General features: G+C 55.4%; 86 protein-coding genes and 4 pseudogenes. 46 read left to right on the top strand and 44 right to left on the bottom strand.

The genetic code is table 11. The features are described from left to right. Both ACI2JR_RS08180 and ACI2JR_RS08175 read left to right on the top strand, forming a co-directional pair. A pseudogene (locus tag ACI2JR_RS08180) lies at window positions 1-135 on the top strand (IS630 family transposase); the annotation flags it as partial. Window positions 136-677: 542 nt separating this feature from the next. Continuing rightward, window positions 678-1,412 (top strand): GntR family transcriptional regulator, encoded by a 735-nt coding sequence (locus tag ACI2JR_RS08175; protein WP_462478302.1) that lies wholly within the window; start codon window positions 678-680, stop codon window positions 1,410-1,412. Between the two features lie 647 nt (window positions 1,413-2,059). Here the strand turns inward: ACI2JR_RS08175 and ACI2JR_RS08170 are convergent. The 9 genes from ACI2JR_RS08170 to ACI2JR_RS08130 form a co-directional block, all read right to left on the bottom strand. Next, entirely contained in the window at window positions 2,060-2,929 is an 870-nt protein-coding gene (locus ACI2JR_RS08170) for an NAD(P)-dependent oxidoreductase (RefSeq protein WP_462478301.1), read from the bottom strand. Window positions 2,930-2,983: 54 nt separating this feature from the next. After that, entirely contained in the window at window positions 2,984-3,730 is a 747-nt protein-coding gene (locus ACI2JR_RS08165) for a fumarylacetoacetate hydrolase family protein (protein ID WP_462478300.1), read from the bottom strand. Then, complete coding sequence (gene hydA / locus ACI2JR_RS08160; RefSeq protein ID WP_462478299.1) at window positions 3,727-5,163, bottom strand: dihydropyrimidinase; 1,437 nt, start codon at window positions 5,161-5,163, stop codon at window positions 3,727-3,729. Before hydA ends, ACI2JR_RS08165 begins: the two co-directional genes overlap by 4 nt. Before the next feature lies 1 nt (window position 5,164). Then, window positions 5,165-5,890 carry a hypothetical protein gene (locus ACI2JR_RS08155; RefSeq protein WP_462478298.1) on the bottom strand — a complete coding sequence of 242 codons (726 nt, stop codon included), beginning with the start codon at window positions 5,888-5,890 and terminating at the stop codon, window positions 5,165-5,167. 108 nt (window positions 5,891-5,998) lie between these two features. Next, the gene (locus tag ACI2JR_RS08150) at window positions 5,999-6,799 is read right to left on the bottom strand and encodes an SDR family NAD(P)-dependent oxidoreductase (RefSeq protein ID WP_462478297.1); all 801 of its coding nucleotides are present in this window, start codon (window positions 6,797-6,799) and stop codon (window positions 5,999-6,001) included. Next, window positions 6,796-7,794 carry an NAD-dependent epimerase/dehydratase family protein gene (locus ACI2JR_RS08145; protein ID WP_462478296.1) on the bottom strand — a complete coding sequence of 333 codons (999 nt, stop codon included), beginning with the start codon at window positions 7,792-7,794 and terminating at the stop codon, window positions 6,796-6,798. Before ACI2JR_RS08145 ends, ACI2JR_RS08150 begins: the two co-directional genes overlap by 4 nt. A gap of 1 nt (window position 7,795) precedes the next feature. Then, window positions 7,796-8,572, bottom strand: a complete 777-nt coding sequence (locus tag ACI2JR_RS08140; protein WP_462478295.1) for an ABC transporter ATP-binding protein — start codon at window positions 8,570-8,572, stop codon at window positions 7,796-7,798. A gap of 3 nt (window positions 8,573-8,575) precedes the next feature. Beyond that, complete coding sequence (locus ACI2JR_RS08135; protein WP_462478294.1) at window positions 8,576-9,436, bottom strand: ABC transporter permease; 861 nt, start codon at window positions 9,434-9,436, stop codon at window positions 8,576-8,578. A gap of 3 nt (window positions 9,437-9,439) precedes the next feature. Next, entirely contained in the window at window positions 9,440-10,465 is a 1,026-nt protein-coding gene (locus ACI2JR_RS08130; RefSeq protein ID WP_462478293.1) for an ABC transporter substrate-binding protein, read from the bottom strand. A gap of 293 nt (window positions 10,466-10,758) precedes the next feature. On the opposite strand from ACI2JR_RS08130, the gene ACI2JR_RS08125 reads away from it, so the two are divergent. Together ACI2JR_RS08125 and ACI2JR_RS08120 are read left to right on the top strand one after the other, a co-directional pair. Beyond that, complete coding sequence (locus ACI2JR_RS08125) at window positions 10,759-11,487, top strand: GntR family transcriptional regulator (protein WP_462478292.1); 729 nt, start codon at window positions 10,759-10,761, stop codon at window positions 11,485-11,487. Window positions 11,488-11,536: 49 nt separating this feature from the next. Continuing rightward, on the top strand, window positions 11,537-12,274 hold the full coding sequence (locus tag ACI2JR_RS08120; protein WP_462478291.1) for an aspartate/glutamate racemase family protein: 738 nt from the start codon (window positions 11,537-11,539) through the stop codon (window positions 12,272-12,274). A 61-nt stretch (window positions 12,275-12,335) separates the two neighbouring features. Here the strand turns inward: ACI2JR_RS08120 and ACI2JR_RS08115 are convergent, their stop codons facing one another. Next, window positions 12,336-12,842, bottom strand: a complete 507-nt coding sequence (locus ACI2JR_RS08115; protein ID WP_462478290.1) for a GNAT family N-acetyltransferase — start codon at window positions 12,840-12,842, stop codon at window positions 12,336-12,338. Beyond that, a complete protein-coding gene (locus tag ACI2JR_RS08110) occupies window positions 12,839-13,132 on the bottom strand; it encodes a DUF1778 domain-containing protein (protein ID WP_462478289.1) in 294 nt (97 codons plus the stop codon). The genes ACI2JR_RS08115 and ACI2JR_RS08110 overlap by 4 nt, the downstream gene beginning before the upstream one ends. An 846-nt stretch (window positions 13,133-13,978) precedes the next feature. On the opposite strand from ACI2JR_RS08110, the gene ACI2JR_RS08105 reads away from it, so the two are divergent. The 8 genes from ACI2JR_RS08105 to ACI2JR_RS08070 all read left to right on the top strand — a co-directional run bounded on the left by ACI2JR_RS08105 (window position 13,979) and on the right by ACI2JR_RS08070 (window position 20,613). Then, window positions 13,979-14,851 carry a MurR/RpiR family transcriptional regulator gene (locus ACI2JR_RS08105; protein ID WP_462478288.1) on the top strand — a complete coding sequence of 291 codons (873 nt, stop codon included), beginning with the start codon at window positions 13,979-13,981 and terminating at the stop codon, window positions 14,849-14,851. Window positions 14,852-14,877: 26 nt separating this feature from the next. Next, the gene (locus tag ACI2JR_RS08100) at window positions 14,878-15,849 is read left to right on the top strand and encodes an agmatinase (protein ID WP_132730237.1); all 972 of its coding nucleotides are present in this window, start codon (window positions 14,878-14,880) and stop codon (window positions 15,847-15,849) included. Between the two features lie 63 nt (window positions 15,850-15,912). Beyond that, window positions 15,913-16,701: a transporter substrate-binding domain-containing protein gene (locus tag ACI2JR_RS08095; protein WP_462478287.1), complete on the top strand. Its 789-nt coding sequence runs from the start codon at window positions 15,913-15,915 to the stop codon at window positions 16,699-16,701. 50 nt (window positions 16,702-16,751) lie between these two features. Continuing rightward, window positions 16,752-18,122 carry an MmgE/PrpD family protein gene (locus ACI2JR_RS08090; protein ID WP_462478286.1) on the top strand — a complete coding sequence of 457 codons (1,371 nt, stop codon included), beginning with the start codon at window positions 16,752-16,754 and terminating at the stop codon, window positions 18,120-18,122. Continuing rightward, entirely contained in the window at window positions 18,112-18,771 is a 660-nt protein-coding gene (locus tag ACI2JR_RS08085; RefSeq protein ID WP_132730240.1) for an amino acid ABC transporter permease, read from the top strand. Before ACI2JR_RS08090 ends, ACI2JR_RS08085 begins: the two co-directional genes overlap by 11 nt. A 9-nt stretch (window positions 18,772-18,780) precedes the next feature. Further along, window positions 18,781-19,437 (top strand): amino acid ABC transporter permease, encoded by a 657-nt coding sequence (locus tag ACI2JR_RS08080; RefSeq protein ID WP_462478304.1) that lies wholly within the window; start codon window positions 18,781-18,783, stop codon window positions 19,435-19,437. Beyond that, window positions 19,434-20,174, top strand: coding sequence for an amino acid ABC transporter ATP-binding protein (locus ACI2JR_RS08075; RefSeq protein ID WP_132730241.1), 741 nt, complete (start codon window positions 19,434-19,436; stop codon window positions 20,172-20,174). The genes ACI2JR_RS08080 and ACI2JR_RS08075 overlap by 4 nt, the downstream gene beginning before the upstream one ends. 28 nt (window positions 20,175-20,202) lie before the next feature. Next, on the top strand, window positions 20,203-20,613 hold the full coding sequence (locus tag ACI2JR_RS08070; protein WP_132730242.1) for a RidA family protein: 411 nt from the start codon (window positions 20,203-20,205) through the stop codon (window positions 20,611-20,613). Window positions 20,614-20,713: 100 nt separating this feature from the next. Here the strand turns inward: ACI2JR_RS08070 and ACI2JR_RS08065 are convergent. Continuing rightward, a pseudogene (locus ACI2JR_RS08065) lies at window positions 20,714-20,925 on the bottom strand (ABC transporter permease); the annotation flags it as partial. Between the two features lie 289 nt (window positions 20,926-21,214). On the opposite strand from ACI2JR_RS08065, the pseudogene ACI2JR_RS08060 reads away from it, so the two are divergent. Continuing rightward, window positions 21,215-21,412: pseudogene (locus tag ACI2JR_RS08060) on the top strand (ATP-binding cassette domain-containing protein); the annotation flags it as partial. A gap of 554 nt (window positions 21,413-21,966) precedes the next feature. Here ACI2JR_RS08060 and ACI2JR_RS08055 read toward each other — a convergent pair. Continuing rightward, window positions 21,967-22,758 carry a DsbA family protein gene (locus ACI2JR_RS08055; RefSeq protein WP_462478285.1) on the bottom strand — a complete coding sequence of 264 codons (792 nt, stop codon included), beginning with the start codon at window positions 22,756-22,758 and terminating at the stop codon, window positions 21,967-21,969. A gap of 233 nt (window positions 22,759-22,991) precedes the next feature. On the opposite strand from ACI2JR_RS08055, the gene ACI2JR_RS08050 reads away from it, so the two are divergent. The 3 genes from ACI2JR_RS08050 (at window position 22,992) to cbpM (ending at window position 25,041) form a co-directional block, all read left to right on the top strand. Beyond that, the gene (locus ACI2JR_RS08050; protein ID WP_462478284.1) at window positions 22,992-23,675 is read left to right on the top strand and encodes a TerC family protein; all 684 of its coding nucleotides are present in this window, start codon (window positions 22,992-22,994) and stop codon (window positions 23,673-23,675) included. 137 nt (window positions 23,676-23,812) lie between these two features. Beyond that, window positions 23,813-24,736, top strand: coding sequence for a curved DNA-binding protein (gene cbpA, locus ACI2JR_RS08045; protein ID WP_132730245.1), 924 nt, complete (start codon window positions 23,813-23,815; stop codon window positions 24,734-24,736). Continuing rightward, complete coding sequence (gene cbpM / locus ACI2JR_RS08040; protein WP_132730246.1) at window positions 24,736-25,041, top strand: chaperone modulator CbpM; 306 nt, start codon at window positions 24,736-24,738, stop codon at window positions 25,039-25,041. Before cbpA ends, cbpM begins: the two co-directional genes overlap by 1 nt. Before the next feature lie 122 nt (window positions 25,042-25,163). Here cbpM and ACI2JR_RS08035 read toward each other — a convergent pair whose 3' ends face one another. From ACI2JR_RS08035 to ACI2JR_RS08025, 3 genes are all read right to left on the bottom strand, one after another. Next, on the bottom strand, window positions 25,164-25,535 hold the full coding sequence (locus ACI2JR_RS08035) for a plasmid partitioning/stability family protein (protein WP_132730247.1): 372 nt from the start codon (window positions 25,533-25,535) through the stop codon (window positions 25,164-25,166). Between the two features lie 9 nt (window positions 25,536-25,544). After that, entirely contained in the window at window positions 25,545-26,501 is a 957-nt protein-coding gene (gene parM / locus ACI2JR_RS08030; protein WP_132730248.1) for a plasmid segregation protein ParM domain-containing protein, read from the bottom strand. Between the two features lie 415 nt (window positions 26,502-26,916). Next, window positions 26,917-28,263, bottom strand: a complete 1,347-nt coding sequence (locus tag ACI2JR_RS08025; protein ID WP_132730249.1) for an alpha-glucosidase/alpha-galactosidase — start codon at window positions 28,261-28,263, stop codon at window positions 26,917-26,919. 240 nt (window positions 28,264-28,503) lie between these two features. On the opposite strand from ACI2JR_RS08025, the gene melR reads away from it, so the two are divergent. Then, entirely contained in the window at window positions 28,504-29,442 is a 939-nt protein-coding gene (gene melR / locus ACI2JR_RS08020) for a transcriptional regulator MelR (protein WP_132730250.1), read from the top strand. Window positions 29,443-29,502: 60 nt separating this feature from the next. Here the strand turns inward: melR and proP are convergent, their stop codons facing one another. Beyond that, entirely contained in the window at window positions 29,503-31,005 is a 1,503-nt protein-coding gene (gene proP / locus ACI2JR_RS08015) for a glycine betaine/L-proline transporter ProP (protein WP_462478283.1), read from the bottom strand. A gap of 541 nt (window positions 31,006-31,546) precedes the next feature. Here proP and ACI2JR_RS08010 point away from each other — a divergent pair. The 13 genes from ACI2JR_RS08010 to phnP all read left to right on the top strand — a co-directional run bounded on the left by ACI2JR_RS08010 (window position 31,547) and on the right by phnP (window position 40,792). Further along, the gene (locus ACI2JR_RS08010; protein ID WP_132730252.1) at window positions 31,547-31,882 is read left to right on the top strand and encodes a zinc ribbon domain-containing protein YjdM; all 336 of its coding nucleotides are present in this window, start codon (window positions 31,547-31,549) and stop codon (window positions 31,880-31,882) included. A gap of 195 nt (window positions 31,883-32,077) precedes the next feature. Next, window positions 32,078-32,512 (top strand): VOC family metalloprotein YjdN, encoded by a 435-nt coding sequence (yjdN, locus tag ACI2JR_RS08005; RefSeq protein WP_462478282.1) that lies wholly within the window; start codon window positions 32,078-32,080, stop codon window positions 32,510-32,512. Between the two features lie 161 nt (window positions 32,513-32,673). Beyond that, complete coding sequence (gene phnF / locus ACI2JR_RS08000) at window positions 32,674-33,399, top strand: phosphonate metabolism transcriptional regulator PhnF (RefSeq protein ID WP_132730254.1); 726 nt, start codon at window positions 32,674-32,676, stop codon at window positions 33,397-33,399. Further along, a complete protein-coding gene (gene phnG / locus ACI2JR_RS07995; RefSeq protein ID WP_132730255.1) occupies window positions 33,400-33,852 on the top strand; it encodes a phosphonate C-P lyase system protein PhnG in 453 nt (150 codons plus the stop codon). Continuing rightward, window positions 33,849-34,433, top strand: coding sequence for a phosphonate C-P lyase system protein PhnH (phnH, locus tag ACI2JR_RS07990; RefSeq protein WP_132730256.1), 585 nt, complete (start codon window positions 33,849-33,851; stop codon window positions 34,431-34,433). Before phnG ends, phnH begins: the two co-directional genes overlap by 4 nt. Next, complete coding sequence (locus ACI2JR_RS07985) at window positions 34,433-35,497, top strand: carbon-phosphorus lyase complex subunit (protein ID WP_132730257.1); 1,065 nt, start codon at window positions 34,433-34,435, stop codon at window positions 35,495-35,497. The genes phnH and ACI2JR_RS07985 overlap by 1 nt, the downstream gene beginning before the upstream one ends. Beyond that, complete coding sequence (locus ACI2JR_RS07980) at window positions 35,490-36,338, top strand: alpha-D-ribose 1-methylphosphonate 5-phosphate C-P-lyase PhnJ (RefSeq protein ID WP_132730258.1); 849 nt, start codon at window positions 35,490-35,492, stop codon at window positions 36,336-36,338. Before ACI2JR_RS07985 ends, ACI2JR_RS07980 begins: the two co-directional genes overlap by 8 nt. Further along, window positions 36,335-37,093: a phosphonate C-P lyase system protein PhnK gene (gene phnK, locus ACI2JR_RS07975; RefSeq protein ID WP_132730259.1), complete on the top strand. Its 759-nt coding sequence runs from the start codon at window positions 36,335-36,337 to the stop codon at window positions 37,091-37,093. The genes ACI2JR_RS07980 and phnK overlap by 4 nt, the downstream gene beginning before the upstream one ends. A gap of 121 nt (window positions 37,094-37,214) precedes the next feature. Next, window positions 37,215-37,901, top strand: coding sequence for a phosphonate C-P lyase system protein PhnL (phnL, locus tag ACI2JR_RS07970; protein ID WP_132730352.1), 687 nt, complete (start codon window positions 37,215-37,217; stop codon window positions 37,899-37,901). After that, complete coding sequence (gene phnM / locus ACI2JR_RS07965) at window positions 37,898-39,034, top strand: alpha-D-ribose 1-methylphosphonate 5-triphosphate diphosphatase (RefSeq protein WP_462478281.1); 1,137 nt, start codon at window positions 37,898-37,900, stop codon at window positions 39,032-39,034. Before phnL ends, phnM begins: the two co-directional genes overlap by 4 nt. Continuing rightward, window positions 39,034-39,603 carry a ribose 1,5-bisphosphokinase gene (phnN, locus tag ACI2JR_RS07960; protein ID WP_132730261.1) on the top strand — a complete coding sequence of 190 codons (570 nt, stop codon included), beginning with the start codon at window positions 39,034-39,036 and terminating at the stop codon, window positions 39,601-39,603. Before phnM ends, phnN begins: the two co-directional genes overlap by 1 nt. Next, the gene (gene phnO, locus ACI2JR_RS07955) at window positions 39,590-40,024 is read left to right on the top strand and encodes an aminoalkylphosphonate N-acetyltransferase (RefSeq protein ID WP_132730262.1); all 435 of its coding nucleotides are present in this window, start codon (window positions 39,590-39,592) and stop codon (window positions 40,022-40,024) included. Before phnN ends, phnO begins: the two co-directional genes overlap by 14 nt. A 9-nt stretch (window positions 40,025-40,033) precedes the next feature. Next, complete coding sequence (gene phnP / locus ACI2JR_RS07950) at window positions 40,034-40,792, top strand: phosphonate metabolism protein PhnP (RefSeq protein WP_132730263.1); 759 nt, start codon at window positions 40,034-40,036, stop codon at window positions 40,790-40,792. A gap of 62 nt (window positions 40,793-40,854) precedes the next feature. On the opposite strand, the gene yjdP is transcribed toward phnP, so the two are convergent. Next, window positions 40,855-41,190: a DDRRRQL repeat protein YjdP gene (gene yjdP, locus ACI2JR_RS07945; protein WP_132730264.1), complete on the bottom strand. Its 336-nt coding sequence runs from the start codon at window positions 41,188-41,190 to the stop codon at window positions 40,855-40,857. 91 nt (window positions 41,191-41,281) lie between these two features. Further along, window positions 41,282-43,861: an ATP-binding protein gene (locus ACI2JR_RS07940; protein ID WP_462478280.1), complete on the bottom strand. Its 2,580-nt coding sequence runs from the start codon at window positions 43,859-43,861 to the stop codon at window positions 41,282-41,284. Between the two features lie 186 nt (window positions 43,862-44,047). Between ACI2JR_RS07940 and ACI2JR_RS07935 the strand changes: the two genes are divergently transcribed. Genes ACI2JR_RS07935 through ACI2JR_RS07925 form a run of 3 tightly spaced genes read left to right on the top strand, consistent with a single transcriptional unit; the run spans window position 44,048 to window position 47,539 of the window. Next, window positions 44,048-45,568, top strand: a complete 1,521-nt coding sequence (locus tag ACI2JR_RS07935) for a sugar ABC transporter ATP-binding protein (RefSeq protein ID WP_132730266.1) — start codon at window positions 44,048-44,050, stop codon at window positions 45,566-45,568. Continuing rightward, window positions 45,565-46,566: an ABC transporter permease subunit gene (locus ACI2JR_RS07930; RefSeq protein WP_132730267.1), complete on the top strand. Its 1,002-nt coding sequence runs from the start codon at window positions 45,565-45,567 to the stop codon at window positions 46,564-46,566. The genes ACI2JR_RS07935 and ACI2JR_RS07930 overlap by 4 nt, the downstream gene beginning before the upstream one ends. Before the next feature lie 31 nt (window positions 46,567-46,597). Next, window positions 46,598-47,539, top strand: a complete 942-nt coding sequence (locus ACI2JR_RS07925; RefSeq protein WP_132730268.1) for an ABC transporter substrate-binding protein — start codon at window positions 46,598-46,600, stop codon at window positions 47,537-47,539. 49 nt (window positions 47,540-47,588) lie between these two features. Here the strand turns inward: ACI2JR_RS07925 and ACI2JR_RS07920 are convergent, their stop codons facing one another. Next, window positions 47,589-48,317 (bottom strand): response regulator transcription factor, encoded by a 729-nt coding sequence (locus ACI2JR_RS07920; RefSeq protein ID WP_132730269.1) that lies wholly within the window; start codon window positions 48,315-48,317, stop codon window positions 47,589-47,591. A 273-nt stretch (window positions 48,318-48,590) separates the two neighbouring features. Between ACI2JR_RS07920 and fdhF the strand changes: the two genes are divergently transcribed. Next, window positions 48,591-50,738, top strand: a complete 2,148-nt coding sequence (fdhF, locus tag ACI2JR_RS07915) for a formate dehydrogenase subunit alpha (RefSeq protein ID WP_462478279.1) — start codon at window positions 48,591-48,593, stop codon at window positions 50,736-50,738. Between the two features lie 169 nt (window positions 50,739-50,907). Further along, window positions 50,908-51,591, top strand: coding sequence for a tetratricopeptide repeat protein (locus ACI2JR_RS07910; protein WP_462478278.1), 684 nt, complete (start codon window positions 50,908-50,910; stop codon window positions 51,589-51,591). 222 nt (window positions 51,592-51,813) lie between these two features. On the opposite strand, the gene gltP is transcribed toward ACI2JR_RS07910, so the two are convergent. Further along, window positions 51,814-53,124, bottom strand: a complete 1,311-nt coding sequence (gltP, locus tag ACI2JR_RS07905) for a glutamate/aspartate:proton symporter GltP (protein ID WP_132730272.1) — start codon at window positions 53,122-53,124, stop codon at window positions 51,814-51,816. Between the two features lie 414 nt (window positions 53,125-53,538). Here gltP and acs point away from each other — a divergent pair, with 414 nt between their 5' ends. The 3 genes from acs to actP all read left to right on the top strand — a co-directional run bounded on the left by acs (window position 53,539) and on the right by actP (window position 57,643). Continuing rightward, the gene (gene acs, locus ACI2JR_RS07900) at window positions 53,539-55,497 is read left to right on the top strand and encodes an acetate--CoA ligase (protein ID WP_132730273.1); all 1,959 of its coding nucleotides are present in this window, start codon (window positions 53,539-53,541) and stop codon (window positions 55,495-55,497) included. Between the two features lie 185 nt (window positions 55,498-55,682). Continuing rightward, window positions 55,683-55,997, top strand: coding sequence for a DUF485 domain-containing protein (locus tag ACI2JR_RS07895; RefSeq protein WP_132730274.1), 315 nt, complete (start codon window positions 55,683-55,685; stop codon window positions 55,995-55,997). Then, window positions 55,994-57,643 (top strand): cation/acetate symporter ActP, encoded by a 1,650-nt coding sequence (gene actP, locus ACI2JR_RS07890; protein ID WP_132730275.1) that lies wholly within the window; start codon window positions 55,994-55,996, stop codon window positions 57,641-57,643. Before ACI2JR_RS07895 ends, actP begins: the two co-directional genes overlap by 4 nt. A 33-nt stretch (window positions 57,644-57,676) precedes the next feature. Here the strand turns inward: actP and ACI2JR_RS07885 are convergent, their stop codons facing one another. Beyond that, entirely contained in the window at window positions 57,677-58,366 is a 690-nt protein-coding gene (locus ACI2JR_RS07885; protein WP_132730276.1) for an LrgB family protein, read from the bottom strand. Beyond that, window positions 58,359-58,769: a CidA/LrgA family protein gene (locus ACI2JR_RS07880; RefSeq protein ID WP_132730277.1), complete on the bottom strand. Its 411-nt coding sequence runs from the start codon at window positions 58,767-58,769 to the stop codon at window positions 58,359-58,361. The genes ACI2JR_RS07885 and ACI2JR_RS07880 overlap by 8 nt, the downstream gene beginning before the upstream one ends. A 103-nt stretch (window positions 58,770-58,872) precedes the next feature. On the opposite strand from ACI2JR_RS07880, the gene ACI2JR_RS07875 reads away from it, so the two are divergent. Continuing rightward, a complete protein-coding gene (locus ACI2JR_RS07875) occupies window positions 58,873-59,757 on the top strand; it encodes a LysR family transcriptional regulator (protein ID WP_132730278.1) in 885 nt (294 codons plus the stop codon). Window positions 59,758-59,859: 102 nt separating this feature from the next. On the opposite strand, the gene ACI2JR_RS07870 is transcribed toward ACI2JR_RS07875, so the two are convergent. From ACI2JR_RS07870 to soxR, 4 genes are all read right to left on the bottom strand, one after another. Further along, window positions 59,860-61,506 carry a Na+/H+ antiporter gene (locus tag ACI2JR_RS07870; protein ID WP_132730279.1) on the bottom strand — a complete coding sequence of 549 codons (1,647 nt, stop codon included), beginning with the start codon at window positions 61,504-61,506 and terminating at the stop codon, window positions 59,860-59,862. 149 nt (window positions 61,507-61,655) lie between these two features. After that, window positions 61,656-63,005, bottom strand: coding sequence for an NCS2 family permease (locus ACI2JR_RS07865; RefSeq protein ID WP_132730280.1), 1,350 nt, complete (start codon window positions 63,003-63,005; stop codon window positions 61,656-61,658). Between the two features lie 391 nt (window positions 63,006-63,396). Continuing rightward, complete coding sequence (locus ACI2JR_RS07860) at window positions 63,397-64,062, bottom strand: glutathione S-transferase family protein (RefSeq protein WP_462478277.1); 666 nt, start codon at window positions 64,060-64,062, stop codon at window positions 63,397-63,399. Window positions 64,063-64,323: 261 nt separating this feature from the next. After that, window positions 64,324-64,782, bottom strand: coding sequence for a redox-sensitive transcriptional activator SoxR (gene soxR / locus ACI2JR_RS07855; protein WP_132730282.1), 459 nt, complete (start codon window positions 64,780-64,782; stop codon window positions 64,324-64,326). A gap of 85 nt (window positions 64,783-64,867) precedes the next feature. Here soxR and soxS point away from each other — a divergent pair, with 85 nt between their 5' ends. Next, complete coding sequence (gene soxS, locus ACI2JR_RS07850) at window positions 64,868-65,197, top strand: superoxide response transcriptional regulator SoxS (RefSeq protein WP_004856516.1); 330 nt, start codon at window positions 64,868-64,870, stop codon at window positions 65,195-65,197. Here the strand turns inward: soxS and ACI2JR_RS07845 are convergent. Beyond that, entirely contained in the window at window positions 65,182-66,786 is a 1,605-nt protein-coding gene (locus tag ACI2JR_RS07845; RefSeq protein ID WP_462478276.1) for an EAL domain-containing protein, read from the bottom strand. The two genes, soxS and ACI2JR_RS07845, sit on opposite strands and share 16 nt — an antisense overlap. Before the next feature lie 533 nt (window positions 66,787-67,319). On the opposite strand from ACI2JR_RS07845, the gene ACI2JR_RS07840 reads away from it, so the two are divergent. Beyond that, window positions 67,320-67,601 carry a YjcB family protein gene (locus ACI2JR_RS07840; protein WP_132730284.1) on the top strand — a complete coding sequence of 94 codons (282 nt, stop codon included), beginning with the start codon at window positions 67,320-67,322 and terminating at the stop codon, window positions 67,599-67,601. Between the two features lie 46 nt (window positions 67,602-67,647). Here the strand turns inward: ACI2JR_RS07840 and ACI2JR_RS07835 are convergent, their stop codons facing one another. From ACI2JR_RS07835 to ACI2JR_RS07810, 6 genes are all read right to left on the bottom strand, one after another. After that, window positions 67,648-68,349, bottom strand: a complete 702-nt coding sequence (locus ACI2JR_RS07835) for a hypothetical protein (protein ID WP_462478275.1) — start codon at window positions 68,347-68,349, stop codon at window positions 67,648-67,650. Beyond that, window positions 68,318-69,937 carry a hypothetical protein gene (locus tag ACI2JR_RS07830; protein WP_462478303.1) on the bottom strand — a complete coding sequence of 540 codons (1,620 nt, stop codon included), beginning with the start codon at window positions 69,935-69,937 and terminating at the stop codon, window positions 68,318-68,320. Before ACI2JR_RS07830 ends, ACI2JR_RS07835 begins: the two co-directional genes overlap by 32 nt. Window positions 69,938-69,950: 13 nt before the next feature. Then, window positions 69,951-72,476, bottom strand: a complete 2,526-nt coding sequence (locus tag ACI2JR_RS07825) for a CS1-pili formation C-terminal domain-containing protein (protein ID WP_462478274.1) — start codon at window positions 72,474-72,476, stop codon at window positions 69,951-69,953. A 24-nt stretch (window positions 72,477-72,500) separates the two neighbouring features. Then, entirely contained in the window at window positions 72,501-73,169 is a 669-nt protein-coding gene (locus ACI2JR_RS07820) for an EcpB family pilus assembly chaperone (RefSeq protein ID WP_132730288.1), read from the bottom strand. 60 nt (window positions 73,170-73,229) lie between these two features. Beyond that, window positions 73,230-73,814: a common pilus major fimbrillin subunit EcpA gene (locus ACI2JR_RS07815; RefSeq protein WP_132730289.1), complete on the bottom strand. Its 585-nt coding sequence runs from the start codon at window positions 73,812-73,814 to the stop codon at window positions 73,230-73,232. A 104-nt stretch (window positions 73,815-73,918) separates the two neighbouring features. After that, the gene (locus ACI2JR_RS07810) at window positions 73,919-74,494 is read right to left on the bottom strand and encodes a LuxR C-terminal-related transcriptional regulator (RefSeq protein ID WP_462478273.1); all 576 of its coding nucleotides are present in this window, start codon (window positions 74,492-74,494) and stop codon (window positions 73,919-73,921) included. A 428-nt stretch (window positions 74,495-74,922) separates the two neighbouring features. Between ACI2JR_RS07810 and ACI2JR_RS07805 the strand changes: the two genes are divergently transcribed. Then, complete coding sequence (locus tag ACI2JR_RS07805; RefSeq protein WP_462478272.1) at window positions 74,923-75,768, top strand: transcriptional regulator; 846 nt, start codon at window positions 74,923-74,925, stop codon at window positions 75,766-75,768. Window positions 75,769-75,774: 6 nt separating this feature from the next. Then, on the top strand, window positions 75,775-76,146 hold the full coding sequence (locus tag ACI2JR_RS07800; RefSeq protein WP_462478271.1) for a hypothetical protein: 372 nt from the start codon (window positions 75,775-75,777) through the stop codon (window positions 76,144-76,146). A 118-nt stretch (window positions 76,147-76,264) separates the two neighbouring features. Here the strand turns inward: ACI2JR_RS07800 and iraM are convergent, their stop codons facing one another. Both iraM and ACI2JR_RS07790 read right to left on the bottom strand, forming a co-directional pair. Further along, window positions 76,265-76,615 carry an anti-adapter protein IraM gene (gene iraM, locus ACI2JR_RS07795; RefSeq protein ID WP_132730292.1) on the bottom strand — a complete coding sequence of 117 codons (351 nt, stop codon included), beginning with the start codon at window positions 76,613-76,615 and terminating at the stop codon, window positions 76,265-76,267. A gap of 287 nt (window positions 76,616-76,902) precedes the next feature. Then, a pseudogene (locus tag ACI2JR_RS07790) lies at window positions 76,903-77,685 on the bottom strand (BamA/TamA family outer membrane protein); the annotation flags it as partial. Between the two features lie 287 nt (window positions 77,686-77,972). On the opposite strand from ACI2JR_RS07790, the gene ACI2JR_RS07785 reads away from it, so the two are divergent. Next, a complete protein-coding gene (locus ACI2JR_RS07785) occupies window positions 77,973-78,329 on the top strand; it encodes a helix-turn-helix transcriptional regulator (RefSeq protein WP_462478270.1) in 357 nt (118 codons plus the stop codon). A gap of 75 nt (window positions 78,330-78,404) precedes the next feature. Here the strand turns inward: ACI2JR_RS07785 and ACI2JR_RS07780 are convergent, their stop codons facing one another. Together ACI2JR_RS07780 and ssb1 are read right to left on the bottom strand one after the other, a co-directional pair. Continuing rightward, complete coding sequence (locus ACI2JR_RS07780; RefSeq protein ID WP_462478269.1) at window positions 78,405-80,672, bottom strand: TonB-dependent siderophore receptor; 2,268 nt, start codon at window positions 80,670-80,672, stop codon at window positions 78,405-78,407. 728 nt (window positions 80,673-81,400) lie between these two features. After that, entirely contained in the window at window positions 81,401-81,928 is a 528-nt protein-coding gene (gene ssb1 / locus ACI2JR_RS07775) for a single-stranded DNA-binding protein SSB1 (protein WP_132730295.1), read from the bottom strand. 253 nt (window positions 81,929-82,181) lie between these two features. On the opposite strand from ssb1, the gene uvrA reads away from it, so the two are divergent. Then, window positions 82,182-85,007, top strand: coding sequence for an excinuclease ABC subunit UvrA (gene uvrA / locus ACI2JR_RS07770; RefSeq protein WP_132730297.1), 2,826 nt, complete (start codon window positions 82,182-82,184; stop codon window positions 85,005-85,007). On the opposite strand, the gene ACI2JR_RS07765 is transcribed toward uvrA, so the two are convergent. From ACI2JR_RS07765 to dnaB, 6 genes are all read right to left on the bottom strand, one after another. Continuing rightward, entirely contained in the window at window positions 85,008-85,364 is a 357-nt protein-coding gene (locus tag ACI2JR_RS07765; RefSeq protein ID WP_132730298.1) for an MmcQ/YjbR family DNA-binding protein, read from the bottom strand. Between the two features lie 3 nt (window positions 85,365-85,367). Beyond that, window positions 85,368-85,784, bottom strand: coding sequence for a secondary thiamine-phosphate synthase enzyme YjbQ (locus ACI2JR_RS07760; protein ID WP_462478268.1), 417 nt, complete (start codon window positions 85,782-85,784; stop codon window positions 85,368-85,370). 145 nt (window positions 85,785-85,929) lie between these two features. Continuing rightward, the gene (gene aphA, locus ACI2JR_RS07755) at window positions 85,930-86,643 is read right to left on the bottom strand and encodes an acid phosphatase AphA (protein ID WP_462478267.1); all 714 of its coding nucleotides are present in this window, start codon (window positions 86,641-86,643) and stop codon (window positions 85,930-85,932) included. 284 nt (window positions 86,644-86,927) lie between these two features. Further along, window positions 86,928-88,121, bottom strand: a complete 1,194-nt coding sequence (tyrB, locus tag ACI2JR_RS07750) for an aromatic amino acid transaminase (protein WP_462478266.1) — start codon at window positions 88,119-88,121, stop codon at window positions 86,928-86,930. Window positions 88,122-88,362: 241 nt separating this feature from the next. After that, entirely contained in the window at window positions 88,363-89,442 is a 1,080-nt protein-coding gene (alr, locus tag ACI2JR_RS07745; RefSeq protein WP_132730302.1) for an alanine racemase, read from the bottom strand. A 215-nt stretch (window positions 89,443-89,657) separates the two neighbouring features. Continuing rightward, window positions 89,658-91,073 (bottom strand): replicative DNA helicase, encoded by a 1,416-nt coding sequence (gene dnaB, locus ACI2JR_RS07740; protein WP_132730303.1) that lies wholly within the window; start codon window positions 91,071-91,073, stop codon window positions 89,658-89,660. Window positions 91,074-91,136: 63 nt separating this feature from the next. Between dnaB and ACI2JR_RS07735 the strand changes: the two genes are divergently transcribed. Beyond that, complete coding sequence (locus tag ACI2JR_RS07735; protein ID WP_462478265.1) at window positions 91,137-92,120, top strand: quinone oxidoreductase; 984 nt, start codon at window positions 91,137-91,139, stop codon at window positions 92,118-92,120. Window positions 92,121-92,404: the final 284 nt, after the last annotated feature.

Raw genomic sequence — 92,404 nt, 5'->3', positions numbered from 1 at the left:
TGGCAGGCGCTTCATGACACGATAACGCGCAATCATCAATGCCGTTCAATGTGGCAACTGTTGAAAAAAGTTCGTCACTTTATGGAAACGGCCAGTCCATTCCCCGGAGGTAAACATGGGCAGGCAAAAGTGTAGCGGTATTCGGCGCAGCTATTTAGGGGTGAATTTATCGTAGAAATATGGAGTTATGCCGTGAATAAGTTTGAGGGTCCCTACTCTGATGATAGTGTCTGCGGCCTGAGCAGACATCACCGTACAAAATAATGAAGCAGTTAAAGAGAAAATCATGAGTCTGCGTAAAAATAAAAACATGTTAAGGTCCCCGGTTCGATATAAATTATGGATACCATCTTGTGTACAAGAAACAAAATAAACTTTGCAATTAATGCGCCAATACGAAAAAAACATGAATTAAAATTTATTACTTCTTGTTTTACCTCAGTAACAACTTTTCCCTACTACACATTCCCTCCCTGCCAGCGCGGAACTTATCGATCATATGCACATGAAATGCACCAGCTCAGGGAGACGAAAGCACAAGATTGGTGCAACCGAAGTAACTGTGATTACACTCGCCGTTTAGCGGTACTGTAATAAACAATGAGCCCGGGGTACTCAAGGCAATAAAATTTGATACAGTGGTGGTTAGACACCACTCGTTCTGATAATGTTAACATATGCGTATCATCCAAAATCACACCCCTGTTTCTACAGAATCGCCATCCAATCGGACACGCGCAGATGACGTTTACGAAAAAATTAAAAACGAAATCTCCGAGTTCAGACTGATCCCTGGCGATCATTTTACTGAAAGTGAGATCAGCAAGCGTTTTAACGTCAGTCGCACACCTGTGCGACAAGCATTGTTTCGTTTGCAATCTGAAGGTTATGTTCAGGTGCAATTTCGGGCTGGCTGGCGAGTACAGCCATTCGATTTTGATATCTTCGAACAGCTCTACGATCTACGTATGGTCCTTGAGATGGCAGCAGTACGCCGGTTGTGTGATCAGGATCGGCGAGTGGATCTGGAACACCTCTCCTCCCTTCAGCAAATATGGCTCGTGCCAGTCTCGGAACGATGTACGGACGGGTTACAGGTTGCCAGCTGGGATGAACAATTTCATACCACGCTTGTCGAAGCTTCAGGCAATAACGAAATGGCTCGTATGCATAAAGATGTGACGGCGCGAATCCGGATCATTCGAAGACTCGACTTTACCAAAACAGATCGTATCGCCACGACATACGACGAACATTCTGAAATTTTGCGTGAAATTCTACGTGGCAGACGTGAAGAGGCTATTTTGTTACTATGTGGTCATATTGAAGCCAGCCAAAAAGAAGTGAAAAAAATTACTTTGCACCAGATTCAATTAGCCCGCAAACAAGGGCTGGGTTTAGTAGAAATTTGATGTTCCACTCATAAAATAAATCCCCCAGTTATACAAAAAAAGTAAAATCCTCTCCCTCTAAGGAATGAGGATTCCTACAATCAGGTTGTAATATATTTTCACAAAAAGGTTCTCCACGATGTTGTCATTATACGATCATGTGCAGTCCCGTAATCACAACCGGTCTATTAATATTTTCCGAAAATCTGCTCTCATTTTCTGGAGTTTGTACTTTGCCGAATAGTTATCGTGCTGTATTCAGCAAACTATCTTTGCAGTGATTCTTATTGTTGACATAAACAGCGTGCACGTGTGTTATTTTTCTCTCCTGACTCGGGTTAACAGCATGGGGATAAGATTTCACTATCCAGATTTACATACGGCCATCTGGAGCTCAGGAAACTTTGGTGATTGCCTTATGCCGCTGGTACCGTATGCGGCGTGTCATTTTAATTAATAAATATATTATGGATCAGCGGTCTCTCCTTAGCGCCCTATCGGACGCCTGGCTCTGATTATTCTGACTTAAGTAAAATATTTTTCGCGAAACGATATGAAAGTATTCCATTCTGCGGCTTCGTTCAAAGCAACTGCTATCATCCAGTTATTGTGCCACTCATTTTAATCCATAACAGCAAGTCTCCTCGGGAATACCCTAAAGGCATGGTTCATAAAGAATGGTCTATCCACTGATAAACAGATGATAAATCTTTGTCCGCGAACCCCTCTTCTGCCGCTTTCTGCCATATCTCTACGATTTTATCCATTACAGGCATATTCCCTAAACTGGTTAACTCAAGCGCAAGCTTCGCATCCTTCAAGGCATGGCTTAACTGCATCTGTGGTTGGTAATCACCTCTGGCAATAGCATCCAACTTCGCCCTGACGTAGGGAGCCGCCAGTGGGCCACCTTCGATTGAATTCCAGAATTGTTCCGGAGTAAAACCCAGTTTTTTGGCAAGAAGCGTACTTTCCACCACACCCTGCATCATCACAACCAGCCACGAATTGAGCACCAGTTTCATCTTTTGACTGTTTCCGGCCTCACCGAACCACATCGTAGATCGAGATATTGCAGAGAAAACCTGTTCTGCGGCGGCACATTGCTCACGTATCCCGCTCGCCAGAACAAGAATTTGTGCATTTTCTGCCGGACCTTTTGTGCCAGAAACCGGGGCATCAATAAAAATCATTGATGGCTGTACCGCTTTTAGCTGGTCGATCGCATCCAGTGTATTCTGCAGACCAATAGTACCCATTTGACAAAAAATGGCGCTCGTTTTGCAGGATGGAGCAATTTTCTGCAGTACATCCAGCGTAGCCTGCCCATCAGCAAGAATAGCGATAATTACATCGGCATCCGCCACGGCTAGCTGAGGCGTATCATACAATTTCAACCCCCTGGCAACTAAATCCTCCCCTCTCTCAGGAGAACGATTCCATGCCGAGACGGTAAAACTTTTTTTCAGCAAATTACTGGCAAATGCGTGCCCCATGGCACCCAGTCCAAGAACTGTAACCTTAGGTAAATTCATCATTTATTTCCCAAATCCTGATTAATATTATTATGTGATTGCAAAATTAGCGAGTATTCAGGTCAATATCACCACGCTTCCCATTCCGGCAAAAGTGGCTTCTATACGCGCTTTCTCCGGAGCCCAGAAGAGCCCACTCCAGCTGCCAGTAGCAATTAAATCCCCAGCTTGCAGCGGGGTAGACTGTGCCGCCGCATGTGCAGCAAGCCAGGGGAGTGAACTCAGAGGGTCACCGAAAGGATGCTGATTTTTCGTTCCAACCTGTAGTACGCCATTGACCTGCAGCGAAACATTCATTTCGTTCCAGTTCGGATGTTGCCTGAACTTTAGTTGTTCCCCCATAATCAGGGCTCGATTGAGTTGTCGGTCGGCCAGGCGTAGTAGCGGATCGACCTTGTCGCCATCAATCCAGCGGGTGTCACATAATTCAATGCCGGGTAGCCAGGCATCTATCGCATTATATGCGCAGGATAGATGAGGACATTCAGTAAGATCGTGAGATAAGCGGACAAAGATCTCGGCCTCAATGCCATAAGCAAAACAGTATCCGGCTGGAACTTGCCAACCGGAGAAATGAACTGCGTCGTCAGGAACTCTGGCGGCGCTTATCAGTCCATTCGGTGCCCCGCCCAGCTTCCAGACTCTTGCTGAGCTATTATCAAACCATCCCATGGCACTGGCGACCTGATGCTGAACTTCATAGGCTTCAGCTGGTGTTGTGAGATGCATACCGTCAACGGATTGTCTTCTCCCTTCATGCCATCCGCGTAGCAGGCTTTCAGTAACGTGTTGTACAGCATTCATAGCGGGAGGTCACCTTTTCGACGACGCAACTGAGCCGGTCCCGGTCTCTCACAAGGCAAAAACCGCCCTCGTCCTTGTTCTCCTTTCGGTGCCCCATCCCATACTATTTCACCCCGAGATATCGTCATTGCGGGCCAGGCATGCAAATGCATTCCGTCATAAGGCGTGTAATCGACATTATGGTGCAGCATATCATTGGTGAGAGTGAAAGATCTCTCCTCGTCCCATATTACCAGGTCGGCATCAGATCCAATCGCAATACTGCCTTTTCGCGGATACAGTCCATACATTTCAGCAGCACGCGTCGAGGTCAGTGAGACGAACTTTTGCGGCGTAATACGCCCAGCACGTACCCCCTCCGACCATAGCAGGGCCATCCGAGTCTCAACGCCGGGAATACCGTTAGCTACTTTATCAAAGGTAGCGTTCTCGCCATGGGCTTTTTTACCATTCGGACCCGCAAAACGAAAAGGGGCATGATCGGATGAAAATATATCGAAAGAACCATTTTCCAGACCATCCCATACAACTTGCTGGTTTTTGGCATCTCGTGGAGGTGGACTGCAAATGCAACGGGCCCCTTCAAAACTGTCGTCACCCCCCAGAGAATCAGCGCTCAGGAACAGATATTGCGGGCATGTTTCCGCATAAACCTTAAGGCCCTGCCCCTGGGCCCAACGTACCTGTTCAATCGTCTCGCGACCCGACACATGGACAATCAGAATTGGCACGTCCACCAACTCAGCAAAAGTAATAGCACGATGTGCTGCTTCACGTTCGACAAGCATTGGACGCGATGTGGCGTGATAGCGTGGTGCACTTAATCCAGCAGCCAATAACCGATCCGTTAGCCATGCAATACAATCACTATTTTCAGCATGCAACATCACCATTGCACCTTCCCGACGTGCCAGCGATAGCGTTTCCAGAATGTCCCTGTCCCCCAGCTTCAACGCATCGTACGTCATGTAAATTTTAAAAGAGGTATAACCTTCAGCGATCAAAGCCGGTAATTCTTCTGTCAGTACTTCCGGGGTCGGATCAGTAATAATTAAGTGAAAAGCATAATCAATCACCGGTTTATCACCGACTCGACGATGATAATCCTCAACCGCCTGACGCAGACTTTGCCCCTTTTGCTGACAGGCAAAAGGAATAACAGTCGTGGTTCCTCCGCAGGCTGCGGAAACTGTACCACTGAGAAAATCATCAGCCATGACTGACCCGTCTTCACTCGGCTGATCAAAGTGTACATGGCTATCTATACCACCGGGAGTCACATAGCGGCCTGCAGCATCTATCTCACTCTTTCCTGATGACAGATTAAAACCCAGAGCAGTAATTCTTCCATCAATAATGCCAATGTCGCTACTGAATATATCGGCGGCAGTCACCACCCGGGCATTACGAATTACAGTATCAAAAACCTGCATATCAAGCCTCCATCATTAACCGGCCCCAGCCAGCTACACGACGCGTATCAACACCGGTTTTATGCAACATGTCCCAAATCACAGTGATCGTCGTGTCAAAAATCGGTACATCAAATTGCTGCTCCCAGGATGCCACCCGATCCGCTGCTATCAGGTTGGTACAAAAAGTAGTTACTGCTTGCGCACCTGCCGTTACCACTTCGGCGATTTGGCGTTCAAGAGTATCCTTATCCACCTCGGCAAAAGAAAAGTTATCCTGTAGTGACAGATGGCTTTCATAAGAGGCATCAATATTCAACAGGGCGAAATTGGCAATAATTTTTTCTTGCACATCAGTACGATATGGAGTCACCAGGCCGAGTTTTTGCACCCGGTACATATCAAGGGCCCGGTTTAATGCCAGAACTGAAGTAGTAGCAGGGATACCCGTAATTTCGGTAATAGCTGCGCATAACTCGACATCAGTGGCAAAACCCAACCAGCCAGCAGAGGTACCACTCCAGCCAATGATGTCGACCTTTGCCTCTGCTAATAAGCGGGCGGCGTCAAGAATACGTTCACGTTGAAATTGTCCTAATGCATCGCTACTTAGGGCAATTTCAGTCACGCTAAATCTGGAAAAATGGACAGTAACTTCTGGTAATCCAGAAATGATTTCCTGAGTTAACGGCTCAAGTGCAGTATTTGACGATGGAGTAAGCACTCCCAGACGAATTCGTTTAGTCATGTAGTACACCACAGTGAAACATCAAGATATAAGAGAACGGAAGGCAGCCATCGGTTTTACAAAACCACTTTCTGCTACCGAATAACCGATTTACGGCATCAGAACCAGTCATGCAGCCATCCAGCCACCATCCACCATTAGGGTCGCTCCGGTAATAAAGCGCGCATCAGCACTCGCCAGAAAGAGCGCTGCACGAGCGATATCATCGGGACGCCCCAGGCGAGGCCAGGGTGTCCGAAAAGTGGCGCGTTCCATTACAGTGGGATCTACAGCACGCCCACCTGCCCCAGTTTGAATTTTCCCTGGCGCGACAGCATTACAGACGATCTGCTGACAGGCATAATCAGTAGCAACCTGACGCGTGAGGTAATCAATTGCCGCTTTGCTAACGCCATAGACAAGATCCTGAGGTGCAGCAATCATGCCGTGCTGAGAAGAAAGATTTATAATGCGACCACGGGTTTCATCAACAATATCCTGTTGTATCATCTGACGCACCGCTGCCCGACAGCAGCGATATACACCGCTTAAATTAACGTCAAGGACATGCTTCCACTCTTTCTCTTCTAATTCCAGCAGAGGCCTGGCGTGCCTAATGCACGCATTATTGACCAGAACATCAAGTCGACCGAATCGTGATACAGTTTGCTGAACTAATGCATCGACCTGAAACGTTTCGGCTACATCAGTAGAGATAAACACGGCCCGGTGCCCCTCCCCTCTGATAAGTTCATCTGTTGGAATACCGCCTTCAATCACATCCGTTGTGATGTCAGCAATCACCACCTGCGCGCCATTAGCAGCTAACTGGCGAGCAATCGCACGGCCTATTCCAGAAGCCGCACCGGTAACAATGCACACTTTGCCAGACATAGATAAACTGCGGGCGATCATTGGCTCTGGGTTCATTGAGGTACCTCACATGCAAAAGGGTGAACTTTTTCTAACCATTGCTGATAGTCGTCATAAGCTTCAGCGAGATCAAAACGCGGAACAAATCCGATGTCATTGATTAACCGCTGAATATTCATGCTGGACCGATCATAGCTGGCGTATAGGTTGATATTGGTGACATCCCCCACTTTCGCCACACGCCATGTAAAGCCAGGGTAACTGGCTTGTAAGAGTTGGCACCATTGACTTAATGACCACTCAAATCCTGCAGCCAGGTTATAAACCGGGGATTTCCACTCAGACTGTGCAAGCAGACAGTACATTGCTTGTGCTGCGTCGCGAACATATAGCCAGTCCCGGCGACTATCGCGCGGTAAAATGGCATGGCCTCCAAAGCACGCTAACATCAACAGTTGTAAAGGTGCGCTCAGGGTGTCACGGACTCCGGTACCTTTTTCCCACGGACCAAAACAGGTACCGAGACGCCCAATCACTATAGGCAGTCCATGCAATACCCCCAGGCGCTGAGCCGCCTCTTCCGCCGCACGCTTGGAAATACCATATAACCCTTCAGGAACCAGAGCAGTTGTGCTCTCATCCAATGGTTCCGCGAGCCTGCCACTCTCACCATATACAGACCCTGAGCTGACATGTAGCAATCGCGACACGCCATGTTGAGCGGCAGCATCAATTGCCGACAGAACCCCACCGACATTGACATCGAAGATAGCTTGTGGCGTCAGCTTTTCACGTCCAGCATCTGCCGTAATCGCCGCCAGTGTCACCACTTGCTGTGGCCGGTGTCGGCTCATGACGCTGTGCAATCTTTCCACATCACAAGCATCTCCCGTCTCATGGGTAAAACGGCCCGCCAGCGCTGAAAGATGAACATTAACATTCTCGGCCACAGGCTTAAGGTCGTACCCGATAACATCTTCGCCCGCAGCTAACAGACATTCACTCAACGCAAGGCCAACAAAGCCACTGCTTCCGGTAATCAAAGTTGTCATACTAGTCGTTTTCCTTTACGGCTACCGGCTCTGGCCGTAGAAGTGAGAGGATGTGCCTTTTATAGTCATTAAACGCCTTGCTGGTAGGATCGCGAGGTCGTTCCAGTTCAACTGACAACATTTCCCGGATACGGCCAGGACGTGCAGACATAACAGCCACATGAGTACCCAAAGACAACGCTTCATCAATACCGTGGGTAACAAAAACGATGGTTGCTTTGCTTTCACGCCAGATACGAATCAACTCCGAGTGCATATCCATTTTGGTCTGTTCATCCAGAGCTCCGAAAGGTTCATCCATAAGAATGACTTCAGGATTCATCAGTAAGGCTCGGGCAATGCCCACTCTCTGGTTCATCCCCCCTGACAACTCGCTGGGATAATGATTTTCGAACCCTTTCAACCCGACCATCTCAATAAATTTCTGTGCTTTTTCTCTGCGAATCTCTTTGCCAAATCCACGCATTTTTAGATGAAAGGCGACATTTTCCCATACAGGAAGCCAGGGCATCAGATTCGCCTGCTGAAAAACAACACCACGGTCAGAGCCGGGAGCACTAACCGGGTGTCCACCGACGATCACTGAACCTTCGCTTGGATGGTCAAATCCGGCAATCATATTGAGCAAAGTTGACTTGCCGCAGCCACTGGGTCCAAGTAAGCAGAGGAATTCGTTGCGAGCAACAGACAGACTGACGTTATCCAGAGCCCGAACACCAGCGGAACGTTTTGGGTCATCAAACACCCGTGAGACCCGATCAACAGTAATGAGCGTCATAATTTAATCTTCCTTCTGCAAAGTAGAGCCACGCTGCCATCTCAGCAGATGAGAGCCAAAACGTTTGATGACGTAATCACTGAGGAAACCCAGCAGTCCGATACTAACCATTGACGCGATAACGATATCGTATCGCAGGAAGTAATATGAATCCCAAAGCACATAACCAACCCCACTTTTTACTGCAACCATCTCAGCTGTTACAGTCAACATCCAGGCAGAACCGATAGCGATTCTTAAGCCTGAAAAAATGCTGGGTAGCGCCGCCGGGAAAACGATATATAGCAGCAACTGACCAGATGATCCGCCGGTCATAGCCCCCGCGCGTAGCAGATTACGATCACAATTTTTAACGCCATGGATAGTGCTCAGTAGCACCGGGAAAAATGAACCCATAAACACAAGAAATATGGCAGGTTTATCAGCAATACCGAACCAGATGATTGCCAGTGGGATCCACGATACCGGTGGTACCGGGCGTAATATCTGTAAGACTGGTTCAAAAAGGTTTTCTACTGTACGTGACCAACCGATGGCCAGACCAATACCGATCCCCAGAATCGCAGCGATAGCAAAACCTGAGAACACACGATATGCGCTGGAAGCAACATCAAATATCCAATGCCCACTATATGTCTGAGTATTACCATCCGTGGAGAACACCCAATCGGCCCAGGCGACAATAACCTGCGAGGGTGCTGGCAGGAGAGCCCTGGGCAAAATTCCCGAGCGGGAAAATATTTCCCATCCAATAATCAATAAAATAGGAACAATGGTACGTTCAATACGTCTGTACGTCCGTCGGACCAGAAGTTGAGAGTACTTACGCTCAACAGACTGGGTCTTGATTACAGTACTCTTCATATATCAATACCCCAGCTCGGATTTTGGTTTACCTGTAACCGCTTCGAGGAAGCTGTAATCCATATTCTTCTCGACCGCATCAGTGACATCAGTACTGATATATTTGAGCTCAAGCATCATGTGTGCAATAGCCACAGCAGAAGCCCTGTGCATATCATAATCTGGATAGAGATTATCAACAGCTCCGCGGGCTACTTCGCTATCAAGACCAGTAACTTTTTGAATAGTGTCTATAAATAATTGTTTATTACTTAACATCTGCTCATTGACATTGACAATCGCCCGTACAGTTTCCAACACTCCGCTACGATTGTTTTTGATTACATCCGGACGAGTCACAATCAAATTTGTCAATTTCCCGGCTGCCTGATCGTACGGAAAATCAAAGAACTTAGCCGCTTTTACCTGTCGAATCTGCGTGGCAAAAGGTTCAACTGAGGTGACCAGTTCCACTTCACCACGGCGCAGTGCCTGAACATGGTCTGAAGGGTTTGGAATATTGATAAACTGCACATCTTTATTTATATCAATACCATGTTTAAGAAACGCCCCTCTCATATGGATGTCCTGAGCGTTACCACGTGACGCAGCAACACGAAATGGCTTACCTTCTGCTTTATATTGCAAGATAAGTTTCTTCAACCCTTCCCAGTCCCCAGCCTGCATAGGCAACTGGTTAGCAACCAGCATCTGAGATCCTCCATTTATCTGTCCTGAAATGGCAACAATATCGAATCCCTTATCAAGGGCGGTGGCATAGTGCAGATAAGTAACCTGAGCTACATCAATACTTTTTGATAAGAGTGCCGTCAGGACATCATTCCCGGTATTAAAAGGGATCGCCTCCAGCCTGACCCCTTTCGCATTTTCAGGTGTCAGCGATAAAGATGTGCAATGAGCACATTTTGCGTAGCCTAATTTAATTGTGCTTGTTTCATCGGCTTTAGCCATTGACATGACGCTAATTATAAGGAACACCGCTGCACACGCGCGTAAAACCATCCGGAATGAAAAACTAAGTGTTTGCATACACCCTCCAATTGTCACTTAAAAAACAAATATTGTGACAATAATTATGCATTCACTATGCCATCTCTACTGTGATACTAAAAACAGTTAACAAAATAAACATAAGTAATTGATTTATATTCATTATAATAAATTAAACCCTTTACTAACCCAGGAAAAGCCCATCCATTCCATCGCACAAAACTGGTGCAAAAACGGTTATCAGCGAACACAATCAGTGCACAACTAAAATAATGTTGTTATTTTTTGTGACAGTATTAAGATGAATAGTAGCAATCTATGAGGGTTTCAGCGTGCTTAATAAAAACGAAACATCACGGCCTAGTAAGGCTCGTAACACAAAGCAGATTCTCGGAACGGAGGATAAACGTGACATTATATACGAGCGCATACTTAACGCGATAATGGAACATCGGCTGATTCCAGGAACTAAACTGGTAGAAGAAAAGCTGGCAAATGCATTTCAGGTAACCCGGACACGAATTCGGGAAGTTTTAGCCCGGTTAGCCTACGAAGGGATCGTGACCACATATCCAAACCGCGGCGCTTTTATCTCCAGCCCTTCAGTGGAAGAAGCTCGCTATATTTTCCAGGCAAGACGTATTCTCGAGCCAGCATTAATCAGAAGCCTGATTACCAGCCCGGATCCGGCACTTTTTGAGCGTTTACATCATCATGTTGGGCTGGAGAGAGCAGCCAGAGAGACCGGCGATAAACATGCCGTCATTCGCTTATCGGGGGAGTTTCATCTGCTGATTGCAGAGATGGTTGGAAGCCCACCGCTGATCAAACTGATGCGTGAACTGGCTTCGCTCACCTGCCTCATTATATTGCTTTATGACTCACCCCAGGTTCCAGCATGTCCGAATCATGAACACACAGCAATTATTCAGGCTATGGAACTAAGGCAGGAAGAACAAGCAATTAATCTGATGCTAAGTCATCTGGATCATATTGAGGCGACACTGGATCTTTCCATAGATGAAGATATAGAGATCGACCTTGAAGAAATTTTTGGTTAGGAACGTAAGAATTCCGACCATCCGTTATACTTTATCGCATAGGTCTATTATGAGACTGTTGATCATTAATCCAAATATTTCGCAAAGCGTTACTTCGCTTATAGAAGCTGAAGCACGCCTGACAGCCGATTCGGATACAACAATTATGATGGCTACAGCCAGCAGTGGTGTAGCTTATATTGAAACACGATTTGAAGCACTGCTTGGTGGTTATGCTGCGGCCATGATAGCCGGGGAGCAAAGTGGTAGTTATGATGCAGTGCTCGTCGCGGCATTCGGAGATCCTGGTTTAAGTGCTCTGAAAGAAGTACTGGATGTTCCAGTAGTAGGTATGACGGAGGCTGCCTTGATGACTGCGGCACAACTCGGTCAACGTTTCTCTATTATCGCTATCTCACATCGCATAACCAGTTGGTATCGTGAATGTGTGGAGCAAAACGGTATGCTATCCCGACTGGCAAGTATTCGCACTCTGAACAACCCATTACATGATGTTGGCAGTATCCAGCAGGATCATTCCGAGTTGCTGCTGCAGCTTAGTCAGCAGGCAGTGCAGGAAGACGGTGCCGATGTACTCATTATGGCAGGTGCGCCATTAGCAGGTTTATCTCGGACACTGGCCGGTAAATTAACGGTACCAGTAGTCGATGGGGTTTCTTGTGGGGTCAGCCAGGCGCAGGTATTGTATAAACTGAACGCAGGCATAGCGCTAGAAGGAAGTTATGCTCGTCCGCCTGCCAAAGCCAACAAAGGGTTGGAACAGAGTTTGTTAGCTCTGCTGAGATAACATAGTATGAAAAATGAAGTCTCGATTCCGATGCCTCAGACATTTCCTCGTCCCCGAAAAGCTAATTGTCTAAAGTCGGAATCAGACTCTCAGCTAAATCCCCCAGCGTCACCATCAGCATCATGGGATCAATTGGCGAAGAGTCAAACCCAACCCGCACGTAGAACTCACGCACTTCATCAGACAGCGCATGAACCAACATCCCTCGGATACCGATAGTATCCGCCACCTGAATCACCCGCAGCCCCGCATCACGCACCAGCGCCCGACCAATGCCCTGACCATGCAATGATTTATCTACCGCCAGACGTCCCAGCACTACTACCGGGATCGGATCGGGCATATTGCGGCGAAAGCGTCCGGGGGCGGCATTCGTTGCCACAGCACTGGAAGCCAATGAGTAATACGCCAACACTTTTGAATCATCGCAACTAACGAAAGTTCGTGATGCGCCAGTGACCTGATTTTTCATAGCGCGTAGTTTTAGCCAGTTGTCCATAGACTCAACGCCGCAACAGAATGAAGATAGTGCATGTTCGGCGTGGAGTGGCTCAGGGGCGGAAATCATTTTTTCTGATCCCACGGCGCAGGCGTTTGCATGGTTTTACGCAGCGCAGCATTCGGTGAAGGAGCCTGATCCAAACGAGCGAGAAATTCCTGATAAGCATCGGGATCTGCCATGATGATGCGCTGATCGATCAACGCTTCCTCTGCGGCGGCGCGGGCAGCCTCAAGAACAAAATCAGTGCGATTTTTCCCTCTGGCCTTCGCCGCACGGTCGATAAGGTCGCGTTCAGCTGGCTTGATGCGTAAATTCAATGTTTCACGTTTGACAGAAACGCTGTTCGTCACTGGCATGATGTTATCCTCCGACTTACTCTCTGGATATTAATCATACAGCAGACGTAATGCTAATGTCATTACGATTTATTAGTGTCACAGGGAACCGAACCGAAGGAACGAACCGAGAATTTTTTATCATCTATGATCCATCACTCTGATCTATCAATGAAAAAACGGGTCAGATCATGGGTCTTGACAACAAGGCCGATTAAAATTTATGCTATATTTCAACTTAATAGATAACTGAATGTTCCCGAGTCCGGGCACCACTTATTCAGAGAACCCAGCCTATGGCTGGGTTTTTGCTTTCTGCGGTACCGACTCTCCATCGAACTTCGTTCGATTATTCGCGTATTCGCGGCAAGCCGCTCACCCCTGCACTCTCCCCGGGCCGATGATCAGGCATAAGCACTACCCCATGACGGTATTCCACCGCTAATCTCTGCCCTTTTCCCCTCCCCAAAGACGCCACCACCAATCATATCGCCATGTTGCTTCACTAAAATGTGCCGCAAATCCAGCGCCTTTTCAGCGCGTGTTTAGACCAGGATTGGCTACGCCCTCAGAGCACCAGCTTTGCTTCATGAACGCCTCTTTTGCCCTATCATCAGGCAGTCGATGTCCCATCCTGGTGCGCAAAAAATGCTCCACTTTCCCCCGTTAGCGGCCTGAAAAAATAGCGCTCATCACTTTTTTCACGCCGTTTTGAATCAGACTAATCATTTCTGGGATCGGCGTTGCCCCCATATGCCGCCGGGATGTCCTGGCGCTGTTTTCATGTTGATTCATTCCAATCAATGCCAATCCTCTTTGGCACATCCGTTGCAATTGTGATTGAGTCAAATCGAAATGGAATCACATATGGAACAGGCTGAAGTTATCTCCCAACTGAAAGCGATGTACGAACAGCTCCCCCGTCAGGAACGACAGGCCGCCAGCTTTGTGTTAGACCACGCGCAAGAAGTGGCGGTGATGTCAATGCGTGAGCAGTCACGTCTTGCCGGCGTTCCACCTTCCACGATGACCCGTTTGGCAAAACGCCTTGGACTCAGCGGCTACGATGCGCTGCGTGAAGTGTTTATCGCCACCGTGCGTACTAAAAGCAGCATCTATGAATCACGGGTGCCGGGGCTGGTGGCGATGAATAAGCAGGGCGAAGACTCTCTGCTGCGTGATCTGGTCGCCACCACGCAGGCCCATATTGAAACTCTCTGTCGGCAGGAGAACCTCGAGGCGATGACCCGTGCCAGCAGGCTGCTGGCAGAAGCGCGGACCATTTACTGCCTGGGGCTTCGCTCATCGTTTCCGGTCGCCTTTCATTTTCACCATGTCAGCGCCTGGTTCGCCAACAATGTGCGCCTGGTTGATGGCCCGGGAGAAAGCAGCATGATGACGCTGATGGGGGATATCAACGCCAAAGATGTGCTGCTGGTGGTCAGTCTGGCCCCCTATTCCCGGCGGGCCGTCACGCTGGCCCGCTACTTAGCGCAACAGAAAATCCGTGTTGTTGCGATTACCGATAATGCCAGTTCTCCGGTAGCAAGATTGGCCAGTGAATCAATATTGGTACACAAGAAAACGACATCGTTTTTCGACACCATTACGCCCGCGTTATTAGTTAGTGAATTACTGGTGGCATTATTTGCCGCTAACGCCCGCGTCGATGTTCATTCAGCGGTAAAAAGAACCGAAGAGCAATTATGGGCCACCGGAGAGTGGTGGAATCTTAATTAATTATTGACGACAGACCAGAGGATAAAATGACATATAAACCAGAAATGACCACCGCCCCGAAACATGGTCATAAGAGCCTGCTTTATTCTGAAGTAGTCAGTGATTTAAATAGCCTGGATCGTGTCGATATCGCTGTCTTAGGTATTCCTTATGGTTCACCTTATTCCATCGATGAAGTCACTAATGACCAGACAAATGGACCAACGGCGGTGCGGCAGGCAACCGATCGCGCGGTGCGCAGCATCGAACGTTACGATTTCGATATTGGCGGTCCGCTGATGGATAACCAGGATATTCGCATGGTCGATTGCGGCGATATCGCAGGCGATGCGCGTGCCCCTGGTCAACATTACGTAGCGGCGGAAGCGGTGGTGCGTAAAATTCTGCAGCTGGGCGGCATGCCCCTGGTGATTGGCGGCGACCACGGCGTTCCAATTCCGGTGCTGCGCGCACTGGATGAGCTGAATGAAACCATCACCCTGATTCATGTCGATGCTCACCTGGACTGGCGTCAGGATGTCAATGGCGTGACGGATGGTTACTCCAGCCCTATCCGTCGAGCCTCGGAAATGAAACACATCGGCGAGATTTGGCAAATTGGCCTGCGTGCTAACGGTTCGGCCCGCCAGGAAGAGGTGGATGCGGCGCTGGAGTATGGTGCGAAATTGATTCCCGCCCACCAGCTGCATGATGAAGGGATCGACAGCCTGTTAGCGCGTATTCCTGATGGCGGCCATTATTATATTACCTGCGATGCTGATGGTATTGACCCGACGATTATGCCCGCGGTCAACGGCCCGGCATTAGGTGGGGTAACCTATCACCAGATGCGCAAATTAATTCAAGGTCTGGTCAAAAAAGGCAAAGTCGTGGGTATGGACCTCGTCGAAATTACGCCGAAAAAAGATATTAACCAAATTACCGCTATTACGGCCTGTCGTTTCTTTGTCAATTTAATTGGCAGCGCTGTACGTGCCGGTTATTTCCATAAAAAATAAAAACACTCAATCTGCCTCATGACCGTGCATTTACGCAACATAACCTGAACGGGAAATAATGAGATGAAAAAACAATTTACATTTGCAGCCATACTGGGGCTCGCCTCCGCTTTCTCCAGCCTCTCCGCCAGCGCAGCGGATCTGCTGGGGACCATTATGCAGCAAAAAGTGGTGCGTATTGCGGTTCCTCAGGATTACGCCCCGTATGGCTTTGTGGGGAGTGATATGCAACCTCAGGGCATTGATATCGACACCGCCAAACTGATCGCCGACAAACTGGGCGTGAGGCTACAGCTGGTGCCGGTCACCGGCCCAAACCGCGTGCCCTATCTGCAAAGCGGTAAAGCGGACATGACCATCTCCTCGCTGGGTAAAACCGAAGAGCGCGCTAAAGTGATCGATTACAGCATTGCCTATGCGCCGTTCTTTGATGCGGTGTTTGGTAAGTCAGGAGTAAAAGCCAGTAACGCCGATGAACTGGCGGGCAAAACGGTCTCGGTCACCCGCGGCTCCATGCAGGATGAAGAGCTAACCACCCTGGCGCCGAAAGCTAACGTGAAACGCTTCGAAGATAATAACAGCACGATCGCCTCGTTCATGTCCGGTCAGACGGAGTTAGTGGCAATCGGTACCTCTGTCGCGGGCGCACTGAAGCAGAAAAACCCCGGTCTGGATATCCAGTTAAAGGTGATTCTGGCTAACGCACCGTGCTATGTCGGCCTGCCGAAAGGCAACCCGGCGCTGGTTGCCAAAGTGAATGACATCCTACGTGCCGCGAAAGCCGACGGTACCCTCGATCGGATTTCGCAGACGTGGTTGGGCGCGCCAGCAGGCGATTTGCCTGAGTCCTAAGCATTGCGGCTCCCTGTGCGCGGGGAGTCTTTACTCAGGCGGGAAATAACATGAACCACTACGCAACCCATATTTTGGCCCAGCAGGCCGCGGCCATAGCGCTATCGCCGGTTCCTGACGAAGTGCTGCAAATAGCCAGTCGGGCGCTGATCGACACCCTGGGCGTGGCGCTGGCTGGCAGCAATATGCCGGTAGTGCAGCGTCTGAAACAGACGGTCATGAGCGAAGGTAAAGCCAGCACATTGGGCGGCATGCAGCGTATCAATGCGCTGGATGCCGCGCGGCTCAACGGCTGCGCAGCACACGCGCTGGATTTTGATGACAACTGCTACGCCGGATTCGTTCACGGCTCTGCAGTCATCATCCCGGCCGCACTGGCGGTCGCGCAGCAGTATGACAGCGACGGCGCCAGCCTGCTGACGGCTATTGTCGCGGGCAGCGAATGTCAATACCGCCTCGGGGAAGCGCTGGGCCAGCCGCTGTATCAACGCGGATGGTGGACCACCGGCGTACTGGGGGTGGTCGGGGCCGCTGTTGCCGCCGCCCACTTATTACGTCTGGACACGACTCAGGTCGCCCATGCCATTGCGTTAGCTCTCGCCGCCACCGGTGGCAGTAAAAGTGCCTTTGGCAGCGATGCGAAAGCCGTGATGGCCGGACTGGCCGCCGAACGAGGCATTCAGGCCGCGCTGATGGCACAAGCAGGAATCACCGGTCCGTTAAATACGCTGGAGCATCCTTACGGACTGCCAGGGCTGATGAACGAAGCCCGGTGGCAGCCGAAGCAGTTAACCGCCGCTGGCTGGCGATTGCTGCAACCGGGGCTGGATGTGAAACGCATCCCGGTGTGCCTGTCTGCTCATGCGGCTGTCGATGCGGTGGTCACGTTGATCCACCAGCATGCAATCGCCCTGGATGAAATAACGCAGATCCACTGCGATGTGCCGCAGATCGTCATCGCCAACCTGGTTTACGCCGATCCGATGACGCCGCAACAGGCGCAATTCAGCCTGCCCTATGCTATTGCCGCCACGCTGTTTTATGGCGAGCTGACGCTGAATCAATTGACGCTGGCGTCGCTGGCACCGGCGGCGCTGCATGCTCTGATGGCGAAGGTCAGCATGACGACCAGCCCACAGTGGCAACACCCGCAGCGCCTGCAAGCCGCTCCGGAAGGCGCCAGCGTCACCCTGCATCTGCAATCGGGGCGACAGCTCACCTGTCGTGTCGATCGCCCGCTGGGCAATGCCACCAATCCGCTGAGTAATGAAGCGCTGGATGACAAATTCCTGTCATGTGCCCAGCGCGTGCTACCCGCGGCGCAGAGTCATCGTCTTCTGACGCAGTTACGCCAGGTGACCGCGCTGCCATCCATGGTGCAGCTGTCACCACTCCTGGAGAACCCAGACCATGAACTTTGATTTTTCGGCGGTATTGATCCAGTGGCCGATGCTGCTTAACGGTATCGCCATCACCCTTGCCATGACCCTGGTGGCCACACTGCTGGGGGTCACTCTGGGGATTGCCTGCGGCTGGGGCCGCGCCAATGGCCCGCGGCCGCTGCGTTGGCTCATTGCCAGCTATGTCGAACTGGTCCGCAATACCCCTTATATCATCCAGCTGTTTTTTATCTTTTTCGGCCTGCCGGCGTTGGGCGTGCAGATGTCGGCGCTGACCGCCAGCGTGCTGTCGCTGATCCTCAACCTTGGCGCGTACGCGAGTGAGATCACCCGCGCCGGTATTGAGAACACGCCGCGCAGCCAAATCGAAGCGGCGCAAAGCCTTGCGTTAAACCGCTGGCAAATTTTTACCCGCGTGGTGCTGCCTCCGGCTCTTGGCCGAGTCTGGCCCGCGTTGGTCAGTCAGGTCATTATCATCATGCTGGGTTCGGCGGTGTGCAGCCAGATCTCAACCGAAGAGCTGTCGTTCAACGCCAACCTGATTGCCAGCCGTACCTTCCGTAATTTCGAAGCCTACATTATCGCCGCCGCTGCCTATCTGGTATTGGCAATCGCCGTGCGCCAGGTTCTGAACTGGGTAGGTCCGCGCTTTATTTTCCGTCGACCTTAAGGATCCATGATGAGCGACTTTTCCTTGTGGGATATCTATCGCAATTTGCTGCTGGCGCTGCGCTGGACGATGGTTTTATCCGCTATTGCATTCGTTGGCGGAGGCGTCGTCGGTGGGTTACTGCTGGTGCTGCGCCTGTCAGGCTTGTGTGCCGCCGGCTATTTAGTACGGGGTTATGTGCAACTCTTCCAGGGGACGCCGCTGCTGCTGCAACTGTTTCTGGTCTATTTCGGCCTGCCGATCCTCGGCATTAATACTTCGCCGCTGTTTGCCGCCAGTCTCTGTCTGACGCTGTACGCCAGCGCCTATTTAACCGAAATCTGGCACGGCAGCGTGGAAGCCATTCCGCGTCAGCAGTGGGAGGCAGCACAGAGCCTGGCGCTCAACTTTCGCGAGCAGCTGCGCTACATCATCCTGCCGCAGGCGCTGCATGTGGCGATCGCTCCGACCGTCGGCTTTTTGGTGCAGGCCATTAAGAACACAGCGCTGGCGTCGGTGATTGGTTTCGTCGAACTGACGCGCTCCGGCCAGATCATCTCTAACGCCACCTTTTCGCCGTTCCTGGTCTACGGCAGCGTGGCGCTGTTTTACTTCTTTCTGTGCTTTCCGCTCTCCATGTGGAGTCGGCACCTTGAACAACGTTTGTCACGGAGAACCAACTTATGACGCAGACTGCCGATTTTTCATTGGTGGATATACGCGCGCTGCATAAGCGCTTTGGCGACAATGAAGTGTTGAAAGGCATTGATTTACAGATAAAACGCCAGGAAGTGGTGTGCATTATCGGCAAAAGCGGCTCGGGGAAAAGCACCTTATTACGCTGCATTAATGGCTTAGATGCCTATCAGGCGGGAGAACTTTTGGTGGATGGACAGCCCGTACAACAGGACGACAGCGCTGCTCTGCGCGAACTGCGGCAGAACGTCGGCATGATTTTTCAGAGCTTTAATCTTTTTCCTCACCTTACCGTGGGTAAGAACGTGATGCTGGCCCCGACGCTGGTGAAAAAGATGGCCAAAGGTGAAGCCGAGCGCACGGCCAAACGGTTATTAGAACGCGTCGGCCTGGCCGATAAATTTGATGCCTGGCCGGATAGCCTGTCCGGCGGTCAACAGCAGCGCGTCGCTATTGCCCGCTCGCTGGCGATGAACCCGGAAATCTTGCTGTGCGATGAAATTACCTCTGCGCTGGATCCGGAGCTGGTCGGAGAAGTGCTGCAAGTGATTGAGTCGCTGGCACAGGAAGGCATGACCATCATCATGGTCACGCACGAAATGAATTTCGCGCGCAAAGTCAGTGACCGGGTGGTGTTTATGCATCAAGGACGCGTCCACGAAGTGGGCACGCCGGACATCCTGTTTACTCAGCCGCAAACGGCAGAACTTCGTCAATTTTTGGCCTGAGGGCCGCTTAAACGCCAGGAGCAGAAAAATGGTACATACACGTATTCGTCCGTTTAACACCAAAGAGACCTATCCGGAGCAAAATCTGGATAACGACCTGTGTCAGGCTGTCGTCGCCGGGAATCTGGTCTTTCTACGCGGGCAAATTGGCCAAAACTTAGACACGCGTGAATCGGTGGGCATTGGTGATATCGCGGCACAAACCGAGCAGGCGATGTACAACATCAACATGCTGCTGGAAGAGAGCGGCAGCAACCTGCAGGAAATCTGCAAAATCACCGTTTATCTGACCGACGTTCGCCACCGTGAAACGGTGTACAACATCATGGGCCGCTGGTTGAAAGGCGTATTCCCCGTCTCTACCGGACTGATGATTGCACATTTGGCGCGTCCGGAATGGCAAGTTGAGATCGACGTGATCGCAGTGAAGGCGGGCTGATAAAACAGCAGCGACGCGCCCGCGGAAGCATGAACGTGTGCATTAAGGGGGACATCGGATATCTTTGCCGCCTCCCCCTTATCGCCAGTCGCCCGAAGTTTTACCATCTTACGCGCTTGTCCTGCCATGCAAGGACCCTGGCGCGAAACATCAATAATAATTTAATCAGCGAAGAAAAAAGCAGCCCATCACAATTAACGCGGCATACATATTGGCGTAGGCCGCCCAGCCCTGAGCCCACTGTAAATACCCTCCCAGCCCCGACCTGACCCCCATCATTTCCGCGGCAACCAGCACAGAAAAAGAGGCGCCCGACGCAAAGGATTGATGACTCCCCGGCGGCCTGTACGTCCACGTCGTCAACACCACAACAAGCAGCGCCACGGCAAAAAACAATACGCCATCGTTGGTCTCTCTGACGTGGGCTGGTCGGATAAAACCGACGCTTTTGTCCGGCCATATTGTCATTACCGCCCCTTCTCCATCCCGAATCGTCGTTTTTCAGGAGCCCACTCTCTATCCCTGGCTGACGGTCCGGGACAATGTGGCCTTGGGGATGAAAATAGGGTGAAAAACCCGACAAACGGATCTCGCTCGCGTAAACGAAATGCTTGAAAAAGTCGGTCTTGCTGATTTTTCACAGGCCTGGCCCCATCAGCTATCCGGCGGAATGGCCCAGCGGACGGCACTGGCCCAGGCCCTGGTCAACGACCCCGGGACGCTGCTAGTTGATGAACCATTAGGGAAACTGGATTCACTGACCCGGATCCGTATGCAAAGAGAGATTATTGATTTATGACATAAAAGTGGCGTCAGCATCATCATGGTAACCCATGACGTCGAGGGGGCGTTATTAATGGCGAACCGGATTGTCGTCTTCCGCCCTCGTCCGGCGCAGAGAATTGAAATAATAGAGCCCGGCTTATCCTGGCCGCGCCACAGAGATGATCCCGAATTCATCAGTCTGCGCACCTATATTCTTCGCCTTCTGGAATATCAGTAAACTCATCTCATGCAATAGCGTCCGGAGCGCTTAGCCAAAATGCGTATCAGGCGCGATGGTGGGGACTTATTTTTAAATGCGTCACGCTGGCGTGAGCTGCAGGGATGATAACAATCTCAGCGATTATCATCGCCCGCGAACGGCTTAAGGGAGACTCACAACACGCTATTTGTCGCCAATCGCCCTACTATTTCCTCAGCACCATAATGCCGCTATCCGCGGTGTTATGGCAGCTCATCATCAGCCTGCAATAATAAAAATATGCCTGTAAGCTGCCGCTAAAGCATGCAACCGGCACGTTAGCCTTATTACGGCTAAAAAGACCCGCCGGATCGCGGGCCTCCTGCCAATCAGTTGCCGCCGGCTTTCTTGATCGCCGCATCCAGCGAGTCTTTATCGGCAAGACCCGGGAAGACGGTGATAGTGGCTTCGGTGGCGCCGGTGGTTGGCATCACGATCACGCCCGGCGTCCCGCTTAAACCAATCTCCTGCGCCAGCTGGTTGGTACTCTCCAGCACCGCCTCAACATCCGGCGCTTTCTTACCGTCGAAATTCACTTTCTTCGCCTGCTGCTGAACATCCGCCGCCGTCAGCTTCCCTTCGTTATGTCCGGTGGCATAAATGCCGTTGTGGTAGGTGAGGTAGGCTTCCGCCCCCTTCTGCTGATAAATTTGCAGACCGGTCTTCGCCGCCGTCAGGGATGTTTCCCAACGGCTGCCAAAAATTGGCCACTCTTTAAAAGCAAAACGTGTCTGCGGATTTTCCTTAATCACCTGCTCCATCACCGGCGCCAGACGGCTACAGTAAATGCACTGGTAATCAAAGAACTCGATGACGGTAACCTTGCCATTCTCCGGTCCGTAGGTCGGGGTGTTTTTATCCTGGGTCAGCGCGGCCTGATTTTTAATCACCGCCTGGGTCGCGGCGCTGGCCTGCTGCTCTTGCTGAATTTGCTGGAGCTTCTGGCTTGCCTGCAGCAGCACCTCGGGGTGTGCGACTAAATAATCCGCGGCAATTTTGCCAATACGGGCTTCCTGTTCCGGGGTAAAGGTCGCTGCGGGCGCATCGGCGGCCATAGCCAAAGCCGGAAGTAGCGTGGCGCCAATCAAGGCGCTGGTCAGTATTTTTTTCATGCCAGCCATGAGGATAATCCTTGCGATGAGTAAACGGCAGGTGGGTCTAACGGGACAAAGTACCATCCTTTTCCGGCGAATCATCGTGGCACGATACATTGATTCGTAACTTTATTTTTCAATACTGCGCCCGGGCAGCGCCGCGCGCCGTTTTGTGAAGGGTAGTCATCGCCGCAGATCGGCGCTACGCTTGCTCTCTTTTTCCCGTTGAGGGTTCTTTTTTAAAGATATGAGTCTGGGGCATGAACGAGTTATTTATTCAGTGGGATTTTGCCGTCATTTTGCTGCAAATCATCGCTATCGACCTGCTGTTAGGCGGCGATAACGCGGTGGTGATTGCCATGGCCTGCCGTAAGCTGCCGCCACGCCTGCGCACCAGGGCCATTATTATCGGGACCTTTGGCGCGATTGTGGCCCGCGTGCTGCTGCTGGCGGTAGCCATCTATCTGCTCTCCTTACCGTGGCTGAAAATCGTCGGCGCGCTACTGCTGCTGTGGATTGGCATCAGGCTGGTCGCCAATCAGGATGAAGACGAAGAGGTCAGCAGTTTCAGCAGCCTGTGGCGGACCGCCGTCACCATCACGGTGGCCGATGTCATCATGTCTTTGGATAACGTGCTGGCCGTGGCCGCCGCCGGCAAAGGCCATCTGCTGGTGGTGGCGTTGGGGGTACTGATCAGTATTCCGATTATCGTCGCGGGAAGCAAACTGATCCTCGCCCTCCTCAACCGCTTTCCGTTTGTGGTCCTGCTGGGAGGAGCGCTCATCGGCTGGATAGCCGGTTCGATGTCGGTCACCGACCCAACCATCATGCGTCTGTTCCCTGCGGCTCCCGAAACGCTTGCGCTTATTGCCGGTGCCCTTGGCGCCGCGCTGGTGCTGCTGGAAGGGTTACGCCGGAACTACCGGGCGCGCCCGGTCAAATAGCCGCTTAGCCGCTGACACACGCCGTCGATCCCGACGGCGTCAAGTTTCCACCATATTCCTCCCCCACCGGTCCTCATTTGCCCTAAGATTAATACTGAAAGTTGTGACCACCGCATCAAGTAAAATGAGATAACGCCATGGAATTAAAGGATTATTATACCATTCTGGGGGTTAAGCCAACGGACGATCTAAAAACCATTAAGACCGCCTATCGTCGGCTGGCACGTAAATATCACCCCGATGTCAGCAAAGAAGCCGATGCCGAAGCGCAATTCAAAGATCTCGCCGAAGCCTGGGAGGTGCTGAAAGATGAACAACGCCGCGCGGAATATGACCAGCTCTGGCAGCATCGCAACGATCCGCAGTTTGGTCGTCAGCAGCAGTCCCGGTCCCACGAACAGAACTATAGCCAGCAGGATTTCGACGATATCTTCTCGTCGATGTTCGGCGAGCAGGCGCATCACGCCCGACGTCAGCACGCCGCACGCGGCCATGATTTAGAAATTGAAGTCGCGGTATTCCTTGAAGAGACGCTGTCCGAACAGACCCGAACCATCAGCTATAACCTGCCGGTGTATAACGTCTTCGGCATGATCGAGAGCGAAACGCCTAAAACGCTGAATGTGAAAATCCCCGCCGGCGTCAGCGACGGCCAGCGTATTCGCCTGAAAGGGCAGGGAACGCCGGGGGAAAACGGCGGTCCGAACGGCGACCTGTGGCTGGTGATTCATATCGCGCCGCATCCGCTGTTTGATGTGGTGGGCCATAATCTGGAAATTGTCCTGCCGCTGGCGCCGTGGGAAGCGGCGCTGGGCGCGAAGGTGACCGTGCCGACGCTCAAAGAGAGCATTCTGCTGACTATCCCGCCGGGTAGCCAGGCGGGGCAACGTTTACGCATTAAAGGTAAGGGGCTGGCCAGCAAAACCGCCACCGGCGATTTATATGCGGTGATTAAAATCGTTATGCCGCCCAAACCGAACGACAAAGCCAGCGCGCTCTGGCAGCAGCTCGCCGATGCAGAGGCCAGCTTCGAGCCGCGCAAAGCATGGGGGAAAGCATAATGGCTAAGATGACAGTGACGTTTACGACGACGGAGTTTTGTCTGCACACCGGCGTGTCCGAAGAGGACCTTAGAGAGATCGTCGGCCTGGGCGTGATTGAACCGCGCCAGCCTCAGGCGGAGGTCTGGCTGTTCGATGATAGTGCGGTAATGGTAGTGCACCGGGCGGTGCGCCTGCGCCGGGAGCTGGAGCTGGACTGGCCGGGTATCGCAGTGGCCCTGACGCTGCTGGACGAAAACGCGCGCCTGACCCGGGAGAACCGGCTGCTGCAGCAACAGCTGGCGCGGTTTCTGACCCACAGCTAACCTGTAATGCCCAGCTCGCCTCCCCCCGGCTTGCGCTACGCTTAGCCGGCGACAACATCCACAAACTCGGTAGCCCGGATAAGGCGTTGACGCCGCATCCGGGGAAACCCGCCTGCGGGCGCTTAATCCGGCAGCGAGCCGGCAAGATTACGTGCGGAAATGCTCTCTGCCGCACTCGCTTCTGCTGCAACCGGAACAGGCGCCGCAGGCGCAGCTGTCGGAGCGGGCGCCGGTACTGCGGGCTGAATTTCCAGAAACGAAGCCAGCATCGTACGCAACATCTCCGGCCGGGTATCTTCCGCCAGTAAAGCCGCCAGCATTGACGGCAAACGGCCGTCAATTTCCCCCAGCGCGAGGCCTGCCAGCAAAGCGGTACGCGACATTTCGCCGCGATCGCCACGATGATGGGCCTCAATTTTGGCATCGGCAAAGCGCTCGCTGGCGCTGATATCCGGGCGCAGGTAAATCAGAACTTTTCTGCGTTCCAGAGTCATACCCGCTCCTTAACCTATAATTTTCAGACCGCGAACCAGCGCAAACTGCGGTTCATCAGCCACCACAAAGCGATCGTCACGCAGCCCAACGCGCGTGCGGATGGCGTCCGCCACCAGCGGCGCGCCGCCGCCAATCACAATCACATGGGAATAGCCCTTAAAGCTATCAATGGTCGTCAGCACGCGCGTACAGAGCCGTTCAATACTGCCGGCAATCACTTTTTTGACGTCAGAGACCGCATCCGGATCGTTAATATTGTCGGCTAAATAGGCATCATCATGGCGATTGATGATGATCTGATCGACGTTGTAGCTGGAAGTATCGGTATTCGCTCTGGCCAACGCCAGCTTCACCGCATCGGTCACCAGCGACACGCCCAGTTTCGGGTCGCCAAAAATACGCGAAACCGACGTCATCTGACCGGCTACCATCGAGATATCCAGCGTGGTCCCGCCGAGGTCGACAATCAGCACGGAGTGTGACGGTTTGAGCTCATCGCACAGACTGATACCGGCCGGGATAGATTCCGGGCGCACGGTGACTTTGGTGATATTGAACACTTCACCTTTGTTGAGTTTTACCGGGCGGCGAAGGCTCTTTTTCTTACGTTCGATATTGTCGAGGCGGTACTGGGCATCTTCGTCGTAAAACTCCGTCAGCGGCAGGGTCACCACGATCTCAACATCCTGCGGTTCAATGCCGCTGGTCAGCAGGGCATGATGCACGGCGATGGAGTTCAGCGGGCTGTACTGCCATTCGATATTGTTGGTCGGCAACGCATCTGGCGTAATCAGATCAAAGGAGTACTTCTCCTCATCCACGGTGTAGTTATAAGGCTTCCCGGTACCGAAGGTGGCCGACCATCCACGCTTGAAGCTGTTCGGGCTGATATGGGTCAATGTTTCACCATCTTGCTCCCACAGCATTTTGATATTGGTTGAACCATCATCGATAAAAATGCGCATCGTATCGCTCCGTCTCTGAGACAAATAAGAGAAAAAAGTAAGACCCAAAAAGAGTAGCAAGAGTTAAAAGGCAGCGCAATAGCGTAAAAAAGAGACAATTCCGAGAAATTAAAGAGATAAATTAGATAAAAACAAAGTTAAAGAAATAATTAAGAGACAAAAACGAGAATAATCAGAGAAATATCTGTGCTCATTCTTTCGCGTTTTCTGGCGAAAAATCAGGGGAAAACCGGCGCGGTGTCCGCTAATTTTTGCCTACGCTTACCTGCAATCCGATGGTTTTATCAGCAGCCGCAGGATGGTGGGTCGCAGCGCGTAGCGTCGCCGCGTCCTCCTGGTGAGGCGGCGGCCGACGTCGGGAAATGAGATCACCAGAGATACCGTCAGGCCGGGCAGCCCGACGGCGGGGGACGTATTAACGCTGCAGCCAGGCCGGCAGCCAGTCGCCGTGGCTGGCGATCAGATCGTCCACCAGGGCATAGATTTCGTCGATCCCCAGCACCGCCGAGGTATGCGGATCCATCATCGTGGCGTAGTACACATAATCGCGGTTCTCGGTAAGGATCGCTTCTGTCAGCAGGGCCTGGACGTTGATATTGCTCTGCATCAGCGCTGCCAGATGCGCAGGCAGCGTCCCGACTTTCGTGGGCTGAATGCCGTTTGCATCCACCAGGCAGGCCACCTCCACGCAGCATCCTTGCGGCAGGTTATCGATCAGCCCGTCGTTGCGTACGTTGCCGTATACCACGCTCGGCTCGCCGGTCCAGAGGGCGTTCATGATGGTGCTGGCATACTCACGGGAGGGTTTCACCTCGATACGATCGCCGGTCTGGTAGAGCGCCAGCTCTTTATGCCAGTTCGCCACCTGCTCCACGCAGCGTTTCGGATACTCGTCCAGCGGTATCTGGTAGCGCGCAATCAGATCTTCGCGCCCCGGTTTGATAAACCACGGAGTATATTCGGCGAAATGTTCTGAGGATTCCGTCACGAAATAGCCCAGCTTTTTGCACATCTCATAGCGGACAATATTCTGGCAGCGCGAGTTTTCCCGATGCTTCGGCGCGCGTCCGTCGGCAAAGGCCTGCAGTATATCCGGATAAATACTGACATAGCGGCCGTCGCCGATCTTTCTCTCCAGCGACAGATAGAAGGCCATATGGTTGATCCCGGCGCAGCGGTAACGTAAGTCCGCCGGGTCGAGGTCAAGATCGTGCGCCAGCTCTTCCGCCGTTCCCTGCACCGAGTGGCATAAACCCACCTGCTTGATATGCGGATAGCGCGCGTACATCGCCCAGGTATTCATCGCCATCGGATTAACATAGTTGAGCAGGGTGGCATGGGGACAGACCTCGGTCATATCGTCGCAGATGCGCCACAGATGCGGGATGGTGCGCAGCGCGCGCATCACCCCGCCTGGGCCTAGCGTATCCGCGATGGTTTGCTCCAGGCCGTGGCGTTTGCAGACTGCAAAATCGGTCACCGTACAGGGTTCATAGCCGCCAATCTGAAAGGCCACCACCACAAAATCCGCATCCTTCAGCGCGGTTTTCTGCTCACGGTGGCAGCTGATTTCACCGTCAGCCCCCACGGAGTCCATCAGTTTGCGAACCACAATATGCGACTCTTCTAACCGGGTCGCATCAATATCCATCAGCGCGACGTGGGCTGATTTCAGCGCCGGGCGCTGAAAGACATCGCCGAGGATATTTTTGACGAAAACCGTTGAACCCGCGCCGATAAACGTAATTTTTGGGGCTGACATAATGCACTCTCCATAAGATCATTGAACCCCTACAGAGTGTCACGCCCGCGCCTCGTCCCGCGCCCCTCTTCCCGACAGAGCATTCCCGAAAGCTCAGATCGACACAGGGCGCACATAAAATCTGAGTTTATGGGAACAAATCGGCGGAAAAGTAGAGAAAACGGGCGGTTTATTGCGCTAAGATAGAAGTCTATCGGTGCAAAAATCAGCCAGTGTGATGAATCAGGAACCTAGGTCTTGATGGAAATAACCCGCCCGCCCCAGCGCCCGGACCCGCATATGAGCAGCGGCGACGAGAAGCACCCCCGCAGCCCGCTGGCGCTCTATTCTGAATACCAGCGCATGGATATTGAGCTACGCCCGCCGCACGCGATGGCCGCCAGCCACTGGCACGGCCAGGTTGAGGTCAACGTTCCCTTTGACGGCGACGTAGAGTATCTGATTAACAACGAAGTGGTGCGTATCAAACAGGGCTATATCACCCTGTTCTGGGCCTGCACGCCACATCAGCTCACCCGCCCCGGCGAGTGCCGGCAAATGGCGATCTTCAACCTGCCGATGCATCTGTTTTTATCCTGGCCGCTGGACCGCGAGCTGATCAATAACGTCACCCACGGCATGGTGATTAAATCGCTCTCCGCCCAGCAGCTCAGCGCCTTTGAAGTTCAGCGCTGGCAGCAGGAGCTCAACAGCGACAATGAACAAATTCGCCAGCTGGCGATCGATGAAATCGCCCTGATGCTTAAGCGCTTTAGCCTTTCCGGCTGGCAACCTATTCTGGTTAACAAAACCTCGCGGACCCACAAAAACAGCGTTTCGCGGCATGCGCAGTTTTACGTCAGCCAGATGCTCGAGTTTATCGCCGCGCACTACGATCGGGTGCTGACCGTCGACGCCGTTGCTGAACATGTGAAGCTGAATCCCAACTACGCGATGGGCATTTTCCAGCGGGTGATGCAGCAAACCATGAAGCAGTACATCACCGCGATGCGGATAAACCACGTCCGCGCCCTGCTCAGCGACACCGACAAGACCATCCTCGACATTGCCCTGATCGCCGGCTTTCGCTCCAGCAGCCGCTTCTACAGCACCTTTAACAAGTACGTCGGCATGCCGCCGCAGCAGTACCGCAAACTCAGCCAGCAGCGGCGACAGAGCCTGCCGCCGGCCCAGCCATAAGCGGGCATAAAAAATGCCGCCGGGGAAGCCCGCGGCGGCATGATTTAACGCCAGAACGGATTATTCGTTAATACGCGGATGCTGGTCCACCAGGCGGGAACGTTTCGCCTGCAAATCGGCGATTTCCTGATCGATATCTTCGATTTTGTTTTCGATGTTATCGTAGTGCTCGCCGAGGATCTCTTTCGCTTCCTGAATATCCGAAGCCGCAGGCGTCGCCCCTTTCAGCGGACGATTCGCCGTCTCTTTCATCGACAGGCCGGTGACCAGACCGATAACCGCAATCACCATCAGATAGTAAGCCGGCATCATCAGGTTCTGCGTGCTTTCCACCAGCCATGCCGCCAGGGTTGGCGTCAGACCGGAAATCAGCACCGAGATATTGAAGGCGCTGGCCAGGGCGCTAAAGCGAATATGGGTCGGGAACATCGCGGGCAAGGACGAAGCCATAACCCCGATAAAGCAGTTAAGCACCACCGCCAGCAGCAGCAGGCCGGCGAAGATCAGGCCGAGAACGTTACTGTTAATCATGATAAAGGCCGGAATCGCCAGCGCGAACAGCGCCACGCTACCAATAAGGATAAACGGACGACGGCCAAAGCGGTCGCTGAGCATGCCGATCACCGGTTGTACAAACAGCATCCCGACCATAATCGCGATGATAATCAGCACCCCGTGGTCTTCTGAGTAGTGCAGGTTATGCGACAGATAGCTCGGCATATAGGTCAGCAGCATGTAATAGGTCACGTTGGTGGAAATCACCAGACCGATACAGGTCAACAGGCTACGCCAGTGTTTGGTCGCAATCTCTTTAAAGGAGACTTTCGGCCCTTCCTGCAGGCCTTCACGATCGCCCTGCTCCAGGGTATCGACGTGCTGCTGGAACGCCGGGGTCTCTTCCAGCGCATGACGCAGATAGAGACCGATAATCCCTAGCGGCAGCGCCAGGAAGAACGGGATACGCCAGCCCCAGCTGAGGAAGTTCTCTTCACCCACCACGCTGGAGATCAGCACCACCACGCCTGCGCCCATGACAAAACCGGCGATTGAACCGAAGTCCAGCCAGCTGCCCATAAAGCCACGCTTACGATCAGGCGAGTATTCGGCAACGAAGATCGAAGCGCCGGTATACTCCCCGCCCACCGAGAAACCCTGCGCCATTTTACACAGCAGCAGCAGTACCGGCGCCCAGATACCAATCGAGGCATATGACGGTATTAACCCGATACAGAAGGTACTTATCGACATGATGACGATGGTAATCGCCAGAATTTTTTGTCGGCCATACTTATCGCCCAGCATGCCGAAGAACAGGCCGCCAAGGGGACGGATTAAGAATGGAACGGAGAATGTCCCGAGCGCGGCAATCATCTGTACGCTGGGATCGGCATCAGGGAAGAAGACTTTACCTAAGGCATACGCCACGAAGCCGTACACACCAAAATCAAACCACTCCATCGCATTACCCAGCGACGCTGCGGTAATCGCTTTCCTCAGTTTGCTATCATCAATGATAGTCACATCCCGAAGCGTGATTGGTTTTACTTTTTTCCTTTTAAGCATATTTTTCCTCTTTGCTCTCGCCGTGAGCGCACGAATCACCAACGAATGGCTATGCCATCCGCGTCGTACGTTGGGAGCGGCGAATTGCTGTGCTCCTCATTTCAAGCGTAGCAGGTTTGCCTGCACTGTCTGCTGACAGTCTGTACAACCGAACCTGTTGACGCCTGCTCTTGCCATAAACGAATAAATGGCGTCGCGAATAAAAGTCGTGAATTTGCGATCGCCCTTTTTTACCCTAACAGTGTTTAATTTTGGGATCAACTTCACGAAAAATCGCCAACCCTATAACAGAGCCAGAGAACACGAATAAGTTCCCAGGTCCTCAGCGGATAATGATTTATTTGTGGATCAACGTCCGGAAGGCAATGCGCAATATTGCGGCTTATTTATCGGTTAAATTAAAATATTGCCACCACAATATAATGATAAAAAAAGACCCGACAAAAATGCGGGAATGCGCTATAATAGCGCCCACTTTCGGCTATCAGCCGCTGTTTAACGGACCAATGTCCTGTTTTTACCTGTAATCGCGAGGAACGTCATGCAACTCCCACACTGTCCAAAATGCCATTCTGAGTACACCTATGAAGACAACGGCATGTTTATTTGCCCGGAATGTGCCCATGAATGGAACAATGCCGAGCCCGCTGAAGATAATGACGTCCTGGTGGTAAAAGATGCCAACGGCAATTTACTCGCCGATGGCGACAGCATCACCGTTATTAAAGATCTGAAGGTTAAGGGTAGCTCTTCTATGCTGAAAATCGGCACTAAAGTGAAGAATATCCGCCTGGTGGAAGGCGATCATAACATCGACTGCAAAATTGACGGTTTTGGTCCAATGAAGCTGAAATCCGAGTTCGTTAAAAAGAACTGATCGTATTCCCGCGACGCAGACTCTCTATTTTCCCGGCGGGATCATCACCGCCGGGATAAATGACCCGCTATATTTGCGCACGTCATCCCGTTTATTCTCTGCCACTCGCGCGCCGCCGCCGACCGTTACCGCCTGGCCTGGATTGCCCAACACCATCTACGCTTAATGGGTCTTTCTTTACCTGAGGTAATGGTTATGCCCCTAAGTCCCTATCTCTCCTTTAGCGGCAACTGCGCGGCGGCGATTGCGTTTTATCAGCAAACGCTGGGTGCCGAACTGCTCCATCAAATCACCTACGGCGAAATGCCGCAGGATATGAAGGATGCCGAAGATGGCTGCCCTTCCGGCCAGCACCTGGCCGCCGACTGTATCGCTCACGCCAGCCTGCGCGTCGCCGGAAGCGAGCTCATGCTGGGCGACAGCCCGACCGGCGACAATCAGCGCTATGCCGGTTTTACGCTGGTACTTGATACCCAGGATCTGGATGCAGGTAAATGCTGGTTCGACGGCCTCGCCGACGGCGGACGTATTGAAATGGACTGGCAGGAGACGTTCTGGGCCCACGGCTTCGGCAAAGTGATCGATCGCTTTGATGTTCCCTGGATGGTTAACGTCGTCAAACAACCTTGATGCTCCCCCCTCCGGGCGGGCTCTCCCGCCCTGTCATTCAGCTGGAGCTAACTCTTCATCCGTCGGTCATTATGCTTTAACCGCAATGTAACAAAAACGCGTCAGGATCGGGCCACTCTCAGAGGGAAATCCCTTCTTCTGCTTAGTGAGGCTCGATTGACATGTACCTATCCAGACATCCGACCAGTTACCCCACCCGGTATCAGGAAATTGCCGCCAAACTCGAGCAGGAGCTGCGCCACCATTACCGCTGCGGCGACTATCTTCCCGCCGAACAGCAGCTGGCCACGCGCTTTGAAGTCAACCGTCATACCCTGCGCCGGGCGATCGACCAGCTGGTTGAACGCGGCTGGGTGCAGCGCCGTCAGGGGGTCGGCGTACTGGTGCTGATGCGCCCCATCGATTATCCGCTCAATGCCCAGGCGCGCTTCAGCCAGAACCTGCTCGATCAGGGCAGCCACCCGACCAGCGAAAAGCTGCTCTCGGTGCTGCGTCCGGCCAGCAGCCACATCGCCGAAGCCTTTGGCATTCACGAAGGCGAGAACGTCATTCATCTGCGCACTCTGCGCCGCGTCAACGGCGTCGCGCTGTGTCTGATTGACCACTACTTTGCCGATCTGCGCTTCTGGCCCGCGCTGCAAACCTTTACTCACGGCTCGCTGCACGATTTTCTGCGCCAGCAGCTGGATATCGAGCTGACCCGCGCGCGTACCAAAATCAGCGCCCGCCGCGCCCAGGCCAAAGAGAGCAACATCCTCGGGATCCCCAACATGGCGCCGCTGCTGTGCGTGAGAACCCTAAACCACCGTACGGGTGAGTCGCAGGCCACGGAGTATTCCGTCAGCCTGACCCGGGCGGACATGATTGAATTCACCATGGAGCACTGAATGCACTTTGATACCGCAACCCGCCAGCGCTGGATGTCCGTGCTGGCCCACAGTGAACCACAAGAGCTGCAGGCACGCATGCAGGCGCTGCAGCTGGCGCCGGAGTATGAACTGATTCGCCCCCCGGAAACCGGTCTGGTGCAGCTGCAGGCGCGTATGGGTGGGATTGGCGATCGTTTCTTCGCCGGTGACGCCACCCTGACCCGCGCCGCGATTCGCCTCGCCGACGGCACGCTGGGCTACAGCTGGATCCTGGGTCGCGACCGACCGCATGCCGAGCGCTGCGCGACCATCGATGCGCTGATGCAGTCTCCCCACCATTTTCACACCTTAATGGAAACCCTAATTACCCCGCTGGAAGCACAACGCAGCGCGCACATTGCAGCCCGACGCGCAGAAGTCAACGCCAGCCGGGTGGACTTCTTTACTCTGGTTCGCGGAGATAACGCATGACCTTACAAACCGCCTTTACCCTACCGGTGCAGGATGCCCAACACAGTTTTCGCCGCCTGCTGAAAGCCATGAGCGAGCCGGGCGTGATCGTCTCCCTGCAGCAGCTTCAGCACGGCTGGCAGCCGTTGAATATCGCCTCCACCAGCCTGCTGCTGACCCTGGCGGATCACGACACGCCGGTCTGGCTCTCGTCGGCGCTGCATAACGACCTGGTCGGACAAAATCTGCGTTTTCATACCGGCGCGCCGCTGGTTGATCTGCCGCAGCAGGCGGTCTTCGCCGTCACCGATGAACGTATCAGCAGCGAACAGCTTAACGTCCTCTCCGCCGGTACCGTCGCCGCGCCGGAAACCGGCGTCACGCTGATGGTCCAACTCGCCAGCCTCAGCGGCGGGCGCATGCTGCGCCTGACCGGGGCCGGTATCGCCGAAGAGCGCATGATCGCCCCGCAGCTGCCGGACTGCATTATTGATGAACTAACCGAACGCCCGCATCCGTTCCCGCTGGGGATTGACCTGATCCTGACCTGCGGCGAACGCCTGCTGGCCATCCCGCGCACCACCCATGTGGAGGTTTGCTGATGTACGTTGCCGTCAAAGGCGGAGAGAAGGCGATCGTCGCCGCTCACGCCTTACAGGAACATAAACGACGAGGCGATGGACAGCTTCCCGAACTGAGCATTGAACAGATTAACCAGCAGTTGCACCTTGCGGTCGATCGGGTGATGACCGAAGGCGGCATTGCCGACCGCGAACTGGCGGCGCTGGCGCTCAAGCAGGCCAGCGGCGACAACGTCGAAGCTATTTTTTTACTGCGCGCTTATCGCACCACCCTGCAGCGGCTGGCGGTGAGCGAACCTGTCGATACCGCCAGCATGCGCCTGGAACGCCGTATTTCGGCGGTCTATAAAGATATTCCCGGCGGCCAGATGCTCGGCCCGACCTACGATTACACCCATCGCCTGCTGGATTTCACCCTGCTGGCCAACGGTGAAACGCCGCCGCTGAATACCGCCACGCAGCCGCAGGAAGCTACGCCGCACGTCTTCAGCCTGCTGGCGCAGCAGGGACTGGCGAAAGCTGAGCAGGATACCGGCGCCCGCCCCGACGACATCACCCGCGCGCCGCCGGTCTACCCCTGTTCACGTTCATCGCGCCTGCAACAGCTGGTGCGCGGCGATGAGGGCTATCTGCTGGCGCTGGCCTACTCCACTCAGCGCGGCTATGGCCGCAACCACCCGTTTGCCGGCGAAATTCGCAGCGGCTACGTCGCGGTCGAGATCGTGGCGGAAGAGCTGGGATTTACGCTCAACATCGGCGAACTGCTGATGACCGAATGTGAAATGGTCAACGGCTTCGTGGCGCCGGAGAACGAACCGCCGCACTTCACCCGCGGCTATGGACTGGTATTCGGCATGAGCGAACGGAAGGCGATGGCGATGGCGCTGGTGGATCGCGCGCTCCAGGCCCCGGAGTACGACGAAGAGATCGCCGGGCCGGCACAGGATGAAGAGTTTGTCCTCGCCCATGCCGATAACGTCGAGGCGGCCGGTTTCGTCTCGCATCTTAAGCTCCCCCATTATGTCGATTTCCAGGCCGAACTGGCGCTACTAAAACGCCTGCAACGGGAGAACGAACGTGGCTAACCCACTCACTGGCTACAACTTTGCTTATCTTGATGAGCAGACCAAGCGCATGATCCGCCGGGCGATTCTCAAGGCGGTGGCGATCCCCGGCTACCAGGTGCCGTTCGGCGGCCGCGAAATGCCGATGCCCTACGGCTGGGGAACGGGAGGCATCCAGCTTACCGCCAGCGTCATCGGCGAGAACGACGTCCTGAAGGTGATTGACCAGGGCGCCGATGACACCACCAATGCGGTGTCGATTCGCCAGTTCTTTAAGCGCGTGACCGGCGTAGCCACCACCGAGACGACCTGCGATGCGACGCTGATCCAGACCCGCCACCGGATCCCGGAAACGCCGCTCGCCGAAGATCAGATCCTGATCTATCAGGTGCCGATCCCGGAGCCGCTGCGCTTTATTGAGCCGCGTGAAACCGAAACCCGCACCATGCATGCGCTGGAGGAGTACGGCGTGATGCAGGTGAAGCTGTACGAAGATATCGCCCGCTTCGGTCATATCGCCACCACTTACGCCTATCCGGTGAAGGTAAACGGCCGCTACGTGATGGACCCGTCGCCAATCCCCAAATTCGATAACCCGAAGATGCATATGATGCCTGCGCTACAGCTGTTTGGCGCCGGGCGTGAAAAACGTATCTATGCGGTACCGCCGTATACCTCAGTGGAAAGTCTCGATTTCGACGACCACCCCTTCAGCGTACAGGAGTGGGATGAACCCTGCGCCATCTGCGGTTCCCGCCATAGCTATCTGGATGAAGTGGTGCTGGATGACAGCGGCAAACGGATGTTTGTCTGCTCCGATACCGACTATTGCCGCCAACAGAGCGAGGCGCTGAATAAATGAACCATCCGTTACTCGCGGTCAACCAGCTGACCCACCTCTATGCGCCGGGCAAAGGCTTCAGCGACGTCTCTTTCGAACTGTGGCCCGGTGAAGTGCTGGGCATCGTTGGCGAATCCGGCTCCGGTAAAACCACCCTGCTGAAAGCGATCTCCGCCCGCCTCGCGCCGCAGCAAGGTGAAGTGATGTATGAGAACCGCTCGCTATATGCGATGAGCGAAGCGGATCGCCGCCGCCTGCTGCGCACCGAATGGGGCGTGGTGCATCAGCATCCGATGGACGGCCTGCGGCGCCAGGTCTCGGCGGGGGGCAATATCGGCGAGCGCCTGATGGCCACCGGCGCACGCCACTACGGCCATATCCGCGCCACCGCCGAGCGCTGGCTGAGCGACGTCGAAATTCCGCCGTCGCGCATTGATGACCTGCCGACCACCTTCTCCGGCGGGATGCAGCAGCGTCTGCAAATCGCCCGCAACCTCGTCACCCAGCCGAAGCTGGTGTTTATGGACGAGCCGACCGGCGGTCTCGATGTATCGGTACAGGCCCGCCTGCTCGACCTGCTGCGCGGCCTGGTGGTGGAACTGAACCTGGCGGTGGTGATTGTCACCCACGATCTTGGCGTGGCGCGTCTGCTGGCTGATCGTCTGCTGGTCATGAAGCAGGGTCAGGTGGTGGAAAGTGGGTTAACCGACCGCGTGCTGGACGATCCCCATCATCCGTATACCCAGCTGCTGGTGTCATCGGTACTGCAGAACTAATCCCTGGAAAGTCCCCGCTCGCGCTACGCCTACCGGGGCGACGGCACACACGCTCAGGTCGCCCGGATAAGACGCCAGCCGCCAGCCGGGAGGGTCCCGAACGGGCATGAAGAGGCTAAAAATGAACGCCATCCGCGTTGAAAATGTACATAAAACCTTTGTCCTGCATCAGCAACATGGCGTCCGCCTGCCGGTCCTTGCCGATGCCTCCTTAACGGTCGATACCGGGGAGTGCGTGGTTCTGCACGGGCATTCCGGCAGCGGTAAATCCACCCTTCTGCGCTCGCTCTACGCCAACTATCTGCCGGATAGCGGCCATATCCACATCCGCCACGGCGACGAGTGGGTCGACCTGGTCCGCGCCTCGCCGCGCAAGGTGCTGGAAGTACGTAAAAGCACCATTGGCTGGGTCAGCCAGTTTCTGCGCGTGATCCCGCGAATTTCCGCCCTCGAAGTGGTGATGCAGCCGCTGCTCGACCTCGGCATGCCGCGCGAAGCCTGCGCCTCCAGGGCCGCCAGCCTGCTGACGCGCCTGAACGTCCCGCAGCGTCTGTGGCATCTTGCCCCTTCCACCTTTTCCGGCGGCGAGCAGCAGCGCGTCAATATTGCCCGCGGTTTCGCGGTCGATTACCCGATTTTACTGCTCGATGAACCCACCGCCTCGCTGGATGCCAGAAACAGCGCCGCGGTGGTGGAACTGATTGATGAAGCCAAAGCGCGCGGCGCGGCTATCGTCGGCATTTTCCATGATCAAACGGTTCGCACTCAGGTCGCCGACCGACTGCACCCGATGGGAATAACAGCATGATTATCAACAACGTCAAACTGGTTCTTGAAGATGAAGTGGTACACGGCTCGCTGGAAATGCAGGACGGCATGATTTCCGCCTTTGCCGAAAGCCAGAGCCAGCTGCCGCAGGCGCTCGACGGCGAAGGCGGCTGGCTGCTGCCCGGACTTATCGAACTGCATACCGATAATCTGGATAAGTTTTTTACCCCGCGCCCGAAGGTCGACTGGCCCGCCCACTCGGCGATGAGCAGCCATGATGCGCTGATGGTCGCCAGCGGCATCACCACCGTCCTGGACGCGGTCGCCATCGGCGACGTACGCGACGGCGGCGACCGGCTGGAGAATCTGGAAAAGATGATCAACGCCATCGAAGAGACGCAGAAGCGCGGCGTCAACCGCGCCGAGCACCGTCTGCATCTGCGCTGTGAACTGCCGCACCACACCACGCTGCCGCTGTTTGAGAAGCTGGTGGACCGTGAGCCGGTGACCCTGGTGTCGCTGATGGACCACTCGCCGGGCCAGCGCCAGTTCGCCAACCGCGAGAAATATCGCGAGTACTATCAGGGCAAATATCAGCTCAACAATGAGCAGATGCAGCGCTACGAAGAAGAACAGATCGCGCTGGCGGCCACCTGGTCGCACGCCAACCGCCGGTCCATTGCCGCCCTGTGCCGCGATCGCCGCATCGCCCTCGCCAGTCACGATGACGCCACCCCGGAACATGTGCTTGAATCCCATCAGCTTGGCAGCGTGATCGCCGAATTTCCCACGACGTTAGCCGCCGCCGAGGCGTCGCGTCGCCACGGGATGAACGTGCTGATGGGCGCGCCCAATATCGTGCGCGGCGGCTCCCACTCCGGCAACGTCGCCGCCCACCAGCTGGCGGCCAGCAATCTGCTCGACATTCTGTCGTCGGACTATTACCCCGCCAGCCTGCTGGATGCGGCCTTCCGCATCGCCGACGACGAAAACAACGCGTTCACCCTGCCGCAGGCCGCTCGCCTGGTCACTCAGAACCCGGCGCAGGCCCTGGGATTGCACGACTGCGGAGTGATTGCCGAAGGGAAACGTGGCGATATGGTGCTGGCGCACCGTCGCGGCGAGCATATCCACATCGACCACGTCTGGCGTCAGGGAAAGAGGGTCTTCTGATGAGCGGAAAATTGATTTGGCTGGTGGGGCCGTCCGGCTCCGGCAAAGATAGCCTGCTGGCGGCCTTACGCCAGCACGAACATTCGCAGCTGCTGGTGGCGCACCGCTACATCACGCGCCCGTTTAACGCCGGCAGCGAGAATCATATCGCCCTCAGCAAGCAGGAGTTTTTCAACCGCGCCGAGCGGCAGCTTTTTGCTCTCAGTTGGCACGCCAACAACAATTATTACGGGATTGGTATCGAGATTGACCTGTGGCTGCACGCCGGTTTCGATGTCGTGGCTAACGGCTCCCGCGCCCATCTGGCGCAGGCCCGGGCGCGCTACGCCGACGCCCTGCTGCCGATCTGTCTGCAGGTGACGCCGGAGGTACTGCGCCAGCGCCTGCAGCAGCGCGGACGGGAAAGCGAAACGGAAATCGCCCAGCGCCTGGCGCGCGCGGCGCGCTATACGCCAACGGATTGCCTGACCCTCAATAACGACGGCAGCCTCGGGCAATCGGTCGAGCAATTCTTCACGCTTCTGCGCCGCCACTACGCCCGACAAGAGAATCAACATGCTTACCTGTGAGCTTCGTGAAGTGACCCGCGACGACGTCGATGCCGTCTATGCGTTAATTGGCGAATTGAAGCAGAAAACCTACGATCGCCGCCATTTCGCCGCCGGATTTGCCATGAACCTGCAAAATCCGACCCTGCGCTATCAGCTGGCGGAGGTGAATGGCGCAGCCGTCGGGCTGATTGGGCTACAGCTGCAGTTCCCGCTCAATTTCAATGCCTGGATCGGCGAAGTACAGGAGCTGGTGGTACTGCCGCAGATGCGGGGTCTGCGCATCGGTCAGGCGCTGCTAACCTGGGCGGAGCAGGAAGCCCGCGGACGCGGCGCGGTGATGATGGAACTTTCCAGCGGAAAAGCGCGTCCCGATGCCCACCGTTTCTATCTCCGCGCAGGGTATCTGCACAGTCATCTGCGTTTTAAAAAAGCGTTGTGAGGAGGGAGAATGAGCCTGACTATTCGCTTAACCGGCACCGGCGGCGCCCAGCTGGTTCCGGTCTTTGGCTGCGAGTGCGCAGCCTGCCGTCGCGCGCGCGTCAATGAGGCGTATCGCCGTCGCCCCTGTAGCGCGGTGGTGAAGTTTAATCAGGCGGTCACTCTGCTGGATGCCGGGCTGCCCGACCTGATGGAACAGTGGCCCGCCGGCCATTTTCAGCAGTTTTTACTCACCCACTACCATATGGACCATGTGCAGGGATTATTCCCGCTGCGCTGGGGCGTGGGCGCGCCGATTCCGGTGTTTGGCCCCCCGGATCCAGAGGGGTGCGATGATCTGTTTAAACATCCCGGCCTGCTGGACTTCAGCCATACCGTCGAACCCTTTGTGATGTTTGAACTACAGGGGCTGCGGGTCACGCCGCTACCGCTGAACCACTCGAAGCTCACCTTTGGCTATCTGCTGGAATCGGCGCATAGCCGGGTGGCCTGGCTATCAGACACCGCCGGGCTACCGGAAAAGACGCTGAAATTCCTGCTCAATAACGCGCCGCAGGCGATGGTAATCGATTGTAGCCACGAACCGCGTCCGCAGCTCCCGCGCAACCACTGCGATTTGAATACGGTACGCGCCATCAACCAGCTGCTGGGTTGCCCGCGGGTCATTCTCACCCATATCAGCCACCAGTTTGATCTCTGGATGATGGACCATACGCTGCCGCCGGGATTCGAGGCAGGCTACGACGGTATGGAGATGATGCTGGATTAACGCCTGGCGCGGATCGCGGCATACACACGTCCGCGGGCCGGGGCCCCTCACTCAGGGAAGCATCAGTAGTCATCATCCAGCCGACGCTGGTCTCTCTCCAGCTGCCGACGATCCTGATCCAGCTGCCGCTGGCGCTCGTCAAGCTGACGGCGACGATCCTCGAGCTGCCGCTGCCGATCGTCATACTGGCGTTGGCGATCGGCGCTTTGTTGGCGGCTACCCTGGTAACGCCCGTCATCATCGCTGTCGTCGTCATCGGAGCGGCTGCTGCCGGGGTTGTAGGCATCATTAATCGCCTGCTGAATATTACCGATCGCGTCGTCGATAATATCGGCGCGCGCCAGCTGGCTGCTCAGCGACAGGGTGCAGAGGATCAAAGCGGTAAAGTAACGTTTCATAAAGCCAGTCTCTTCGGGGGGCTGGCCCTACGTTAATCAACGGCGATAGCAGCGAGTAGCGGAGGAATCTCAAATCCGTCCGCTGCGCTGCCTACGAATAACGCGGTGCGGCCACGGCGTTTTGCAGCGCCTGCATCAGCTGTGTCCGGTTGAAGGGTTTACGCAGCAGATCGACGTCCGGCAGCGCGGGATTGTGCGCCGGGCGCAGGTCCTGGCCGCTGATCAACAGCACGGCAACCGCCGGGAAACGTCGCTGCGCTTCGTTAATCACCTCAACGCCGCTCAATCTGCCCGGCAGCATCAGGTCGCTAATCAGCAATGCGATATCGGTCGAGGCCTCAAGCATCTGCAGCGCCTGCTCTCCGCTTGCGGCCTCCAGCGTCAGCCAGCCAAACTGATGCAGCTGTTCGCACAAGGTCTGGCGCACATCCGCCTCATCTTCCAGCACCAGCGCCAGTCGCTCGCCGCTCGCCTCCTGTTCGGCTTCCGGCTGCGGCCCGCAGGTCGCGGCCTGTACCGCCGCCCGCGGCAGCTGTAAGCGCACCGTGGTACCCTGCCCCGGCGCGCTCTCAATCGCCACCCGGCCGCCGGACTGCCGAACGAAACCATAGACCATCGACAGCCCCAGGCCGCTCCCGCCGCCGGTTTGTTTAGTGGTAAAGAACGGCTCGAACACCTGCGCTTTAATCTCCTGCGACATCCCGCAGCCGTGGTCAATCACCTCCAGCGCCACCATATCCTGCCGCCGCCCGTCGCTGCGGGCGACGCGCTGGTTCCAGGTGCGCAGCTTAATCACCCCGCTCCGCCCCTCCATCGCATCGCGGGCATTCATCACCAGGTTGATGATGGCGTTTTCCAGCTGGCCGACGTCAATCCAGGCGGGCCACGCCGGCGACTGCGCCTCGATCTCCAGGCTCAGCGTCGCCGGAAGCGAATGACGCATCAGCTCCCCGAGGTTTTCCAGCAGCGGTTTCATCGCCACGGCATTGGGGTGCAGCGACTGCTTACGTGAGAACGCCAGCAGCCGCTGGGTTAACAGCGCCCCGCGCTCCGCCGCTTTCAACGCGCGGGAGATCCGCGGCGCATCGGCGTCCTGAGGCTGCACCAGTTCCAGACTGCCGATAATCACCGCCAGCAGGTTATTAAAATCATGCGCCAGCCCGCCGGTCAGCTGGCCCACGGCTTTCATTTTCTGGCTGTGCACCAGCGCCTGTTCCAGCCCCTTGCGCTCGGTGCGGTCAAGCACCACGTTGACCAGCCCGCGCCCGGGAACCGGGCTGAAGCGCAGTTCGATCGTGCGCTCCCCCGCCAGCTGCAGCTCCTGCGGCTTTGGCAACGGGCGGGACAGGTTCTCCCGGACATGTTCCGCCAGCGTCGCCGCCTGGCCCAGCAGATGCTGGTAGTGCACGCCCCGTTGCAGATCGTCGGCCCCCAGCCCCAGCAGCAGCGGGTACTGCGGATTCCACACCACCAGCAGCCCCTGATTATCGAACAGCGCAAAGCCATCGCGCATGGCGTGAAAGGTGGTCTCCAGCAGGGTGCTTTTCTCCTTCAGCAGGTGGGAGGTATGGGCCAGCGAGGCGGTATTGCGGGCAAAGACGTTGAAGGCGCGGGCCAGTTCGCCCAGCTCATCGCGCCGCTGCAGCCCCGGGACGGAGACCTCCTGCTCGCCCTGCGCCAGCCGCGACATAGCGCGGGAGATGGCGGTCAGATTGGAGCCCAGATTACGGTAAATATACCAGCCGGCGCAGCCGGTGATGGCCAGCGCCAGCAGCGCCGACAGCAGAATGAACATGCTGATGGAGCGCAGCTCCTGATGACTTTGCGCCGCCCGCAGTTCAGAGGCCTGGGCCACCCGGGCAACGTACCGATTGATATCGCTGTTGAGAAGCGCCACCAGCGCTTTAATGTGGAACATATACCAGCCGATCGCCAGATCGCTCTCCTCCAGCTGCGCCGACAGCGGCTCCAGCCTCGCCAGCTCGCCGTTGAAGTCCGCCAGAATCGCGGCCAGCGTCGGATCGCGGCTGGTTTTGGGCAGGAAACCCATCACCTCATCCAGCTGCTGGACGATCGATCTCGGCGTAGAGGTATGGATAGCGGCCGCAATCAGTCGATCCATCTCCTCCAGACGGCGGGGATCGATCGGCTCGATGCCCGGCCGATCGTTAAGATCCTGCACATGGCGGAGATAGCTCTGGTTCTGATACAGCGAACTCAGGAGCTCATTACGCTGCAGATGCCGACGCTGGCCGCGCTCCAGCATCCCGCCAACGCTCTGCTGCAGCTCATTACTGCGACGAATAATACTGGCTACCAGCGTCAGCTCCTGCTGCGCCAGCGGCGCGGCGGCAAGCCGGGACAACGAGTGCTTCAGGGCCTGCTGAGTCTCCAGCAGGCGTTCGGCCTCGCTTTTATACTCCAGCGCGCCGACCACCTGAGAGAGGCGTACCGCCGCGGTGGCGACGTTGGCGGTATCGCGCGCCAGGTTCATACTGCCGGTCATATCGTCCAGCGTCTGTCGCTGCACCTGCTCCTGCAGCAGGCTGGCGTGGCGAAAGCCGAACACCGCCACCCCGGCAACCATCAGCGTCACCGCGACCATCAGCAGATTAAACGAAAGCAGGCGCCCGCGAGCGCTGGCGAAAAACGGGTAGCGAGGGGATGACATGGCCGGCTCCACGATCTTTTTGTTTATCCTGGCGGCTGCGGCCCCTCACCGGGAGAGTAACGTCACGTAATTGTGATCCAGGTTAACTATTCAACAATATGACAAATATGAACGGCTGCTGACATTTTGCATTTATCGTCCTGTGGTGGACTGCGGCTATCGACCAATGCCCGCAGGAGACCCGCCATGCAAGGGACACCGGTACTATCCATGCGCAATATCGCCAAAGCCTTTGGCAAGTTTTATGCGCTGAAAGGCGTTGACCTGACGGTCTGGCCCGGCGAGATCCACGCGTTAATGGGTGAGAACGGCGCCGGGAAAAGTACGCTGATGAAGATCCTCGCCGGCGCCTATACCGCCACCAGCGGCGAGATCCTGATCGACGGCAAACCGCATACCATCAAAGGGCCGAAAGATGCGCTGGCCGCCGGGATCACCCTGATTTATCAGGAGATGCAGCTGGCGCCTAATTTGACCGTCGCCGAAAATATTTTCCTCGGCAGCGAGCTGACGCGCGGCGGGCTGGTGCAGCGCAAAGAGATGCTGCTGCAGGCCCAGGCGGTGATTGACCGCCTCGGCGCCCAGTTTAAGGCCAGCGATCGGGTGATGAAGCTGACCATTGCCGAACAGCAGCAGGTGGAGATCGCCCGCGCGCTGCACCGCAACAGCCGAATCCTGGTGATGGACGAACCCACCGCCGCCCTCTCCTCCCGTGAAACCCAGCGCCTGTTTGAGCTGATTCTGCGCCTGCGTGACGAAGGGATGGCGATTATCTATATCAGCCACCGGATGGCGGAGGTTTATGAACTGTCCGACCGCGTCAGCGTGTTGCGCGACGGCCAGTACGTCGGCAGCCTGACCCGGGATAAGCTCAACGCCTCCGAACTGGTGCGGATGATGGTGGGCCGTCCGTTAAGCGATCTGTTCAACAAAGAGCGCGATATCCCGTTGGGCCAGCCGCGCCTGCGGGTGCAGGATTTGACCGATGGCAGCAAAGTCAAGGCCAGCAGCCTGCTGGTGCGGGCCGGGGAAATTGTCGGCCTGGCCGGGCTGGTCGGCGCGGGCCGCTCCGAGCTGGCGCAGCTGATTTTCGGCGTGCGCAAAGCCACCGCCGGGGTGATTGAAATCGACGGCGAGCCGGTGGTGATTCACTCTCCGCGCGACGCTATCAACCTCGGCATCGGCTTTCTGACCGAAAACCGCAAGGAGCAGGGGCTGTTTCTCGAACTGGCGGCGCAGGAAAACATCACCATGGCGACCCTGGAGCGCGATGCCAGCTGGGGCATGCTCAATCGCAAAAAGGCGCAGACCATTTCCGATGACGCCATCTCCCTGCTCAACATTCGCGTGCCGCATGCGCAGGTGCGGGCCGGCGGCCTTTCCGGCGGCAACCAGCAAAAGCTGCTGATCTCCCGCTGGGTCGCTATCGGCCCGCGCATTCTGATCCTCGATGAACCGACGCGCGGCGTCGACGTCGGTGCCAAAAGCGAAATTTACCGCATCATGAACCAGATGGCGCGCCAGGGAGTGGCCATCCTGATGATCTCCAGCGAACTACCGGAAGTGGTCGGCATGAGCGACCGGGTGTACGTCATGCGCGAAGGCAGCATCGCCGGCGAACTCCAGGTCGGCGACATCAGCCAGGAAAGCATTATGACGCTGGCTACCGGCGTTAACGACACTCACCTTAAGGCGGTGCAACCATGACAACGCAGAAAGAGACCGCCGCGCAGCCGGTGGCGAAATCCGCTTCGGCGAAAAAAATGCTGATGGGCGATCTGGTACAGACGATCGGCATTTTGCCGATATTAATCCTGATCGTCGCGGTATTTGGCTTTATCGCGCCCAACTTCTTTACCGAAAGCAATCTGCTGAATATCACCCGTCAGGCGTCAATCAACATTGTGCTTGCCGCAGGGATGACCTTCATCATTCTGACCGGCGGGATTGACCTCTCCGTCGGTTCGATTCTCGGCACCACCGCGGTGGCTGCGATGGTGGTGTCGCTTATCCCCGAGCTGTCGATGCTTTCGATTCCCGCGGCGCTGCTGCTCGGCCTGGTGCTCGGTCTGTTTAACGGCGCGCTGGTTGCCTTCGCCGGGCTGCCGCCGTTTATCGTCACGCTCGGGACCTATACGGCCCTGCGCGGGGCGGCCTATCTGCTGGCCGACGGTACCACGGTGATTAACTCCGATATCAGTTTCGAATGGATCGGCAATGATTATCTCGGCCCGGTTCCGTGGCTGGTGGTGATTGCGCTGGCGGTGATTGTGTTGTGCTGGTTCATCCTGCGCCGCACCACCCTCGGGGTACATATCTACGCCGTAGGCGGCAATATGCAGGCGGCGCGGCTGACCGGTATCAAAGTGTGGCTGGTGCTGCTGTTCGTCTACGGTATGAGCGGGCTGCTCTCCGGGCTCGGCGGGGTGATGAGCGCCTCGCGGCTGTACAGCGCCAACGGCAACCTCGGCATGGGGTATGAGCTGGACGCCATCGCCGCGGTGATTCTCGGCGGCACCAGCTTCGTCGGCGGCATTGGCACCATCACCGGCACGCTGGTGGGGGCGTTGATTATCGCCACGCTCAACAATGGCATGACGCTGATGGGAGTCTCCTATTTCTGGCAACTGGTGATCAAAGGGGCGGTGATCATCATTGCAGTGCTGATCGACAAATACCGTACCCGACACCATCAAAGTGCATAACAACAATACCCTACAGACAGAGGAAAACAGTATGCGTTTGAAACCCGTTGTAACCGCGCTCTGTGCCGGCGCGCTGCTGGCCGCGGCGCCGTTTACCCAGGCCAAAGAACTCAAATCTATCGGCGTCACGGTCGGCGATCTGGCCAACCCGTTCTTCGTGCAAATCACCAAGGGCGCCGAGCTGGAAGCCCGCAAGCTGGCCGGCGACAATGTAAAAGTGACGCTGGTCTCCAGCGGCTACGATCTGGGTCAGCAGGTATCGCAGATCGATAACTTTATTGCCGCCAAAGTCGACATGATTATCCTCAACGCCGCCGACTCAAAAGGGATTGGCCCGGCGGTAAAACGCGCAAAAGATGCCGGGATCGTGGTGGTGGCGGTGGACGTGGCCGCCGAAGGCGCCGATGCCACCATCACCTCCGATAACACCCAGGCGGGCGAAATGGCCTGTAAGTACATCTCCGACCGTCTGAAAGGAAAAGGTAACGTGGTGATTATCAACGGGCCGCCGGTGTCTGCCGTGCAGAACCGCGTCGAAGGTTGTCAGACCGAGTTTAAGCGCCACCCGGATATCAAGGTGCTCTCTTATAACCAGAACGCCAAAGGCAGCCGCGAAGGCGGCCTGGAAATTATGACCTCGCTGCTGGCGGCGAATCCGAAGATTGATGGCGTCTTTGCGATTAACGATCCTACCGCCATCGGTGCCGATCTGGCGGCAAAACAGGCGCAGCGTAATGAGTTCTTTATTGTCGGCGTCGATGGCAGCCCGGACGGTGAAGAGGCGCTGAAGCGGAAGAACTCGCTGTTTGTCGCGACGCCGGCGCAGGACCCGCAGGTGATGGCGGCGAAAGCGGTCGAGATCGGCTATGACATTCTGCAGGGTAAACCGGCGCCGACGGCCCCGGTGCTGATCCCGGTGACGATGATCGATAAAAACAACATCGGCAGCTATAAAGGCTGGACCGTCAAATAGGCACGATCGGGCCATCCCCGGCGCCGCGTTAGCCGGGGATTACCTGTGCTTACGCCGCTTTATCGCCGTGGATAACATCTGCGGCGAACACATAGCCCAGGCCGCGCAGGGTTTTGATCAGCGTCGGCTGGTGCGGGTTTAGCTCAATTTTGCGCCGCAGGCGCATGATCAGCACGTCAATCGTCCGATCAAAGACTTCGGTGCTTTCGCTATGCGTCAAGGCCAGCAGCTGCTCGCGGTTGAGCACCCGACGAGCGTTTTGCGCCAGCGCCAGCAGCAGAGCGTATTCCCCCTGGGTCAGCGGGACCGTTTGCTGCTGCGGGTTAAACAATTCGCAGCGAAACGTATCCAGCCGCCAGCCGTTAAATAGCAGCCCGGCTCCGCCGCCGCTCCCCTCCGGACTCAATGCGCCGCTGCGTCTGAGCACCGCCTTCACCCGCGCCACCACCACCCGGGAATTAAACGGCTTGGCGATATAATCATCGGCGCCCATTTCCAGCCCCACCACCACATCGGCCTCGCTACCGAGCCCGGTCAGCATCACCACCGGCAGTTCGGGTCTGCTGCGCTGCAGCTGCTGCAGCACCAGCAGCCCGTTGGTATCGGGTAAAATCATATCCAGCAGCACCAGCGAGATATCCGCCCGCTGCGCCGCCACCGCCAGCGCATCGCTGCCGGTCTGACACACCAGCACGTCAAAAACATGCGCGCTGAGCACGTCGCTAAGCAGTTCGCAAATTGCGCTGTCGTCATCAACGACCAAAATGACCGGTTTCATTATTTGCCTCTGCCCGTACGGAACGATCTCTGTCTGATTAATTCAGCAAAGCCCCCTCGACAAATCCATTTTCGCATCGCGTTTCTTCAATCAATGTCACATCTCTCCCCTCTTCGACACGTCAAAACTGACGACGCCCTGCTTTTAGTCAGCATTTAGCCCAAAAAATCGACGTATCATCAGTCAATACCCACAATGAAAGCATGGTATAGAAGATGCATATTGATGGCGTGATAGCGCATATGCGCCCATTGATGAACGGGAGCAAGACCGATGAAAAAAGTCGTCACGGTTTGCCCGTATTGCGCATCAGGTTGCAAAATCAACCTGGTGGTCGATAACGGCAAAATCGTCCGGGCTGAGGCGGCACAGGGGAAAACCAACCAGGGCACCCTGTGTCTGAAAGGCTACTATGGCTGGGATTTTATTAACGATACCCAGATCCTCACCCCGCGCCTGAAAACTCCGATGATCCGCCGTCAGCGCGGCGGCAAGCTGGAATCCGTCTCCTGGGACGAAGCGCTCGATTACGTCGCCGCCCGCCTCAGCGCCATTAAAGCCAAGTACGGCCCGGATGCTATCCAGACCACCGGCTCATCCCGCGGGACCGGCAATGAAACCAACTATGTGATGCAAAAATTCGCCCGCGCCGTTATTGGTACCAATAACGTCGACTGCTGCGCGCGCGTCTGACACGGCCCTTCGGTTGCAGGTCTGCACCAGTCGGTCGGTAATGGCGCTATGAGTAATGCCATCACAGAGATTGATAACACCGATCTGGTGTTTATCTTCGGCTATAACCCGGCGGATTCGCACCCTATTGTGGCGAACCACGTGATTAACGCCAAACGCAACGGGGCGAAAATCATCGTCTGCGATCCGCGTAAAATCGAAACCGCGCGCATTGCGGATATGCATATCGCGCTGAAAAACGGCTCGAACATTGCGCTGCTAAACGCCATCGGTCATGTGATTATTGCAGAGGAGCTCTACGATAAATCCTTCGTCGCCAGCCGTACCGAGGGCTTCGAGGAGTATCGCAAAATCGTCGAAGGCTATACGCCGGAGTCGGTGGAAGCGATCACCGGCGTCAGCGCACAGCAAATCCGCGAATGCGCCCGGATGTACGCGACGGCGAAATCCGCCGCCATCCTGTGGGGCATGGGGGTCACCCAGTTCTACCAGGGGGTGGAAACCGTACGCTCGCTGACCAGTCTGGCGATCATGACCGGCAACCTCGGCAAGCCGAGCGTCGGCGTCAACCCGGTGCGCGGGCAGAACAATGTCCAGGGCGCCTGCGATATGGGCGCGCTGCCGGATACCTATCCAGGCTATCAGTACGTGAAATTCCCGGAAAACCGGGAGAAGTTCGCCAAAGCCTGGGGCGTGGAGAACCTGCCGGCGCACACCGGCTATCGCATCAGCGAACTGCCGCACCGCGCGGCCCACGGCGAAGTCCGGGCGGCGTACATTATGGGAGAAGATCCGCTGCAGACCGACGCCGAGCTGTCCGCCGTGCGTCAGGCGTTTGACGAGCTGGAGCTGGTTATCGTCCAGGACATCTTTATGACCAAAACCGCGTCGGCGGCGGATGTGATTTTGCCGTCCACCTCGTGGGGCGAACATGAAGGCGTCTACACCGCGGCGGACCGCGGCTTCCAGCGCTTCTTCAAAGCGGTGGAGCCGAAGTGGGATCTGAAAACCGACTGGCAGATTATCAGCGAAATCGCCACCCGAATGGGGTATCCGATGCACTACAACAACACCCAGGAGATCTGGGATGAGTTACGTCATCTGTGCCCGGATTTCACCGGCGCCACCTACGAGAAAATGGGCGAGCTGGGCTACATCATGTGGCCGTGTCGCGCCGAGTCCGAGGCCGACCAGGGGACCTCTTATCTGTTTAAAGAGAAGTTCGACACCCCCAACGGCCTGGCGCAGTTCTTCACCTGCGACTGGGTTGCGCCGGTCGATAAGCTTACCGCCGAGTATCCGATGGTGCTCTCCACCGTGCGGGAAGTGGGCCACTATTCGTGCCGCTCGATGACCGGCAACTGTGCGGCGCTGGCCGCGCTGGCGGATGAGCCTGGCTACGCGCAAATCAATACCGCCGATGCCGCGCGTCTGGGGATCGAGGATGAAGCGCTGGTGTGGGTCAATTCGCGCAAAGGGCGCATCATCACCCGCGCACAGGTCAGCGATCGTCCGAATATCGGGGCGGTATATATGACCTATCAGTGGTGGATCGGCGCCTGTAACGAACTGGTCTCGGAGCACCTAAGTCCGATAACCAAGACGCCGGAGTACAAGTACTGCGCGGTGAACGTGGAACGCATTGCCGACCAGCGCGCCGCCGAGCAGTACGTGATTGATGAGTACAATAAGCTGAAATCCCGCCTGCGCGAAAGCGCGATGGGTTAAGGCGGGCGGTTTCCCCGCTGGCCTGACGCTGGCCGGGGAAACGCTTGAGTCATCAGGGTTGCGGGATCGCTGGCGCAGCCCACTTTTATCGCTCCTGGCAGCGGCCGCCATTTTCTTCCTTTTCACCTCCCTTTATACTGCCCGCTGTGTTCCTGACCGATAATAAAAAATGAAATACCTCTATTTACTTCTGACGCTGTACTCTCTCGCCGCAGGCGCAATGGAACCCGGCAGCCAGTACCAACAGCAGGCGCAAGCAGGCGATCCGCGAGCGCAATACTATCTTGCCGATACCTATGTCAGCTCCGGCGATTACCAGCAGGCCGAATACTGGGCGCAGAAGTCGGCAGATAGCGGCGACGGCGACGCCCTGGCGCTGCTGGCTCAGCTGAAGATCCGCAACCCGCAGCAGGCCGATTACAAGCAGGCCAGACAGCTGGCCGAAAAGTCGGTCCAGGTGGGCAGTAAGGCCGGGGAAATTATCCTTGCCCGCGTACTGGTGAATCATCAGGCCGGAGAGACGAACTATACGCACGCCATCGCCCTGCTGCAGGATGCCGCGCAGGATCCTGAAAACGACTCCGCCGTCGACGCCCAGATGCTGTTGGGTTTGATTTACGCCAGCGGCGTTCAAATCGCGGAAGATGACGCGCTGGCCACGCACTATTTTAAACGCAGCTCCTCGTTATCCCGTACCGGCTATGCCGAATACTGGGCCGGCATGATGTTCCTGCTGGGAGAAAAAGGCTTTATTGAACCCAACCAGCAGAAAGCGTTGCACTGGCTAAACGTCAGCTGTCAGGAGGGGTTTGATACCGGCTGTGAAGAGTTTGAGCGAATCACCAGAGGGTAATCTCTTCAGCCGTGGGCGGTTTTTAGGGCGTGGTTCAGGCGAAAGCGGGATCGCTGATGTGTGGTATGTCAGGCCACGGTGGAATGTTCCGTTCACGGTGCATGCGGAGCGTTTCTCACATCCGCGGCGTGGGAACGGCATGCGCCCGGACCGCCGCTAACAGAAATTCCCCGGCCCGCGAAAACCGAAAAAAACCCGGCGCGCTGCACCGGGCCTTTTATTTTAGTGGGCGGTTTTATCAAATTTGCCCAGCACTTCGCGCTCATACGCCAGCGCTTTTTTGCGGTCAAACTTGTGTTCCCACTTGGCGATAACCAGCACCGCCAGAGCATTCCCCACCACGTTCAGCGCGGTACGCGCCATATCAAGAATACGGTCAACGCCGGCGATAAACGCCAGACCTTCCAGCGGGATCCCCACGCTCCCCAGCGTCGCCAACAGCACCACGAAGGAGACGCCCGGCACGCCGGCAATCCCTTTCGAGGTCACCATCAGGGTCAGCACCAGGGTGATCTCCTGCCACAGCGACAGGTCAATACCGTACAGCTGGGCGATAAAGATTGCCGCGATGCTCTGATACAGCGTGGAACCATCGAGGTTAAAGGAGTATCCGGTCGGCACCACGAAACTGGTGATCGAGGCCGGCGCGCCATAGGCTTCCATCTTCTCAATAATACGCGGCAGCACGCTCTCGGAGCTGGCGGTGGAGTAAGCCAGAATCAGCTCGTCTTTCAGGATGCGGATCAGGATCCAGATACTCAGCCCGCATACCCGCGCTACGATCCCCAGTACCACCAGCGCGAAGAACAGAATCGCGAAGTACACCAGAATCACCAGCTTGGCTAACGGCCACAGCGAGGCAAAACCGAAGGTCGCCACGGTGACCGAGATCAGCGCAAACACCCCGACCGGCGCATAGCGCATCACCATATGGGTGACTTTGAACATGGTTTCGGAAATGGAACGGAAAACGGTGACCAGCGGTTCGCGATGCGTCGCCGGCAGCGAGGAGAGACCCAGGCCGAACAGTACCGAGAAGAAGATAATCGGCAGCATATCGCCTTTCGCCATGGAGGCGATGATGTTGGTCGGCACCAGCGACAGAATCGTCCCCATCAGACCGTGGGCATGGCTCTGGACTTCCGCCGTCGTGCTTTGATATTTCGAAATATCCACCGCCGCCAGCTGCGACATATCAATGCCGCTGCCCGGCTGAAAGACGTTGGCCAGAGTAATCCCCAGCACGATCGCCACGGTGGTGATCACTTCAAAATAGATAATAGTTTTCGCGCCGATGCGGCCCAGCTGTTTCGCATCGCCAACGCCGGCAATCCCGACAATCAGCGTCGAAATCACTATCGGCACCACGATCATCTTGATCAGATGGATAAAGATATCGCCCGCCGGCGTCAGGAAATTCGAGATTAATAAATCCCGACTTTCGGCATGATAATGCAGGTAGCTACCCAGAAGGATGCCTAGCACCAGAGCCAGCAAAATTTGCCAGGCGAGGCTGACTTTTGTTTTTTTCATCACTACAGACTTCCTCAATGAAAGGCACCATTCCCGTGAGTAATGATGCCCACTGAAAGGGGTATGAATTGTGTTGCGTTGCTTTATGGGGTTTTTTAACGCGCGGTATCAGTATCATTTGCACGGCATGCTACGCAAGTCTTTAAGAACAGGGCTTTCCTCCAGGTTTCTGCATAAATTCACTAATTTCCCCCGGTTCTATTGCATAAGTATTTGTTATAAAAAAAATTTCATAAATTCCATTTCTATAAATTCATTTCGGTAATTATTTCACTTCAAAGTTTCATTTGGTTGATTTTCATTCAGTTGAATCAATGCGTGATCTGCCCCCCAAATAGCAAACAAAGCCGTCAAAGACCCTACTATTAACGTTTACTTGACATATATTTAACAATCTACAGGAGAAAAAAAGCCATGAGCCAAATACATAAGCACTCTATTCCCGCTAACATTGCGGACAGCTGCCTGATTAACCCGGAACAGTACAAGGCGCAATATCAACAATCTGTCAGTGACCCCGACGCGTTCTGGGGCGAACAAGGCAAAATCCTTGACTGGATGCGGCCCTATACGCGCGTGAAGAACACCTCGTTCGCGCCGGGCAACGTTTCCATTAAATGGTATGAAGACGGCACCCTAAACCTGGCCGCGAACTGCCTCGATCGCCACCTGGCCGAGCGCGGCGACCAGACCGCTATCATCTGGGAAGGCGACGACGCCAGCCAGAGTAAGAACATCACTTACCGCGAACTACATCGCGACGTGTGCCGTTTCGCCAACGTTCTGCTCAACCTCGGTATTAAAAAAGGCGACGTGGTCGCTATCTATATGCCGATGGTGCCGGAAGCGGCCGTGGCGATGCTGGCCTGCGCCCGTATTGGCGCTATTCACTCGGTTATTTTCGGCGGCTTTTCACCGGAAGCGGTTGCCGGACGTATCATCGACTCCAGCTCCCGGCTGGTGATCACCGCGGACGAAGGCCTGCGCGCCGGTCGCGCCATTCCACTGAAGAAAAACGTCGATGACGCGCTGAAAAACCCCAACGTCACCACCATTGAACACGTGGTGGTCCTCAAGCGTACCGGCGGTAACATCGACTGGCAGGAAAACCGCGACCTGTGGTGGAGCGATCTGCTGGCGAATGCCAGCGACCAGCATCAGCCGCAGGAGATGAATGCGGAAGACCCGCTGTTCATCCTCTATACCTCCGGTTCAACCGGTAAGCCCAAAGGGGTGCTGCACACCACCGGCGGCTACCTGGTCTATGCCGCCACCACCTTCAAATATGTTTTCGACTACCATCCTGGCGACATCTACTGGTGTACCGCCGACGTGGGCTGGGTAACCGGCCACAGCTACCTGCTGTATGGCCCGCTGGCCTGCGGCGCGACCACGCTGATGTTCGAAGGCGTGCCGAACTGGCCGACCCCGGCGCGGATGTGCCAGGTGGTGGACAAACACCAGGTCAATATTCTCTACACCGCGCCGACGGCGATCCGTGCGCTGATGGCGGAGGGCGATAAAGCCATCGAAGGCACCGACCGCTCTTCCCTGCGCATTCTGGGTTCTGTCGGCGAGCCGATTAACCCGGAAGCCTGGGAGTGGTACTGGAAGAAAATCGGCAACGAAAAATGCCCGGTGATGGACACCTGGTGGCAAACCGAAACCGGCGGCTTCATGATCACCCCGCTGCCGGGCGCCATCGAGCTGAAAGCCGGCTCCGCCACGCGTCCATTCTTCGGCGTTCAGCCGGTGCTGGTGGATAATGAAGGGACGCCGCTGGAAGGAGCGACCGAGGGCAATCTGGCGATCGCCGACTCCTGGCCGGGGCAGGCGCGAACCCTGTTCGGCGACCACGATCGCTTTGAACAGACCTACTTCTCGACCTTTAAAAATATGTATTTCAGCGGCGACGGCGCGCGTCGTGACGAAGATGGCTACTACTGGATCACCGGCCGCGTGGACGACGTGCTGAACGTTTCCGGCCACCGTCTGGGCACCGCTGAAATCGAATCGGCGCTGGTATCGCATCCGAAAATCGCCGAAGCGGCGGTGGTCGGTATTCCGCATAACATTAAAGGCCAGGCGATCTACGCCTACGTGACGCTGAACCATGGCGAAGAGCCGACGCCGGAGCTGTATGCGGAAGTACGCAACTGGGTACGGAAAGAGATTGGTCCGCTGGCGACGCCGGACGTGCTGCACTGGACCGACTCCTTACCGAAAACGCGATCGGGTAAAATCATGCGCCGTATTCTGCGCAAGATTGCCGCCGGCGACACCAGCAACCTCGGCGATACGTCAACTCTGGCGGATCCCGGCGTCGTGGAAAAACTGCTCGAAGAGAAGCAGGCCATTGCGATGCCATCCTGAAACGGACCTTATTCCCTACACCCTCTCCCCACAAGGGGAGAGGTCATAAATAATACGCCCTAAGGATTCCACGTAGCAGGAAAGCGCTAAGCCAGCCCTCTTCCCGACGGTACGCTGCCGGGCGGATAAGTGCTGCCGACAGACTGCGCGTGGATGACGAAAGGGATACCTCTGGAGACGCTACGATGAATGAGCAAATTTGTCAGCGGGTAGAAAATAGTGCGCATTTCAGGGAGTTAGTTGCAACCCGGCAAAGGTTTGCCGCCATACTGTCAGTGATTATGCTGGTGATTTATGTGGGCTTTATTTTGCTCATCGCTTTCGCCCCCGGCTGGCTGGGTACGCCGCTGCATGCCGGCACCAGCGTTACCCGAGGTATCCCGATTGGTATCGGCGTTATCGTTATCTCATTCGTGCTGACCGGAATTTATGTCTGGCGGGCAAACGGGGAATTCGATCGGCTGACGAAAAGCATTATCAGCGAGGTGCACGCATCATGAAGAAATTCCTGACGGCGTTAGCCGCGGCGCTACCGTTTACCGCCAATGCCGCGGACACCATTGCCGGCGCGGTACAGCGCCAGCCGACAAACTGGCAGGCGATCATCATGTTCCTGATCTTTGTCGCCCTCACGCTGTATATCACTTACTGGGCGTCAAAACGCATGCGTTCGCGCAGCGACTATTACACCGCGGGCGGGAATATCACCGGCTTCCAGAACGGTCTGGCGATTGCCGGCGACTTTATGTCGGCGGCCTCCTTCCTCGGCATCTCCGCCCTGGTTTACACCTCCGGCTACGACGGGCTGATTTACTCTCTCGGTTTCCTGGTCGGCTGGCCGATTATTCTGTTCCTGATTGCGGAACGCCTGCGTAACCTCGGGCGCTATACGTTTGCCGACGTCGCCTCCTATCGCCTGAAACAAGGGCCGATTCGTACCCTTTCCGCCTGCGGTTCGCTGGTGGTGGTGGCGCTGTACCTGATTGCGCAAATGGTCGGCGCGGGCAAACTTATCCAGCTGCTGTTCGGCCTGAACTACCACATCGCGGTGGTGCTGGTCGGCGTGCTGATGGTGCTCTACGTGCTGTTCGGCGGCATGCTCGCCACCACCTGGGTACAGATCATCAAAGCGGTCCTGCTGCTGTGCGGCGCCAGCTTTATGGCCTTTATGGTGATGAAGCACGTCGGCTTCAGCTTCAATAATCTGTTCAGCGAAGCAATGGCGGTGCACCCGAAAGGGGCGGCGATTATGAGCCCTGGCGGGTTGGTGAAAGACCCGATATCGGCGCTGTCGCTCGGCCTTGGGCTGATGTTCGGTACCGCAGGGCTGCCGCATATTCTGATGCGCTTCTTCACCGTCAGCGACGCGCGCGAAGCGCGTAAAAGCGTGTTGTACGCCACCGGTTTTATGGGCTACTTCTATATCCTGACCTTTATTATCGGCTTCGGCGCGATCATGCTGGTCGGGGCGAACCCGGCGTTTAAAGATGCGGCGGGCCAGCTCATCGGCGGCAATAACATGGCGGCGGTACACCTGGCGGATGCGGTTGGTGGCAACCTGTTCCTCGGCTTTATTTCCGCGGTCGCCTTCGCCACCATTCTGGCGGTGGTGGCGGGCTTAACCCTGGCAGGCGCCTCGGCCGTTTCCCATGACCTGTATGCCAACGTTTTCCGCAAAGGGGCCAGCGAGCGCGACGAGCTGCGGGTATCGAAAATCACCGTGCTGGTGCTGGGCGTGGTGGCGATTCTGCTGGGGATTCTGTTTGAGAACCAGAACATCGCCTTTATGGTGGGACTGGCCTTCTCCATCGCCGCCAGCTGTAACTTCCCGATCATTCTCCTGTCGATGTACTGGTCAAAACTGACCACCCGCGGCGCGATGGTCGGGGGCTGGCTGGGGCTGCTGACCGCCGTTATCCTGATGATCCTCGGCCCGACGATTTGGGTGCAAATTCTCGGTCATGAGACGGCGATATTCCCGTATGAATATCCGGCGCTGTTCTCCATCGCCATCGCCTTTGTCGGCATCTGGCTCTTCTCAGCCACCGATAACTCAGCGGAAGGGATGCGCGAGCGCGAACTGTTCCGCGCCCAGTTCATCCGTTCACAAACCGGGATCGGTATCGAACGCGGTCAGGCGCATTAACCCGATCTTCCCCGGCCGTCCGGCCGGGGAAGATCAAAACATCAGCAGGCGCACCAGCGGCGCCGCCAGCACCATCACCACGCCGGAGAACATCATTACCAGGCTGGCAACCACCCCTTCCTGTTGTCCCAGCTCATAAGAGCGCGCGGTCCCGGCGCCGTGCGAAGCCGCGCCGAACCCGGCCCCTTTCGCCATTCCTTCACGAATCGACAGGCGTAAAAACAGCACATCGCCCACCGCCATCCCAAATACTCCGGTGACCACCACAAACAACGCCACCAGATCGGGCTGGCCGCCAAGCGGTTTGGCCGCCGCCAGCGCAAACGGGGTGGTAACCGAACGCACCGCCAGGCTACGCTGAATCTCATCAGAAAGGGTAAACAGGCGCGCCAGCCAGACCGAGCTGCACACCGCCACCAGCGATGCGGTGAGCACCCCGGCGGTCAGCGACATCCAGTGGCGCTTAATAATAGTCAGGTTGTCATACACCGGGACGGCAAAAGCAATGGTCGCGGGGCCCAGCAGCCATAGCAGCCAGTGGGCCTCTCCCATATAGCTCTGATAGGAGATGTGGCCAAAGACCAGAATCAACACCAGCAATATCGGGGTAAAGACCAGCGGCATCAGCGGGAGCTTGTGGAAACGGCGATACAGGCGCTTATTGGCAAAATAGAGCGCCAGCGTCGCAATCAAACACAGGACGCTCAGTTGAAAATCACTCATGCTTCATCCTGCTGATTTCATAGCGGTACACTTTATCCACCACCCACGCCGTTGCCCCCAGCACCATCAGGGTGCTCAGCGCAATCACCAGAAAAATGCGCCAGCCGTCCACCATCAGCAGCTGGGTATAGTTCACCACCGCCACCACCGCCGGGACGAAAAACAGCAGCATTTCCGCCAGCAGCCAGCGCGCGCCAGCCCGCACCCAGTTCAGCGGGATGATCCGACAAACGATGAGCGCCAGCAGCATCAACATCCCGACCACGTTCGCCGGTAGCGGCAGATGCAGCCAGTTCACTAAATATTCGGCACAGACGAACAGTCCGGCGTAGATCAGTACCTGAACCGGTACCTGGAGACGTTGTACCACGAAGGGGGTGACGCGAGCTGGCGCGAAGGCCATGAGCTGAATTCCTGAAAAAGAGGCGAGAGGAGCAGTATAGAGAGCCGCCTGAGCGGACAGAAATGAATTAAAATCATCACAGGTATAGTCTCAGGGAATAATTATGGATATCCGAACGCTGCGCTATTTTGTTGAGGTGGTCCGTCAGCAGAGTTTCACTCGCGCGGCGGAAAAACTTTTTGTCACTCAGCCCACCATCAGCAAAATGCTCAAAAACCTCGAGGATGAGCTGAACTGTACTCTGCTGATTCGCGATGGCCGCAAGCTCCTGCTGACCGATACCGGCCGGGTGGTATTCGAGCGCGGGCAGGCGATTCTTGGCGAATTTCATCAACTGAAATCGGAGCTCAGCGATATTAACCATCTGCATAAGGGCATCCTGAAACTGGGGATCCCGCCGATGGTCGGGATGCTGATGGCTGAGCCTATCAGCCTGTTTCGCCAACGCTACCCGGGCGTGGAGCTCAAAATTTCTGAGTTTGGCGGCCTGACGGTACAGCAGGCGGTCAGCAACGGCGAGCTGGATCTCGCCATGACGGCGCTGCCGGTTGATGAGGAAAGCGGCCTGGCGACTCTGCCGCTGTTCAACCACCCGCTGTGCGTGCTGACCCCCAGAACCGAGCAGTGGCAGCACGTGCGGTCACTCTCCCCGGAGGCCCTCGCGGCCCACCCGCTGGTGATTTATAACGAAGATTTCGCCCTCAGCCGCCAGCTGATGGCGCTGTTTACCTGCCATGACGTGAAGCCCCGCATTGCGGTACGCAGCGGCCAGTGGGATTTTCTCGCGGCCATGGTGCAGGCCGGGATCGGCGTAGCCATCCTGCCGCAGCCGATCTGTGAACGCCTCGACCCCCAGAATTTTTGCTGGATACCGTTGCAGAGCGAACTGCACTGGGAGCTGGGTATGATTTGGCGGGAGGGGGTCTATCTGTCGCACAGCGCGCAGGCATGGCTGGAGTGCAGTAAAGCGTTCTGGCTGGCGCCCTGAGCGTTAATTAAGCCGGTTTCCCGGGCCGCGCGAGGCTAACCCGGGTGACCGCAACGCGCCGTCTCCCCGGACGCACAACGCGAGCGGGGAGACGGGGAGCGCTTACTGATCTTCAATTAACAGCGCTTCCAGCAGGTCAAGATCGTGCAGCAGCTTCTGCAGCGTTTCATTGCTGATCTGCCGGGTAGCGCGCAGGTGATACAGCTCGCCACGCTCCGAGCGCAGCGCCGCCAGACGGAAGCGGCGTTCAAGCTGCTCCTCGAGCATTGAGGTTTCCACATCGTTACGCCCATCGACGCGGCGACGCAGATTACCGATCACCCGCGAACTGACTTCGGTCAGCAGCTGATTATCAATGTTCTCTTTGGTGTCCGCCGCCAGGCGCTCTTCCATCTTCTGAATCGCGACAATCGCGACGTCCGCCGTTGCCGCACGCGCCAGACGCTCCTCTTTACGCTGCTGATCGCGATCGCCCGACTCGATATGGCGCAGCAGAATCGGCAGCGCAATCACGCCGACAAACAGCGAGAACAGAATCACCCCGGCGGCGAGGAAGATCAGCTCATAGCGGGCCGGGAAGACGTTGCCGTCCGGCAGCAGCAGCGGTATCGACAGCACACCGGCGAGGGTAATCGCTCCGCGCACCCCGGCGACCGAAGAGATCAGCAGCTCACGGGTCGTCCACGAGCCAAACTCCATCGGTTTTCTTTTCAGAAAGCGCTGGCTCAATTTACGCATCGTCCACAGCCAGCCAAAACGCACCAGCATCAGCGCGGCGTAGATCAGGATAATGTCGGTAAACAGCATCCAGGTTTCGACATTCGGGTCCGCTTCCGCCGCCACCAGCGAGGTCGACAGGATATCCGGCAGCTGCAGGCCCAACAGCAGGAAGACCATGCCGTTAAAGACGAACTCCAGCATCGCCCAGGTGCTGTTCGCACGCAGGCGCATAGCCAGCGGCGCGGTACGCATCACCCCGGAGCGGGTGATGGTCATCCCGGCGGCCACCGCCGCCAGGATCCCGGAGACGCCGATATGTTCGGCAATCAGGTAGGACGCAAACGGCAGCAGGAACAGCAGGACGATTTGCGTCGCGGGCTCATCGCCGCCCCAGCGGCTGAGGAAGCGCATCGAGCGGCCATACAGCCAGCTGACCACAAACCCGGCCAGGATACCGCCAATCGCTACCTTGAGAAATTCCACCGTCGCGCCGCCGACGGTAAAGACCATCGTGCCCATCGCCACGGCGACGGCAAACTTCAGCGAGACCAGGCCGGAGGCGTCGTTCATCAACGCCTCGCCCTGCAGAATCCCCATAATTTTTTTCGGGATGCGCCCTTCTCCGACGATGCCCGACAGCGCCACGGCATCGGTCGGCGACAGTACCGCCGCCAGCGCGAAAGCCGGAATCAGCGGAATCCCCGGGACGATCCAGTAAATCAGGAAGCCAATCCCGACCACCGTCACCAGCACCAGAGCCAGCGCCAGTCCGAGAATCTCTCGCCCGTGCTCAATAAACTCACGGGTCGGCGTCTTCCAGCCGTCGGCAAAGAGCAGCGGCGGGATAAACAGGACCAGGAAGAGTTCGGGGTCGAACTCAACGTGCAAACCAAAGGTCGGCCAGGCTAACAGCGCGCCAATGGCGATTTGCATCAGTGGTAGTGGAACCTGAAAGGGCAGGACACGCGTCACCACCCCGGAGAGAGAGACCACGAGGGTCATGATGAGTATGGTAAAGAATATTTCCATGTGTTCCCTGTTTGCAGCGTTTTCTTATTTTGCACCTGAGGCGTCATGTCTCTGGATAATACGCTACTCAGATTAACGCAAAAGGAAACAGGATGTGGCTTAAAAAATAAAACGGGCGGCCTGAGCCGCCCGTTAGCCGCAGGAAAAGCTTAAATCGCCCAGCCGCCGGCGTAGAAGATCACCAGCGCCGCCGCAATGATGACGGTCCCCAGGTTCAGCTTACGCCACTCCCCGGATACCAGACGGCCAATCACCAGGGTGGCAAAACCGATCATGATGCCGGTGACGATGTTACAGGTCAGTACGATGAACACCGCGGTAATCAGCCCCGCCATCGCATCAACGAAATCGTTGAAGTCGATTTTCGCCACGTTGCTCAACATCAGCAGGCCGACGTACATCAGCGCCGGCGCCGTTGCATAGGCAGGCACCAGGTAAGAGAGCGGAGAGAGGAACAGAATCAGCAGGAACAGCACGCCAACGGTGACGGCGGTCAGACCGGTTTTGCCGCCCGCCGCGGTGCCTGCCGCCGATTCGATATACACCGCCGCCGGAGCCGCCCCGACCACGCCGGAGAAGACGCTGCTCAGGGAGTCGGTGGTCAGCGCTTTCCCGCCGTTGATAATCTGCCCGTCTTTATCCAGCAGGTTCGCCTGCCCGGCGACCGCGCGAATGGTGCCGGTGGCATCAAATACCGCCGTCATCACCAGCGCCAGCACGCTGGGCAGCACCACCGGATTCAGCGCGCCGATGATATCGAGGCTGCCAATCAGCGAGTTGCCCTGGTCATCGCTCAGCGAGGGCATCGCGAAAATACCGGAAAAGTGTACGTTCGGGTCAAAAATCAGGCCGACGATCGAAACGCCAATAATGGTCAGCAGGATCCCGCCCGGCACTTTCATTTTTTCGAGGCCGATAATCACCGCCAGCCCCACCAGCGACATAATCACCGGAAAGCTATCGAAATGACCGAGCGTAACCGGCAGACCGTCCAGCGGGTTTTTAATCACCAGGCCCACGCCGTTGGCGGCGATCAGCAGCAGAAACAGACCGATACCAATACCGGTGCCGTGCGCAACGCCCTGCGGCAAATTGCGTAGGATCCAGCTGCGGATGCCGGTGGCGGAGATAATGGTGAACAGCACGCCCATCAGGAATACGGCGCCCAGCGCTACCGGAATGCTGATATGCTGCCCCAGCACCAGGCTGAAAGCGGTAAAGGCGGTCAGCGAGATCGCGCAGCCAATGGCCAGCGGCAGATTCGCCCACAGCCCCATGACGAGGGAGCCGACGCCGGCAACCAGGCAGGTGGAAACAAATACCGCCGCCGGAGGGAACCCGGCTTTACCCAGCATCCCCGGTACCACAATCACCGAGTACACCATCGCCAGGAAGGTGGTTAAGCCGGCAACAATCTCCTGACGCACGGAGCTGCCGCGAGCTGAAATTTTAAACCAGGCGTCTAGTGAACCGCCGGTACGCGCTGAAGGCGTAGACATAGAAAACTTCCCCTGAAAATTTTAATCGTCCGTCGGTATGCGTGGTGGACCATCCACTGCCAGTTAAACGCGATCTCCTTGTGCTACCTCACAGCGCCAGGGGGGCTGCAAATAGCAAACGTTTAACTCCGCGCATACGCTACGGTGGTCAGAATGAATTTACCCACCCCTCTGAAAAGAGGTAAATAGCGGGCAAAATAAAAAGGCAAACGATTATCCAGCCTTTAGATAGGCCTTTTCAACTGAAGTTTGTGGTCATTCGCTAAATTTTGCTTATGGCGTTCATGAAATAACCAGCGGGTGCGCAAACGTTATCGTCCATGCGCAATCCGCTAACATTTTTGTATTATGTTGCGCGCCATGGTCGCCGGTCATCACAAAAACCACTGTCTCAGCCCGGCAGGGTGAACGGACCGCCGCGCTGGATCGCTCGCTGCCAGGCCGGGCGCTGCTCGACCCGCTCTCGCCATTGCCGGATATGCGGTAAATCCTCAATACCGCCGCGCGCCAGTAGCGCCATCACCGGGAAGCTCAGCTGGATATCAGCCATGCTGAGCTGCGCGCCGGCAAACCACGGCTGGCGAGAAAGATGATCCTCGATATAGCGGGCGTGAGTGGCAATTTGCCGGTTCAGCCAGGCCTTCTGCACGCCCTTGCCCAACGCGTTGCCTAATGTGCGCATGCCGAGCGGAATCGGCGGTTTACCGAGGCTGGCAAACACCAGTTTCAGCAGCAGCAGCGGCATCAGCGACCCCTCGGCATAATGCAGCCAGAAGCGATATTGCAGCTTATCCGCCATCGCCTGCGGCCTGAACTGCTGTGCGTTGTCGTAGGTTTCCTGCAGATATTCCAGAATGGCGCCCGACTCCGCCAGCACGTAGCCGTTATCTTCCACTACCGGCGATTTACCCAGCGGGTGGATCTTCTTTAACGCCGGGGGCGCCAGCATGTTTTTTTCCCGCTGGTAGCTGACTATTTGATAAGGCAGCTGGAGTTCTTCGAGCGCCCATAGCACGCGCTGCGATCGCGATTGATTGAGATGATGTACCGTCAGCATGAGGCCTCTCCCGTTATTCGTTCGAATTAACTATAGGAACTGACGGCGATTGACGGAAAAATTTCGCTGAAATAAACGGGTGAAATCACCGGGCTGTGCCACAATTACAGTGTCGGCGCAATCCGGAACCTCCAGCAACATCTTGCGCAATACCGAGGGGAGCCGATGTCGGGGGAAACCCTCCTGGGAACCATCAGGATAGAGTAAAAAGACAAAGACCGGAAAACAACTAAAGCGCCCTGTTGTGGCGCTTTAGTTTTATCAGTCATCTTCCAGCAGGCGCGCGCCGGTCCCCTCTTCGCCCAGCTTATCTCCCGGGTTACGCAACGGGCAGTCGCGCCGCGACAGACAGCCACAGCCAATGCAACCATCAAGCTGATCGCGCAGCGCGGTTAAGGTATGAATGCGCCGGTCCAGCTCTTCCCGCCACTGCGATGAGAGCTGCTTCCACTCTTTCGCACTGAGGTTATGCCCTTCCGGCAACACGCCAAACGCATCGCCGATGGTCGCCAGCGGAATACCGATACGCTGGGCAATCTTGATGATCGCCACGGCGCGCAGCACGTCGCGCCGATAGCGTCGCTGATTGCCGGTATTACGCTGGCTGTGAATCAGCCCTTTGCTTTCATAAAAGTGCAGGGCGGAAACGGCAACGCCGGTGCGTTTTGCCACTTCCCCTGGGGTCAGCAGCGTTTTGATGCGGGGTGATTTCTTTTCCATAAAAGCGCTTTACCTCAAGTTAACTTGAGGAATTATACTCGCCCGCAGACAAAACGACGAATCGAGAATTGAGAGAGGCCGCTTTATGTCCCATCAGGATATTATCCAAACGCTTATTGAATGGATTGATGAACATATCGATCAACCACTTAACATTGATGTAGTCGCCAGAAAATCGGGATACTCAAAATGGTATCTTCAGCGGATGTTCCGCGCCGTTATGCATCAAACGCTCGGCGATTACATTCGTCAGCGCCGGTTATTGCTGGCGGCGGAGGCGCTTAGAACCACCCAGCGTCCGATCTTTGATATTGCGATGGATCTTGGCTATGTGTCGCAGCAGACGTTCTCACGGGTCTTCCGCCGGGAGTTCGACCGCACCCCCAGCGACTATCGCCATCAGATTTCCGCCTGACCGATTTGCGTACCTGGGCGGAGCGCCATCGGGGAGTTCACCAGCCAGCGTCTGAACTCCGGCAGCGGCATCGCCCTGGCAAAGTGCCAGCCCTGACAATACTGAACGCCGCGCTGCCGTAGCCAGTTGACCTGGTCTGGCGTTTCGACCCCTTCGGCAACGATCTTCAGACGCAGACTGCAAGCCATATCAATAATATGCTCGACGATCATCCGGCTGGAGCTATTGGTGGTGAGGGTATCGATAAAAGATTTATCGATCTTAAGAATGTCCACGTTCAGCGAGTGGAGATTATGGAGATTGGAATAGCCGGTGCCAAAATCATCAATGGCGATCTCATAGCCCGCCTCGCGAAAGGCCTGGATAACCGGCGTGGTTTTCTGCACATCAATAAACCCACGTTCGGTGACCTCAATTTTTATCTGCTCGATGCGGATCGCGTAGCGCTCCGCCTTTTCACCGATTTGGGCGATAAGCCGCGATGAGTGAAAATCGGTAGCGGAGAGGTTAATCGCCACATACAGCTGCGGATGCCGCGCCAGAAACTCCCCCACTTCCGCGAACAGCTCGTCCACGACATAGTCGGTCACCCGGGCCATCATTCCTTCATTTTCCGCCAGCGGAATAAATTCGGCCGGGCCCATCACCGGGCCATCGCACCCCGGCCAGCGCAGCAGCGCTTCAACACCGACGCAGCGGTTATTTTTAATATCGATGATCGGCTGATAATGCAGGCATAGCTGACGGCGATTTAACGCGCGCTGCAACTTCTTGCGCGGGGAATGGTATTGTTGCCGGGTTCGCGACCACACCAGCAAAATCAGCATGCTACAAATCAGACCCAGCGGGAGGGTGAGCGTCATCTGATCGTATAAGCCCTGATAATAGCTGGCGTATGAAGTGGACATAATCACGGCGATCGGGCGGATTGCCGAGTGGGCGACGGTATACACCCGGTTGTCATGCTGGAAAAAGGCGTCCTGGTGACGAATTTGCCGGTGTAACCCACGCACGTCGGCATTGCGGCTGGTGGAAAAAAAGAGGTGCGTTTTGGTATCAAACAGACCGTAGGCCAAATCTTTATCACTTGATATTAACGAACTGTAGGAAAGTGGGTTAATCACCGCGACGTAGCGTCCGCGCTGCATATAGTTCATGGCAAAGCCGGGATAGAAAGGCGTATCGCGGTAGTAGTAGATAGCGACATCCGGTCTTTTGGTATAGTTCGCCGGCGGAATACGCCAGGGAGTATCAGGGTGTACCGCGGTAGAACAAAAAAACCGACTGCCGTTGGCATAAATTAAATCATCAACGTAAAGCGAACTGCGAACAATCGTCAGCATATATTGCTGATGGCCAGGAGAGCATATTGTCCCTTGATATTGCATGGCCATTTCCCGCGCCCGCTCGGCCTCATAAATGACCATTTCCGTTTTTTGCAACGCCAGTTGAGAAAATGAACGAAGCTGGTCCGTGGTTTCCGCTTTAGCTCTGATTTGCGCAAACCACAGCGCCAGAACCACCGGTAGCAGGACCACGAGGGTAATACCAAATGTTCTCAACACCTTGTGCAGTGTGCGACGATTCATTTCCGCTGTTTATCCATGCGATACGCCTTAATCACGGTAAAAGATCACTCCTGTTGTAATACAACAGAGACTATTTCCAGCAACCCGCTATTTGATGTAAAACCCCACCCTCAATAATGATGAATAATACTGATTTCATCGGGAATCGAGAAACATTCTCGACATTATGCGAGCAGTACCACGCTCTGATTCGGTTTATCCGTACGCTCGTCGGAAATAAGTCATAAAAGCCGCAGAGAAACGCGACAAAAAAGAAATCAAAGGCCGGGAATGTGAAGTTTATAGCCTGAGTGAACACTAAAAATATCCCCCACCATTATCCACAATAATAACAAGGTTAAAAAACAGCCAAAAAAAACGCCCATTTTTGGCTGGCGAATAAAACAACAAGTGTGATATAGTTCACACAACTTAATGAAACAAGAACAGTGTTTCATTACTCCCTTGATCGCCCGTAGATAGCCAGAGCGCCACGTCATTGTCAGTCTCGCCAGGTTGTCAAAGGCACCCGACTTTCTTTGAGGATGAGGTTGATGGCTTCCATTACTACCAGTGTCATACTCTTGCGCTGGCCGCTGGTGAGCGCGGTTTTGATGTTTTTGGCCAGTTCGATGAACATTCAGCTGCGCAAAAGTGACTATGCGGGACTAGCGGTGATTTGTAGCTGCCTCGGCCTGGTCGCCGCCTGCTGGTTTGCCACCGGCCTGTTAGGTATCACCCTGCTGGATATCGCCAAAATCTGGGGCAACATCAAAGACGTGATGGTCGACGTCATGAGTCAAACGCCGCCAGAATGGCCGATGATGATGACCTGATAATAAAAAAGCTTCCCTGCGGGAGGCTTTTTTATTTACCCGGCGCTCACGACGGGCAATCCGACGATATTTTAATAAACTTATCATTATAGATAATATACTTATTGCCAGGCTGGCGCAGTGCCGCCTGGCGAACCACATCCCCAGGCCGCAAATACCAGGCCTCACCCTCTTCTTCCGTTGATTCACACCCCGGTTTGATCAGCAGCTTAAACCAGGTATTACCGCTGTTGCTGACGCTCCCCGCCTGGCGATCGAAAGCCCATTGGAACTGTACCTGCCGCGGACGCACCACCAGAATCGTCTCCATCACCACGATCGGATCGATGCCGATCGCCGCGCCGGCGGCATTGTAGGCGATACGGTTACGGGTGGGAATTTCGCGAAATGCAACCCGGTAGTATCGCTCGCGGTTATCCTGCGGGCCGTGATAATAGAATTTAAAGTACTCCCCTTCCCCGGCCTGCAGGGTCAGCTGACGCGGAGCAAAGAGCAGCTCGCCGTCCGTCGGACGCGAGCGCACCTCGTTGCCTCCCGGACGGTCGATGCCGATGACTGAAATCTGGTACAGGTGCGCGCTCTGGTTGTTATTCAGTACCCGTTTGGCGACAAAATTATCCTCCGCTCCCAGCGAAAAGGTTAAGTTGCCGACGGCGATCGCCCCACTCGTTGCGGGCAAGCTGAGCAACAGCAGCCCCGCAGCGGCCTGCAGCAGTTTAATTAATATTACGCCACGTCGCCTGGACATGAATCTCTCCTGAAGCACTCACTTCACCAAACCAGCCATCGTTATCAATCGTTCTTAACGAAATATCGTCGTTCATCGGGATGGAAAATTTTACCGTGGTCTTGTTCATTACCCCGGCATCGCCGGAAGCATCCGTCCACGGCGTCGTCAGCCACAGCGCATCCGTCATATCGCGCCAGCGGCCGTCACAGCCTGCGTCGTAGGTTTTGACGCTGCCACTCTGGGTGGTAAATGCCAGCAGCCCCGGAAAGGGGACTTTTGTCGTGCCGTCTGCCGAACTGAAGAGGCAGTAGGAACGACCGGCGATCGACTGCGCCGGACCGGTCACTTTGATCAATACCTCATCGGCGGCCGTTCTTCCGCTGGTGGTGACGATATAGCCAATATCGAGCGCAGGCTGCCCCGGGCCGACGTTTCCCTCGCGTGAGGGTGAGCTGATGTACTCATCGGAGATAATGCTGATGCTAAAATCGCGCGGCTTAATAATGAGCGAGTTGGAGGTCGAAAACTCATACCAACCGGACTCCGGCGAAGTGGTGTTCTGAAAACGGAAGTTAAACAGATCCTGGGTGTTGATATCGCTGATGCCCAGCGCCACCATCTGCTTAAAAAAGTTGCTGGAAAAGAAGATGTAGACCGCATCCGAGGCTTTCATCTCGTTAAAGGTATAGTAATAGGCGGTACCGCTAACCGGCTTCCAGCTATTCCCGTTCAGGCTGAACTGCATATCATATATATTCACCGCTGAGGTCAACGATGAGTTATTAATGGCCGGGAAAATATGGATTGAGGTATTGCTCAGTCCGTTATGCTGCAGCGTATAGTTGACCATTTTGCAGCTCAGGCCGCTACGGGTGCCAATCGTCTGCGCCTGACAGTTAGTACTGCCCTCGCCCAGCGTGGGGATCCCATCGCTATTGATAAAGACTTCCGTCAGCGAATGGGTGTTGATGAGCTTCAGATTGGCCGCTTTCGTGTGAGTGACCTTGCGTACATACCAGGCGCCTGAAGCCTGATCCTTACAGCGCGCTCCGCTGGTCGCATCGTAGTTTACGGAGGTCTGGCAGGCATTAATGGTCATCGACAGGCTGCCGCCCACCGGCTGCTGCTGCAGATACTGATAGAACGAGTCCGACATCATGCCGTGCATCCACTTTTGCCCACCGGTGGTGACCGTTACGCCATAGAAACCGTTCGCGTCCGTGACCTGCGGCAAAATCAGGCTGGTCGCCATATCGCAACCGGCATACCAGTTAATACAGCGCAGGCCGCTCAGCGGATACGACACCGGCGCGTTTTCCAGCCACATATCAAACTTCCAGTTGGCGTTAAGTCCGGTATTAAAACCATTATCGATATAGCCCAGGCTCTGCTGATAGATGGTGCCGCTTCCGGTATATTTCAGCCCGGTCCAGCGGCTGGCGCCGGTCATACGCGGATCCAGCACCCCGCCAGGAGTGACGAAAAAGTTATCGTCGGAGTTGTTTTCCACGAAAACATACTGCACCGCGGCCGCATCCGCCCAGGTTGTCTTCGTCACCGCCGCGTCTGTCCGCGCCGCGCACAGCGCGGCGATAAACAGGCACATCAACGGGAGCCACTTAGCTTTCATTACCTTCTCCTGCCTGCTGCAAGCTGGCGTAAGTTTTCAGACCGGTACAGACCACATCGCCGACCCAAACCGCCCCGCGTGCCTGGCTAAGCTCCAGCCCCACTTCGCAGCTCTGGTTATTGCCGTAGGTGAAATCGATGGTCGGATATTTTTTATCCACATCCATCACAAAGCCGCCGCTGCTATCGGTGCGGGTACGGCCAATGTGGTTATTGATATGCGCATTCGCCAGCAGCGTGCCGTCCTCGGCGCGGATGCGCCCGGAAACGGTCACCATCTGTTTCACCTCCGGTTCAATGATCGCCACGTTGCCCGGATAGAGCGTCAGTCGGCTCTTGCGGCTGCTGACGATGTCGTAGCTGTCGAGGGAGTTCTTACTGTTCTGGAGTTCCACTTCATAACGGCTGTATGGCGAAAGCGGCAGATAGTTACGCTTGCCGGAGAGCTGGACTAGCCGCCCGTTGACCTTCGCGCTCAGCTTGCCGTCATCATCAAGATCGGTTTTAAAAATCACCCCGGCATTGCCGTCGGTCCGCCCGCTGGCGGCGATATTCCGCCCCTGCCAGCCGACGCTGCCGGTGGCGGTCAGGTTGGTATTCACATAGCCGTCTGCGCCGCTGTTGATATTCAGCGTACCGTTGGCGTAGCGCGTATCAAACTGGGCATAGGCTCCGCCGCTCAGCGTTTTGTCATCTCCGGTGTCCCCGGAAATCGCCCGGGAAATATTGGCGCCAAGCGTACGCACCATCCCCTCATCAAACTGCTTACGCGCGGCCAGGTTAGCCATGGTGTAGCCGTTCTGGTGGGTCATGCCGGCGCTGAACCAGTTGCCCAGCGGCAGCGAGAAGTCCAGCGCGATATATTTCCCGGTACTCGCGCTACTGCTGCCGTTATTGAAACGCTGAACCCCGGCACGCAGGCCCAGCGAACCAAAGGCGCCGCTAAACAGGGTCTGATAGTAATCGGCGGTGTAGTAATGGCTGCGATAGCGGCGATCATCGTTATAGCTGACGCTAAAGGTGCCGAGTTTTGACCACAGCGGGTTCAGGTTAAGCGTCCCGCCGATCGCCCGGTTATTGGCATCGCTACGCCGCAGCTTGTCGCCGATGATGGTTTTTTCCTGGTTAACCCAGACGGTGCTAAATCCCCCCGGCAGCGAGGTGCTGATGCTGCCGATACTGCTCCAGGAGCTATCGCTGGCCAGCATATTCTGCAGGTTAACGCTAACCGCCTCCGTCAATGGCAGGGTCAGGCGCGTCTCGGCCACGGCGTTGCTATCATAGCCGTAGCCGGTCGCCGCCCAGTTGATGGCGCCGACGGAGCCGGACGTGGACGCGCCCGCCAGCCAGCTCTCTTTTGCCGGCTGGCTCTTTTTACCGCTCTCCGACCAGCGGTCCATGTGGAAGCTGCCGCCCCAGATTTGCCATGCCAGCGGCGCGTCGGCCCCACGGCCGCGGCTGAAGAGCTTGTTCACGCGCTGGGTCCGTTTGCTCACGACCCGGCCGTTGACGATCGTTTCAACGTCAACATCATAAATCCCGTACGGCAATCCTCGGGTGTCCACTTCGTGGTTGCCCATCATAAAGTTCTGCACGCTCAACAGCCGTCCATCGCGCGACAAATGCACTTCACCCGCCGCCGGTAAAAAGGCGACGATCGGCGTCACCGATTGTGAATGATCAAACACCGTCGAGCTCGCCTGGTTGCCCCATGAGGCGCCGTAGATTTTCCCGGCCGAGATGGCGGTCATCGGCCCCAGAGACTGTAAATTCCACGTATCCAGCATGCCGCCGGCAAAGCGATGGCCGGCAAAATCACGCTCATACATGGCCTTATAAATCTCGCTATCCTGATTGCGGGTTCCGACGCCGTACAGCGAGCCATCCAGCACGATATGGTGTTCACGCAGCGAGCTGACGTTGTTCAACGACAGATAGCTGGAGGTACTGCTCCCGCCGTTGCGCATCTGGTTGTTATAGACCCCGAGGTTATAGTTCAGGCTGCTGCTGATCGCGTTGACGCTGGACTGGCCGATATCCTCACTGCGCGCTCGCAGCACGGTGCCCAGCGCCTCGCGCTTCACCACCAGTTGCAGCAGCAGCTGACGCAGGCTGAGCTGTAGCCGCGCATCGGTCGTGAGGCTGATACGTAAATCGCCATTGAAGGCTTCATTCGCCAGCCCGGTCAGCGTTTTCCGGGTTGGTTCGCTCACGCTGGCGTTGTCGCCGCGCTCTTCCAGCTGGATATGGCGGACGCGCAGCGTGCCGTTGTCCAGCCAGATAAAGGCGCTTCCGAGGCGCTGATCGTCCTGAGTCCCCGCGCTGCCCTCCAGATGCAGAAACAGCGGAATACTCATTCCATCCTGCAGCGCCTGGCTGAATGCCTGGGGAATCACCACTCCACCCATTTGCTGTATCTGCGGTTGGGCAGCACTGACGCTAAGCGGAATAGAAAAAATGGCCATACCGTAGGCAAAGAGCGTTTGCAGCTCAGGTGAAATTCGTAGCAGAGGCATAAGCTTATTCCGTCAGCACGAGGGTTATTTTACGGGCACAAACTGCTCACCCTGCCAGAGTGCGACCCGTCCTTTTTTATCGGCAACATTCACGCGGGTGAAACGGCGCTCTTTGCCGGGCATGAGGTAATAGTTTTCTTTGCACTCTTTGCCATCCGCCGGCTTCATGCAGGGGCCGTAGGCCAGGATACGCAACGTGGCGTTGCCGGTATTCACCAGCGTGCCGTTGGCGTATTGATAGCGGTAATCCACCTTGCGCGGCGCGATGACCAGAATGGTGCCGATCCGGGCTGATGCCGTGGCGACCGCGCTGCGGGTCGCGCTATCGCGCTGGGCATCGCTTAGCGCCTGATCGAACCAGACAATGCGGTAGTAGCGCTCGTTAGCATCCGCCGGTCCTTTATAGAAAAAGCGAATCACATCGCTGCTTTTCGCTGGCAGCAGCAGGCTGGCAGGGGTGAGTAACACCTCATCCTGACTTTCCATCGCGATGACGCGGCCGCCATCCAGCGGTGAGGAAAGGCGCTCAATATGGATATTGATTAAACGTCCGCTGTCGGTGGTGTTTTTAATCTCTTTGCTGAGTACGCTGGCATTGCTGCCCATAAATGAAGAGATATCGCCAACGTCCAGCGCCAGAGCGGGCATGATTGCGCAGAAATAGAGGCTGATAGCCAGAATGCGGTTTTTCATGGGAATTCAGTCCGTGAAAGAAAGCAGGGGGCAAGCCCCCTGCCTGGTATGTCAGTGGAATCAGCTGGTCCAGGTCGCGTCGAACTGGACGCTAACATCCCCGCTCCAGATCCCTTCCGGCAGCGTGCTGTAATCGGTTACCGGGGTCGAACCATCGGTGGTGCCACTGATAATGGTGAAATTGAAACCATCCTGTGCGGTTGCCCGTCCCGTCTGGTTGTAACCATTGGCCAGCGCGCTCAGGTTGCCGCCGAAAACGCTATTGGCGGTATCGATCATGATGGTATCGGCAGATTTTTCTACCGCTGCGCCGTTGTAATCAACGCCGACATTCAGCGTCGAACCGGAGGTATCCAGCTGGGTCAGGGTATTGGTAATCAGGCGGGAGGTCAGTTTAAATGCCGTCGCCGTGGCGTCCCCTTCAATCGCGACATCAAACAACCCTTTTTGCGAGTTAAAGCCTTTAATCCCTTCAGCGTACTGGAAAGCCAGGCTCCCCAGCGGAGTGACGACCAGTTTGCTGGTGGTGTCTTTTTTCGCCGTTGCCGACCAGGTTGCCACTGCCTGGGCAGTTACATCGGCAGCCTGAACGGTACCCACGCAGAAAGTGGTCACAAGTGCTGCTGCTAACATTTTCAATTTCATATTTATCACCTGATAAAGATAAGAGGCTTTTTATGGCCCGTACTGTTCCATAGTTCTTTATGGAATGATCACCCTTAAGAACCTGCTGTTCTTAAATGTAGAGATTAAATAAGACGGATAGCATTGCCTGAAGCCGGCAAAATAAAACGCATCAGCCCCAGCATGGTTATGTTATTATTATTTAATAAGCCGACCTTGTTGCTGGTATTATTTTTATGCAGACTCACCGTTTTGATGCTCAGACCGAGGATTTCAGAGACATCATTAAGTAAATTACCAATAATCATCAGCGACATTATCTTCTCTTCACGAACGGTAAGATTTCTTTTTCTGACTTTAATTTTTTTTAGTTTAAGAATACTTTCCACCGTTTTAACACTGGCATTGGCAGAGAGAAAACAAATGTTATTAATATCAGAAACCTCGCTGACAAATTTAGCATCGGGCGCCACGATCACTTTCGCCTGAGTATGCGAAAGATAGTATCGATAAGCACAGAGTATTTTATCTATCTGAGCAAAATGGATAATCACATAGTCTTCAGAAGATAGCGCATGAGATTCTTGTTGTGCAAATTCACTATCATAGCTATCCACCCAGCTGATACCGCACTCATCATCGGCCATATTCACCAGGCCCTGCATATAGAAATAGTTATCAGTTACGATCAATACGGCCATGATAACAATACCTCTATTCCATTGAGTCCATTAAAGCAATCCATTTGAGAACGCAAACATCTCCGATAACGCTTTACCTTTCTTTTATAAATAGTGACAAAACATCACTATTAGTTCTGCTACGGTAGCGCGGTCATCTTTCTTGCTTAAATAGTAATCGTGGTTGTTGGTTTTTATTACTCATAAAGTTATGAAGTGCACAAAAATCACATTTGTTGACTTTTTGTAAACACGTAACTAACTGATAAGAATAATAAATACCAAGTAAAATTAACAATTTGATCATTCTTTATAACAAACATATTACTGGATTAAGATTATTCTTAGTTATGAATGAATGTCAGACCTGGTCTTTGATGCTAGTATCGCGATATCGAATCCCGGATAAATGACACAGTGGTAACTATTCTCACAATAAGACATCATATATGGATACTATTTACGTAATCGAGGACACGCTGCTATTTAATCCCACAGCGCATACTCTCCATTCCATAAAAAGCAATGAACACATTACTCTGGCGATACCTGCAAGCCTGTGCTTTGATTTACTAATTAAGAACAAAGGAAGAATCGTCACTCAGGCCGAGCTATTGCAAAATGCCTGGGGAGAAAGAGGGATGAATGTTACACCGAATACTTTGCATCAGAACATCTCTCTGCTGCGCAAATCGTTAAAACGCCTGGAGGTGAAAGGAACCCTTATTCAAACTATTCCGAAGCGCGGGTTTATGATTGGCCATGAGGCCAGTATCCTGAATCACCGTGAAGGGCCTCCCCCGGAAAACGCTCGCGAGATGGCAGAGATGTGGGATGATACTGTTTTAGCGGAGGAGCACGATGATAAGGAAAGGATACACGATCAGCCTTCCGTTGAGCCGCAGCCCGGGAAAGCAAAAGAGAAAATAGCGCCTGCTGGCGTCATCAGGCGCGTAATGCAAAGAAAGATACAGTGGTCCGTTGGGGGGATAACGCTACTGTTGTTATGCCTGCTGTATATTCATATCAAACCGTTCTCGACAACCGATTCGCCTTTTGCATCTTATACCCAGCTGGCTACGATAAACAGCTGCAAGGCCCTCAGAAATGACGATTTGCGCTTCGATGAATACTACACGGACTTTCTTAAAGAGCATAACATCAGGTGTTCACAAGGACAGACGGTGTATATCACCAATCATTATCCGTCGAGCCGGACCTCGCTGATCGTTTGTCGGTATGCAATCAAATCTAATAAAAAATCATTCTGCACATCATCTTACTACTTAAAATAGCACAACATGAATACACGTAAAATAAAAACAATTATCGTCTGCATTAGCATCATTATGCCGCTAAGCTTTGCTTTTTACTATCTGGTCTCTGGTAATGATGAGATCATTGACTGCACTTCCGCATTCTCGATTGTCAACGGCAATGAAGAATTCTCTTTTTCGGTCACCTTCCTTGCTAACAATGGCAACGGCTTAATGACCTTCAGCGGAAATTCTGGTAATGGCAAAGATAACATTAGCATCAGAAAATATTTATCATATGTGAAAAATAAAAATAATATCTATATTTTCACAAGTACCGATGAGAACCTGCGGACAGATGTCGCACCGCTGGCTAATCAATTCGATGAAATCTTACCGCCATTTTCACGGAGGTAAGCAAAGAAAATAAATTTATTATCAAGATCATTAAAATAAAATCTGGCACCTGGGTATTCATGTCAACAAACACGCCATATTTCATTTGTGAGCGTTAGGATGCTTAGCCGGGCATCCGTCAGCACAGCGCATGATGTTTAAAGCTCCCCGGGCATCGCTTGATCACACAGTGCGGTTGATAACAACAGCCCTCCACCGTTGTCGCCCCGAAATCATAGGGGCAGGATGGCCGTTCGCGTAGCGCTTCCCACTGCGCGTCGCTGTAGGTCGAAATATTATAGACCTTTATATAGTGATATCGGTCATTGACTAATACTTTTGAGGAATACAGCTTCATGGACTCCCCAGGAAGTAATAAAATATCGGCCTCGTACCACAGGATAAATTTTAAAAAATATAATCCTGAGACACTTGAAAATGCCACGCCAGAATGTGGGCAGATGATGGTATTCAGGACCGTCCATTTCATATCGCCTCCTTGTGATCTCTGGCCATAATCCTGTTGATAGTGATAGCAAAGATCATAATTAACCGCAAGCCCTCTCCACAATATTATACAAAAATCGTGAGCGGCAGAGATTCAACTAACTATTTATAAGTAAGTTCTCTAATATATAATACGTAGAGGCAGGGATATAAATACATAATTCTACATTTGAATCGGTATAAATTTACAATAACAACTTTCTGTTACTGAAGATAATGAAAACAGGGCGCGCAGGCCGCAATCAGCCCCATCGCGCCCCTGGCGGGTAGTTACCAGGTTTTGCCGATATTAAACTGAAATTGCTCAGCTTTATCACCAGCATATTTTTTCAATGGCTCGGCCCATGAAAAGACCAGCGGACCCAGCGGTGACATCCATTGTACCGCAATACCTGCCGACATACGGATATGCAGAGGATCGCTATAGTCCGGGATTCCCGCGGCCTCGGTTTGGGCACTGTTTTTCCAGGGCGTGCTCCAGACTGTAGCGGCATCAACAAATAACGACGTGCGCAAACTGTCGGCATATTTATCATTAATAAACGGTGTCGGAACAATAAATTCGCTGTTCAGCACCGCCATCGCATTTCCCCCCAGCGCATCGGAGGAGCTGTCCAGCGGGCAGCCGCTATAGCTGCTTTCAGAACCATTACACCGGTAGTAAGCCGCCTTCGGACCAATCGTATTGGATGAGAAACCGCGCACCGACGTCGAGCCTCCCGCATAAACGTTAGCGTAAAACGGGACGGTTTTGCCATTCAAACCGCCGGCGTAGCCCGCGTTCAGATGCTCCATCCACAGCCAGTTTTTTCCCTCATCAAAAGGTAAATATTGGGTGCTATCGAGGGTGAGTTTGTAATAACTGTTATCGGAACCCGGCACGGTCACTTTCCCGCTCAGGCTGCTTTTATTCCCGGCATAGGGGAGAAACCCGCGGTCGAGATTATTGTAGCTTTACCCCAGGCTGGCAAAGAAATCGTTCGCACGATACTTCGCCCAGCTGTTGCCATCTTTAGTCACGACATCCGGATAGATTCCTCGCGAATTAAGGTAATTCCGGTACCTTTAAAACCCGGGAATAAAATGAAGGGATCTTGAATAAATTATGCAGCGCGAAGGAATAAGTAACCAGCATAACTGAGGCGTCAACCTGGATATTTTCTTCATATTTTCCTCAAATTCATCGCATAGATTATGCGGGGCTTATGGGAACATCAAAGCAAGCCAGGAGTTGTATCTAAAAGCAAAGTAGTGGCGCCTTACCAGGGATGGTGAGGCATTTATCCGATCTCCCGTCGCCATCTCACCCCTGATGGAGGGAGTACAGTCCTGGAACGAACATGAAACAGCGTAAAAATGAGATCCCGCTGGCCGTTCTTGACGCGCTGGTGCGTTGGATCAAAAATAATCTTGAGAAAAAACTTACGGTTAATGCGCTAAGTATGTTCTCCGGCTATTCCGAGTGGCACCTTTTTCGCCTGTTCCGCCAACATCTTAATCTGTCACCAATGGAATACATCAGGCAGCAGCGCATGTTGCTATGTCGGGAGCTATTACAGATCCAACCGGCCTTTCGCATCGTTGATATTTGCGTGATGACCGGATACGAGGATATCAGTGCATTTAATCGTACCTTTAAAAGGTATTATGCGCTCACCCCCACGCAGTTTCGTCAGCGTATCAGCGCCCTGTCCTGATGAGCACCTTTCCAGCCATTGACCTGAGTCGCCGTCAAAAGCCGGGATAGTCAAATATCCCGGCCAGGCACAATATCAGAAATGCGTATTTACGCTGACATAGAAGGTTCGCCCTGATTCATTATAGGTTTCAGTACCAGCGCCGTATAAATAGGCGCCGGTAGTCGCGTTCCCCGTCGTTTGCGCATTCCCGGCGCGATAGTGGCGAATATCAAAGAGATTATCCACCCCGCTGGTCAGGCTCAGGTTTTTGTTAACATCCCAGATCGCACTCAAGCCGACAATGCTGTACGGGCTCACCTCATTGAGTTCGCTGCCGGACACCGCCTCACCTTTGTAATTGAAACGTTTAGGTTTCTGACGTCCGTACCAGGTAAAGGTGCTCTGCAACGAGAGATCGTCGCGCATCTGCCAGCTCAGCGTTGAGTTGAGGGTAAACTGCGGGATGACCGACAGGCGATCGCCGGTGGTCTTATTCTTACTTTGCAGCATCCAGGTCAGGTTATTGCTCCAGTTGACCGTTTCGCTCACCGGCAGGTTCAATGAACCTTCCAGCCCCTCCACCAACGCTTTCGGCACGTTTTCCCACTGATAAATATTAGTGGTGCCGTTGCTGGCCGTACCGACCGCCGAGTATCCGGATTCGATTTTATTGTGATAATCGTTGCGGAAATAAGTCACTCCCGCCTGATAGCCTTCATGCTTGTATTCAAGGCCAATCTCTTTGTTGACGCTGGTTTCCGCTTTCAGGTCGCTATTGCCCATCAGATAGCAGGCAGCGCTGCTGGCGTAGCACCCCTGACCGTTGCTGTAGAGGATGTAGTTAGGGTTGAGCTGATAGAGATTCGGCGCTTTATAGGCGCGGGCGATCCCCAGCTTCAAGGTCCAGTCATCGCTCAGGCCCTGCGACAGATTCAGCGACGGGCTCCAGTTATTGCCCACGATGCTGTGGTGGTCAAAACGCAGCGCCGGCGTCAGCATCGTGCTATCGCTCAGCGCGAGATTATCTTCGCCAAACAGCGAGAAAATTTCGGCGCTGCTGTACGGGCTACGGCCGGTAGCGGAGATGCCGTCGATAGCGCCGTAAGAGAGCGCCTGCGTGGTCGACACGCCATCTTTCATCCGCTGCTGGTTCCACTCGGTACCCAGCGTCAGGTTCTGGTCGACCCCGAAGGTGAACGGGATATTCACTTCGCTATGCAGCAGGACGTCAGCCAGATCGATATCCGAGAACTCACTACTGGAGAAGATGCCCTCCGTGCCCCCAGCCAGCCCCTCATTCATACGCGAGTTACGGGTATGCTCATACTGGGCGTAACTATTACTGGTCACCCCGTTATCCCACCCTCCGGTCCAGGTCAGGCCATAGGTCTGCCGGTAGATTCGGTTGGTCTCTTTGCCATACATACTTTTCACCAGCGTACTGGTGTTGGTGTTCTGCGTATCGCCGGCATAGAGGTTGCCCTGGCGACTGTAGCTGGTTTCAAATTCCAGCGCCTGCATCGGCGCAAATTCCCAGCGCAGCTTGCCATGGATATCTTTGTTGACCACCCCTTCGCGCCCGGCCGGGTAGGAGCCCGCATAGGTACCGGTTCGCGCTGCTTCATGGCCGGAGTTAATATCCTGGGCATCGGCCTGAGTCTTACTCAGGTTCCCCCATAGATTGAAACTCACGCTGTCCGACAGCGGGCCATTCAGGCTGAAGTTGGTACGCTTCGTCGCGCCCTCTTTCCGGTGCTGGGGCGCGTTCATGTAGGTATTCCATGAGCCATGCCATTCATTGTTAACGGGTTTAGTGATGATATTCACCACCCCGCCCATTGCGCCATTGCCATAACGCGCTGCTGCCGGGCCACGGATCACGTCGATGTGATCGATCATCTCCGCCGGTACCCATCCGGTATCGCCACGGGTATCCCGATCGCCTCGCCAGCCATAACGCACCGAGTTGCGGCTGGTCACCGGCTTGCCATCAATCAGTATCAGCGTATTTTCCGGCCCCATGCCGCGGATATCGATTTGCCGGTTATTACCGCGCTGGCCGCTGGTCGAGTTGCCGGTGAGGTTCACCCCCGGCTGGGTACGGATCAGTTCAGAGATATCGCGGGCAGGAGGGTGTTTGCGAATTTCATCGGCGGTGAGCGTCGAAACGCCGGGAGCCTGTAAGTTCTGTTTGGCGGCGGTGACCACCATCGTCTCTTCAGCATGTGTCGAGGCGTCGGCCACATCGGCCTTCTTCGTTTCGTCCGGAGTGCTGCTATCAGCGGCCTGCGCTGGCAACGCCACGCCCCAGATAGCCGCATGAATCAGCACGGCCAGCGAGTAGTGCGAGTATCGTTTCATGAAATATGCCCTGTTTTCTTTTTGCTGTCGGGGCACGCCTCCTTCATCATTCAGCAAAACAGCGGCAATCATTTCCACGCGTACAACTTTATGCCTGGTTTTGGCGTAGCAAAACCCTCCCGATTAATGCCCGGGACAGGAATAAACAACCTTTAGCCAAAATATAAACGCTCACCCTGTTAAAAAACGATAAAAGGCGCGTGTCGCGCTATTCTTAGATAACGTTTTGCGATCGGCATGCAATATGATTATTGTGCCGTGCCACGTTATTAGAAATGAGAGTTATTATCAAGATGAGAATAAATAAATTGTCGCAGCTTTTTAAATATAACAAATAAAACAACAGCATAAGCAATTCATCATGTCGGCGCACCGGAGTATGAATTAATAAAAATAATTGCATACACACAAAAAAATCATTATTTCCACATATTATTTCCACAATTAGTTAAGCATATTTATTTTATTATGCAGAACCTATTGCAGTTCAACAAAAATAGATAATGGTCAAATACGCCATATCCACCACCGCACGCAGGGCCTCATCGCTCCCCGTCAAAGCCCACAATAAACGCCCCCGTTCACGCCGGCGAAGACGCAGACCGCGTCAGCCGCGCGGTGAGGCGACGGAAATCCGCGCCTTCTCGTTGTTGCGCAGCCATAAAAAAGCCCCGCAAAACGGGGCTTTAAATTTATTTATGCCTTAGCCACAGCAGCGAAGGTTGAGCTTAGAACGGGATATCGTCATCGAAATCCATCGGCGGCTCGTTAGAAGGCGCTGCCGGCGCCTGCTGCTGCGGACGAGACTGCGCGCCGCCGCTGAACTGGTTGCCGCCCTGCGGCTGCTGAGGCTGACCCCAACCGCCCTGCTGCTGACCGCCGCCCGCAGCCGGAGCGCCCCCGCCCTGACGGCCGCCCAGCATCTGCATGGTGCCGCCCACGTTCACCACGATCTCAGTGGTGTATTTTTCCGTGCCGGACTGATCGGTCCATTTACGGGTACGCAGCTGGCCTTCAATGTACACCTGAGAGCCTTTACGCAGGTACTCACCCGCGACTTCAGCCAGCTTGCCGAACAGCACAACGCGGTGCCATTCAGTCTGTTCTTTCATTTCGCCGGTCTGCTTATCGCGCCAGGATTCGGAAGTCGCCAGCGTGAAGTTGGCGACTGCGCCGCCACTCGGCATGTAGCGTACTTCCGGGTCCTGCCCCAGATTACCGACGAGAATCACCTTGTTTACGCCTCTGCTGGCCATGATCGAATCTCCTGAATAGGTTTCTTAATAAGTGTAAACCGGTAATTCTAACACCACAAAGGGGCATTTTGATAGCTGCGAGGCAGATTCCAGTAAACATCTTATCGCCCCGGCGTTTTTCATCGCGTACTCCGATTACCGTTCCAATACTGTATATTCAAACAGGTCGGATTGTGCCATAATTAGCCGTTTCCGCCGTTTGTTCTTCTATGCAAACTAGGCAGTCCGTGTATCTACCTACCGGGAAAGGTGAATGGATAAGATCGAAGTTCGGGGCGCCCGCACCCATAATCTCAAAAACATCAACCTCGTCATCCCACGCGACAAACTGATTGTCGTTACCGGGCTGTCAGGATCAGGCAAATCCTCATTGGCTTTCGACACGCTGTATGCCGAAGGACAGCGTCGTTACGTTGAATCACTTTCCGCCTATGCGCGTCAGTTCCTGTCGCTGATGGAGAAACCGGACGTCGATCATATCGAGGGGCTGTCGCCGGCGATTTCCATTGAGCAGAAATCAACGTCCCATAACCCTCGCTCGACGGTCGGTACCATCACCGAGATTCACGACTATCTGCGCCTGCTGTATGCGCGCGTCGGCGAGCCGCGCTGCCCGGACCATGATGTCCCGCTGGCGGCGCAGACCGTCAGCCAGATGGTCGATAACGTGCTCTCCCAGCCGGAAGGCCAGCGCCTGATGCTGCTGGCGCCGATTATTAAAGAGCGCAAGGGGGAGCACAGCAAAACGCTGGAAAATCTGGCCAGCCAGGGCTATATCCGCGCCAGGATCGACGGCGAAGTCTGCGATCTTTCCGATCCGCCGAAGCTGGAACTGCAAAAGAAACACACCATCGAAGTGGTTATCGATCGCTTCAAAGTCCGCGACGATCTGTCTCAGCGTCTGGCCGAGTCGTTCGAAACCGCCCTGGAGCTCTCCGGCGGTACCGCCGTGGTCGCCAATATGGATGATGAAAAAGCGGAAGAGCTGCTGTTCTCCGCCAATTTCGCCTGCCCGATTTGCGGCTACAGCATGCGCGAGCTGGAGCCGCGCCTGTTTTCTTTCAACAACCCGGCGGGCGCCTGCCCGACCTGCGACGGTCTTGGCGTCCAGCAGTACTTCGATCCCGACAGGGTTATCCAGAACGTGGAGCTGTCGCTGGCAGGCGGGGCGATCCGCGGCTGGGATCGCCGTAACTTCTATTATTTCCAGATGTTGAAGTCGCTGGCGGAGCACTATCAGTTTGATATCGAAGCGCCGTGGGGGACCCTCAACGCCGACGTTCAGAAAGTGATCCTCTACGGTTCAGGCAAAGAGAATATTGAATTCAAGTATATGAACGATCGCGGCGACACCTCCGTGCGCCGCCACCCGTTCGAAGGGGTGCTGCATAATATGGAGCGCCGCTACAAAGAGACCGAATCCAGCGCGGTGCGCGAGGAGCTGGCGAAGTTCATCAGCAACCGTCCGTGCACCAGCTGTCACGGGACCCGTCTGCGCCGCGAAGCCCGCCACGTGTTTGTCGAAAACACGCCGCTGCCGACCATCTCTGACATGAGCATTGGCCATGCGATGGACTTCTTCAACAATCTGAAGCTCTCCGGGCAGCGGGCGCAAATCGCCGAAAAAGTACTGAAAGAGATTGGCGATCGCCTGAAATTCCTCGTCAACGTCGGCCTGAATTACCTGACGCTCTCGCGCTCGGCGGAAACGCTCTCCGGGGGGGAAGCCCAGCGTATTCGCCTGGCAAGCCAGATTGGCGCCGGGCTGGTCGGAGTGATGTACGTGCTGGATGAACCTTCTATCGGCCTGCATCAACGCGATAACGAACGTCTGCTCGGTACCCTGGTCCATCTGCGTAACCTGGGCAACACGGTGATCGTCGTCGAGCACGATGAAGACGCTATCCGCGCCGCCGACCACGTGATCGACATCGGTCCGGGGGCCGGGGTACACGGCGGCCAGGTGGTGGCCGAAGGGACGCTGGAGGCGATCATGGCGGTGCCAGAGTCCCTCACCGGGCAGTACATGAGCGGCAAACGTAAGATTGAAGTCCCGCAGCAGCGCGTGCCCGCCGACCCGGAAAAAGTCCTCAAGCTCACCGGCGCCCGCGGCAACAACCTGAAGGATGTGACGCTGACGCTGCCGGTAGGCCTGTTTACCTGTATCACCGGGGTCTCCGGTTCGGGTAAATCGACGCTGATTAACGACACCCTGTTTCCGATTGCCCAGCGTCAGCTCAACGGCGCGACCATCGCTGAACCGGCCCCCTACCGCGATGTACAAGGACTGGAACACTTCGATAAGGTTATTGATATCGACCAGAGCCCCATTGGCCGTACGCCGCGTTCAAACCCGGCCACCTATACCGGCGTCTTCACGCCGGTGCGCGAACTGTTTGCCGGCGTGCCGGAATCACGCTCGCGCGGCTACACGCCCGGGCGTTTCAGCTTTAACGTCCGCGGCGGCCGCTGCGAAGCCTGTCAGGGCGATGGCGTGATTAAAGTCGAAATGCACTTCCTGCCGGATATTTACGTGCCGTGCGACCAGTGCAAAGGCAAGCGCTATAACCGCGAAACGCTGGAGATTAAGTACAAAGGCAAGACCATTCATGAAGTGCTGGATATGACCATCGAAGAAGCGCGTGAGTTCTTCGATGCCGTGCCGGCGCTGGCGCGTAAGCTGCAAACGCTGATGGACGTGGGCCTGACCTATATCCGTCTCGGTCAGTCAGCCACCACTCTCTCCGGCGGCGAGGCCCAGCGCGTGAAGCTGGCGCGTGAGCTGTCGAAGCGTGGCACCGGGCAGACGCTGTATATTCTTGATGAGCCGACCACCGGCCTGCACTTCGCCGATATCCAGCAGCTGCTGGACGTGCTGCACCAGCTGCGCGATCAGGGCAACACCATCGTGGTCATTGAGCATAACCTCGATGTCATCAAAACCGCTGACTGGATTGTGGACCTTGGGCCAGAAGGCGGCAGCGGCGGCGGTGAAATCCTCGTTTCCGGGACGCCAGAGACGGTTGCAGAGTGCGAAGCCTCGCACACCGCGCGCTTCCTCAAACCTTTGCTAAGCTAATCACTGTGAAAGCTGCTGTCGGGTCGGGTCCGACAGCAGCCGTACCGCCTGCTGATAGGAGGCGTCGACCAGGTAGTAAATCTGTGAATCCGGCAAGGAGCCATCAAGAAATACCGTGCTCCAGTGGGCTTTATTCAGATGTCTGCTGGGCCGGACGTCAACGTGCTGTTCGCGCAGCAGTTCGGTAAGCTCCGGGCTGGCTTTCAGTGATACAGCGGGCCGCTTATCCTCCACCTCTTTCACCAACGCAAATAACACGTCCGACACTTTGATTTGCGTGGCTTTCCAGTCGCTATGCACGCTTTGCTCGGCGCCCGGTTTTGCCATGCAGTACAGCAATAACTCCGAAATGGTCATCTGTTATTCCCCCGTGAGCGTCGCGACGATATGCCGCGAACCGCCGTGAATACGATGTTCCCCTAACCAGATCCCTTGCCAGGTCCCCAGCCTGACGCGCCCGTCCTGCACCGGCAGCAGCAGGGATACGCCAAGCATCGACGACTTGATATGCGACGGCATATCATCAGGACCTTCATAATCATGTTCATACGGCGCATGATCCGGCACCGCGTTGAGAAAATACTGATCCATGTCGTAGCGGACGGTCGGATCGCAGTTTTCGTTAAGCGTCAGGGAAGCGGAAGTGTGCTGGAGCAGCAGATGCAACATCCCGACCTTGACGCGCGACAGCGCGTGGAGCTGGCCCAGGATCTCATCGGTCACCAGATGGAAGCCGCGAGATTTTGCGCCTAACGTCAGCGTTTGTTGATGCCACATAAACGACCCCTGTTGCGAATGAATCTTTCTAAGTGTGCAGCAATAAGCAAAAAGGTAAAACCTCCCCACACGCTTTTTTGTACAAAAAAGCGGCAGCCTGATGGCTGCCGCTTTCGCGTCTGACATATTTCAGCAGAAGGTGAAATTAGTATTCGGAATTCACGATCACTTCTTCACCCTGTGCCCCGGCCATCGGCAATGGCTTATATGAGGAGTTTGACGCACGCAAGATGCGGATCACGCGCGCGCCCACCTCTCGAGCGGCGCTGATATCGTTATCTGAATCGCCGTAGAAGACCTTAATATTTTTCTCCTGCAGCCATTGGGTTTTCGTATTCTGCCCCGGCCGATCGCCGGCAAAAATCACCGGATTCATATTCGCGGCCGGGATCAGGAAATCCTCCTGCAGCGTTTTCGATACCGTTTCGGTTTTAGTCTGGCTACGGCCGGTAACGAAGTAAATGCTATCGCCGCGTTTCACGTGCATCGCAATGAGCTGACGCGCCACCTCTTTCGGCATGCTGAATTCGTCCCAGCCGTTGTTCATTTTCTCCCAGAACTCCGGGTTTTTCAGGTAAGCGTCGCTACCGGGAGAGAACGTTTTTTGTCCGCGCCAGAAGCCTGGACTGGAAAACAGAACGGTATCGTCGATATCAAAGCCAACGGCCAGCGGCTGACGCCCTAACAGGCTATTTTCAATTTGCGCCACGGATACCCAGTGAATCGGCGCCTGTTCGGCGAGGAGGGCGACGTTGGTGCCTGGATTCAGCTGTGACGGGGAAGACTCCAGAGCGATTGCTGAGTGATTTAACGTGAAAAGTAAGCAGAAGGCACTCAAGGCCGACGTTATCTTGCGCATATTTTTCCCTTTAAACGTCATCCTGCGAACTGCCGCCCGGCAGGCCACAAGGCGTCCGGACCTGCTGCCGCGATACAGCGCGGATGACTGTGCGTATAAATAGTCGAATCGTTATTATTTTCAATAATGTGGACGCATTATCTTATGCACCATGACCTTAACCCCGCCCCCCGGCGATGCAAAGAATTTTCTGCTCGAATGTCATAGAAAAAGAGAATGATCACACTTCAGGAAGGGAATGGCCCTTTCCGTTAAACCGGAAAGGGCACGGTAGGCACAGGGAATTAGATGACCGCAGAAAACGCCTGCGCAACGCGATGAACGTTACGTGAATTCAGGCCCGCCACGCACATCCGGCCGCTGGAAATCAGATAGACGCCAAACTCCTCACGCAGACGGTCAACCTGCGCGGCGCTGAAACCGGTATAGCTGAACATCCCACGCTGCTTCAGCAGATAGTCGAAATTGACGCCAGGAACCGCGTCCTTCAGGACGTTCACCAGCTCCTGGCGCATGGCCAGAATGCGCGTGCGCATCGCTTCAACCTCCGCCAGCCAGCAGGCTTTCAGCTCAGCGTCATTCAGCACCGCCGCGACAACCTGGGCGCCAAAGTTCGGTGGGCTGGAGTAGTTACGACGAACGGTCGCCTTCAGCTGCCCCAGCACGCGGCTCGCGGTCTCTGAATCTTCGCAAACCACCGACAGGCCGCCAACGCGCTCGCCGTACAGGGAGAAGATTTTCGAGAAGGAGTTGCTGACCAGCATCGGCATACCGGAGCTGGCGATAGTGCGAATCGCGTAAGCATCGTCATCCATTCCCGCCCCAAAGCCCTGATAGGCAATATCGAGGAACGGAATCAGCTTGCGCGCTTTCAGCACGTTAGCCACCGCATCCCACTGCGCATGGCTCAGATCGGCGCCCGTCGGGTTATGGCAGCATGGATGCAGCAGCACGATGTCACCTTCTGGCAACGTCTCCAGCGTCTCCAGCAAGGCGTCAAAACGCACGCCGTTGGTCTCATTATCAAACCAAGGGTAAGTGCGTACTTCGAAGCCAGCCCCTTCAAATATGGCGATGTGGTTTTCCCAGGTCGGGTCACTGACCCACACGCGGGAGCCCGGGAAGTAGCGTTTCAGAAAGTCGGCGCCGACTTTCAATGCGCCGGAACCACCCAGCGTCTGGATAGCGGCTACGCGGTTTTGTATCAGCGCCGGATGTTCGGCACCAAACAACAGCGGCGCAATGGCGCTGCGGTAAGGGTTTAGCCCTTCCATCGGCAGATAGAGAGAAGCGCCGTGCGGCTGAGCGTTAAGGCGCGCCTCCGCTTCCGCTACCGCTTGTAGCTGCGGGATAATCCCGTCTTCGTTGTAATACAGGCCGATGCTAAGGTTTACTTTGTCACTACGCGGATCTTCTTTGAAACGCTCCATCAAGGAGAGGATGGGATCGCCGGCGTAGGCGTCAACTTTCTGAAACACGTGATGTTTCTCCGGATTTACGAGAGGCAGGTCCTGACACAATAAACCGGAAGCAGAAGAAGATCGAGAGGATGTTGCTGGATAGCCGGCGAAGATCGCCCAAATACAGCCCGACCGAGGGCCTTTCCCGGCTCACGACGTCCACACCTTCGTCGGGCTACCGGTACCATCACCGTAGCCCCGTTAAGCATCGCGCCACCGGGGATGTCTCAGCTGCGGCGCGGCAACGGAAAGGCCGCGCTTAATCCACGTACCGCATGGCTACCCGGGACGTCAGGCGTGTAATGAGTTCGTAAGCACTCACTTTCGTTATCGCAGCAATGCGCTCAACGGGCAGCCCCTCTCCCCACAGCACCACCGGGTCGCCGGATTTATCCTGCGCATCCGGTCCAAGGTCGACGCAGATCATATCCATCGCCACGCGCCCGACAATGGGGACTTCCCGGCCATTAACCCGCACCGGGGTACCGGATGGCGCCGCCCGTGGATAGCCGTCGCCATAGCCCATCGCCACCACGCCAAGACGGGTGTTGCGTTCGCTAACCCAGGTACCGCCATAACCTACCGGCTCACCCGCCTTATGCTCGCGTACGGCAATCAGGTTCGAGGTTAGCGACATCACCGGCTGACAGCCAAAATCAGCGCCGGTGGAGGGCGCTTCCAGCGGCGATACGCCGTAGAGAATGATCCCCGGACGCGCCCAGTCAAAATGCGACTGCGGCCACAGCAAAATCCCCCCCGACGCGGCGATGGAACGCAGGCCTGGCTTGCCTTCGGTGAAGGTGGTGAAAATATCCAGCTGGCGTTCGGTCACGCCGCATTCGGGTTCGTCAGCGCGGGCAAAATGGCTGACGACGTTCACCGGCTGACGCACGTTTTTACACTGGCTCAGACGCTGATAGAAGGCCTCCGCCTGCTCCGGCAGCACCCCCAGGCGATGCATCCCGGTATCCAGCTTCATCCAGACGGTAACCGGTTCAGGCAGTTCGGCCTGCTCGAGGGCTGCCAGCTGCTCCGGGCTGTGGACCGCCGTTTGTAGCCGTTGGCTGACAATCACCGGCAGATCGGCGGCATCGAAGAACCCCTCCAGCAACAGAATCGGCTTATCGATACCGCCCGCGCGCAGGCGCAGGGCTTCTTCGAGACGGGCGACGCCAAAGGCATCGGCATCAGGGAGCGTTCGCGCGGTCTCAAGAAGACCGTGTCCGTAAGCGTTCGCTTTCACGACTGCAACCAGTTTGCTGGCAGGCGCCAGTTCACGCAGACGTTGCAGGTTGTGTCGCAGAGCGCGGCGGTTAATGACAACAGTTGCCGCTTGCATTTGAATTCCTTAATTAGAATTAGCGAATCTCCTGAATCATTCGTGTTGCAGGACAAAACGCTCTGGCGTTTTTGAACAGCGCCTGCGCTGGCCCCGAAGGGGCGAGGACGCAGTCCGGGTTACGCGCCAGTCCCGCAAGGCCCCGGGAACTAAACTAAGTGACCGGAGTGAGCGGACGTAGTCAACGCACCTGCAGCGCGAAGGATAACGGAGATTTATTCATCGTCGTACTGTGGTCCCGCATAGTTATCAAACCGCGACCACTGACCATTAAACGTCAGACGTACCGTACCGATTGGCCCGTTACGCTGTTTACCAATAATAATTTCCGCGATGCCTTTTAAGTCACTGTTTTCGTGATACACCTCGTCACGATAGATAAACATGATTAAGTCGGCATCCTGCTCGATGGAGCCTGATTCACGCAGGTCGGAGTTGACCGGGCGTTTATCGGCACGTTGCTCCAGCGAGCGGTTCAGCTGCGACAGCGCGACCACCGGCACCTGAAGTTCTTTTGCCAGCGCCTTCAACGAGCGGGAGATCTCGGCGATCTCCAGCGTACGGTTATCGGAGAGCGACGGCACCCGCATCAGCTGCAGGTAGTCGATCATGATAAGGCCAATACCGCCGTGCTCGCGGGCGATACGCCGCGCGCGGGAGCGCACTTCCGTCGGCGTCAGGCCGGAGGAGTCATCGATATAGATGTTGCGCTTTTCCAGCAGGATACCCATGGTGCCGGAAATCCGCGCCCAGTCTTCATCATCCAGCTGGCCGGTACGAATTCGGGTCTGGTCGACGCGCGACAGCGAGGCCAGAGAACGCATCATAATCTGTTCCGATGGCATCTCGAGGCTGAAGATGAGTACCGGTTTATCCTGCAACATCGCCGCATTTTCAACGAGGTTCATTGCAAAAGTCGTTTTCCCCATCGAAGGACGGGCGGCAACAATAATCAGATCCGACGGCTGTAGACCGGCGGTTTTTTTATTCAGATCGTCATAGCCGGTATTCACCCCGGTGACGCCGTCGTGCGGCTGCTGGAACAGCTGCTCGATACGCGCTACGGTAGCATCGAGAACATCGGCGATATTTTTCGGGCCTTCGTCTTTGTTGGCGCGGCTTTCCGCTATCTTAAAGACGCGCGATTCCGCCAGGTCGAGCAGATCTTCGCTGGTCCGGCCCTGGGGGTCGAAACCCGCTTCGGCGATCTCATTCGCCACCGATATCATCTCGCGCACTACGGCACGTTCACGCACAATATCCGCATAGGCGCTGATGTTCGCCGCGCTGGGCGTGTTTTTAGACAGCTCGGCGAGATAGGCGAACCCGCCGACGCTATCCAGCTGACCTTGACGCTCCAGCGATTCCGCGAGCGTAATCAGGTCAATCGGACTGCCGGTTTCCTGCAGGCGCGCCATTTCGATAAAGATATGGCGGTGTGGACGGGTATAGAAATCTTCCGCAACCACGCGCTCAGCGACGTCGTCCCAGCGTTCGTTGTCCAGCATTAAACCGCCCAACACCGACTGTTCCGCTTCAATCGAGTGCGGCGGTACTTTCAACCCGGCGACCTGCGGGTCGCGTTCACGGGGTTCAGTCTGCGGTTTGTTGAAGGGTTTATTTCCTGCCATATTGAATGGAATTCCCGGTATAGAAATTGGCTCGAAAGGTTACCACATAGTTCAGGAGGAAGCATGGCAACACGTATTGAATTTCACAAGCACGGCGGCCCGGACGTTCTGCAGGTGGTGGAGTTTGTGCCAGCAGATCCGGCGGAAAACGAGATCCAGGTAGAAAATAAAGCGATTGGTATCAACTACATCGATACCTATATCCGCAGCGGCCTCTACCCACCGCCGTCGCTGCCAAGCGGTCTGGGCACCGAAGCGGCGGGCGTGGTGACGAAAGTCGGGCGCGACGTTAAACATATCAAGCCGGGCGATCGCGTCGTCTACGCGCAGTCAGCGCTCGGCGCCTATAGCTCGGTGCATCACGTCAACGCGGATAAGGCCGCGATTTTACCCGACGAGATCTCATTTGAGCAGGCCGCGGCCTCGTTCCTTAAAGGGCTGACGGTCTATTATCTGCTGCGCAAAACCTATGAAATCAAACCCGGCGAACCGTTCCTGTTCCACGCCGCCGCCGGCGGCGTCGGGCTGATCGCCTGCCAGTGGGCGAAGGCGCTGGGCGCAAAACTGATCGGCACCGTCGGCAGCGCGCAAAAAGCCCAGAGGGCGACGCAGGCCGGCGCCTGGCAGGTGATCAACTATCGTGAAGAGAATATCGCTGAGCGCTTAAGAGAGATTACCGATGGGAAAAAAGTCCATGTGGTCTATGACTCGGTGGGCAAAGATACCTGGGAAGCCTCTCTCGATTGCCTGCAGCGTCGGGGGCTGATGGTCAGCTTCGGCAACTCTTCCGGCCCGGTGATCGGCGTGAATCTCGGGATCCTCAACCAGAAAGGGTCGCTGTACGTCACTCGCCCTTCTCTGCAAGGCTATATCACCAACCGCGAAGAGCTGGCGGAGGCCAGTCGCGAGCTGTTTTCATTGATCGCCAGCGGCGTGATTAACGTCGATGTGGCCGAAAGCCAGAAATATGCCCTGAGCGATGCCCGCCGCGCCCATGAGGTTCTCGAAAGTCGCGCTACCGAAGGCTCAAGCCTGCTGCTGCCGTAATAGCAAAACGTCCTGCCGTTTGTGATATGACGGGAAGCCCTCCCTAAATAATTCGGGCTACAGGAAGGCGGCAAGATAACGAATCCCCGGGAGCTTACTCCAGTAAGTGACCGGGGTGAGTTAACGTAGCCAACGCACCTGTAGTCTGAAGTATGACGGGAAGCCCTCCCTAAATAATTCGGGCTACGGGAAGGCGGCAAGATAACGAATCCCCGGGAGCTTACTCCAGTAAGTGACCGGGGTGAGTTAACGTAGCCAACGCACCTGTAGTCTGAAGTATGACG

It is taken from the genome of Klebsiella sp. NPDC088457, from assembly GCF_044900465.1.
Classification (GTDB): domain Bacteria; phylum Pseudomonadota; class Gammaproteobacteria; order Enterobacterales; family Enterobacteriaceae; genus Klebsiella.
This window is presented reverse-complemented; position numbering and strand designations above follow the sequence as displayed.

Coding starts and splice junctions, on each gene's coding strand:
- yjdP (WP_132730264.1), bottom strand. CDS start 41,190: ATGAAACGTTACTTTACCGCTTTGATCCTCTGCACCCTGTCGCTGAGC.
- ACI2JR_RS08165 (WP_462478300.1), bottom strand. CDS start 3,730: ATGAATGCTGTACAACACGTTACTGAAAGCCTGCTACGCGGATGGCAT.
- ACI2JR_RS07870 (WP_132730279.1), bottom strand. CDS start 61,506: ATGGAAATATTCTTTACCATACTCATCATGACCCTCGTGGTCTCTCTC.
- actP (WP_132730275.1), top strand. CDS start 55,994: ATGAAGAAATTCCTGACGGCGTTAGCCGCGGCGCTACCGTTTACCGCC.
- ACI2JR_RS07940 (WP_462478280.1), bottom strand. CDS start 43,861: ATGTCATCCCCTCGCTACCCGTTTTTCGCCAGCGCTCGCGGGCGCCTG.
- phnL (WP_132730352.1), top strand. CDS start 37,215: ATGAACGCCATCCGCGTTGAAAATGTACATAAAACCTTTGTCCTGCAT.
- ACI2JR_RS08035 (WP_132730247.1), bottom strand. CDS start 25,535: ATGACTCTGGAACGCAGAAAAGTTCTGATTTACCTGCGCCCGGATATC.
- dnaB (WP_132730303.1), bottom strand. CDS start 91,073: ATGGCAGGAAATAAACCCTTCAACAAACCGCAGACTGAACCCCGTGAA.
- ACI2JR_RS08120 (WP_462478291.1), top strand. CDS start 11,537: ATGAGACTGTTGATCATTAATCCAAATATTTCGCAAAGCGTTACTTCG.
- ACI2JR_RS08105 (WP_462478288.1), top strand. CDS start 13,979: ATGGAACAGGCTGAAGTTATCTCCCAACTGAAAGCGATGTACGAACAG.
- ACI2JR_RS07895 (WP_132730274.1), top strand. CDS start 55,683: ATGAATGAGCAAATTTGTCAGCGGGTAGAAAATAGTGCGCATTTCAGG.
- ACI2JR_RS07735 (WP_462478265.1), top strand. CDS start 91,137: ATGGCAACACGTATTGAATTTCACAAGCACGGCGGCCCGGACGTTCTG.
- ACI2JR_RS08135 (WP_462478294.1), bottom strand. CDS start 9,436: ATGAAGAGTACTGTAATCAAGACCCAGTCTGTTGAGCGTAAGTACTCT.
- ACI2JR_RS07805 (WP_462478272.1), top strand. CDS start 74,923: ATGGATACTATTTACGTAATCGAGGACACGCTGCTATTTAATCCCACA.
- ACI2JR_RS07830 (WP_462478303.1), bottom strand. CDS start 69,937: ATGTGCCTGTTTATCGCCGCGCTGTGCGCGGCGCGGACAGACGCGGCG.
- ACI2JR_RS07810 (WP_462478273.1), bottom strand. CDS start 74,494: ATGGCCGTATTGATCGTAACTGATAACTATTTCTATATGCAGGGCCTG.
- ACI2JR_RS08010 (WP_132730252.1), top strand. CDS start 31,547: ATGCAACTCCCACACTGTCCAAAATGCCATTCTGAGTACACCTATGAA.
- ssb1 (WP_132730295.1), bottom strand. CDS start 81,928: ATGGCCAGCAGAGGCGTAAACAAGGTGATTCTCGTCGGTAATCTGGGG.
- ACI2JR_RS07910 (WP_462478278.1), top strand. CDS start 50,908: ATGAAATACCTCTATTTACTTCTGACGCTGTACTCTCTCGCCGCAGGC.
- ACI2JR_RS08145 (WP_462478296.1), bottom strand. CDS start 7,794: ATGACAACTTTGATTACCGGAAGCAGTGGCTTTGTTGGCCTTGCGTTG.
- ACI2JR_RS08080 (WP_462478304.1), top strand. CDS start 18,781: ATGAGCGACTTTTCCTTGTGGGATATCTATCGCAATTTGCTGCTGGCG.
- iraM (WP_132730292.1), bottom strand. CDS start 76,615: ATGAAATGGACGGTCCTGAATACCATCATCTGCCCACATTCTGGCGTG.
- yjdN (WP_462478282.1), top strand. CDS start 32,078: ATGCCCCTAAGTCCCTATCTCTCCTTTAGCGGCAACTGCGCGGCGGCG.
- ACI2JR_RS08130 (WP_462478293.1), bottom strand. CDS start 10,465: ATGCAAACACTTAGTTTTTCATTCCGGATGGTTTTACGCGCGTGTGCA.
- aphA (WP_462478267.1), bottom strand. CDS start 86,643: ATGCGCAAGATAACGTCGGCCTTGAGTGCCTTCTGCTTACTTTTCACG.
- ACI2JR_RS07825 (WP_462478274.1), bottom strand. CDS start 72,476: ATGCCTCTGCTACGAATTTCACCTGAGCTGCAAACGCTCTTTGCCTAC.
- ACI2JR_RS07840 (WP_132730284.1), top strand. CDS start 67,320: ATGGCTTCCATTACTACCAGTGTCATACTCTTGCGCTGGCCGCTGGTG.
- phnH (WP_132730256.1), top strand. CDS start 33,849: ATGACCTTACAAACCGCCTTTACCCTACCGGTGCAGGATGCCCAACAC.
- ACI2JR_RS07925 (WP_132730268.1), top strand. CDS start 46,598: ATGCGTTTGAAACCCGTTGTAACCGCGCTCTGTGCCGGCGCGCTGCTG.
- ACI2JR_RS07780 (WP_462478269.1), bottom strand. CDS start 80,672: ATGAAACGATACTCGCACTACTCGCTGGCCGTGCTGATTCATGCGGCT.
- phnN (WP_132730261.1), top strand. CDS start 39,034: ATGAGCGGAAAATTGATTTGGCTGGTGGGGCCGTCCGGCTCCGGCAAA.
- ACI2JR_RS08085 (WP_132730240.1), top strand. CDS start 18,112: ATGAACTTTGATTTTTCGGCGGTATTGATCCAGTGGCCGATGCTGCTT.
- ACI2JR_RS08070 (WP_132730242.1), top strand. CDS start 20,203: ATGGTACATACACGTATTCGTCCGTTTAACACCAAAGAGACCTATCCG.
- ACI2JR_RS08055 (WP_462478285.1), bottom strand. CDS start 22,758: ATGGCTGGCATGAAAAAAATACTGACCAGCGCCTTGATTGGCGCCACG.
- ACI2JR_RS08175 (WP_462478302.1), top strand. CDS start 678: ATGCGTATCATCCAAAATCACACCCCTGTTTCTACAGAATCGCCATCC.
- ACI2JR_RS08075 (WP_132730241.1), top strand. CDS start 19,434: ATGACGCAGACTGCCGATTTTTCATTGGTGGATATACGCGCGCTGCAT.
- phnO (WP_132730262.1), top strand. CDS start 39,590: ATGCTTACCTGTGAGCTTCGTGAAGTGACCCGCGACGACGTCGATGCC.
- ACI2JR_RS08110 (WP_462478289.1), bottom strand. CDS start 13,132: ATGCCAGTGACGAACAGCGTTTCTGTCAAACGTGAAACATTGAATTTA.
- ACI2JR_RS07845 (WP_462478276.1), bottom strand. CDS start 66,786: ATGAATCGTCGCACACTGCACAAGGTGTTGAGAACATTTGGTATTACC.
- ACI2JR_RS08050 (WP_462478284.1), top strand. CDS start 22,992: ATGAACGAGTTATTTATTCAGTGGGATTTTGCCGTCATTTTGCTGCAA.
- parM (WP_132730248.1), bottom strand. CDS start 26,501: ATGCGCATTTTTATCGATGATGGTTCAACCAATATCAAAATGCTGTGG.
- ACI2JR_RS08140 (WP_462478295.1), bottom strand. CDS start 8,572: ATGACGCTCATTACTGTTGATCGGGTCTCACGGGTGTTTGATGACCCA.
- ACI2JR_RS08150 (WP_462478297.1), bottom strand. CDS start 6,799: ATGAACCCAGAGCCAATGATCGCCCGCAGTTTATCTATGTCTGGCAAA.
- ACI2JR_RS07985 (WP_132730257.1), top strand. CDS start 34,433: ATGTACGTTGCCGTCAAAGGCGGAGAGAAGGCGATCGTCGCCGCTCAC.
- soxS (WP_004856516.1), top strand. CDS start 64,868: ATGTCCCATCAGGATATTATCCAAACGCTTATTGAATGGATTGATGAA.
- ACI2JR_RS07835 (WP_462478275.1), bottom strand. CDS start 68,349: ATGTCCAGGCGACGTGGCGTAATATTAATTAAACTGCTGCAGGCCGCT.
- ACI2JR_RS07920 (WP_132730269.1), bottom strand. CDS start 48,317: ATGAAACCGGTCATTTTGGTCGTTGATGACGACAGCGCAATTTGCGAA.
- ACI2JR_RS07885 (WP_132730276.1), bottom strand. CDS start 58,366: ATGAGTGATTTTCAACTGAGCGTCCTGTGTTTGATTGCGACGCTGGCG.
- ACI2JR_RS08100 (WP_132730237.1), top strand. CDS start 14,878: ATGACATATAAACCAGAAATGACCACCGCCCCGAAACATGGTCATAAG.
- ACI2JR_RS07935 (WP_132730266.1), top strand. CDS start 44,048: ATGCAAGGGACACCGGTACTATCCATGCGCAATATCGCCAAAGCCTTT.
- alr (WP_132730302.1), bottom strand. CDS start 89,442: ATGCAAGCGGCAACTGTTGTCATTAACCGCCGCGCTCTGCGACACAAC.
- ACI2JR_RS08090 (WP_462478286.1), top strand. CDS start 16,752: ATGAACCACTACGCAACCCATATTTTGGCCCAGCAGGCCGCGGCCATA.
- phnP (WP_132730263.1), top strand. CDS start 40,034: ATGAGCCTGACTATTCGCTTAACCGGCACCGGCGGCGCCCAGCTGGTT.
- ACI2JR_RS07875 (WP_132730278.1), top strand. CDS start 58,873: ATGGATATCCGAACGCTGCGCTATTTTGTTGAGGTGGTCCGTCAGCAG.
- gltP (WP_132730272.1), bottom strand. CDS start 53,124: ATGAAAAAAACAAAAGTCAGCCTCGCCTGGCAAATTTTGCTGGCTCTG.
- ACI2JR_RS08115 (WP_462478290.1), bottom strand. CDS start 12,842: ATGATTTCCGCCCCTGAGCCACTCCACGCCGAACATGCACTATCTTCA.
- phnF (WP_132730254.1), top strand. CDS start 32,674: ATGTACCTATCCAGACATCCGACCAGTTACCCCACCCGGTATCAGGAA.
- ACI2JR_RS08095 (WP_462478287.1), top strand. CDS start 15,913: ATGAAAAAACAATTTACATTTGCAGCCATACTGGGGCTCGCCTCCGCT.
- ACI2JR_RS07930 (WP_132730267.1), top strand. CDS start 45,565: ATGACAACGCAGAAAGAGACCGCCGCGCAGCCGGTGGCGAAATCCGCT.
- hydA (WP_462478299.1), bottom strand. CDS start 5,163: ATGCAGGTTTTTGATACTGTAATTCGTAATGCCCGGGTGGTGACTGCC.
- soxR (WP_132730282.1), bottom strand. CDS start 64,782: ATGGAAAAGAAATCACCCCGCATCAAAACGCTGCTGACCCCAGGGGAA.
- ACI2JR_RS07785 (WP_462478270.1), top strand. CDS start 77,973: ATGAAACAGCGTAAAAATGAGATCCCGCTGGCCGTTCTTGACGCGCTG.
- cbpM (WP_132730246.1), top strand. CDS start 24,736: ATGGCTAAGATGACAGTGACGTTTACGACGACGGAGTTTTGTCTGCAC.
- uvrA (WP_132730297.1), top strand. CDS start 82,182: ATGGATAAGATCGAAGTTCGGGGCGCCCGCACCCATAATCTCAAAAAC.
- phnK (WP_132730259.1), top strand. CDS start 36,335: ATGAACCATCCGTTACTCGCGGTCAACCAGCTGACCCACCTCTATGCG.
- acs (WP_132730273.1), top strand. CDS start 53,539: ATGAGCCAAATACATAAGCACTCTATTCCCGCTAACATTGCGGACAGC.
- ACI2JR_RS07880 (WP_132730277.1), bottom strand. CDS start 58,769: ATGGCCTTCGCGCCAGCTCGCGTCACCCCCTTCGTGGTACAACGTCTC.
- ACI2JR_RS08170 (WP_462478301.1), bottom strand. CDS start 2,929: ATGATGAATTTACCTAAGGTTACAGTTCTTGGACTGGGTGCCATGGGG.
- ACI2JR_RS07860 (WP_462478277.1), bottom strand. CDS start 64,062: ATGCTGACGGTACATCATCTCAATCAATCGCGATCGCAGCGCGTGCTA.
- ACI2JR_RS08025 (WP_132730249.1), bottom strand. CDS start 28,263: ATGTCAGCCCCAAAAATTACGTTTATCGGCGCGGGTTCAACGGTTTTC.
- proP (WP_462478283.1), bottom strand. CDS start 31,005: ATGCTTAAAAGGAAAAAAGTAAAACCAATCACGCTTCGGGATGTGACT.
- ACI2JR_RS07765 (WP_132730298.1), bottom strand. CDS start 85,364: ATGACCATTTCGGAGTTATTGCTGTACTGCATGGCAAAACCGGGCGCC.
- ACI2JR_RS08155 (WP_462478298.1), bottom strand. CDS start 5,890: ATGACTAAACGAATTCGTCTGGGAGTGCTTACTCCATCGTCAAATACT.
- ACI2JR_RS07760 (WP_462478268.1), bottom strand. CDS start 85,784: ATGTGGCATCAACAAACGCTGACGTTAGGCGCAAAATCTCGCGGCTTC.
- ACI2JR_RS07815 (WP_132730289.1), bottom strand. CDS start 73,814: ATGAAATTGAAAATGTTAGCAGCAGCACTTGTGACCACTTTCTGCGTG.
- phnM (WP_462478281.1), top strand. CDS start 37,898: ATGATTATCAACAACGTCAAACTGGTTCTTGAAGATGAAGTGGTACAC.
- ACI2JR_RS07865 (WP_132730280.1), bottom strand. CDS start 63,005: ATGTCTACGCCTTCAGCGCGTACCGGCGGTTCACTAGACGCCTGGTTT.
- ACI2JR_RS07820 (WP_132730288.1), bottom strand. CDS start 73,169: ATGAAAAACCGCATTCTGGCTATCAGCCTCTATTTCTGCGCAATCATG.
- phnG (WP_132730255.1), top strand. CDS start 33,400: ATGCACTTTGATACCGCAACCCGCCAGCGCTGGATGTCCGTGCTGGCC.
- cbpA (WP_132730245.1), top strand. CDS start 23,813: ATGGAATTAAAGGATTATTATACCATTCTGGGGGTTAAGCCAACGGAC.
- melR (WP_132730250.1), top strand. CDS start 28,504: ATGGAAATAACCCGCCCGCCCCAGCGCCCGGACCCGCATATGAGCAGC.
- ACI2JR_RS07800 (WP_462478271.1), top strand. CDS start 75,775: ATGAATACACGTAAAATAAAAACAATTATCGTCTGCATTAGCATCATT.